The sequence below is a fragment of the Flavobacterium sp. EDS genome (genome assembly GCF_020991525.1).
Classification (GTDB): Bacteria; Bacteroidota; Bacteroidia; order Flavobacteriales; family Flavobacteriaceae; genus Flavobacterium.
The window spans coordinates 57,672-170,705 of the sequence record NZ_JAJMOZ010000011.1 but is presented as its reverse complement, the minus strand read 5'-3'; the positions used below and the strand labels follow the sequence as shown (position 1 = coordinate 170,705).

Here is a 113,034-nt window from a genome sequence, read left to right as displayed (position 1 = left end):
TACGATCAGCAGGTGCTATGAGTTCGGCAGAAGGGGATAGAGGTTGCGGTGGGGACGTTACTATGTTTCAGAGTGATTTTGCGAATCAAGTTAGGGGTGAGAGCCAAAGTGAGGGTGGTGACCCACCTAGTAAAAAGAAGACTGCTTGGCAACAATCATATAATCCAAAGACGGGTAACACTGATATAGGAAAATTTGCATTATTGAAATTTGGAGAATCTTTAGAAAAAGGTCAGCAATTAGTTAATAAAAATAAAAGTGAAATTATTGGATTTTCAAAAGAAATGCAAAAAATTGGAGAAAATACCACTACAACAGGTTTAGCGGCTACTGCTGTTGCTGCTGGCGCGCCATTTGAAGGTATTGGCGCCATACCAGGATTAAAAGTTGCGGAAATTGGTGGATTTATTACGTTGGAAGGTAAAGCAATTAAGGTTGTGACTAATGCGCTTACAGGTGATGAGAAAGCTGCAGCTCATGATACTGCTGTTGAAATCACTAGTCAAGCGGCGGGAGCACTTGTAGGTTCATTTTTTCCAATTCCTAATACTGTTTTAGCAAATTCAACAAAAGAATTTCTAAAAGCTTCTAAAGAAATTGTAAAAAATACTTCAAGCGAAACTGTTAAAAAAAATTGCGCAATAATTAGATAGAATTTTTATGAAATATAATATATTTATCAGTATAATTTTAGCCGTTATATCATTTATCGTTTATAAATTTCATGTTTTTTGGCTCAAAAATATTAAAAATGAACTACTTTCAGAAGAAGGTACGCGCCTTAATAAAGTACAACATTGGGTCATTATTTTAGGAACCGCTATTTTTTCTATAATATATTTTTTAAAATCAATTATAAATTAAGTAAAATGAATTTTCAAGAATTTAATAGCTATTTAGCACCTGTTGGGTTAATTTTAGCAGGTATAATTATAAAACTTTCTAATAATAATGAACTTTTCGGTTCTTTTAAAAAAAGATGGTATGTTTTTTTAATATATAGGTTTAGCATTACTGATATTTAAAATCATGAAGATGTAGACAACTAAATCCCCGCTCCCGCACGAATCCTTTCGTGTGGCACAACGATAATCAAAGAAAATACATTAAACCCGACCGCTCAGATATGTGCAACGATAGTGCGGAAATGTTAGGGACGTTATTTGATAGTTTTGCACAAAGAGGCAATAATAATGAAAGATTACAAGATGATGGATTAGAAGTCATTTAAGCAAGGAAATCTGCTGGAACTGCTTCTAGTTCAGATTTGCAAAAACTTAAAAAGCATAAAAAAATATGAGAGACAGAAGTCCAAGACAAAGTAAAGATAAGAAGATATGATAATAGATAAATTGCTTAATATAAATGGAATACCTTTTCATGAGGCAGTTAAATTGATTAATGAAATTTGCAATCAAAACACTAAACTTTCATTATCACAAATTAATTTTATCTTGAATATTGGTGAAAAGCAACTTGTAAATATTTTTTTTGATGAATATAAATATTTTGACCAAGAAGAATTTTCATTAATAGAAGATTTCATTAACAAGAATTTAGAAATTGAAAATAAAAATCACCTTTCAGATTTAATTTATTTTGCGACTGATTTTGGATTAAATATAAATTATGAAAAAATATTAAGTCTTTTAATAGTTGAGGAAGAAGATTTAGAATGTCTGGTATTAGGATGTTTGGAATATATTAATATGAATGTTAAATTTTTATATGTTGAGGAACTAGTGAAAAAATTAGAATATATACGAAATAATATTTTATATCACCAAAATGAGCAATTATTAGCTAGTTTAATTTTGTTTAGAATAACTCATAAAATCAAATATTTAGATTTTATAACAGAATTAATAGAATACGACAAAAGTAATTTAGAGTTTTTAAAAAATAAACTTAAAGAAAAAATGTATAATAGTGATTATTTTGATTTTTCAGAATTGAATAAAAAAATAGCTGATGTATCAGATTTGTAATTTTTCAGAGTTAGTGTTCTGTAAAACTTTTTTATGGGAGGATGAACAATCTCCCGCACGAATCTTCTCCTAATTCTCCCATAACAATTAAAGTACATTAAATTATGGCAAAAGTAATATTAGAAGGTTGGAGAGAAGGATTAAAGAAAGTCTCACTTACAAAGTTACAAATTGAAAAATTAGGCATGTCTTTAAAAGAATCTAAATCAAATGTAGATTCTCTTTTAGAGGATGAGAAAATAGTTTTAGAAATTGATGATGAAAATTTAGCAAAAGAATTTTTAGAAGAAGCGGAAAAATTAGGAGCTAATTGTAAACTCTTCACTGATGATTATGTTTGACATATTCCATTTTAATCATTTTATATTATTCTTAATTGAATTTTTAGCATCGTTCATGCTTTGTACGATTCCTTTTTTAACTTATCTTCGCTTTTTATACATTTATAAGTACATTTAACTCATTTAAAAAAATAATTTGTGAAGAAAAACCATGAAGACGTAGAAGAAAATCAGCTTAAGCGTGGGCTGAGCAACCGCCATATTCAATTAATTGCCTTAGGCGGATCAATTGGAACAGGTCTTTTCCTTGGTATTGGTCCAGCAGCTGTGTTAGCAGGTCCATCTGTTATTTTAGGATATGCTGTTGCAGGAATTATTGCTTTTTTTATAATGAGACAGCTTGGTGAAATGGTTGTTGAAGAACCTGTATCAGGAAGTTTTAGTCACTTTGCTTATAAATATTGTGGTTCTTTTGCTGGTTTTGCATCGGGTTGGAATTATTGGATTTTATATATTTTAGTGAGTATGGCTGAACTTACAGCCATTGGTGTTTATGTTCAGTTTTGGTGGCCTGAGGTTCCGCTCTGGGCATCCAGTTTGTTTTTCTTTCTGGTAATTAATGCTTTAAATTTTGCCTCTGTAAAAGTTTATGGTGAAACTGAATTTTGGTTTTCAATTATAAAAGTTGTTGCTATTATTGCCATGATTCTCTTTGGTACGTACTTGCTGATAAGTGGAACAGGAGGAGAGCAAGCAACAATTCATAACCTATATAACGATGGAGGTTTTTTCCCAAAAGGGTTCTTTGAAAAAACTACTAATGGTAGTTTTCAAGGTTTATTAGCTGCAATGGCTCTAATTATGTTTTCTTTTGGTGGTTTAGAACTAATTGGAATTACGGCTGCTGAAGCAGAAAATCCAGAAAAAAATATTCCAAAGGCTACAAATCAAGTTATCTATAGAATACTTATATTTTATGTTGGTGCATTGGTTATTTTGTTTGCTTTATCACCTTGGCAACAAATTACTACAGATAGCAGTCCATTTGTAATGGTTTTTCAAAATTTAAACGGAATGGAATTTGAGTTGTTTGGTGAGAAAATATTTTTTACACGTCTTATTGCAAATGTGCTTAATATAATTGTATTAACGGCTGCTTTATCAGTATATAATAGTAGTGTATACAGTAATTCACGTATGTTATATGGCTTAGCAGATCAAGGAAATGCTCCTAAGTTTTTAAAGAAATTAAACAGACAATCGGTTCCCATTAATGCCATTTTAATTTCTTCATGCTTTGCAGCTATTTGTATTTTAATAAATAAAGTAATTCCAGAAGAGGCTTTTAGTATTTTAATGTCTTTGGTGGTTTCTTCTTTAATTATTAACTGGGTTATGATATCTTATACCCATCTAAAATTCAGACAAGCAAAAAACAAGGAAAATTCACAAACTAAGTTTCCTTCATTGTTTTATCCCATAAGTAATTACATTTGTTTTATTTTTTTATTTGGAATTTTATCAATCATGTGGATCACTAATATGAAGTTATCCGTAGAATTAATTCCGATTTGGTTGGGTATTCTTTTCTTATGTTATAAAGTTTTTAAAACAAAAAATAAGTAGTTTTTACTGAATCATTGATTTATAGGCATTGATTGTCAACATATAGTTGATTATCAATGCCTTTTTTTAATAGTATACTTTTCAATTTTTAATTATTAATGTACAAAGGGTTTAAAATATAGAGGAATCTATATTCAGCTTTCTTTAATGTTATTAAAAGTATTATCATAAAACCAGTACAAATACCTATAATTCAAAACATTATTCGATGTAAATTGCATTTAAAATATTTTTTTATTGATGGTTAATATAAACGAACAAGATACTTTCTTCATAAATATCTTTTTAAACGAATGAGTCCTCAATACTAATTTAACTATATACTATGAAAAATTGTTCAGTTACAGTAATTGATAAAAGTTCACCATATTATCAAAAATCTAGAGAAATTTCTAATCTTTTGTTGCTAAACGATGGCAAGTTAAGTCCTGATGAAATTGCTTATTGTGAATCTGCGGAAGATGTCAAATGTGTATTAAACCATTGTCAGCAAAATAATAAATTATTTAGAATTCGTTCCGGCGGACATCATCACGAAGGAGCTTGTACAGCAGATAATGTTATAATTATTGATACTTCGAGAATGAATAAAATAGTTATTGATACAACGATAAAGACAGCAATAATATCGTCTGGAGCTAAACTAAAAGAGGTGTATAAAGAACTTACTGAACATGAATTAGTAATTCCTGGTGGTGGTTGTGATTCTGTTGCAATAGGAGGTTTAGCACAAGGGGGTGGCTGGGGACCTTACTCCAGATTATATGGTATGACCTGCGATTCACTAGTAAGTGCTCAAATCGTAATAGCAGATGGGAAAGCAGGATTTAAAATAGTCGATGCAAACACTGAAAATGAATACAAGGACTTATTTAAAGCCTTGAAAGGTTCAGGAGGAGGAAACTTCGGAGTGGTTACCAGTTTAACTTTTAAAACGCAATCGCTTGTAGGTCTGAAAAAAGTATCATTTTATATTCAAATGAATAAGAAGGGAAACCCCCAATATATATTAAATAAATGGTTTAAAAATGCTTCGCAGGCCATCAATGTGATTACTTCTTTTGCGAGAGTATATCCAAAGGAGAATAATTTACGCTTGTATATTTCTGGTATCATCATAACTGGAAAAAATGATAGTGAACAAGTAATAAAAAAACGAATAGCTACAATTATTGATGAAAATTTCCCAACTGAATATATAAAAATTGAAATAAATACTTTAAATACTCAAAATGATACATTAAACAGCGAAAATTTTACATCTATTGAAAATAGTATCAGTAGCGATGTTTTTATAAATGATATTCTTAAAACACAAGGAAAACAAGTTCCAGTTGCCCCAACATCAACATGTGATTTGCCACATCCTCACAAAATAAGTTCTTTTTTTCCAAAAAAAGGGATCGATTATGCTGCTTTTGCGAATGCAATTTTTGAATATATGAATAAAGACCATGGATTCGGAAATAAGCTGAATTGCTATTTAAGTATTCACGGAATGGGAGGTAAGATTAAAGATGGGGATAATTATTTTTATTATAAGAATCGAGATTTTATGCTTCAAATTCAGGCTTGGTGGTCAGATCCTAATGATCTTGATAATAATAAATACTTAGCTTGGGTAGAAAGTTTAAGATTGGAATTAAGTAATAAAGGTTTTACAGAAGGCTGTTTCGTTAACTTTCCTGACTACAACTGTATAAGAAAGCTTGGTCGCATGGAGAAATATGATCCCACAAACGATAATGATAGAATCAAATTATTACTTCAATTTTACGAAAAACCATATTTAATTGATTTACTTAAAATTAAACAAAAGTATGATAGTAAAAACCTCTTCTTACATGAAATGAGTTTAAAATCAGGATTTTTAAATAATTTCATGTAAAAGTGAATGAATCAAAAATAAGAATTATAAAAAAATGATTGGATTGGTGAATTTGAAGAGTCTAATCCAAAATTCAAATAGTATGGTACAATTAAATCAAGAAGTAAAAAACGCTTTATAAGCAGAAAGGGAAACTAATAGTTTCTCTTTCTTTTGCTAAATACTAAAATTAAAATAGTAGCATAAACTTGAGCTACAACTTGTAATATTGTAATAATACCATTTATAGGATGCAAAGTAAGTTCCTCTTTTATTAAAGGTGGTAATGTATTAATTCCGATAATAATTAAAACTAACAGAATATATTTAATCCAAGAGACTTCAAATCTAAGTGCTAATCCGATTATTGAAATAAAAATAATAGCTGTAACGCTAATTATTATATCTGTTTTTGATGAAAGTATTTCGGGGGAAAGAAAAAAATTAAGAATACCAAGACAAGCAGAAATAAAAAACAAATTAGATGCTTTAGTATAATTTGGGTTCAAAGAAAATTTCATCAGCAGTTATATAAATTTATGGCATAAAAGTAATAAAAAATCGAAGCGAAAAACGTTTCTAACACAATTTAGATTACTAAAAATAATTAGAAAAAGCATCTAATTATTTGCTTCAAATTACCATTGATTTTCCAAAAAAGTCTTCACTATTTTTCATCTATTTCCTTCAATAAAATATACCTTTGTAATATCTTTTACACCTACAAAAACATAATTTTATGGATTATGATAAATTTATTTTCTGCCTTGAGGCTGTTACCGATGTGGAAATAGACCTAACTACTGAAGTTATAAAAAACTTAGAACAGCTTGCTTTCGAACAAGGAATTTCGAGTATTCATAAAACTTGTGATACTATTGAGGGATTCGAAGATAGCCTTAACGCATTGCTTTATGACGACCATAACTTTAAAGATTACGAAATAATATATTTTGTGATGCCAGGGGAACCAAATAATGTATGTCTTAATGAATATTACTATAGTTTAGAAGAAATAGCCGAAATTTTTGAAGGCAAAATGAAAGGCAAAATTTTGCATTTTTCTAATGCCAAAATACTCGATTTAAGTGAAGAAGAAGCACAATATTTTCTTGATATAACAGGTGCACGCGCTATTTCGGGTTACGGAACTGCTCTTAAAAAAATTACAAGTACTAGCACGCTAGATAAAGCATTCTTTAGTTTATGTCAAGAAGAAGATGATATAATTGAAATTGTTGAAGAGCTACATCAAAAGTATTATGATCTTTGTAAACACCTTGATTTTAGATTGTACTATTAAATCCTAATACATAAAAAGAAACATAGATTATATACTCATAATAGAAATACTTTTTTGAGAGTAAATAAGCTATGTTTCTGTGTTTTAAAATGAATCACATAAACTAATTATTTAAGCTTTTGTATTTGTTCGAATATTTCGTTTAAGGTTTCTTTCATATCTTTTGGTGTGTTTTCGCCACTCTGATTAGTAATGATAAATACACCTAGATTATATTCTGGAATGATATAAATAAAACATTGTGAGCGAGTAACGCCGCCATGATGCATATATAATGTTCCTTGTTTTTCATCTTTGTTTACTCGCCAGCAATATCCTGAACTAAAACGATCGTTAACTTTAACCAATGGTCTGTGAGATTCCGCTACAACAGCATCATTTTTTAATTGGTATTTAATGTATTTTACCATATCGGGAACGGTAGATTTTACGTTTCCGCCAGCACCCCAAGGCAATGTTGCCATTTTGGTACTGATTTCGTTATAAGCACAATGATAACCAATTGCAAGATTTTTTTCTTCTTCTGGAGATAAATTGATCATTGTATGGCTCATTTGAGCATGTTTGGCAAAATATTCTTTTAAAATAACTTCAAATTTTTTGTTGTAAACTTTCTCCAAAACAGCCGCTAAAAGCTCTATTCCTGCACTTGAATAAGAAAAGTTATATCCAGGAATAGTATCAATTTTTATTTGGTGTAAATCTTTGAAAAAATCCTTTTGTGTGTAATTTTTTAATGTATTATTAAGATCTGTTGGAGTCTCTTTTTTGGTGAAATTTTTCAGCATTTCATTTATGCTTAAAGGAATCATATTAGGCAAACCACTTGTATGGGTAACCAAATCTTTTATTCGAATTGGATGGTTATCGAATGTTAGATTTGGATAATCTTCGCTTAAATATTTTTGAACAGGATCATCAAGGTTTATTTTTTTATCCAAAACTGCTTTGGCAATTAATGTACCTGTATGGGTTTTTCCTAATGAACCGATTTCATAAATTGTTTTATTTGTTGGTGGGTTTGATTTTCCTTTTTCTAATTCACCATAATGACCGATGAATTCTTGTCCTTGATAAACTATACCAATTGACGTAGAATTTATTAAAGGCTTTTCTATCATTTTGATTGCAGCACTATCAACTATTGCTTTTAGATTAGTTTTTTGTGCAATACTTATTAGAGGTAATACTAATAAAACGATAAAGAGTAATTTTTTCATGATTTCTATTTTTTTGAGGTTATTGTTATTTGATACAAATGTGCGTTGGATAATCATGAAATACGTACGACAAAAAAAAGTCGAACGTATTTTTTTATTAAAATGAGTTCGACTTATTATAAGATAGCGTACGAGTAATTACAAATTATTGTTAATTAGCGATTTACAAACTGTATTAAAGTTTATTTTGTATACTATTTTAAGGATGTATTAAAATTTTATTCTTTGCAATGGTCTTTAAAAATTGATTTTTCTTCGATTAAAAAAGTACTTTGGAACTTATTGGATGTATTTATTTTTTTATAGATATATAGTAAGTTAGTATTATTGTAATCATAATCTTTGGTGTTTTCCTCACCTGCTACATAGTTTAGTTGGCTTATGTAGGCATTTCTTTTTTCATCCAATGTATAGTTTAGTTTAAAGAGCTCGTTTTCGATATCGTTATCATACCTTTTGTATTTTGGTGTATACAATATAAGATTTGGTTCAAAATCGATACCTGATATTTGTGCAAATTCAGATTCAGTTAAGGCATCATTTAAGTCTTGTTTTTCTCCAAAATGTTTAGAATAATATAAACCTCCATCTTTATAGAGATAAGAAAACGGATGGTAGTTTTCTTTATCTTCAAAGTGATTCACTATAAAATCATTGAATTTTTCGGTATTATTGAAGGTGTAAATTGTAGGTTTATAACCTTTGTTTTCTGAATATGAATAAGGTAAGGAAGTAAATGATATGGTATCGGCTTTTTTAGTTGTTGTATATACTTCTGGAAACTGAATGCATCGATGGCCTTTTACATAAACTCGTTGTAGTTTTGGGTTTACTGCACTAAGTTTCCCAATATGCATAAATGTTTCTTCCTCATGTAATCCGTTTGAGAGCATAAACTTTGTACTGTCTTTTAGCTCTGGGGTATGTCTTCCATAAACCTGAAATGATTCTTTAGGAGCATCGGGGACAAAGTTTACTTCTCCGTGTTCTTTTAAAGACCATTTTCCTGTTATTAATGTTGCATATCCTATTATTATAAATGTGCCATCGGGTTTTAGGTAATGGCTTCCGCCTCTTAATTTATAATAACCCACTACATCATTTTGGGTTTGTGCTTGTGTATTATAATTTGAGAGCATAATAGCGAATAGGATAAATATTTTTTTCATAAATAATCTAAAAAACTTATTAGTGTTAACAAAAAAACGAAAAAGCCTGTTTGGCATTCATTTTGTGCAAAAAACTTTTTTTAAGCAAATATAACACACTATTTATTACAAATAATAAAAAGACTAGAACAGAAGTGGAATCTATTATCCAAAAGATTTAGAAAAACGTATGCAATACCGAACGCACTGACAAATAATAAAAAGGAGCATGAAGAAAATAAAAGCAGAAAATACTTTAAGGAATAGAAAGAAAGGAAGTAGAAATAAGAATCTATATTTAAAATGCAACTTAATTGTATTTAAATTAAGTTGCATTTTTTTAACTACAAGTTTCATTAATGCGAAACCGATTTTAATCCGATGATTGAACCAACTAATGTTGCAATAAAGAACAATCTCCAGAAGTTAGTTGGATCTTTAAACACAAAAATACCGACTAAAACTGTTCCAACGGCACCAATTCCTGTCCATACAGCATAAGCAGTTCCAATAGGTAGTGTTTGTGTACTCTTGATAAGAAGCAACATACTTATAACAAGTGATGCCAAGAATCCTCCGTACCATAAATAAACATCATTTCCAGTTGCTTCTTTAGCTTTTCCTAAGCACGAAGCAAACGCCACCTCAAATAATCCTGCAATAATCAAAAGAATCCAATTCATATTTTTAAATTTTAATAGGGCAAAGATCCACTAGCAGATTCAATTAAAATTTAACAAATGATAAAAAATGAATTTATTTTATTTCAGCTCGTATTCGGCTTAAACTTACTTGGGTAATCCCGAGATAAGAGGCAATATGCCCTAATTGAACTCTCTTAATTAAATCGGAGTTATTGATTATTAATTCGTTATATCTTTCAGTCGCGGTTTTAAACTGCCTGGATATTAATCGCTCTTCCGTTTTTATGAGTTCACTTTCTGCAAATTTTCTTCCCCAATTTGCAATATGTATATCTTCTTCAAATAATCGTTGCAGATTGGCAGTTTTTAATTCATAGAGATCACAGTCTTCCAACAATTCGATATCTTCATAGCCCTTTTGGTTTTCGACATAGCTTCTCATAGAAAGAATTGTTTCTCCTTCTTTGCCAAACCAAAAAGTAACATCGTTACCATTCTGATTTATGTATGCTCTAACAATTCCTTTCTTTATGAAATAAATATTTGTCTCAATTTTCCCTGATTTTAATATAACATGTCCCTTCGAAAAGCGAACCAAAGTAATATTTTCTTCCAAAGCTTTTCTAGAGTTTTCGGGTAATTCAGCTATTTTGTCAAAAATGTTGTTGCTATTCATTGTGGGAATGAGGATGATTTTTTTAATTACTAAGTACAGGAATAAGATGTTCCCAGTTTAATTGTTTTGCAATATCTAAGGCAGTTTTACCTTGATTTGTTTTTATATCTTTATTTACTCCAGACTCCAGCAAAACTGTTACAGAAGTCTTATTTCCAGCAATTGTTTCTCTATGTAATAAAGAAAATCCTTCTTCATCCTGATAGGTAATTTCATCCGGATTTTGTTCTAAGAACTCCTGAAGTTTTTCTTTCATGTTTTTACTCATAGGATGTTCTATAAGATTTTCTGGCTTATCTTTTTGTTCATTAACAAGCAGTACTTCATTGAAATCCCCAAAATCTAATCCCCAGGCTTTATCATGGTCTTTTCTTTCCTGATTTGTCATTTCTGAGCGTATCGCCTGAATTGTAAATCCTCCATAAGCTCTTGGTTGAGAGGATGAGAATAATTTTGAAAGCCCCTTTGGAGAACTGCCCTGAATAGCAAATAACCAATCACTAATCTGGCTTAAAGGAATCACAACTTCATCTCCATTCTCGATGTTTGTTAACTCGTTTGGGGCGTTTATTAAAACACCTCTTATCTGTTCTCCATCAAAAGTGATATCATTAATCCACATATGTTCTACAATAGGATGTTCACTTTCTTCAGTATCTTGAGAAAATGCCACTTTTACGCATGCTACGGTTAATGCAGGAACAATTCGGCGGTATTCCCAAGATAGTTCTCTCCAAAAATATTTAAACGTTTCTTGTGCATTTTTAAAAGCTTCTATCATTTTTGGACTATCTCCTTTGGCAAAGAATATTTCTTGATTTGACATTTCTTTATTTTTTAAGTTATTAGTAGGGTAAATAAACTCGATTTAGTTTCAGTTTATATTAAAATGTAATTTTTGTATTGCTAATATATGATTATTTTATCACTAATGGCAAGTGATTTTATGACTAATACTGCACTATACCCATAAAAAAGCTCCTTAATTTCTTAAGGAGCTTCGTTTTATAGATTGTAATTAATAAGAATTAATGTGCTGTATTTTTTACTATAAAAAAATAGGGGAGAAGCACTATTTTTGGTTTGATAGGAGGTATCTGCTATTTACTAAAAACAAATTCTTTTCCTCCTTGTTTTAAAACCATTTGTTTTTTATCAGTATTAAATTCAAGAACGATTCCTGCTTGATCGAATTTAAAAATATTTGTTTCTGTAGCATCTAATGGAAATGCAGGTTGACCAGTTGCTTGTGCAAATAATTTATTTTCGTTTCGAGTAATATCGATTTTTATCGGAATCTCTGTACTTGAATATTGTCCAGTATATAAATCTAAAACTTCTGGTTTTAGCTCTAATAAATTAAAAGTAGGCATTTCAAATGGTTTATTGAAATAACTACTCAAAGCACATTTAAGTATATTATTATTTGGGTAAATCATTCCATTTGAAGTAATAGCTACTGATAGTTTTTCGTCTGGGTAATAAGCTAAAATAGATCTAAAATCATCTATGCCACCTGTATGACCATACCCTTTATGCTCAAGATAAGGTACTTCAAACATTCCCATTCCAAAATTTTGGTTTAACGTTTTCATTAGCGATAAAGACTTTTCAGAAACTATTTTGCCATTAAAAAGCCCTTCTATAAATAGTGTCAAATCAGTTGGATTCGATACAATTGCTCCAGCACCCATTGGTATTGAAGGATCTGTATCTGTTCCTTTTTCCCATTTATCAGTAAAATGATACGAATAAGCTTCATCATTTTGATTCTTTGTTTTATTTCCAAAGTAGGTGTTTTTTAAACCTAATGGAGTTATAATTTTAGAATCTAAAACTGCTGAATACGATTTTTTATAGATTTTTTCAAGAATATAACTTAAAATAACATAATTAGAGTTGCTATATTCTGCTTTACTATTAGGTTCAAAATCACTTTTAAATTTAGAAATAATGGCAATCATTTCCTCGTCAGATTTTGGTTTTGCAATAAAAACATCAGATCTTAAATTTTCTTCATTAGTAAAATTATGAATACCACTTCTATGATTTAATAAATTCTCAATAGTTATTTTTTTAGAATTTTCAATTTGTGGATAATAAGCATCTAGTGTTTGACCCAATGTTAGTTTATTCTCTTCAATTGCTTTAAAAATCAATGAAGCAGTAAACATTTTGGATATAGAACCAATTTTGTATTTAGTTTTAACTGTTGCTTTTTTTAAATTTTCTACATCCGAATAACCTATAGCTTTAGTGTATAACAATTTTCCATTTTCAGAAACAGCTATGCTGCCCATGAATTTATCTTTTTTTTCTAAAATCTGAAACAGACTATCTATTCTTTGATTATTGAATGTTTGCGAGAAACAACTTGTAACGCTTACGATAAGCAGACTGGTAATTAGGATTTTTTTCATAGTGATTTATTTAGTATTGATTGATTTCTTGAATTTTAATAATAATGTAATTAAGAAGTAAAAGAGTAGTATAGAAGCTATCATAACTGGTATAAACGCATTACCTAATGTTTCAGGAATCCCGTTTTGGTTTGCTTTATTGCTGAGCCCTAAGACGAAAGAAGAACCATTTTTATACCAGAATCCTACTTCAGTAGGATTGTTTATTTTAGCAAATATTAAAAACACAAATACAAATAATAAGAGATATAAAACGAAAAAAATTATATACGAAAAACCGTTAGTTATATTCAATAACAAAGCCCTGAAAACATGAATCGGATTAAATGTTTTAGTAGCTTGTTCCAGTTTTTTATCAGCAATAAGTGGTTTCAAAACTTCCTCTGGAATACCAAGTTTTTCTATAACATCTAGTAATACATCAATTTCGTTAAGCCCATTTTTATGCTGAAGTGCTTCAAATATATGACTATTAAATTCCATGTAAATATCTTGTTTGTCATCTTTAGACAAGACATCTGTAACCTTTAAAATACGCTTCATATAATCGTTATAAACTCTTTTTGAAGCCTCTTGACTGAATTTTATTTCTCCTGTTTTCATTTGATTATTTTTTGAATGGCATTTTCTAGATTTTTCCAATACTCATTCATATGAACAAGTGTTTTTATTCCAGTAGGGGTCAGAGCGTAATACTTTCTAGGAATTCCAGTTTCTTGTTCTACCCATTTAGAGTCAACTAAATTTTCCGTTTTAAGTCTATTCATTAACGGATATAAAGTACCCTCAGCAATTTCTATCTCGGTATGTTTTTTTATTTGTTCAATAAGCTCATAACCGTAATACTCGTTTTCTTTAAGAACATTAAGAATGATAAAAGTAAGTGTCCCTTTTTTTACCTGTGATTTCCAGTTTGTAACAAAAGTTTCATTCATGAAAAAAATTTATTAGTTAAGACAAATATATAGCAAAATACATAGTTATACAATGTATATAAATAAAAAAATGAACACATTACACCAATGTGTTCATTTTTAATTAATTGAAACAAATTTAATGCATTAAAAAGAGCTTTTTAATAAAATTGTTCGCTCTATATTTATTTTTTCCAAAAAATATTCGTCATGTGATATAACGATTAGCGTTCCTTTAAATTCATTTATTGCCGCAGTTAATATTTCAATATTTTGGATATCAAGATTATTAGTAGGCTCGTCAAGGATTATAGTATCTGGAGACTGATTGCCTATTGTTATGCAACAAAGCATCAAACGCATTTTTTCTCCACCACTTAACACAGTACAAGGTTTATCCCAATCTTCTCTACTAAATAAGAAACGATTGAGCCTCATCTTGATGTCATGTTCTTGTAATGAAGAGCTATTAAATTCTTGTGCTTGGTCATACACTTTTAGCTCATTGTTTATAAGGGAATAATCCTGATCGATATAAACTGATTTATTCTCTGCTCGATATAGTGTACCTCTTTTTGGATCAAATTTTCCTAGTATTAATTTTATTAAAGTAGTTTTTCCTGAACCGTTTGCACCTTTTAATGCAATGCGCTCACCGCTTCTAATTTGAATATTTAAGCTTTCTTTCCAAAGAAATTCATTATTATAACTGTAATTGATTGCTTTGGCATCAAACAGTATTTTGCCTTTGTGCAATTGCGAAGTATCAAAACCAAATTTCATTTTGTCAATATCTGGCAAAGCCGAGCGTAATTCTTGTAGTTCTTTCGAAATACCATCAATCTTTTCGGTGTGAATGCCTTTTATTTTCGATGTGCTATTCTCGGCATTATTCCTTAAGGTATTTATCATTATTCGGGCAACACCAGCTTTTTCTTGTTTCTTTTTACCACGTGTATCTAGTTTTTGTTGACGTTCCAGAGTTTCACGTTCTTTTTCTTTGGCCTTTCGTAATGCTTTTTCTTTACTGTGCAGATCCTGATTTAATGCGTTTTGTTCTATTTGCTTTTGCTCAGCATAAAAATCATAATTACCACCATAAACACTAATCCCTCGTTTACTTAGTTCTAAAACAGTGCTTAAAATATTTAGAAGTTTTCTATCGTGACTTACTATAATTAAAGCGCATGATGTAGATTGGATAAAATTATATAATAATTGCCTGGCAACTCTATCAAGATGGTTACTGGGTTCATCTAAGAGAACTAATTCTGGCTGATGGATAGAAATACCAGCAAGAAAAACCTTTGTCTTTTGTCCACCACTTAAAGTTTCCATTTTTTGTGATAAATCCAAGTCCGTTAATTGCCAATATTTCAGGGCAGTATCGCAACGTTCCTCGATAGACCAATCGTCATTTAATAGGTTCAGATTAGTTTCGGATACATTTCCCACTAGTATTTCTTTAAGTGCATTGAGCTTATCTTCAATTTGTAATGCCTGGGCAATCGTAAAATGATTGTATTGACCAAATACTTGTGGTATATAATAAGGTTTAGAATTGTATTTAACTTGCCCTTTAGAAGGCTGTAATTCACCCGCAATAATTTTGAGTAAAGTCGATTTTCCTATACCATTGTTGCCTATTAAGGCTATTTTTTCGTTATCATTGACAGTAAAACTAATGTTGTCAAATAACAATTCCTTGTTCGGATGTGTATATGAGATGTTTTGTAGAATAAGCATAATTTCTTTCTTGTGAGATGAATAAATTAAGCAGACCACATTTGTAGTCTACCTTCTTGATTGTTCAAAAGAAATTATTTTTCACATAAAATAGTACGCTTATTTAGAGTTAGCAAAGATACATTTTTTTCTTAATTAGCTTTTCGGCTCTGCTTAAACGAAAAAAGGCTCCTTAATTTCTTAAAGAGCCTGATTGTATATTTTTTAATTATAAAGAATCAATAACCTAAAATAAAAGGGTAGAAGAGAGACTATTTTGGATAAATAAAATCTTTAAAACAAACTATTTTCTATTAGAAATTACTGTTTTAAGAGATTCACCTAAATTTTTAAATTTATTAAAGGTTCCATTAGAAATCAGATCCTTTTCTATGCTTATTTTTAATTGGTTATCAGTAACTACAAAAGAGAATACGACTTCACCATTTTCTTCTTTAATCCATTTAAAAGTTTTACCAGAAACACTCTTATATTCTTCGTCGACATTATCCGATAATAACTTTATAATTTCCTCTTTTTTATCTAAAGTAAATTTAGCTCTCAAACTATAAAAAGTATCTGAATCATTAACAGATACTGAACTGTGCTGCCTTTCAACTCCATCAATTTTAGTTTTCGAAGAAGACGAACTACTACTTGTTGTTTTAGATTGTGCATTTATCAGAAAGGAACAAAGCATAAACACTAATAAAGAAATTATTTTTATCATTTTACTAATTATTTGATTTAACATTAAATTCAAGACCAATTCCGCGAATACTCAAAATAGAAATAGAGGTATCTTCTTTAAAATACTTTCTCAAACGGCTAATAAATACATCCATACTTCTGCCCAAAAAGAAATCATCATTACCCCATATTTCTTTTAGTATATCTTCTCTCTTTAAAAGCTTGTTTCTGTTGTTGTATAAATATTGAATTAAATGCGCCTCACGTTCAGTAATACGGTGAGTTACTTTTTTATGTGTTAGCATAAAATTATCAATATCAAACATATAGTCTCCGATGACCATTTGTTTAACTGATGCTTTTAATACAGGAACTTTATTAATACGTTTCAGTATATTAGTAATTCGTAAAATAAGCTCATCTACTTCAAATGGTTTCACTACATAATCATCTGCACCAAGCTTGAGTCCCCTTATTTTATCTTCTTTTAACCCTTTTGCTGTAAGAAAAACAATGGGTACCTCAGGATGAAATTCAATTATCTTTTCGGCTAAGGTAAATCCATCCATATTGGGCATCATAACATCAAGCACACATATGTCTGGTTTTATTGTAGAAAATAAGGCATAGGCTTCAATTCCATCTTTAGCCCAACTAACCTTAAAACCAGATATTTCTAAAAATTGTTTTAAGATAAAAGCATAATCTAAATCATCTTCGGCTAATAAAATATGTATCATTGTAATGGGATTGAAATTAATAATGATGTCCCTTTATTTTCTACACTTTTTACAGTTATAGTCCCTTTATAGCTTTCTACAATTTGTTTTACATAAAATAACCCTAGACCAAGTCCTTTTGCATTATGAAGATTGTTTTTTTCTATTCGATAGAATTTTTCAAAAATATTTTTTTGTTCATTTTCAGGAATTCCTCTACCATTATCTTCTATCAAAAGCGTTGCAAAAGTTTCAGTTTGATTACAAGTCACCTTAATTTCGCTTGCTCCATACTTGATTGCATTATCCAATAAATTTATCAATATCGTATTCAGATGAAATTGATTCATAGGTATTTGTACTGCTGTTTGAATAGAGTGACTTATTGTAATATTAGGGTACGATAGTCTAAAATCGGTTATTATTTCTTCTATTTCCTTGCTGCTTATTATATTATTATCAATGACTATTTCTTGTGAACTAAGTGAAGCACCTGCAACCTGGCTGAATATAGACTGTAAACGCTGATTTTGCCTTTTTATAATAGCAATAGTGTTTTTATGCTGCTCTTCAGTAATAGATTCTAATTCAAACGTCTTTACTGCTATATCCATTGCAGCAAGTGGTGTATTGAATTCATGAGTAATATTGTTTATAAAATCCGTTTTAATATCGGCTATCTTTTTCTGAGTAATTAAATTTCTAATCGATAAATAAAACAAAATTATGACAAATGTTATTAGTAGAACTGAAAACACCAACAACCCTATCATTTCTTGCAAAATTACTTTCTGCAGACTCTCAAAACTATAATTACGTCCTGACTGTATTTCGATATCATAGGTATCCCGATCTTCCTTACTGCTAGGACTGATTTTTGTTTTCCATATTCCCGTGGCAAGAGAAAACTCATCTCGACTTTTTATATTATTACTTAATACTAATTGTTTCCCTAAATAAACAGTGTCTTTTTTTGTTCCTTCATTGTCAAATATTGCAGTTATATATATAGAATATCCTATTTTATGTTTAAAATTTACTTTTTTATCCATAATAGATGAAAGCGCAACCGAAAGAGAATCTCTATTTTTCTTGATATAATCAAAATAATCCTGCTTAGAATTTTTATTGCCTTTATGTGCTTTTACAAAATCTCTCGATTTCTCCATGCAGGCATCTTCAATTGCTATAAATTCGGGATCATCTTCAAACGCTAACAATTGCTTTCTTATCACATCCTTAACCTCTTTTTTCTTCAGCTCGTAGGTATTACAAATGAAATAACCTTGAATGCAAGTCAATGCAACAACAGTAAGAATACATCCTGTGATTAGTAGTATTATTTTTCTTTTCATAGAAACAAAGCTAAAATATTATACCGTTTAAAAATAAATAAGTATGCCTATTAACCCTTCATTAACCAAACTTTATAAATATACTGTACTAGTTGTTGATTGGATATCACTTTTTAAACAGGAACATCATTAATCCAAAAATAACATTAACCCATCGTTAACCAAGCGTTAACCCGAGCGACAAGGTACTTTGCTGAAATTTGTCCAAAACAAAAAATGTTATGAAAAAAGTTATTTTCTTATTGTGTCTTATTCCCTTCATGAGTTTTGCTCAAAATATAAAAGTTTCAGGAATCATAAAGGACTCTGATAAGCTACCAATTGCATTTGCAGATGTAAAATTATTAAATTCATTAGATTCTTTAGTCAATCGAAATACGACTGCAGATAACATGGGGTTATTTAAGTTCGAAAATGTTGCAAAAGGCGAATACATTTTAAAGATAAGTGCCTCTGGTTATACTGCTTATTATACCGATTTTACGCTTAATAAAGATAAAGAATTTGCAGGAATTGCAATGATAAAAAAAGCTGAAGCACTGGATGATGTCGTAATTACTAATAAAAAGCCTGTTATAAAACGAAAGATAGATCGCATAGAATTCAATGTAGAAAATTCTGTACTATCGAATACAAATGCATGGGAAATATTAAAAAGTACACCTGGAGTTACAGCTTCAAATAATGGAGCAATTGCAGTAAGAGGCAGTAGCGGAATTTTGGTTACTATCAATGATAAAAAAGTATATTTAAGCGGAGAAGAATTAAAACAATTGCTTGAAAATACAAATGGAGATACTGTAAAATCTGTAGAAGTTATAACAAACCCTCCTGCTAAATATGATGCACAGGGAAGTACTGTTTTAAATATAAAAATCAAACAAAATAATCAAAATGGATATAAAGGAACTCTTAGTACAGCTTATGTGCAAACGGCGTATCCAAAAGGCGTCATGTCCACAAGTCAATATTACAAAACTAAAAAACTGGCACTATCAGGAAACTATAGCTTTGGAACAGGAATTTATTACAGAGAAGGAGCAGATATAGTTTATTATAAAGACAATCAGGATCAGGTAACCTCAATTTGGGAAAGCATATTAAATCGTAAGAACAAATCATTATCGCAAAACACGTATCGTTTAACTGCCGAGTATGAAATAGATAGTCTTAATACGTTAACTCTTGGTACCAATGGTTTTATTAGTCTTAACAACCACGGAGAATACAATGTTCCAACTTATATTTATGATGCTAACAGGCAAATTGATTCACTTTATACAACGCAAAACAAAAGAAAAAACCCAACAAGGACAAATGCGTACAATGCCTCTTTTGAGCATAAGTTTTCGGAAAAACAGTCAATAGTTATATCTTCTGATTATACGAAGTATTTCAAGAATGAAAATCAAGATATATATTCTGTATTTTCATTACCTCAAAGCGGACCCTATCGTGATACTCGCTTTGTAAGTGATAATACACAAAAAATTGGATTGTTTTCTATACAAGCAGATTATAACAATGAAATAGGAGAGGCTAAAATCGAAGCAGGAATTAAATTCGGAAACGTAAATGCCAATAGTAATTTGGATTATCGAGACGATATAGCTGGAGAATTACAACTGAACCCAAACAGAAGCAGTCAATTTTTATATGATGAAAATATTTATGCTGGCTACTTAAGTTTTAGTAAAGAAATTGGCAAATGGAGTTTAAAAGCTGGATTACGATCAGAATATACAGAACTGGAAGGAAACTTATTAACTAGTAATGAAGTTAATACACAGCATTATTTTAAACTATTTCCAACACTATACGCTTTATATAAACTTACAGAAGCTCATGAAATTGGAATATCTTACGGTAAACGGATCAACAGACCTCAATATAGCGCTTTAAATCCATTTCGTTCCTATTATAATTCTTACTCTTATTATACAGGTGATCCAAAATTACAACCCGAAATTGTTCATAATATTAGTTTGCAATACACACTAAAAAGCAAATATAATTTTGATTTATATTATCGCAATTCGATAGATCCATCAATGGAAATTTCCTATCAGGATTACGAAACAAACACTGTAATATATCGTCATACTAATATTGAGAGAAAAATAGGTTACGGATTGGATTTCAGTGCAAATCAGGAGATATTTCCTTGGTGGCAATTTATATTTTCAAATGGAATAAGTTATTCAAAAGATACTTTTCAGGGAGGTGACGGTAATTTGTACCACAACAATATCTGGTCTTATAACAATAACATCAACAACCGATTTACCTTAAATAAAAAGAAAGAGTTAAGTATGGAATTAAATTGGTCGTATGATTCCCCTTCAGTGCAAGGAACTTTTACAGTAACTGGGTCATCTAGTCTTTCAATGGGAATTTATAAGAAAGTTTTCAATAATAACGGGCAAGTAGCAATCCTTTTTTCAGATATATATAAAGGGCAGAAAGTACGCGTTACTACAAATTATGCGAATCAATACAATTATTTTGATGATTACGGTGATACTCAAAGCGTACGTATATCTTTTAAATACAATCTGGGAAATCAAAAATTAAAGAACAAGAATAACAAAGAAAAAACAGAAGAACAACAAAGGCTTTAATTTATAAATCATAAATGTATCTAAGGTAAATTCTAACAGATTATAGATGCTAATAAAAAAACAAAGTTGCCCTAGAAAGGACAACTTTGTTTAACCGTTTTAGTTTTTATCCAGAGTGAGTATCATGTGCTCACCATCTAATACTAATTGTTCTTTATCAATAGTACTTGAAAATGGGTAAGGAGTACCTGTTTCGTCTTTTATAGTTAAACTTTTTCCACCTTCATTTAGTGCATAAGTTCCATTTAATTCAGCATCAAGAAATCCTGTTACTTTCCCATCTTTTGCAAATGTCAAATTTCCTTTAGATAGAATTACGTTTTTCATAGAATCAGAAAGTGTTTTCTTAGATTCTACATTGGTAACTTTCCAAGAGCTGATAAGTTTGTTTCTATCTTTCTGACAAGAAATAAATAATAATAAAGCAAATCCAAAGACAAATAGTTTAATTTTTTTCATGGTTTTTTGATTTAAGGTTAAGGATGAAAGTTACAAAAAAAATATATCCAAACAAATAGTAAAACTTAAGATTACAAGATTAAAACTTCTAGTTATTAAATGGTTATGTTTACTGGAGCTTTGATAAATTTAGTTTGTGTTTTTTTTTTAAACTTTATAAAATCACACAAATAAGAATGAATAAAAAAGCCCAATCTGATGTAGGATTGAGCTTTTTAATAGTCAAAATTTGTTGTCTTTCTTTATAAAATTGCTTCTTCTTTTACTGAGCTAGTACTTTCTACAGCAATGAATTTTTTAAGCATGATATCAGCAGTCTGTAAAGCGCCTTCAACCCATCCTTGAGCATCTGAATAAGCTTCTCCACAAATATATAATGCACAGTTGTCTATTGGGTGAACAATTTTTTCTTTTACCTCCCAGCTTTTTACTCCAATATTCCAACTATTCCATCCTCCACCAAAAGGATCTTCTCCCCAGTCACGGAAAGAGGCACTTGTAACAGCTGGTGTATAATCGACATCATGAATTTGTTTTAATTGACGGCTTAATTCTTCTACCATTTTACGAGGAGCTTTGTAATCATGCCAACTTTGATTTAAAGCTTTACTCAAAAGTGGCTCTGTTTCGGCATATTCACCAATAAAAGGATCAGCTATTTCAGCATGCGAAAGCCCTTTTTTCCAAGCTTTTTTACGCTGTGGTCTAAGTCCATCCCAAAAACCAATATTAGAACCATCATCGTAACTCGCTAATAACATAGATTCTCCATTTACTGATGGATCTCCATTATTCTTTGGCCAGTAGTAGGTTTGTCTAATTGGCAAATCGGTGACAGTTCTTCCTGACTGTAAAGGAATGTATCCTGTTTTAGAATCAGTATAACCTGCATTTCTCCACCATGGACTTGAATAGGTTGTAAACACCTTAAATAATGGTCTTGGTGTTACACTGGCAATAAGCGATTGAATTTCTTGCAATTTTGGAGAAGTATTTGTCAATAAATCTAATGAGCGACGTGGCATTGCCAATATCAACTGTTTTGCCTCGATAATTGAACCATCTATACTAAGCTCAAATGCATTATTTTTGAATTCAAATCCTTCTAGTTTAGCATTTAATCTTACTTCGCCACCATCTTTCTCGAAGAAGTTTGCTAACGAAATTGGAACTTGTTGAAATCCATTTTTAAATCCTTTATAAACAGGTTTAATACCAAAATCAGACAGATACCATGGAATTGCATCTGCAGCATTCCAATTGACCAATGTTGAGTTGTATCCACCAGAATCAATACTAAATTGATATGCTTCTCCACTAATTACGCGGTAAAGCAGGTTCCAAAATCCTAAAGTATAAAGAGGAGCTCCTTCAAAAGTAGCTTCATGGCACATTTTCAAACGTTGTTCCTCTGTTAAATCAGTATTTGTAATACCCGGAACTATTTGTTCAATCGCATTTACAATGATTGTTCCTGATGTATTTCCTTTTTCTAAAAAAGATAATTTATACGGTACTTTATCAGGATCATTTGTAAAGTCAAATAAGCGCAGATGTTCCCCACGTAAATAAGCTATATTTTGTGGCTGATCTACTGGAAAATCATATAATTCTATTTGATCTTCACCTGATAATATTTCGTTTATATCTTGTATCAATTGTACAATTAATTTCTGAGTATTTTCGAGAATTCGCATTCCGCCTAATTCTGCCACCATATCTGGAATTCCAGGAGGAATTACTGATAACAAACGGCCTCCGATATGATCTCCTCCTTCAAAAAGAACAATGTTTTTGTTCGGATATTTTGTTTTAAGTTTCCATGCGCTATATACGCCAGAAACACCTCCACCAACTATGGCGATGTCAATTTTTTCGTTTTCCATTTTTTTTATATTTATGCTGCCTTTGCAACGATTATTTCTTTAAAAAAGAGAGGGTAGATTAAAACTTACATTTTCATTTACTGAGAATTCACCTGTTTTAAGTGATCCATTTTTTACAGATGATTTTTTCATCAATGTATCTTGATAAAAAATATTTAGTGGTGGTTGTAATGCATATCGCTTATCAACGGTAAAAGTGTCACCGTTTGATTTTATTACTAATGGTGGCGTATTCGAAGCAATACGCATATCTAAGATATAAGAAGTCTCTGTATTTAGAACATGGTTTATCCCTCTTTCAACAGCTTCTTTTACCTTATCTGCTGTAAGCACAATTTCTCCGTGTTCACCACCAAATGCTTTTGCTAAACTTACAAAGTCTAATTTAGGTCTTTCCAATTTTAAATAATCAGGATCCATTGTTTTTGGTTTCCAGCCATAACCTGGAGCATTTCCATAAGCAGCTACAACTTGTTGCAAGCCTAATTGTAAGGTATGATATTCCTGATTATTAGTAATGATATATAAAATTGGTAATTTTTCGTGGGCTGCTGTCCACCAAGTTTGTGGATAAAATAAAGAAGATCCATCTCCTACAGCATTGATAACTAATTTGGTCCCTATACCTTGTGAAGTTTTATTTTCCAATTTAATTCCTAGTGAAGCTGGCATTGACCATCCTAAAGAGCCACCTGCTACACAATAATAGCTAATAGGTTTTGCTCCATTAGTTCCTAAAGGAAGATAATATTGAAATGGAGCTCCATCCGATACAGCCTCATGCACATATACATAATTATTGACTAACTTACGGGATTCTATAGCTTCTTTTAATGCTTTTGCTATTACAACTGCCCAAATATCAGGCTCTTTCATAGCGTTTTTATAATAAACATCCCATTGCTTAGCACGAGAAACATCCAGTGCCTTCAACTTTTTGTTTCTTATATCAGCACCTTTAGGCTTTTGTTGCTTTATATAGTTATTCAACAAAGGCAATGTTGATTTTATATCTCCTAAAATAGCCGTTTCTCCATAAAAATTCTTGGCTATATCCCAAGTATTGTTAGTAAGATAAGCCAATTTTACATCTTCAGGAATGAGTGCTCCATCTGAATATTTAAATACAGCAACTTGTGCCTGAGCTCCAAAACCTATTAAAAAGGCAACATCATGGTCTTTAAAAACTCCTTGAACTCCCGCTTGGCTTCCAGGCAGTTCTCCTTGCCAATGACAATCGTTGTTAGGAAAATTAGCAACACTACTAAACGATTGTAAAACGACAGGAGCACCGATTAATTCCGCTAATTGCTGAATTTCTGTCCATGCATCTGCATAACCTACAGCATCACCAGCCACAATAAGTGGGTTTTTAGCATTAGCCAATAAACTAGCAGTTTCTTTGATAGATCCTTCATCACCTGTAAAATGGGGAGAAATGCGAGTAACCCCCTTTATTTTTTGGTTTTCCTCAATAGCTACCATTGTAAATTCCCATGGTATAGAAACAAATACAGGCCCATTTGGTGGCGCCATAGCTTCCTTAAAAGCTCTCTGCAATACTAGCGGCATTTCCTCAGCTGTACGAACTTCATGTGCCCATTTAGTATATTGTTTAGCCAAATCTACTAAGTTTGATGCTAATAATGGTTCCTGAGTAACTAATTCATTTTGTTGCTGACAACAAAGAACGACCAACGGCATTTGCGAACGATGTGCGTTAAAAAGATTACCAATACTATGTGCAATCCCAGGTGTTACGTGCACAATAAGCACTCCCGGTTTACCTGTCATACGGGCAGAACCCATAGCTGCACCAATAGCAATATTTTCATGTAAGCATTCAATATACTTAACTCCATTATCAGGATAAGATGTTCCGTCTATTAGTGGGATTTCGTTGGTTCCGGGGACACCAAATATATATTGGATTCCTAAATCTTTTAAAATATCAAATAGGTAATCTCTTGTCCAACGAGTAGGTGGGGCAATAACTTCTTTTTTCATGTCTTTAGATTTTGAGGGGGCAATTATTACGCTAAATGTGTAATAACTCTATCAAAGGTAAAAACAAGCTATTATAAAAAAATAAGTATAAATACGTGTTTTATAAAACATTACAAAATAAAAGCATTATCCAGATAGAAATAATTTCTTCTATTTTGATCATTTAACAAATATAAAAGATAGAGTAGAAAACAGGAAATAACTCCTTATTCTTCGACTCCACCAGACAAAACGAAGGTAGAAAGGATTAAGTTTTTTAACCATTAAGACATTAAGACAAATTAAGTTTAATGCTACATATTAAAAGAATTAGAAGGATTTTTATGAAATAGAGTATTTACTCTATTAGTTTTGTCACAATCTTGTTTCTCTGAAAAGAGTCGAAGAGTTGTAGAACTTCGACTCCGAAGAATGACAGATTGTATGATTTTATCTTAGGGTAAGTGCACCCAGAATTTCTTCAGACATAAATGGGCCTCCAGGATATTTTGCTGTATAGTCAAGATTTAACCATACTTGTCCACGCTCATCAATATGATAATGTAAGGTTTTATTATAGCTCTCTTTTACAAATAGAATATTTTTAACTAGATAGTTAACTTTTTCTAAATCAAGAAGAGATCCTATTAATATTTCTGGATAAATGTGTCCTTTGGTATGAATAAGTCTTGGCGTACCACCAATAGAGCGTATTGCTGCGGCCATTAAAATAGAATGATCATCGCAATCACCTGAGAAATACATTAACGATTCACTTGCCGTAGCTATATAATCGCCTTCTTTAGGATCATTAACATAATTCCATCGACTATTAATTTCTTTAAAAACGGCGAAACATTGTATTATGGTTCTGTAGTCTGAATATCCTTTTACATTTTTAAAATGCTTGGTTGTTGCCATAATAGCAAAATTCCTCACCTTAGGATTTTGATATTCAATTGCGTTAATAATTTTTGATTTATTGGGAAATGGAAGCAATTTAGCTACAATAATATCTTGTGGATATGGATTATCAGACATCGTGTAGATAATAGCATTATAGTCTTCAGCAACTTCGCTAAAGCCATAATTCCCCAAAGCGGTTCCGTAAAATAAAACTAAGAGATATAAAACGATACAAATAATGATAATCGTTTTTAATTTCATTAAAAGAAAATAGAGTCCAACAAGGACAAAAATAAAAAGTAAAACCCGATCAAAATTAAAAGGCCAATTAAGATCTATCAAATTTTGGTGCATTATGATAAAAGTAGGAAGAGTGATTAAAAAACTCAATAGCATAATGATAACCTCATTCCATGGTGATTTTACCTGAAGGCTGCTTTTAAGTTTATTAAAGTCAATTTTTTTATTTTTTATCATAATGCCCAAAAAGCAAATTTTAAAGAAATTTTACTGTTTCTACAAAAGTACTTTTTTTATCAATAATACCCAGTTCAAATAACTGATTTTGGATTTTATTAAATGTTTTCTCATTCAATGGTTTTTGCGACCATTGCGTCAATTTTAACCATTCCTGAATATCTTCAACCTTTTGTTTAAATGACTCCGATAAAGTTCTGTCAATGCTCGGAATAGATTTAAAATCTTCGGTTGTAGCATTAATGATTTCAAGAATTGAAGTAATTATATTTGGGTCATTTTTTAATACTTCATCTCGAACAGCAATTACAAATGATGGCCATGGAGTAGGGCAGTCTGTGATACGTCTGAAAATTCCTTTGTCAACCAGTGGTTTTGTCATAAAACGTTCCCACATAAAATAATCCGCAGTTTTGTTAGTCAAAGCTTCGACAGCACCATCAATAGTATTTACGATTTCAAATTCTAGATTATCTGTTTTCCAGCCCTGATTGTTTGCATTTACATAAGCCATTAATTGGGAACCTGAACCTAAACGTGAAATAGCTACTTTTTTGTTTTCTAAATCTTCTATGATTTTGTACTCAGATTCTGCGGCAACATGAATTCCCCAAATTAAAGGTGATTGCACATACACCTGTACAATTTTACTTGGATTACCAGCCACAATATCTTTTACAATTCCTTCTGTCAATATTACAGCGATATCAGTTTCACCATTTCGAAGCATTTGGCACATTTTTCCAGTTCCTTCAGGAACATCGGTCCATTGTAAATCGATTCCTTCAGCTTCAAATTCTCCATTTTCAATGCATAAATGCCATGGTAAATTAAAATGTTCCGGAACACCAGCTATTTTTATAGTTTTCATTATTAGATTTCTTTGGTAATTAGATTTTAGACTTATTAGAAAATATAATTTTTAGACTTCTTAGACTACTTGGTTTGAATTTTACACATGAAGTCTAAGAAATCTAAAACCTAAGATGTCTAAATTATCCAACAATTTTATTCAATGTATATTTAATCAATTCATCAACAGCTTTATATGGGTCTTCGCTGAAAGTTCCCGAAGCGCGATTAGCAATAATAGCATTTAGTGATAAAGCATTATGACCTAATAATGCCGAAAGCCCATAAATAGCAGCTGTTTCCATTTCTAGATTTGTAATTCGATTATCATTAAACGTAAAATTATCCATTTTAGCATTTAATTCTTCATCCTGAATGTTTAAACGTAAAACACGCCCTTGTGGACCATAAAAACCTCCTGCAGTTGCAGTGATTCCTTTGTGTATTTTGTCGCTCTCGATAAGTTTTTCTAGTTTCTCAGAACATGCAATCACATACGGTTTTCCTTTACGAATGTCCCAATTGGTATGGTTTATAAAAGCTTCTTCCATAGCAGCATTTGAAACTTCGTCAATTAAATAAGAGCGAAGCATATTATCAAGTCCTAGACCAAATGTTGACATTACAAAGCTGTCTACAGGAATATCAGCTTGTAACGAACCTGAAGTTCCAATTCTAATAATATTTAATGAAGTTAGGTTTTCTTTTGGTTTACGAGTTTCTAAATCAATGTTCACCAAAGCATCTAGCTCATTAACAACAATATCTATATTGTCTGGACCAATACCTGTTGACATTACAGTAATTCTTTTCCCTTTATAGATTCCGGTTTGTGTTTTAAATTCTCTTTTTTGAGTAGAAAACTCGATGCTGTCAAAAAACTGAGTGATTTTTTCAACACGATTTTGATCACCTACAAAAATAATGTCATGAGCAATATTTTCTGGAAGAAGATTCAAATGATAGACGCTTCCGTCTGGATTTAGTATTAATTCTGATGATTGTATCATTGTTTATTTTTTTAAGGTTCTGTAGAGGCGCACCGCATTTCCTCTTTTTATTTGTATTGTAGGTTCAAGGGATAGCGTGATTCGTCTTTGTTGTGATTTAACCGCAAAGGGTGCAAAGGTTTCATAGCAAATCTTCATAAACGCAAGGTTCGAAAAGAAAAAATCAAGACTTAAATTTTCAACCTGAAAACTGTTTCATCAAGACTGATCACTGAAACTAAAAACTAGCCTCCCACACGTTTTACTTTAAAACCTTTTGCTTTTAGTATTTCCATTATTTTATCGCGGTAATCACCTTGTATAATAATAGAATCGTCTTTAAAAGTTCCGCCAACACTTAATTTGGTTTTAATTTCTTTCGCTAGGATTTTAAAATCTTCATCGGTTCCTTCATAACCTTCGATAATTGTAGTGGCTTTCCCTTTTCGTTTTTCGTATTTACAAATCATTGGTTCTTTTTGGATAAAAAGCGTATGATCTTCTGGAATCACAATTTCGTCAGGAGATACTTCGTGATCTGGGAAAAGATTTTTTAGTTGGTCTTGTAAGTCCATTTGTATTGTATTTTTATTTTGACTGCAAATAGTAATATTTTAAATACTACTCTATATTTTTGTACGCGGATGACGCATTCTTTTGTTTACTCGTTTACGTATTTTATATTTTTTGAACGCGGATAACGCGGATTTTATTTTTTGGGTCTCTAGTTTTACGTGTTTTGTGTTTTAGACGCTGATGAGACAGATTCTTTATTTTCGATTGTTTTGATATACTTTTCTAATGAATTCGGGTTTTTTTCCAAAATTTAAAAGAAGCCCAACTTCACAGTGCGTTGCTTTTAAATAATTTATTAATTGAAATTCATTTGCTTCTACTAAATATTCTTGTGCTTTTAATTCTAATATCACTAAATCATTTACAACTATGTCAGCTATATATTCTCCAACCACAATTTCTTTATAATAAACTTTTATTTTCTTTTGTGTTTCTACTTTAAAACCATTTAATTTAAGTTCATAGAATAAAGAATTCTGATATACTCTTTCAAGGAACCCATAGCCCAGTTCATTATAAACATCAAAAAAAACTTTTAAAATTGATTTTGTTAATTCTCTATGTAAAATGCTACTCATAATATATTTTTAAATACTGATATTACGAAATTTTTCTCTATTCTGAAAACTTTAAAAAATCCGCGTCATCCGCGTTCAATATTTTACATCGCGCAACTAATATAAGAGTAAAATTATAAAAGCTATATAAATGATATTCTAGTTTCATAAAGCAAAAAGACATTAAGTATAAACTCAATGTCTTTTTATAATTAGGTAAATTTAAAGATTATTTTTTGATTAAACCCAAATCTACCAAACGTTCGTATAAATATTCTCCAGCAGTAATATCCTCGAATTTCTTAGGATTCTCGGCATCAATGCAGTTTTCTAAACAATCCAAACGCATATCGCTTACTGGGTGCATAAAAAACGGAACTGAGTAACGAGATGTTCCCCATAATTCTCTTGGTGGATTAACTACTTGGTGAATAGTCGATTTTAGTCTGTTGTTGGTATGACGTGAAAGCATGTCTCCAACATTAATTACCAATTGATCATCTTCGGCAATGGCATCAATCCATTCTCCATCATGATTTTGAACTTGTAATCCTTTTCCTTGTGCTCCCATTAATAAGGTAATAAGGTTGATATCACCGTGAGCAGCAGCACGAATTGCATCTTTAGGTTCCGATGTAATTGGTGGGTAGTGAATAGGACGTAAGATTGAATTTCCGTCTTTGGCATATTTGTCAAAGTAAAATTCATCTAATCCAAGGTGTAATGCTAAAGCTCTTAAAACATAAACTCCAGTTTTTTCAAGCATTTGGTACGCTTCTTTACCAACAGCATTAAATTTAGGCAATTCTGTAACTTCAACATTTTCTGGATATTCTGAAGCATACTTAGAGTTTTCACTCACATACTGACCAAAATGCCAGAATTCTTTTAAGTCACCTTCTTTTCTTCCTTTGGCGTGTTCTGTACCAAAAGAAACATAACCTCTCTGACCTCCAATACCTGGGATTTCATAATTATGTTTAGATTCTATTGGCAATGCGAAAAATTTTCTAATTTCGCCATAAAGTTCGTCAACTAACTGATCATCTAAAAAGTGACCTTTTAGGGCAACGAAGCCAATGTTTTCAAATGCATTTCCGATTTCATTTACAAATTTTTGTTTACGTTCCGGGTTGTCCGAAAGGAAATCACGTAAGTCTACACTAGGAATGTTTTGCATACTTTACATATTTATTGATAACTTGATAAGGTTAGAAACCATATCTTAGAGCAAATGTAAAACTAATTTGTTATTTTTATTTCAACAAATGCGAATAATTAATAATTATATAACAAAATATAACCAAGTTGTTATATTTTTACAACATTCATTGACTAAATAATAAACCAAAAAATGATTTTTGACAGAAAAGAACTTACCAACGAACAGCTTTTAGATTTATACAAGAGATTATTAAAACCAAGATTAATAGAAGAGAAAATGCTCATCCTAATCCGCCAGGGAAAAGTATCTAAATGGTTTTCTGGAATAGGACAAGAAGCTATATCTGTAGGAGTTACAGCCGTTTTGGACTCTGACGAATACATCTTACCAATGCACCGTAATCTGGGTGTTTTTACAGGAAGGGATATCCCACTATACCGTCTTTTTTCACAATGGCAAGGAAAAGCCAATGGCTTTACTAAAGGACGTGACAGAAGTTTTCACTTTGGAACTCAAGAATATAAAATTATTGGTATGATTTCTCACTTAGGACCTCAATTAGGTGTTGCTGACGGGATTGCTTTAGCCAATAAATTAAAAAAGAATAATAAAATAACTGCTGTTTTTACAGGAGAAGGTGCAACAAGCGAAGGAGACTTTCATGAAGCATTAAATATTGCTGCTGTTTGGGAATTACCTGTAATGTTTGTCATTGAGAACAACGGTTATGGACTTTCGACTCCTACAAACGAGCAATATCGTTGTGAAAACTTAGCCGACAAAGGAGTAGGTTATGGTATAGAAAGTCATATTATTGATGGAAATAACATATTAGAAGTTTATAATCTTTTATCTGAATTAAAACTGTCAATGATAGAGAAACCACGACCTGTTTTATTAGAGTTTAAAACATTTAGAATGCGTGGACATGAAGAGGCGAGTGGTACAAAATATGTTCCGCAAGACTTAATGGATATGTGGGCAGTAAAAGATCCTGTAAATAATTATAAGGACTTTTTAACTGAGATAGGAGTATTAACCACAGCATATGATGAAGAATTGCATGCTGAAATTAAGAAAGATATCGATGAAAGTCTAGTTCTTGCAAATGAAGAACCAGAAATTGAAGCTTCTTATGAAGAAGAACTAAATGATGTTTACAAACCGTACAACTATAAAGAGATTGCACCAGACTTAGAAACCAAAAATATTCGATTTATAGATGCCATTTCGTCAAGTTTAAACTTATCAATGCAGCTTCATAGCAATTTGGTTATTATGGGGCAAGATATTGCTGAATATGGCGGTGCCTTCAAAATAACTGATGGTTTTGTAGAAATATATGGTAAAGATCGTGTGCGGAATACACCTATTTGTGAAAGTGCTGTAGTTTCAACCGGAATGGGACTTTCAATAAATGGATACAAAGCGATTGTTGAGATGCAATTTGCCGATTTTGTTTCTACAGGATTCAATCCAATCGTGAATTTATTAGCAAAATCACATTACCGATGGTTAGAAAAAGCCGATGTTGTAGTTCGAATGCCTTGTGGAGGCGGTACTCAGGCAGGGCCATTTCATTCGCAAACCAATGAAGCTTGGTTTACAAAAACTCCAGGTCTAAAAGTCGTTTATCCTGCTTTCCCATATGATGCTAAAGGCTTATTAAACGAATCTATTAATGACCCAAATCCGGTTTTATTCTTTGAACATAAGCAATTATACCGAAGCGTTTATCAAGACGTACCTACAGATTATTATACAATTTCGCTAGGAAAAGCAGCTTTGTTAAAAAAAGGAAATGATGTTACAATTATTGCATTTGGAGCTGCTGTACATTGGGCTTTAGAAACACTTACTAAAAATCCAGATATTTCAGCAGATTTATTAGATTTAAGAACGTTACAGCCTTTGGATACAGAAGCAATTTATGAATCGGTTAAGAAAACTGGACGTGTAATAATTTATCAGGAAGATTCACTTTTTGGTGGTATTGCCAGTGATATATCATCATTAATAATGGAAAATTGCTTCCGTTATCTAGACGCACCTGTTAAGCGTGTTGCAAGTTTAGACACTCCAATTCCTTTTACAAAAGCACTAGAAGATCAATATTTACCAAAAGGCAGATTTGAGAAAGAACTTTTAGATTTATTAGCTTATTAAATTACTTAAAGCTTCGGAGGTGCTTAGCAACAAAGGTTCAAACGTTCCTGCTTAGGATCATTAAATTTAAAAAACATCTCTCCCGTAGAGACACAAAGAAAAGTAGCCTATGAGCTACTTTTCTTTGTGTCTTCACATCTTTACGAGAATATAATTTTCAATTCCATTTAATAAAATAAAATTAGCATACCATAAAGATCATTTTTTATCTTTAGCAGTTAAATACATTATATATATGAAAAAACTTTTTATTCCTATTGTTGTTGTTGCTTTACTTGTTTCCTGCAATAAAAATGCTAAATCAGGTGACAATAAGGCGACAAATGAAAAATTTGAAAAATATAAGGAAGGTTTTATTACTGACTTATGGAAACTAAATCCTGATTGGGCAGCCAGCCAAGGATATCATAAATTTGATAGTGTTTTGGTTATTCCAAATGCTGAAAATCAAAAGAAACAAATAGCTTTTGCTAATTCTCAATTAGATTCATTAAAACAATATCCATTAGAAGGGCTTTCTGATAATAACAAGACTGATTTATACATGATTAAAAATCAGCTAGAAAGCACTCTTTTTAGTATAAATGAGCTTAAATCATCTGAGTGGAATCCTTCATCATATAATGTTTGTGGCTCTTTTGCTGAAATATTAAATGGAAAATATGATTCTCTAGATGTGAGATTGCGTAATTTTAATTTAAAAATGAATGGAATTCCTGCTTATTACGAAGCAGCCAAATCAAATATTAAAAACCCTACCAAAGAACATACTGCACTTGCAATAGATCAAAATTTAGGGGGTGTTTCAGTTTTTAAAGAAGATTTAGTAGCTGCTTTAAGCAAAAGTAAATTATCAGCCGAAGAAAAAAAGAATATTATTGACAAAGCAAATGTTTCTGTAAAAGCAATTACTGATTATGCAAACTGGCTAAAACAACTAGACAATAAAACGCCTCGTTCTTTTAGATTAGGTTCCGAATTATATGCTAAAAAATTCAACTTTGATATTGAGTCAGGATATACTGCTGATGAAATTTATAAAATTGCTGTAAACCATAAAAATGATTTGCATGGTAAGATGTTTGTTCTTGCCGATAAACTTTGGACAAAATACAAAGGTACAGATGCAAAACCAAAAGATAAGCTAGAGTTAATTAGACAAGTAATTGATAAAATCTCATTGCAACATACAACCCCTGAGAAATTTCAATCGGAAATTGAAAAACAAATCCCAGAGCTTGTGGCTTACGTAAAGGCTAAAGATTTACTTTATATAGATCCATCTAAACCACTTGTAGTTAGAAAAGAACCAGCTTATATGGCAGGTGTTGCAGGAGCATCAATATCTGCTCCAGGCCCTTACGATAAAAATGCAAATACCTATTATAATGTTGGAAGCATGAATGGTTGGACAGCCGAAAATGCTGAAAGCTATTTAAGAGAGTACAACGATTACATTTTGCAAATTCTTAATATTCACGAAGCAATTCCTGGACATTACACACAATTAGTTTACAGCAATCAATCGCCAAGTATCATCAAATCTATTTTAGGAAACGGTGCAATGATCGAAGGTTGGGCTGTATATACTGAAAGAATGATGCTTGAAAGTGGATACAAAAACTCAGACGAAATGTGGTTGATGTATTACAAATGGAATCTTAGAACAACTTGTAATACTATATTAGATTATAGTGTGCACACAAAAAACATGTCTAAAGATGCTGCATTAGCTCTATTAACTAAAGAAGCTTTTCAACAGCAAGCTGAAGCTGATGGAAAATGGAAACGTGCTACATTGTCACAAGTACAATTATGCTCTTATTTTACAGGATATACAGAGATATATGATTTTAGAGAATCATTAAAAAAAGAACAAGGAACGAAATTCAATCTAAAAGAATTTCATGAAAAATTCTTAAGCTATGGTAGTGCTCCAGTAAAATACATAAAAGAACTAATGACTAGTAAAGAATCAAAGTAAACAGTCCTTAGACTATACTAAATTGCCCCCAAAGAGTTAAACACTATTTGGGGGCTTTTTGTGAAAATAAAATCCAAACTTTAGAATATATTTGTTTTGTTTAAAATTAAATTGAAATGAAAAAAAATCGCCTATCCTTATTATTTATACTAGCTAATCTTTCAATTGTATTAGTTCAAACAACTCAACAAGAAATGTTTGAAACACCAGAGAAAACAGCTGGTGTTTATTATGCTTATCCTTCCAAAGATATTGTAGCATATACGCCAGCACCAAAAGGATATGAAGCTTTTTATATAAGTCATTTTGGGCGTCATGGTTCTCGCTATTTAATAAGTGATAATGATTACAAAGAAGTATTGGATCTGTTTGAGAATGCAAACAAAAATGCTGCACTTACTGATCTAGGGAAAGACGTTTTAAAACGTTTACAACAACTTTGGAGTGAGGTAGAATTTAGAGGTGGAGATCTTTCAGTTATAGGAGTACAAGAACAAAGGGGTATTGCAGAACGCATGTATAATCTTTATCCAAAGGTATTCACAAAAGAAGCGCAAGTAGACGCCAGCGCTACGACGGTAGTACGTGTTGCCCTAAGTATGGATGCTTTTTGTGAACGTATTAAAGAGTTTAATCCAAGCCTGCAAATTTCTAGAAATTCAGGTATAAAATGGCAACGCTATCTAAACTACCATACACCAGAAGCAATAGCATTTAGATCTGCAAAAGACACATGGAAAGAAGAGTATCAAAAATTTGAAGTAAAACATATCAAACCAGACCGTTTAGTCAATTCTTTATTTTCTGACAATGATTATATTATCAAGAAAGTGAATCCTGAAACTGTTATGAAAAAATTATTTGCTATAGCAGGAGGGATGCAAAATGTAGAAACAAAACTAAACTTTTATGATTTGTTCGAAAAACAAGAACTTTTTGATTTATGGCAATGTACAAACTATCGCTTGTATGTAAATGATGCCAATGCAGCCATCAACAACGGACTCATGTTTGAAAATCAAAAACCAACTTTAAAAAATATTTTAGAAAATGCTAATAAAATAATAACATCAAAAGGAAAAGGAGCAACGTTACGTTTTGCACATGATGGTAATATAATTCCGCTGGCAATGCTGCTACATTTAGAAGGTACCTATAACAGTATTTCTGATACAGATAAATTTTATGAAGCATGGAGCGATTTTAAGGTAGCCCCAATGGCAGGTAACATCCAAATCGTATTTTTTAGAAAACCAAAATCAGATGATATACTTGTAAAATTTCTTCTTCATGAAAAGGAAATTCTTGTTCCAACTGTAAAAACAGATATAGCGCCTTATTATAACTGGAGAGATGTAGAAAGCTATTATAAAAGCTTACTCGCTAGTTAAAACAAAATTTAAAACTGTTCAAACAAAAAAATCCGCTAAGAATATTTAAATTCTTTAGCGGATTTTTAATACTCTTTATAAGTAAATTGAATCAGACTTCATTTTGATTTCTTAAAAAGGGGAGAGACCCCTTAGTTTTCAAAATACTAAAAGTCTCAGTTAAAAATTACGCAAATGAAAATAACTCATTTATCCATTTTTTTATTAAAGTTTTGACTTCCTCAGTATATTTGAAATCTTTTCCAAACATATTCAATCCATTAAGTCCCCAACCATGATCTCCTTGCGGAAATACATATAAAGCGGCATTAATATCCTGCTTTTTTAGAGATTCGTAATAAATAATGCTATTTATTGGCGGAACAACCATATCATCATCACTAACTAAAATCAATGCTGGTGGAGTATTAATAGATACTTGTTTGTCACAAGAATACCTTTCTATTTCAGATTCTGAAGGATGACTTCCTAAAAGATTCTCAATTGAATCTTTATGAGAGTTTTCCCCCATAGTAATTAACGGATAAAACAAGATAGAAAAATCTGGACGATTCGTTTCTTTTTCTTCTGAAAATAAAGTTGAAGCCAGTCCTGCTAGATGACCTCCTGCAGAAAATCCAGTTACTCCAATTTTATTTTTATCTATACCTAATTCTAAAGCATTTTTGCGCACGTAAGATATCGCTTGCTGCACATCATCAAGAGGAACTTCTTTATTTCCATTTGGTAATCTATATTTTAATACAATACCAGTTATACCAATAGAGGCTAACCAAGCTGCAAAATCATTACCTGTATTTATTGCCAATCCTGCATAGCCTCCTCCAGGGCAAATAATTGTAGCAATTCCAGTATTTATTTTGTTTTCAGCATGATATATTGTTAACTCCGCTTCCGTAATATTAGAGATTTCTATAATCTCATTTGGAGTAAAAATCTCTTGACCTGACAATCCATTAGTCGTGGGCATATCACCATTCCAAAGGCTTATTTTTTTTATCTTTTTCATTGTTTTTGTTTATTATTTTTTATGCAATACTTCTCTAATCTTTGGCGCAATTTTAGTCCCTAAAATTTCAATTGATTTCATTAAATGCAAGTGAGAAGGGGCACCAACATCCATATGCGTAAAAAAGCGGGTGATTCCGTATAACTCATGTGCATATAAAATTTTATCAATTGTTTCTTCAGCATCGCCTACAAACATGGCTCCTTCTTTAGATCGTCCAAAATCATACTGATTGCGATGAAAAGAAGACCATCCTCTCGTTCTACCAATTCTATCCATTTGTGCAGCATATAATGGATAATAATAGTCACTAACTGTTTTTGAATCTTCCCCAAATAAACCATGAGAAAACATTCCTACCTGAAATTGATCCATATCATGTCCAGATTTTTCATATACTTCTCTATACAATTCATAAAGAGGCTGAAAATGCAACAAAGGTGTCCCTGCAATAACAGCAAAAACGATTGGTATTCCCAAACGTCCGGCCCTAATAGCAGATTCACGTGTACCGCCAGCTGCAATCCATACGGGTATTTTATTGTTTACAGCTCTTGGGAAAATTTTTTGATTTTGTAAAGGCGCACGAAATTGACCATTCCAATTAATTCTTTCTTTGCTATTAATTTGAAGAAATAAATCTAATTTTTCTTCAAACAAAGCATTATAATCGCTTAAATCATACCCGAATAAAGGAAATGATTCTGTAAAGCTGCCTCTTCCTGCCATTAATTCAGATCTGCCATTAGAGATCAAATCCACTAATGCAAAATTTTGATAAAGTTTAACTGGATCTGATGATCCTAATACTGTAACTGAACTACTTAATTTTATTTGCTTTGTTACTGTTGCTACCGCTGCTAAAACAATCTCAGGACTTGATATTGCATATTCCTCTCTATGATGTTCTCCTATACCTAACACATCTAGTTTTATTTCATCAGCAAGCTTGATTTCTTCTATCAATTCTGCTAAACGTTGTTCGCCAGATTGTCTTATTCCTGTTATCGGATCAATGTGCAGATCGCCAAACATACTTAAACCTAATTCCATAATCAATTATTTAAATTGTATTTTTTAATCTTAAAACTATGTGTTATTAAAATGATTGTATTTTGCTTTTTTTCTCTTCTAAAGCATCTGTATAATCATAGGTAGTATATGCTTCTGTATTAAAAGCTCCCCAAGCTCCTTTTTCTAGTGAAAGATTCACTTCACGCAACCTAGATACTGGAAACCTCAAAACCACTACGTGACCTAAACCTATTAAAACATTCCAACTTAAGATTTCGACTCCTTTAGGAGGGAAAATTTCCCAGAATAGATTTTTGTTTAGAACATCAATTATAGAATTTAGGTTTTTGTCTTGCTGATGCTTTAAAATATAGGTAAGTAAAATTTTCTCCTTTTCACTATGTTTCGTTTTTTCCATTATTTCTAATTTTAATTGATTGTACCTATTTTAATTATTGCTCATTATCATTTCTTTTATTTTTTATTTTATTTTAATAAATATTTAGAATGATCGTTCTATAATTAAGACTTATGTTTCTAATAATGACATAAGAAATAAAATAATTATAGAATGATCGTTCTATAATTGTTTAAAAAAATTATTCTAAGCTTTCAATAAGGCGTTTTGCCATTTTTTGAACCATTTCCAAGTCATTATATAAAATCTGCATTTGCCATAATCCTGCTAATGAACCAACAATAAATTGCGCAGATTCTTTTGCATTTTTATTTTTTCCAACTTCATTCTGTTCTTGTGCTAAAACAATTAAATCTTCAAAAATTAGAATCAACTTTTGGTTTAATTGTTTCAATAATTCCAAAATATCAGAATCTAGAGCACCAACCTCAAAAGAAGTCTTAACAATCATGCAAACTTTATTTTCTTCAAATGAACGTTTTATAGCCTTATTTAGAATTAGTTTTATAGCTTTTAATGGAGAGTTTTCGCCATGGGCAGCTAATTTGTATTCTTCAAAAGTCTCTAAAGCATAATTGCACAAACTTTCAATAAATAGTTTGTGTTTGTCTCCATAGGTATCATACATACTTCTGCGATTTACCTGCATATGAGTAACCAAATCTTCCATAGAAGTTATATGATATCCCTTTTCCCAAAAGACATCTCTTGCTATTTCTAACTTTTCAACGGGATCAAATTCTTTTTTACGTGCCATAATAGTGCAAATGTACATAATTAGAATGATTGTTCTAATAAGGAGCTATTATATTTTCTAAATAAAATTATTTTAAAAAATAATAGTAAGGAATAAACTTAAAATGATCTATAAATCAAATCATTGTAGAAATATTTTTCTCAAAAAAGCCAACTAGAGAATAAGTAGAATATAACAAAGCGGTCAAAACTATATTTATAAAATTAAAAACAAACTCTTTCGTTAAGATAAAAGCAAAAAAAATCCGCTAAAGAACTTTAAAATTCTTCAGCGGATCTTTAATATAATCCTATATTTTACTAACGCAAGCTTGCGCCAAGTTCAGTTTCAAAACTTTGTTTTAATTTGCTCATGATTTTGTCAATTTGAGCATCAGTAAGTGTTTTAGTATTATCTTGAATAGTAAAACTTAATGCATACGATTTTTTACCCTCAGGAAGTTTTTCACCTTCGTAAACATCAAATAAATTCACATCTTTTAATAATGATTTCTCTGTTTGTTTTGCTAGAGTATAAATACTATCATAACTTATATTTTTATCAATCAATAAAGCTAAATCTCTACGTACTTCGGGATATTTAGGAATCTCAGTATATTTTATTTTTCCTGTGATTATTTTCAAAATTAAGTCCCAGTTAAAATCTGCATAAAAAACCTCTTGCTTAATTCCGAAGTGTTTTAAAATTGATTTTTTTACAACACCCATTTCAACTAAAGTGTCATGTCCATATCCAATAGCAGCACCTTCAGAAAAAACATCTGATTGTGATGGGATATTATTGATTTTATCAATTCCCAATCTAGAAAGAACACCGTTTACATATCCTTTTAACAAAAAGAAATCAGTAGATTGCTGTCCATTAGTCCAGGTTTCTTTATTTCTGTTTCCGGTAATAAACAAAGTAAGATGCTTGTGTTCTTCATATCCATTAAGAAATTTATGGTATGATTTACCAAATTCAAATAATTTTAAATCCGAATTTTTTCTATTGATATTATATGAAATTGCTTCTAATCCAGAAAACAATAACGATTGACGCATTACTGATAAATCACCACTTAGAGGATTTAAAATTGTAACATTATGCTCCTCTTTCAACAAAGCAGAAAGGTTAGCATATGAAGGAGTCGTCAATGAATTAGCCATCATTTCATGATATCCTTGCGAATTCAATTGTGCGGCAATACTATTTTGTACCTTATAATCTTCCGTTCTTGGTGAATTAGAAACTGTTGCATTGAATTTTTTAGAGAAATTAATATTATTATATCCGTAAACTCTAAGAATTTCTTCAATAACATCAATTTCACGTTGCACATCAACACGGTAAGCAGGAATCGTCAACCCTAAGCCAGCCTCAGACACACTGTTAACTTTAATATCAAGAGACACTAATATTTTTTTGATAGTATCTTTTGGAATTTCTTGTCCAATAATTTTTGATACGTGACTAAAGTTTAGGAAAACTGAAAAGTCTTCTATTTTCTTTTGATAGATTTCAACAATATCAGAAGTGATCTCACCACCAGCAATTTCTTTTATCAATAAAGCAGCACGCTTTAACGCATATGCAGTAATTGAAGGATCAATTCCTCTTTCAAATCTAAAAGAAGCATCTGTATTTAATTGATGTCTTTTAGCTGATTTACGAACACTAACAGGATTAAAATAAGCACTCTCTAAAAATATAGAAGTGGTAGTTTCTGTTACACCCGATTTTTTACCTCCAAAAACACCAGCAATACATAACGGACCTTTCTCATCGCATATCATTAAATCCTCTTGGTGTAATGTTCTTTCAACGTCATCAAGAGTAACAAATTTAGTACCAGCAGGAACCGTTTTTACGATGATTTTTCCATTTATTTTACTAGCATCAAAGGCATGTAAAGGCTGTCCTAATTCATGAAGAACATAGTTAGTAACATCTACAATGTTATTCTTAGGAGTAATTCCAATAGCTTTTAATCTATTTTGCAACCAACTTGGAGATTCACTTATTGTAATTCCAGAAATGGTAACTCCGCAGTATCTTGGAGCCAAAGAAGGTTCTTCGACATTTACATCAATTTTTAAAGTTCGCATGTCAACTCTAAAATTACTTACAGACGGTGTAATTAACTCTACGTTTTGACCTCTTTGTAATAATCCTGCTCGCAAATCACGCGCTGTACCAAGATGACTCATTGCATCGGCACGGTTTGGAGTTAATCCTATTTCAAAAACTTCATCGTTTTCAATATTAAAAACTTCAGAAGCAGGAGTACCAGGAACCAAAGTTACATCTAGAACCATAATACCATCATGACCAGTTCCTAGACCCAATTCGTCTTCAGCACAAATCATTCCATGGCTTTCTTGCCCGCGTATTTTCCCTTTTTTAATAACAAAAGATTCTCCACTTTTATCATACAAAACAGTTCCAATTGTAGCAACAGGAACTTTTTGTCCTGCAGCAACGTTGGCCGCTCCACATACTACTTGTATTGGTTGTTCTAATCCTATATCAACAGTTGTAATTTTTAAACGATCTGCGTCTGGGTGCTGTACACAGGTTAATACATGCCCTACAACAATACCTTCTAATCCTCCTTTTATTGATTGGTATTTTTCAACCACTTCCACTTCAAGACCTAAGTCAGTAAGCAAAGCAGATGTTTCGTCAGATTTCCAGTCTATTTTAATGAATTGTTTTAACCAGTTGTAAGATATTTTCATTTGAGTAATATTATTCTTGAATAAGTTTACAAATATAAGCATTGCACATTGTAGTAGAAAACAATTTATTTGGTTTTTTACAGCTCTTTTTAATTAAGCCTAAATTATACTATTTTAAATATTATCTATTTTTTATCATAATATTTTACTAATAGAGTATTAAAGTTTGACTATAAAAACGAATCTGCATTTTTTGTGCTATTAGATGAATGAATTGTGCTATTCTTTATAAAAGTTTGAAAGTAAATTTGAAATGAATCCAAAAAAAAGATATTTTATGAGTACTCTAGTAAAAAGACCTGAATTTAAGGCAAAATACGATAATTACATTGGTGGAAAATTTGTAGCACCAATAAAAGGAGAATATTTTGATGTAATTTCTCCTATAGACGGTAAAGTTTTTACAAAAGCAGCACATTCTGGGAAAGAAGATATTGATTTAGCTGTAGATACTGCCTATGAAGCATTTAAAACATGGGGAAAAACCTCAGTAACTGAACGTAGCATTTTACTAAATAAGATAGCGCAAAAAATAGAAGATAATTTAGAATATATCGCCGCTGTAGAAACTGTTGATAACGGAAAACCAGTACGAGAAACACTAGCTGCTGATATCCCATTAGCTATAGATCATTTTAGATATTTTGCAGGAGTAATTCGTGCTGAAGAAAGCTCAATTGCAGAATTAGATTCACAAACAGTTTCAATTGCTTTAAGTGAACCATTAGGAGTAGTAGCACAAATTATTCCTTGGAATTTTCCAATTTTAATGGCAGTCTGGAAAATTGCTCCAGCATTAGCCGCTGGAAATACAATTGTCTTAAAACCTGCTGAAAGTACACCAATTTCTATATTAGTATTAATGGAACTTATAGGCGATATTCTTCCACCAGGAGTATTAAATATCGTGAACGGATTTGGTGCAGAGCTTGGAAGACCATTGGTTACAAATAAAAAAGTATCAAAAGCTGCATTTACAGGTTCTACAACCACAGGTCGATTAGTAATGCAATATGCTACCGAAAATATAATTCCAGTTACACTAGAACTAGGAGGAAAATCACCTAATATCTTCTTCCCATCTATAGCCGATCATGACGATGATTTCTTCGATAAAGCCATAGAAGGAGCTGTTTTGTTTGCATTGAATCAAGGAGAAATCTGTACTTGCCCATCTAGGTTATTAGTTCATGAAGATATCTATGACAAGTTTATTAAGAGAGTAGTAGAAAGAACTGAAGCTATTATCGCAGGAAATCCATTAGACAAAACAACAATGATAGGAGCACAGACATCTATCGTACAAAAAGAAAAAATTCTTTCTTATATAAAATTAGGAAAAGAAGAAGGAGCAGAATTACTTACCGGTGGTGCAGAGAATAATTTAGGAGGAGACCTGGAAGGCGGCTATTACATCAAACCTACTTTATTTAAAGGAAATAATAAAATGAGAATCTTTCAGGAAGAAATTTTCGGACCAGTTCTAGCTGTAACTACATTTAAAACTACCGAAGAAGCTATTGCTATTGCAAATGATACAATGTACGGTTTAGGAGCTGGAGTTTGGACACGTGATGCACATGAAATTTATCAAGTACCAAGAGCGATTCAATCCGGAAGAGTTTGGATAAATCAGTACCATTCATACCCAGCAGGCGCACCGTTTGGAGGATACAAACAATCTGGAATAGGTCGTGAAAACCACAAAATGATGCTAGGACAATACCGTCAAACTAAAAACATGCTAATTTCTTATGACAAAAAGAAATTAGGTTTCTTTTAATATTATATAAACCAAAGACTGGTATATAAACGTACTGGTCTTATAAATCAATACTATTATGTTGCCAAAAACAATGAAAGCCGCAGTTGTAAGAGAATTTGGTTCTCTTTTAAAAATTGAAGAAGTTGAAGTAAAACGCCCAGGAAAAAACGAAATTCTTGTAAAAGTTATTGCAAGTGGAGTTTGTCATACTGATTTACACGCCGTAGAAGGAGATTGGCCTGTAAAACCTAAAATGCCTTTAATCCCAGGACACGAAGCCGTAGGTTATGTTGTAGCTGTAGGCCAGGATGTGAAAAATGTAAAAGAAGGTGATGCTGTAGGTGTACCATGGCTTTATAGCGCTTGTGGAGGCTGTGATCAGTGTATTACAGGCTGGGAAACCTTATGCGATACCCAACAAAATGGAGGTTATAGCGTAGATGGAGGTTTTGCCGAATATGTAATTGCCGATGCAAGATACGTTGGTATCTTACCATCAAATGTAAATTTCATGGAAATGGCACCAATACTATGTGCTGGAGTAACAGTGTACAAAGGGCTAAAAGAAACTGAGGTAAAACCAGGAGAATGGGTTGCTATATCAGGAATTGGAGGCTTAGGTCACGTTGCTGTACAATACGCAAAAGCAATGGGAATGCATGTTGCTGCAATTGATGTTGCCGATGACAAACTTGATTTAGCCAAAAAACTTGGAGCAGACTTAGTAGTAAATGCAAAAAATCAAAATCCTGGAGAATTTTTAAAAAAGGAAGTGGGTGGAATGCATGGGGCATTAATTACGGCTGTTTCGCCTATAGCTTTCAAGCAAGGTCTTGAAACTTTAAGACGAAAAGGTACGATGGCACTTAACGGACTCCCTCCAGGAAATTTTGATTTATCAATTTTTGATACTGTTTTAAACAGAATTACAATTCGTGGTTCAATTGTAGGTACACGTAAGGACATGAAAGAAGCAATAGAATTTGCTACAGAAGGAAAAGTAAAAGCTACAATCACTCCTGCAAAATTAGAAGATGTAAATGATGTATTTGATAAAATGAAAAAGGGACAAATTGAAGGAAGGGTTGTGCTTGAAATCGCTAAACCTTAATTAAATCATGAAAGCAACAAACTCTCTATAATCAAAAGAGTTTGTTGCTTTTTTTAAAACCTAAAATCATGATAAAAAGAATTGATGCTTCAGAAAAGGCTATTGAATTGATAAAAATACTAAAAGAAAAACATGGTGAATTAATGTTTTATCAAGCTGGCGGATGTTGTGAAGGAACACAACCGCAATGTTTTGAGAAAGGTGGCTTTTATCAACGGACAGGAGACGTATGCATTGGAACAATTGAAGACACTGAATTTTGGGTTGATAAAGATTTATTCGAATATTGGAAACATGCGCATTTTACACTCAATGTAATTGATGCATTTGGAGTAGGTGGATTCTCATTGGAAACACCATTAAAAAAAACATTTCAAATAGAATATCGAATTTTCACCGATGAAGAGGAGGGAGATTTGGAACCAGTCAAAAGCTTTCTTTAGGTTTATAGGGACTAAGGTTCAGAGGTACAAAGAGACAAAGGTTTCTTGTAGAGGCGCACAACAGTGCGTCTTTTTTTTGTGCAATAATTGTCGAGTCACTTGTGGAGATCCTTCCTGCGTCAGGGTGACAAGATTGTGGTTGTCTCGCTAAGCTTCTAAACAAGAAGAGACAGATATTTTCAAGTTTCTGGTAGAGACACCACCACATTGCTTCTTTTTTTTTATGCAATAAATGTCGAGTTGCTTACGTAGACCCTTCCTGCGTCAGGGTGACAAGATTATGATTGTGTTTTGCTAAAATTTCTTTATAACAAGTTAGATTGGTTCACGTTTCGATAAAAACCTTAGAGCCTCAGAACCTTTCTAGCTTTGAACCTTTGTCACTTTGTACCTTTTTCAAAACCTTTAAACCTTAAAAAAAAAGCCTCTAATTAATAAACAACAACTGATATTGCTTAGGTGTAATTCCTTCGTGTTTTTTAAATAGCCTGATAAAATAATTAGCATCTTCAAATCCCGATAAATAACAGACTTCGTTAATTTGTATTGAAGGGTTTTTTAATAACTTTTTGGCACATTTTATTTTTTCATTCAATATAAATTCTATCGGACTCATTCCTAATTCTCTCTTAAAAAAACGATAGAAAGAGGCTGTACTCATACAAGCTTTCTCACTCAGGCTCTTTAGATTCATATTTTCTTTCAAGTTCTGCTTGATAAATTCTGTAACTTCTTTTATTGGATTATTAGCTTGAATAGTTATTCCTTCATCAATAGATTTTACCGTTTGCGTTTGTATAATACGAATCAATAATTCTTTGAGTGTTAAATCTGCTAAAATATCTTTAGTAATAGATGTACTCATGCATTCTTTAATGAGCTTATTGATAGCAGCGGCCATGTCAACATTATTATAAAAAAAATAATTTTGATAATTTAATTGCCAAAGCAGATCATTTTCTTTGGGATATCTCTCGTTTAAGAAATTTAATGTCTCTGTAATCTTAGATTGTTCAATGGCTAAAGCTAGACATTGCGTAGGATTATTTCTTGTTGCTTCCGGAAAATCAATTTTCATTTCTACGTTTGCAGGAACAACAACAGTTTGCCCAGGTAAATATTCAAATTCAGGATCTTCAAAAAGATGCATTATCTTTTTTCCTCTCAGCATACTAGTTACAACCAAATCATCAAACTTTAAAGGAACTAAAGTAGAAGATTGATATGTTTCGAAGATATTTAACTCACAATGATTCAAGTTATAAATCGTCCTGTTTTCAACCAGAGTTTTTAAGGATTTCTCTTTTGATAATTGGAGCGGATTTATTAGGAAAGGCTGATTATTCATTGCTTTAAATTTTAAGACGAAAGCTTAAATTTAAACAAAATAATCATATGAAAAGAAGATTTAACGTTAAATTAAATCAACTCTTCAACATGTTTTTTAATATTTTCAGCAATTTTTTTAGTAGGTAAATCATTTTCATCTTCACCAAATGGATCTTCTATTTCTTCGGCAATAAGCTCTAAACTCGCTAGCACATAAAAAACAAAAACAACCACAGGAGCAACATAATAACCCAGACTAATAGAGTAACCAAAAGGCAAAGTCATTATATAAAAGAATATGAATTTTTTGATAAATGCACTGTAAGAGTAGGGAATAGGAGTGTTTTTTATTCTCTCGCAAGCACCACAAACATCAGTAAAAGCTTTGAACTCATCATTTATGATAATGAGTTGTTCACCAGATATTTTCTTAGCATCATACAAATCATTTATTTTATGATACATGATTCTCTTTACCTGGTTTGGTTTGTGTTTATGATGATCTATTTCTAAATCTACATCTTCAAAAAGCTGTTTTCCAGTTTCTGAATCATGCAAATGCTTGTGTAAAACATCAGCATATACAGGAATAAATTTTCTAAAAAACTTCCTGTCATTTTCATCTTTTAAAATTGCCGAAAGTTTAATTGCCAGATTACGGCTATTATTTACAAGACTTCCCCATTGTTTTCGACCTTCCCACCAGCGATCATAAGCAGTATTTGTTCGAAATACTAATAACAACGAAATTACAAAACCAAGCATTCCATGCATAATCGGAATATTCTGAATATAGTCGTTTTTACCTATCTTAAAATAATAAATTTCAAGATAACCAACTGCACTAGAATAAATTGCGATAGCAATCATGATAGGAAATAATTTCCTAACAGTATCTGATTTATGGAAATGAAAAATAAAAGTAAACCAGTCTTTCGTATTATATGATATCATTTAATAATATTTTAAAGCAAATTTAGACTAAAAACTAATATTTCCTGCTAATTCTTTTAAAGCGATTTCAGATAATTTTGCTTCAAATTGAGCATTACTATAACGCACTTTTGCATTCACATAATTAAGCTGTGCCGTTCTAAATTCAAGAGTGGTAATGGTTCCAATACGAAATTTATCCAGAGTAATATCTAAGTTTTGTTTAGCGATAGCTTCATTATTTTCTTCTAAATTAATCAACTCTAAGTTCGTTAGATAAGTTTGATAAGAAGTAGCTAATTGTGTACTTAAAATTTGATTTTGTTGCTCTAAAGCAAATTTAGTATTATCGATTTGTAGCTTAGAAATTTTTTCGTTTCTATGTTGAGCAAAACCATCGAATAAATTCAGAGAAGCACTAAAACCATAATTTAGTCCCCTAGCAGTAGATTCACTTGTAAAACCTAAACTAGAATGACTCTCTGCAAAATTATAACCTGTATTTAATTTAACAGTAGGGTAGCGGTTTGCTTTTACTTGTTTTAACTGTAATTCGGCAATCCTAATATTGATAATTTGAGATTGCAATTGCGGATTTTGTTGTTTAGCTAATTCTTGTAAATTATTTAAAATTAAAGTGTTATCTACAGTAACTTGATCCATAACTTTAAAGTCAATTTTAGAATCTCTAGCTAAAATCTGATTCAATAAAATCTTTGTGTTTGCATATAATTCCTTTTGTCTCAATAAAGAAACTTGATCCGTATTTAAATCAACTTGAGCATTTAACACCTCTAATTTTGAAGCCTTTCCAATAGAAAATCTATTTTGAGCCAAAGTCAGTCTTTGCTTAGAAATTACAATAGTAGTATCCAAAGCCGCCAATTGTTGTTGCTGTTGAACCAAATCATAGTATGTTGAATTTACTTGTCCAACTTTTACTAAAATAGTGCGTCTTAATTCAGCGTCACCTAATTTTTGAAGCTCTTTAAGCTGATCCAATTGAGCAAACATTCGCATACCATCAAATATGGTCCAATCTAATCCGACACCATAGTTTAAGCTGTTATTTTTTGCATTACTCAATGAAGTCGAAGTTCCGTCCTGACGAATTTGAGATGTGTTTTGAATGCTATTATTATCTACAACGCTAGCTGTTACTTTTGGGAGCATCCCAGCATTTCCTATTGCCGCATTAGTTTCATTAATTTTTAAATTATTTGAAGCTATCTTTATTTCAAAATTATTATCTAATGCTATTTTAACTGCATTTTCTATAGTAAGAACTTCTTGTGCATTGCTTTTTACAACACAAAAAAGTAACAAAACCAAGCATTTAAATAGAGTTTTAGTGTACATCATTTTTATATTTATTACCACGAATCTGCAAATCAAAATTTATTTAAAAGCGATTCGTGGTTACTATTTTTATTTAAAATAAGTTCGAGATTATTTACTACTTTCTTTTTCGTATTCTTCTATATGGTCAAACTCAGGATAATGTTTACGGGCTTTAGACCACATTAGATACATTGCTGGAATTACAAACAAAGTAAGAACTAAAGAAAAAATAGTACCTCCAACAATAACAACTCCCATTCCTATACGGCTTGTAGAAGCTGCCCCAAGTGACATTGCAATCGGCAAAGCACCTAATGCAATTGCCAAACTCGTCATTAAAATTGGTCTTAATCGAGCTTCTGATGCTTCTAAAATAGCCTCTAATTTAGGTTTGCCCTGTTCTCTCAATTGATTCGCAAATTCAACAATTAAAATACCATTCTTGGTAACCAAACCAATCAGCATTACGGTTCCAATTTGGCTAAAGATATTCCATGTTTGATTAAATAACCATAATGAAAATAACGCTCCTGCAACAGCCATCGGTACAGTCAAAATAATAATAAGTGGATCGATAAAACTCTCAAACTGAGCTGATAATATCAAGAATATTAATAATAAAGCCAATCCAAATGCAAATGAAGTATTAGAGCTACTTTCAACAAAATCTCGTGATTCTCCTCCTAAATCAGTAGTAAAAGTATCATCTAAAACTTTAGCTTTTATCTCATTCATAGCGTCAATTCCGTCACTGATACTTTTTCCTGGAGCTAAACCAGCCGAAATGGTAGCCGACATATATCTATTGTTATGATACAATTGTGGAGGATTACTTTGCTCCTCAATTGTAACTACATTATCCATTTGTATTAATTGTCCTTTTTTGTTTTTCACAAACATCGAAGTCAAATCCAATGGTTTAGATCTATCTTTTTGATCAAACTGCCCAATTACCTGATATTGTTTTCCGTTTTTAATAAAATAACCAAAACGTTGACCACTTAAAGAAAGCTGTAATGTTTGTGCAATATCAATAATAGAAATACCTAAACTTTCAGCTTTTTCACGATCGATACTTACATTAATTTCAGGCTTATTAAATTTTAAGTTTACATCTGTTACCGAAAAAGTATCATTTTTATTAGCTTCCTCCATGAACAAAGGAATCTTCTCTTGTAATTTCTGAAAATTAGGTGCCTGGATAATATATTGAATAGGCAATCCTCCACGACGATTTACAGCAATAGTAGGCTGCTCAGTTACTGAAGTCTTTGCCTCAGAATATCTTTTGGTCCATTTGGTCAATTTTTCAGCAATTTCTCTTTGAGAACGAGTTCTTTCATTAGGCTCTTTAAGCGCAATTCTAACTCTTCCGCTATTTACAGATGAAGATCCAAATCCTGGAGAAGTAATTACTAAACTTACTTTTTTCTCTGGAATCGAGTCATCAATTAGCTGTCCTAGTTCTTGCATAAATCGATCTGTATATTCATATGAAGATCCCTCAGGTGTAGTAACACTTAAAACAAGTGCACTTCGATCATCATACGGAGCAGTTTCTTTTGGTAAAATGCTAAAAAACAAATAAATCAAACCAAAACAGATAGCAATAATAGGAAAGCTCAACCATTTTTTCTTCATAAAACGACCTAATGCTTCAGCATAGCCACTATTTAATTTTTCAAAATAAGGTTCAGTTTTAAGATAGAAATTTGACTTTTTTTGCTCGCCACCTTTCATCAAATAAGCGTTTAACATTGGAGTCAACGTTAAAGAAACGAATGCCGAAATTAATACTGCTGCACCAATTACAACACCAAACTCTCGGAATAGCCTCCCTACAAATCCTTCCAGAAATATTACTGGTAAAAATACCGCTGCCAATGTTACTGAAATAGATATTACAGCAAAGAAAATTTCATTTGATCCTTTGATAGCAGCTTCAATTGGTGACATTCCCTCTTCAACTTTCTTAAAGATATTCTCTGTTACCACAATTCCATCATCAACTACAAGTCCTGTTGCTAGAACAATTGCCAATAATGTCAATACGTTAATCGAAAATCCAAAGAGCCACATTATAAAAAATGTTGCTATTAATGAAACAGGGATATCAATTAAAGGTCTGAATGCAATTGCCCAATCTCTAAAAAACAAAAAGATAATTAAGATAACCAGGACAATAGATATCATTAAGGTTTCGGCAACTTCTAAAACCGATTTCTTAACAAAAAGAGTACTATCAATTGCTATATCAAGTTTAATATCTTTAGGAAGATCTTTTTTTAGCGCATCGTATCTTTTGTAAAACTCTTTAGAAATATCAAGGTAATTAGCTCCTGGCATAGGCACAATTGCAAGACCTATCATAGGAAGCCCAGATTGGCTCAGTTTTGTTTCTGTATTTTCAGGTCCCAATTCAGCACGTCCAATATCGCTTAAACGAACTATTTTTTCGCCTTCAGAACGAATAATTATATTGTTGAATTCTTCAGCTTTAGATAAATTACCAACTGTTTTTACCGTTAACTCTGTATTATTCCCTGTAAGTTTCCCAGAAGGCAACTCAACATTCTGAGCATTTAAGGCATTACGAACTTCTGAAACTGTACATCCATATGCAGCTAGCTTTATAGGATCAATCCATAAACGCATTGCATAACGCTTTTGCCCCCAAATTTGAACACCACTTACCCCTGGAATTGTTTCTAATCGCTGCGAAATAACGTTCTCAGCATAATCACTTAATTCTAGAGCGCTACGCGTATCACTCTGAACTGTCATAGAGATGATCGATTCACCATTAGCATCGGCCTTAGAAACAACTGGTGGAGCATCTATGTCCTGAGGTAAGCTTCTAACTGCTTGTGATACCTTATCACGAACATCATTTGCTGCTTCTTCAAGGTTTTTATCAAGATTAAACTCGATAGTAATATTACTGCTTCCTTGTACACTTGATGAAGTAATATTTCTAATTCCATCAATGGCATTAATTGCTTTTTCAAGCGGTTCAGTAATTTGCGATTCTATAATATCCGAATTTGCTCCCGTATAATTAGTACGAACAGAAACTTGTGCTGGATCAATAGACGGAAACTCTCTTACACCTAAAAAGCTATATCCTATAAGACCAAATAATACAATTGCAAGATTTAAAACAATTGTTAATACGGGCCTCCTTATACTTGTAGTTGATAAACTCATTTTTTTGAATTATAAATGGGGGAATGAATTATGTTTTTTTATTATTTAAGATTTAGTAAAAGCACCAAATCTTATAATTTCAAATTCATAACTTATAATTTAACTTTTACTTTAATTGGATTATCATTTTTTAATGACATAACACCACTTGTTATAACGGTATCTCCCTTTTTTAAACCCGAAAGAATCAAAATAGATGCATCAGTTCTTGTAGCTGTTTCTACCATTACTTCTTTGGCTTTACCAAAATTTGAGATAAAAACTTTTTTACCATTTTGCACTGGTATAATTGCTTCAGTAGGAACTACGATTGCGTCTTTTATAATATCTAATGGTAATTTCACATCAGCAAATGTTCCTGGAAATAATTTACCGTCTTTATTTTCTGCAATAGCTCTAATCTGAAGCGTTCTTGTTTCTACAGCAACTTCTGGCTCTATTGCATAAATTTTTGCTGTATATAATGTATTAGATCCCGAAACAGTGAAGGTAATAATTGAATTTTCTCTTACTTGACTTGCGTATTTCTCTGGAATCGAGAATGTAATTTTTAATTTACTTGTGTTAACCAATTTAGCAACCAAGACTGTTGGTGTAATATAAGTGCCTGGAGAAATAGAACGCAATCCTATCTTTCCAGAAAACGGAGCTTTTACAGCTGTTTTTGCAATTTGCGCGCGAATTAATTGACTTTGTGCTTGTGCAGAAGCATAATCAGCTTTAGCAACATCATATTCTTCCTGACTGATTGCTTCTTTTTGCAAAAGCAATTTAGCTCTTCTAGCATTTTCTGCAGCTAAACTCTCTTTGGTAGTCGCTTGTTTTGATTGTGCTTTCAATTCTAAATCATTCACTTTAAAAAGAACCTGACCTTTAGTCACATTGCTTCCCTCATTAAAATAAATACCTTCAACAATTCCAGAAACTTCACTTCTAATTTCTACTTGTTCATTAGCTTCAATAGATCCTGATAAAGATAAATTATTATCAAAAGTTTGAGTATCTACTACAACTCCAGAAACAGTAATTGGATTGTTTTTATTATTCTGACCTTTAGATTCGTCATTCTTATTTTTATTGGATACAATTCGATAGGCAATAAATCCTCCAATTCCGATTATTAGCAAGGCATAAACAAGGTTCTTTATTTTCATAAGATTTTGGTAAAACTATAATTAATAGATTTTGGTTTTTAAGTGAACTCACAAATTTAGTTTTTTGTATTCAAAACTAAATGTCTTATTTTTATATTTAACAGTTGTATGTACAAATATTAATGATTTGATTAAAAGGAAAACACAAAGTGGGCAGAACTACAAAAGGACTAAGACTTCGTTCCCGAAGAAAGGTTTAAGAAGGATTGTAAAAAAAATGTTTATTTGTTGATTCAAAATTGTAAAGATCCTGAGATACTATGTTTTAAAGATAAAAAATAGTTTTTTTGATTGTAAATTTCATATATAACTATAGAGTATACTCATATATTTGTCTCAATCTAAATAACTAAAAAAAGTACAATCCCAATAGCCATAGGAACTAAGCCCTTAAAACCTTTGCAACTTTGAACCTTTGAGCCTTTGAATCTTTGTAACTTAAAAAAAACTAACTAATATAATTCCAGATGTTCTTTTTCTTCGTTAACTCAATAAAAACAGCTTTCAATATTGCATTTTCAGGCTTTTGCAATGGTGCATCTTCTTTAAGAATCATTAAAGCATAATTTCTAGCGAGAGATAAAATATCACGATCACGAACAATATCAGCTATTTGAAGATTTAAAACACCACTTTGTTGCGTCCCCATTAAATCACCGGGCCCGCGAAGTTTTAAGTCAACCTCGGCAATTTGAAAACCATCATTCGTTTGTACCATAGTTTCCATTCGCGTTTTACTATCCGAACTTAATTTATGAGAAGTCATCAAAATACAATAACTCTGCTCAGCACCACGACCAACACGACCACGCAATTGATGGAGTTGCGAAAGTCCAAAACGTTCGGCACTTTCTATAATCATTACACTCGCATTCGGTACATTAACACCAACTTCAATAACAGTCGTAGCAACCATTATATTAGTTTTACCTTCAGAAAAGCGTTTCATTTCTGAATCTTTATCTGCAGGTTTCATTTTTCCATGAAGAATAGAAATCGAATAATCGGGTAGGGGAAAATCACGAGAAATACTCTCATAACCATCCATTAAATCCTTGAAATCCATTTTTTCTGATTCTTGAATCAACGGATACACTATATAAATTTGTCTGCCTAAAGCAATTTCATCGCGAAGGAATTTCCAAACTTTCAATCGGTTACTATCATAACGATGAACCGTTTGTATTGGTTTTCGCCCTGGAGGCAATTCATCGATCACCGAAATATCTAAATCGCCATACAAACTCATTGCTAAAGTCCTAGGAATAGGAGTAGCCGTCATTACCAATACATGTGGTGGAATCTCATTCTTCTTCCATAATTTAGAACGTTGCTCCACACCAAAACGATGTTGCTCGTCGATTACAGCCAATCCTAAGTTTTTAAACTTCACTTTATCTTCTAATAAAGCGTGCGTTCCTATTATAATATGCAAACTACCATTTTCTAATTCTTCATGAATCACTCGTCTGGCAGCAATTTTAGTAGAACCTGTTAGTATTTTTATATTGATATTTAATGTTGCGGCTAGTTCTGATAATCCTACAAAATGCTGATTAGCTAAGATTTCTGTTGGCGCCATCAGGCAGGCCTGAAAACCGTTATCTAGTGCCAATAACATACTCATAAAAGCAACGATTGTTTTACCAGAACCTACATCTCCTTGCAATAATCGGTTCATTTGAGCATTACTACCCATATCAACACGAATTTCTTTAATTACCCTTTTTTGAGCATTTGTGAGCTCAAAAGGCAAGTGATTTTGATAAAAAACATTAAAATATTCGCCCACTTTTGTAAACGGATGCCCTTTGATTTTATGCTTCCTAATCAGATTCTTAGTTATCAACTGTAACTGAATAAAAAACAATTCCTCAAATTTTAATCGGTATTGGGCTTTCGCCAAAGCATCAGTGCTTTTAGGAAAATGGATATTAAACAAAGCGGCTCTTTTAGGAATCAGCTTTAATTCGCTTGTTAAATAATCAGGAAGTGTTTCTGTAAACAACGTTTGTGTTTCCAGAAATAGTTGTTGCATGAGTTTATTAATCACCCGATTAGAAATACCTCGATTTGTCAAGGTTTCCGTTGAAGGATAAACAGGTTGCATAGCCGAACGTAGACTTTGTTGGTGCTCATCCATTAATTCAATTTCGGGATGTGACATACTAAACTGACTGCCGTACAAACTACATTTCCCAAAAATAACACAAACTTCATTGAGCTTTAAACTTTCACGAATCCATTTATGTCCCTGAAACCAGTTTAAGTCTATTTGCCCCGTATCATCTACAAAAGTTGCTACTAAACGTTTTTTATTCTTAGCAAATTCAACTGTTTTTATATTGATAATTTTACCAATAATCTGAACTTCAGAGCCTGTATTCTGCAATTCATTAATCTTATAATATCGAGTTCTGTCTATATAACGATTGGGAAAAAAGTTAACTAAATCCATGTATTTATGAATCCCCAATTCCTTACGAAGCAATTCGCCCCGATTAGGACCAACACCTTTTAAATATTCGATAGGAGTTTGAAGAAGATTATTAGACATTTTTTTGTTTACTCGATTATTGGATATCTTAGAAGATAGAATAAAGAGAATAGATGTTAGTCTATATTCTTTTTTCTATACTCTTTTTTCATAAGGCGAAGATAGATTTTAATTAGGAAATTTAAAAATTGACTTATTAGACTTTGAATATTTATATCTTTGAAAAATAAATTAAAACAAATGACAACTCATCTCGCATTACTTCGTGGTATCAATGTTTCTGGACACAACATGATCAAAATGGAAGCTTTAAAAACTACTTTAGAAAATATAGGCTTTAAAAATGTTCAGACTTATATCCAGTCAGGTAATGTTTTTGTAGACACAGAGGAAGACAATGCTTCAAAAGTTGGCTTTTTAATTAAACAAGAAATCTTCAAAGTATTTGGTCATGAAGTGCCAATTGTAGTGATTAGCAAAGAAGATTTAGAAGCTTGTTTTAAGAACAATCCTTTTTTAAAAGAAAAAGATGCCGACATCAAGAAATTATATGTTGCGTTTGTTTCAATAGCATTGCGAAGCGAAAGCATCAATGATTTAAAAATTAGTCAATTTAAGCCAGACGAAGCTAGTATTGATGGCAATAGAATATTCATCAAATATGCGGTTGGAGCTGGAAAAACTAGATTTGATCAAAAATATATCGAGAAAAAACTTAATGTAACAGCAACCATCAGAAACTGGAATACTGTAACGCAATTATTAAAAATATACGAAGAAAGACAAGGGGCATGAAAACAATTCTAAAACCATCTTTTATAATTTTACTATTGCTTATTGTAAGCTGTAAAAAACAAATAGCGCCTCAAAATACCACTATTTTAAAAGACGAAGAAGAGAATGTTGTCGCAAACGAAGAAAAAACACCTGTAGGTGCAAGTGATAAAAATGATATCGAAGACTTCAATCATTTCTTTAGGTTATTCAATCATGACACTGTATTTCAAATAAGTAGAGTTATTTTTCCACTTAAAGTAAAAATCAATAACGATGATTTAGAACTCGTTGATTACGTAATTCCTAAAGAGAAATACACAACTATTGACCTAGATAAAAAACCAGAAGAAAGAGACTATAATCAACAATTAATCCTAAAAAAAGACAAAGCCGTTATTCAACAACGTGGAATCAATAATGGCATTTTTATAGATTATTTTTTTGAAAAAAAAGATGGAAAATGGCAACTTGTAACCTGGGTTGATGTTTCAACCTAAAAATTAATTAAGAACCGTAACTACATTCTTTTTCAAGTAAATAGTATCAACCTTATGAACTGCACCTTTTCTCATTCCACCACCAAAAGGATTATGTAAATCAATAGATTTCTTTTCATAACCTTCTTTATAAATAGTTTCATTAACATGTAGTGGAGGCGCTTCATATCCCACAAAAGTAAATTGAGAATATCTCATTTCTTTTAGATTAAAATACCCCATTGCATTGGTTAAACTTTCGCCTACCTTACAATTTTCAATAGGAGTCTTGGTACCTTCATCATAAATATACCCCATAATTTGAGGCCTTTGACATCTGCTTACTAAACAGCTTTGAAATAAAAAAGCAACAATAATCAAAGTAATTATTGTTCCATATTTTCTTAAATTTAATTTATTCACTTATGTTTACTCTTTAACAGCACAACGGCTGTAATTAATTCCAACACCCAGTAGCATCGTTTTTGTACTTTCAAAATAAGATGTTTCACTTAATTTAAACGCACAGAACCTACTATATGAAAGAAATGTTTTCATTTTGGATTCTATTTTACACATAAAATCAATATTCCTAATGTGTTAAATCATATTTTACATTTTACACCCAGCTATTTTAAATAATTAAATCAAAATTTATTGCTCTAGATTTTTAATCATTTCATCTGCCATTGGCGTATTCATTAAGCGTAATTCATTAATAATAAGCTGTTTTTGTTCATTACTCATCACCGGAACAGGTTTTACAAATTGGTCTTGAGGAGCTTCCTTGTAAAACATAGCATCAGTCCATTCATTTCTAACACCATCAATAACAAGATGAATACGGTCTTGCGTACCTCTATTTGCAACCGAATGAATAAAATTAGCATCGATATACCAACATTCACCTTCATTCATAATCAAACGAGTACCATCTAAAATAAATTCAACATCACTATTGGTAATTATTGGAATATGCAGTCTAAAGGAGTCATCTTCGTATCCCAAACAATTATCACTATGTGGTTTAACTTCTGCACCTACAGCCAACTGTAATAATCGGACAGCTGTTTTTTCGAATAAAAAGCCATCTAAAATTTCTTTAAAGTAAGTACAGGAGTTTAAGATCTCAGTCTCAACTAGTTTTTCATTATTAGTTGGTGAAGCATAAATAACATCTGATTTTCCGTTTGGAGACATTAGAGCAATCGAATTCCATTTTCCTGAGTAACAATCAGTATTGTAATGATCAATCCAATTTTCGTTAATAATCTTTTTTAGATCATTTTGTAGTTTTTCAGAATCAAAAACAATCGGAAACTTTATAGAGCGTACTAGTTTATCCATAATTTATTCTCTTATCCATTTTATCATTTTAGGAAATGCTTCTTTTCCTTCTTCTGATGCTCGTTCTTTTCCTAAAGCCAGTCCTGCCCATTCAAGAAAAGGCAAACCTATATAAACTTCATCATTAAAATTTGATATTAACCACTCTGAATCATTCTTATAGCCATTAGGATGAAATACTAACTCTAAAGGCAAATCTAAATGTTTTGCTGCCGCAAAAGACCAAAGGATTGCCGCAATTTCTTCGCCTTCTGTTGGCCAATCACTAGCTATTTCATCAGTTCCTATTAATTCTCGATTGGCAGTAGGAGTAACAGCCAGATGTCCTGCTTCATGTAATATATCTCCCGGATATAACATTTTTTTATAATCAATGTAAACACAACTTGAACCTAATGACAGTCCCGGCAAAAAAGTATCATCTAATTCTTTTTCAACAACTTTAATCCCAATTTCATCCAAGAAAAATATAATCTTTTCTATTTCAGAGCTCTTTTCTTTTATATGCATAGGAGTGAGTTTTTAAATTTATTTTATAAATCTGTATATTAGTTTATATCAAATCGCAATACCAAAATCCATAATCAAAAGCATCATCTCCATTTGAATCACAGGCTGTATTACTGGATTCTGTCTTTGGTTTTTCATATTTTCGATGTACAATTTCTCCTATTTCAAATTTAATTGGCTTAGAAAAAATAGGCCCATCGAAGGTAAAGGTATGAAATTCACCGTTTTCACCACACACATCTACATTATCTGGCAAATCATTTATAAAATCCTGATCAATTACACGGCCTACAAAACTTTTATCAAGAAAACGTTCATTTACACAAACCACAATCGTTTTAAACCCCAAAGAAATAAATTCATGAATTATATCTTTAGTTGGAATTTTCCATAACGGAAACACTGCTTCAAAACCGATATCAACTAATTTATCTTCACGATATTTACGCAAATCTTCAAGAAAAATATCTCCAAAAATAGAATATTTAACTCCTTGATTTTTAAGCTTAACTAAGGTCTTACTCATCACTTCTTCATACACTTCCATAGTTGGCATTTCTGGAATTTGCATGATTTCTAGAGGCAATCCAATACTTTCTGCTTGTTGCTGCAACAACTCTACACGAACGCCATGCATAGAAATACGCTGAAACTGTTCGTTTACACTAGTAAGTAAACAACTGATTTCGAATTCATTTGCTTGTTGTATTTTATATAATGCTAGAGCAGAGTCTTTGCCGCTGCTCCAATTAAATAAGGCGATCTTTTTCAATAGAATTGTTTAAAATTTTCAAAAAGTAAACTTACAAATTTACTTCGATTAGTTCATTAAACCTTTGTAACTTTGAAAACCTTAGTACCAAATTAAATAAATAATGAAATACCTTCTTTTTTTCTTTTCTCTATTCAGCTTTGCACAACAAACTCAATATGTTGATTTTAAAACCGTTTTAGGAGAAATTAATATCAATACAACAAATAAGATCGTATCAGGAAATGTAAAATATGATTTTGATGTTTTAAAACCCATAGATACCATTAAAATTGACGCGCAAAACATGACTTTTACAGATATAAAGGTAAATGGCGATGCAATAATTTTCATAAACACAAATAAGCAATTACAATTAGTTTCCCCATTTCAAAAAGGAAAAAACACACTTACTTTTAGCTATGCTGTCCAGCCTAAACAAGCTTTATATTTTATAAACGCAGAAAATAAGGAGGATACTGAAATCTGGACACAAGGACAAGGAAGATATACCAGTAACTGGTTTCCAAGCTTTGATGATGTCAATGAAAAAGTAATCTTTAATATGGATATTACCTTCGATAAAAACTATACAGTAATTTCAAATGGTATCCTGAAAGACAAATTAGAAAATGGAAGTTCGTTTATTTGGCAATACCGCATGCAAAACCCTATGAGTTCATATTTATTAGTACTTGCTATAGGAAAATACCAAGAAAACGCATTAAAATCTAAATCACGAATCCCTTTAGAATATTATATCGAAAACAACGACCTTTCTCGCTTCGAACCAACCTATCGTCACTCTAAAGAAATTTTTGATTTTCTAGAAAAAGAAATAGGAGTAAAGTATCCTTGGGAAATATACAGACAAGCCCCAGTGCGTGACTTTTTATATGCTGGAATGGAAAATACAACCGCTACGTTATTTTCTACCAGATACGTTGTTGATTCTACAGGATTTGAAGATAGAAAATATACTAATGTTAATGCGCATGAGCTCGCACACCACTGGTTTGGAAACTTGATTACAGCCGAAAGCAGCACACATCATTGGCTACAAGAAGGTTTTGCAACCTATTACGCATTGCTTGCTGAAAAAGAAATTTATGGTGACGATTATTTTTATTCCAAATTGTACGAAACGTCACAACAACTAAAATTTGCCTCAAGAACTGATACAATACCAGTTTTAAACCCTAAAGCAAGTTCGCTTACTTTTTATGAAAAAGGAGCATGGGCATTATTTGTTTTACACGATGCCTTAGGTGATAAAACTTTTAAAAAAGTAATTAAAAATTACTTGAAGAAATATGCTTATAAAACAGTAAATACAGATGATTTTTTTGAAGAAATAAAAAAACTATCTAATTATAATTTAAAAGAATTCTCTAAAGTATGGCTTGAGACAATAGCTTTTAATACACAACAAGCAAATGATTTACTGAATAAAAATAAAGCAATACAAATACGCTTAGAAGTTGATAAACTGAATAAAAAAACAATAACAGAAAAAGAAGAGTTTCTATCGGAAGTTTTACAATCAGATGTATATTTTACAGTTAAAAAAGCAATTGTAAACCAGCTAAAAAATGAGAAATATGAAGTAAAAAAGCAATTACTTACACTTGCTTTAAACACTAACAACATACAAGTTAGACAAGAAGTAGCAGCAACTCTATATAAAATTCCTGAAGATTTCAGAATACAATATGAAACGTTACTTGATGATAAATCGTATCAAACACAAGAGATAGCCTTGTTTTATTTATGGAACAATTTCCCCTCACATCGCAATAAATATCTAGATAAATCAAAAAATTGGATTGGCTTCAACGATTATAATCTAAGGACATTATGGCTTTCATTGGCATTATCAACAGCAAATTATACTTCAGAACCACAACTATTAGTAAACGAATTAATAGAATATTCCTCGCCTAAATATGAAGCTACCACGCGTCAAAATGCGTTAGAAAAATTAATTAATTTTCGATTAACAAACGATATGGTCCTAACAAATCTGGTTAATGCAACGACGCATCATATGTGGCAATTTTCTAAATTTGGAAGAGACAATATTCGAATACTATTAAAAAATACTGAAATGCGTAGTTCATTTGAAAGAATTTTGCCTAATTTGTCATCGAATGAACAGTTTCAGCTAAATCGTTTATTGAAAGAGTAAAAAGAGTATAGATTAAAGAGTATAGATTAAAGAGTATAGATTAAAGAGTATAGATTAAAGAGTATAGATTAAAGAGTATAGATTAAAGAATATAGAAGATAAATAGGGTAGACGATAGATAATAGATTACAAAGTTGAGTCTATTTTCTTTGTTCTTTAATCTCTTCTCTTAAAAAAAAACTACAATACATATATGAGAGCATTGGTTATTTCAGGCGGAGGAAGCAAAGGAGCTTTTGCTGGAGGAGTTGCACAATATTTATTAGAGATAAAAAAATGTCAATATGATTTATTTCTAGGCACTTCAACTGGAAGTTTACTTATTCCACATTTGGCCCTTGGAAACATTCATAAAATTCATGGTATTTATACAAATGTAAACATGGGCAAAATATTTAATATTAGTCCATTTGTAGTAAAAGAGAAAGACGGAATTGATATTGTGACCATAAACCACTTTAATGTAATCCGTCAGTTTTTTAAAGGGAAAAGAACATTTGGAGAAAGTAAAGGATTGCAAAAATACATCAAGGATCATTTTTCTATTTCTGAATTTAATCAGTTAAAAAAACTTAAAACTGATGTTGTTGTAACAGTTACAAATTTATCAAGGAATGAAGCAGAGTACAAATCAATTAAAGATTGTAGCTATGACGAATTTTGCGATTGGATTTGGATATCTAGTAACTATATTCCTTTTATGAGTTTGGTTTCTAAAAACAACTCAGAATATGGTGATGGAGGATTCTCGAGCTTGGTTCCAATTCGTGAGGCTATACACAGAGGAGCTACAGAAATAGATGTTGTTATCCTTGAAACAGAAGTCAATATTACCAAAAATGCAATTGGTAAAAACCCATTTTCATTAATGATCGATTTATTTCGAATAGCATTAGATCAAGTAGAAAAACATGATATTGCGATAGGAAAGCTAATTGCAAAGAATAAAAATGTAAAACTAAACTTGTTTTATACACCTACAAAACTAACTAACAACGCATTAATCTTCAATAAAGAAGAAATGAAAAAATGGTGGGAAGAAGGATATGAATATGCACAAAACAAGTCTGAAATCATGAGCGATAATAGGTAATTACCACATTTCGCTCACTTCATCTTTAATATAAGATAAAGCAGCACTACTAGGTGATTGCTTATCGAATAAATCATTTAAAATAACCTCACGTAACTTATCTGCACTATCAACACGATCGCTCATACTTGCTTTACGAATCATTTGAATTGTAGCATTCTTAGCAGTAGTTACAATAGTCCAACATTGATCAGACATATATATTTGTTGTGTCAAATTATGTTCAAATTCTTGTTCGATTTGAGCAATAACTAGATTTTCATATTCATTTTTATCATTAGATGTTGGCGCAATACGTATTAACAACTTAGTTAAACTAATACGTTCTAAATACAATGTAATACGCTCATATGCTTGTAAACGCAATGGTAAAGCCTGTTTTTGAGCCTCTTTTTGCAATAACCATCTTCTAGTGTCTTTTTTATCTGTAAGATACGATTTAAAAAAATAATAAGCCACACTACCAGTTACAACAGAAGGTAATGTATAAGCAATAATTTCTATGATTTTATTTGAATCCATTTTTAAAATTTGAGAAAACAAAAATATACTTTTTGAACGTAATTCAGTACCATTTTAATTGTAATATTTACTTAAGAAGGTTAATTTTACCAACTTTCAACTTTGAATCAAATACTACACAATAATTGGAAGACTATATCATAATTTTACTTTGTTTAGCTGCCTTTGCAGCAGGATTTATTGATGCCATTGTAGGCGGTGGCGGATTAATTCAGACACCAATGGGATTAATTTTATTACCTAACTTACCAGTATCAACAGTTATTGGAACATTAAAATTACCCGCCTTCAGCGGAACCGCTTTTGCAGCTTTTCAATACATGAAAAAAGTAGTCATTCAATGGAAATTATTACTCATTATGATGGTTTTAGCGGTGCCATCTGCATTTTTAGGATCTACTTTATTGACATATGTGAGTAATGATTTTATGAAACCACTGTTACTGGTCGTTTTATCGTTATTATTAGTTTATACTTATGCAAAAAAGAACTTTGGTCAGCAAGTAGTCAAAGATCATTCAGCAAAAACACAAATAATATACGCCGTTTTAATTAGTATAATCGTTGGTTTTTACGATGGGTTTATTGGCCCAGGAACAGGAAGCTTTTTTGTAGTAGCATTTATTGCTTTAATGGGGTTTGATTTTTTACATGCTTCTGCAAATGCAAAAATGGTCAACTTAGCTACAAATTTTGGTTCGATCTGCCTATTTATAATTAAAGGAAAAATCATCTGGACAATTGCAATTCCTATGGCAATAAGCAACGGACTTGGCGGATGGCTTGGCGCAAAACTCGCCATTAACAAAGGAAATGGCTTTATTCGAATATTCTTCTTGGTAGTAGTAATCGGAACGCTTATTCGATTTGCTTATGATGTTTTTTACAAATAGAACCTCTGAGAGGCAGAGCAGCAATGGTTCTAAGTTTTTTTAATATTTTAATCTTTGACGCTTAGAACTTCATAATCTTTTAAAAACCAATTATTTCTAATCTAGTCCTGATAGAGGCGGTATCCTCGTAATGTAACGAAGAGATAAAGCCGAAAGCGGAAACAATCTTATTTTAAGCCTTTTGTTGCGCATCAAAAAAACTTAGCAACACAGTACCTAAGCATCTTAGGAACTTACTTTTTAAATTCTTATTTTTGCATTAATTATGGAGAAAAATTTCATGCAAAAATACATTGACCAGCTCAATGAAGCACAAAGACAGCCTGTTTTAAAGAAAGACGGGCCAATGATTATTATTGCTGGGGCGGGTTCAGGAAAAACTCGTGTTTTAACAATTAGAATAGCATATTTGATGGCTCAGGGTATTGATGCGTTCAATATTTTGTCACTTACTTTTACCAATAAAGCGGCCCGTGAGATGAAACACAGGATATCTGATATTGTGGGATCGTCGGAGGCAAAAAACCTTTGGATGGGTACATTCCACTCTGTTTTTGCTCGAATATTACGTTCAGAAGCAGATCATTTAGGATATCCTTCTAATTTCACAATATATGATTCACAGGATTCAGCTAGATTAATTTCTTCAATTATTAAAGAAATGCAATTAGACAGAGACGTTTATAAACCAAAACAGGTTTTAGGCAGAATCTCCAATTATAAAAATAGTCTAATTACTGTAAAAGCATATTTCAATAATCCTGAATTGCAAGAAGCAGACGCAATGGCAAAAAGACCTAGAATGGGAGAAATCTACCAACAATATGTAGATCGCTGTTTTAAGGCTGGAGCAATGGATTTTGACGATTTACTACTTAAAACCAATGAATTACTAACTCGTTTTCCTGAGGTTTTAGCAAAATATCAAGATCGTTTTAGGTATATTCTTGTTGATGAGTACCAAGATACCAACCATTCCCAATATTTGATCGTCCAAGCTTTAGCAGACAGATTTCAAAATATTTGTGTTGTAGGAGACGATGCGCAAAGTATCTATGCATTCCGTGGAGCAAATATTAATAATATTTTGAATTTCCAGAAGGATTACGAAGGGGTAATAATGTATCGTTTAGAGCAAAATTACCGTTCAACTCGTAACATAGTTGAAGCAGCGAATACCATAATGGAGCATAATAAGACCAAACTTGATAAAATAGTTTGGACAGCCAATGATTTTGGAGCAAAAATTAAAGTTCATAGAAGTTTAACAGATGCTGAAGAAGGCCGTTTTGTTGCCAGTACTATTTTTGAACAAAAAATGCAAAACCAACTTAATAATGGTGCTTTTGCAATTTTATACCGTACCAATGCGCAATCACGTGCAATGGAAGACGCATTGAGAAAACGTGATATTCCGTATCGTATTTATGGTGGATTGTCATTCTACCAACGTAAGGAAATCAAAGATGTTCTGTGTTATTTACGTTTAGTAATAAATCCTAAGGATGAGGAAGCATTAGTTCGCGTAATTAATTATCCAGCACGTGGAATTGGTGATACTACAGTAGAAAAATTGACAATTGCAGCTAATCATTATAAGCGTTCAATTTGGGAAGTGATGGTCAATATTGATAAAATTGACTTGAAACTCAATGCCGGAACAAAGAATAAAATCAGGGATTTTGTAACGATGATTCAAAGTTTTCAAGTCATTGATAAAAACCAAGATGCTTTTTATATTACTGATCATGTTGCCAAAAAAACAGGATTAGTACAAGAACTTAAAAAAGACGCTACTCCTGAAGGAATGGCTAAAATTCAGAATATAGAAGAGTTACTTAACGGTATAAAAGATTTTACTGAAGGGCAACGAGAAATTGATGGAGCAAGAGGTGCATTAGCAGAATTTATGGAAGACGTAGCTCTAGCTACTGATCTAGATAAAGACACAAGTGATGAAGACAGGGTTGCATTGATGACCATTCACTTAGCTAAGGGGTTAGAATTTCCGCATGTTTTTGTTGTTGGAATGGAAGAAGACTTATTTCCTAGCGCAATGAGTATGAGTACCAGAAGCGAACTTGAAGAGGAACGTCGTTTATTTTACGTAGCTTTAACTCGTGCTGAGCATCAGGCTTATCTAACATATGCTCAATCACGTTACCGTTGGGGGAAATTAACAGATAGTGAACCCTCACGTTTTATTGAAGAAATCGATGCTCAATATTTAGAATACCTAACACCTGCGGAAAGCAATTACCGCTACAAACCAATGATTGATAGTGATATTTTTGGTGATGTCGACAAATCTAAATTAAGATTAGCAAAACCAATTGGAACAACACCACCTAAAACGACTAATAATAACGAGCCAAAACCGGATTTAAATGTCCGTAGATTGAAACCTGTTTCAAGCAATCCAAACAATGCAAGTGCCCCAAACTTATTTGATAACAAATTAACCATTGGAAACACTGTAATGCACGAACGATTTGGTAAAGGTGAAGTTGTTAACCTAGAAGGAGTAGGAGCTGACAAAAAAGCAGAAATAAAGTTTGAAGTTGGTGGAATTAAAAAATTATTATTGCGATTTGCTAAACTAGATGTAATAGGATAAAAATGTTTCAAGTTTCAGGATTCAAGCTATTATTCGGTAACTTGAATCCTGAAACAATTTAAACTTTAAACAAAACAAAAAATGGCAGAATTTATAAAAATATATCCAGACAAACCAAGTGAAGCAGCAATTGCAAAAGTGGTTAAAGTTTTAAAAAATGGAGGACTAGTTATCTATCCAACAGACACTGTTTACGGTTTAGGTTGTGATATTACAAATTCGCGCGCATTAGAACGTATTGCAAAAATTAAAGGTGTTAAACTTGAAAAAGCAAATTTCTCATTTATATGCCATGATTTAAGTAATATTTCTGATTATGTACGCCAAATCGATACATCCACTTTTAAATTACTAAAAAGAGCATTACCTGGACCGTACACTTTTATCTTACCTGGTAACAATAGTTTGCCAAAAGAATTTAAAAAGAAAACAACAGTCGGAATCCGTGTACCTGACAACTCAATAGCATTAGAAATTGTACGTCAGTTAGGAAATCCTATTGTTTCAACATCTATTCGCGATGAAGATGATGTAATCGAATATACTACTGATCCTGAACTAATTTTTGAAAAATGGCAAAATTTAGTAGATATGGTAATTGATGGAGGTTATGGTGATAACGTAGCATCGACCATAATCGATTTATCCGAAAATGAGCCAATTGTAGTAAGAGAAGGAAAAGGAAGCTTAGATATTCTATAAAAAGACATCATTTCGGCAAGGCATTTGGAGTTAATTCCTTAAATTAGAGCCATGTAACAAAATTGTCATATAAAAGTCATTACAATAATGTATTCTTAATTATATTTAATTGGTTATTAAAAAAGATTAGGGATACACAAAAGCAGGTCATTCGACCTGCTTTTTCTGTTTTTATAAATAGGTATCTCTTAGTCATATCTGTAATTTTCTTCACATACAATTATCGTAAATTTCTTAGAAGCAACCCTTCGTCTCAACTCACAAAACAAGTGACATCTTCCGTCTGGCAGAGTGGAGTCGAAGCCTAATCGAGTCGAAAATATTACACATAAAAAAAACCAGTGAAATTATTTCACTGGCTTTGATTTATTTGAAATCATAATTTTATTACGATTCTATAATATGAAAGATCAGATTATTTACCTGATTGTTTTTTCATTTCTTTTTCAACCATATCATAAAACTGGTCAATTTTAGGCATAACAACAATACGAGTTCTTCTGTTACGTGCTTTGTTTTCAGCTGTATCATTATCAACCAATGGTACATAAGAACTTCTACCAGCTGCAATTAATTTTGCAGGGTTAACTCCTAAATCATTTGTCAATACACGAACAATAGCAGTAGAACGTTTAACACTTAAGTCCCAGTTGTCTAATATTATACCATTACTTTTGTAAGGAACATTATCAGTATGTCCTTCAACCATGCACTCAAAGTCTGGTTTATCATTAACTACTTTAGCAACTTTAGCTAAAACTGTTTTAGCTTTATCAGTTACATCGTAGCTACCACTTTTAAATAATAATTTATCAGCAATAGAAATAAATACAACTCCTTTTTCTACATTAATTTCAATGTCTGGATCGTTGATTCCAACAGCTCCTTTTAAGCTAGTAACCAAAGCAAGAGTAACACTATCTTTTTTAGTTAAGGCATCTTGAAGTCTAGATATTTTTAAATCCTTTTCTTTTAAACTCTCTAAAGATTTCTCTAAGTTTTCAGCTCCTTTAGAAGTAAGCATTGTTAAATCTTTAGAACTACTAATTAAAGTCTGGTTATGTTCTTTCAAAGTAGCAACTGTCGCTGCTAAACCAGCTTTTTCTTCTAAACAAGAATTTAATTTTACAGTACAAGAATTTAATAGATCTTGAGTTTCTTTGTTTTTAGCTTCTAAATCAGCGTATTTCTTTTTAGAAACACACGAAGACAATACCATTAGTGCAGTTAAAGCGATGAATATTTTTCTCATAAAAAATAAAATTTTAGTTAGACGTATGTCTACAAAGTTAAGGGTTATTAATTTGATTATTGTTAAAGATATCTTTAAATACGCGGATTTTCTTCACATAGTACAAGAAAACGATACTTTTAACTTTATAGTATTCTTGCGTTTGAAAATTGTTTCTTTTTTTATAATACTTTGAAAAAAGACTATAAAAAGAAAAATGAGCTTTTATTATTGCCCAAGTATGATTAAACTTCCCCTGTGTTAAAAATTGTATCCCTGCGATACCATCAAGTACTAATCTAGCAAAAAGAATGCCATAAAACCCCTCTTTGGGCAAATTCTTGGTAAGCATCAACATAGAGTTTCTAAAATTCAAAAAGGTCTTTCTAGGGTTACCTTGCTGCAATGTTGCACCACCTATATGATACACAACTGATTGTGAATTGTATTTAATATCATGACCTAAATTAATTGCTCGCCAACATAAATCAATTTCTTCCTGATGTGCAAAAAAACCTTCATCAAAACCTTTTAATTCTTTATAAACAGAACTCCTTATAAAGAAACAGGCTCCTGAAGCCCAAAACAATTCAGAGCTGTCATTATATTGTCCATTATCCTTTTCGATAGTATCAAAAATACGTCCTCTACAAAACGGATATCCGTATTTATCAATAAAACCACCTGCAGCACCAGCATATTCAAAGTGAGTCTTACTTTTGAAATCTAAAATTTTTGGCTGAATAATGGCCGTCTTTGGCTCTTTTACGAAAGTGTCTAAAATCGGCTGTAACCAATTTTCAGTAACCTCTATATCTGAGTTTACTAATGCATATATTTCGGCATCAATATGTTTTAATGCTTCATTATATCCTTGAGCATATCCGTAATTACCCGTATTTACGACAATTTTCACAGTAGGAAAATGCTTTTTTACATAAGCAACAGAACTATCAGTTGAGGCATTGTCGGCTACATATATAGTTGCTTCGGGCGAAAACTGCACTACCGAAGGCAAAAATTGCTCTAATAATTTTACTCCATTCCAATTTAAAATGACAACTGCTATTTTATCCAAGTGTATTGCGTTTTATTTATTTACTGAATTATAATTGGGTAATTCTCTTAAGAATTCATATTTTTCATTTTCAAAATCCATTTGACAGAAATAGTGACTCAATCCGTTAGTAACTGTCAAATATTGTGCCTTCATAGTCATATTATATCGGGCAATCTGATCAAAAGTAGCTTGCGAAATTTTAACTTCAGGCGCTTTACATTCTACTAATATATATATAGTACCGTCTGGATTATACACTACAATATCATATCGCTTGCGTAATCCATTGACTTTTAAAACCTTCTCTACATTAATCAATGATTTAGGGTATTTCTTCTCCATTATTAAAAACTGGACCACATGTTGGCGAACCCATTCTTCAGGTGTGAGAATGATAAATTTTTTCCTGATTTCATCAAAAATAGACACTTTATTTTCGCTATTTTTGAATCGAAATATATAAGAGGGAAAATTTAATTTTTGCATAAGGCAAAAATATAAAATAGTTTCAGGTTTCGGCTTTAAAGTTTCATGTTATTGAAGCGATAATCGAAAACCTTAAACTTGAATTAAAAATTATGGATGAAGTTATAAAAATTGTTAATGATATTAAAGCTGGAAACATCAAGCCTATCTACTTCCTTATGGGAGAAGAGCCTTATTACATCGACAAATTAGCCGAATATATAGAAAAAAATATCCTCTCAGAAGAAGAAAAAGGATTTAATCAAACAGTTCTGTATGGTCGTGATGTGTCTGTAGATGATGTAGTTTCGGCTGCAAAGCGTTACCCTATGATGGCTGATCGTCAGGTTATTATTGTAAAAGAAGCTCAAGATTTATCAAGAACAATTGATAAGCTTGAAGCTTATGCTACAAACCCAATGGAAACAACAGTTTTAGTCTTTTGTTACAAATATAAGACACTCGATAAACGCAAAAAAGTAACTAAATTACTAGGTCAAAAAGGACTTGTTTACGAAAGTAAAAAACTATACGAAAATCAAGTTGGTGACTGGATTAAAAGAGTTTTATCTGGTAAAGGATATTCTATAGAACCCAAAGCAAATGCCATGCTCGTAGAATTTTTAGGAACAGATTTAAGTAAAATTAATAATGAACTTGAAAAACTACAGATAATTTTGCCAAAAGGTACTGCAATCACACCTACTCACATTGAAGAAAACATTGGCTTTAGTAAAGATTACAATGTATTTGAACTCCGCAAAGCTATTGGAGAGCGCAATCAGATAAAAGCATACAAAATTGCCGAAAACTTTGCTCACAATCCTAAAGATTACCCAATAGTTATGACAACAGGTTTAATCTTCGGTTTCTTCATACAGCTATTAAAATATCACGGATTGAAGGATAAAAACCCGAAAAATGTTGCAACAGCGATAGGCGTAAATCCTTATTTCTTAAAAGAATATGATTTGGCAATAAAAAATTACCCTATGAGAAAAGTAAGTCAGGTAGTTTCAGCATTACGCGATATTGACGTTAAAAGTAAAGGAGTGGGAGCCAATGCATTACCACAATCTGATTTATTAAAAGAAATGCTCTACAAAATATTTAATTAAGCCACTAAAATTACCGATATTTGTAAGCTTATATAATGTAAAAATAATACCGCGATTATGGGGATGAATAAAAACACAATCTTAGGATGGGCAACCTTTATAATGTTTATAATGGGTTTTCTCCTAATTGGACTTGGAATTTTTAGATATAGAGATGTTTCTGGTTGGGGATTTGCCGCAACAGGAGTAGGCTTTTTGGCCAATGCATGGGTTTTCAATGCATTAAAAGGAAGAGTTTAAATAAAAAAGTAATAAAATTTTAAAATAAATTTATAATGTCAGACGATAAGAAAGTAATTTTCTCCATGTCGAAACTGAGTAAAACATACTCAAGTAGCGACAAGCAAGTGCTAAAAAATATCTATCTAAGCTTTTTTTATGGAGCTAAAATTGGTATTTTAGGTTTAAATGGTTCAGGAAAATCTTCACTTTTGAAGATTATTGCTGGTGTTGATAAAAATTACCAAGGTGATGTAGTTTTTGCTCCAGGTTACACAGTAGGATACCTAGAACAAGAACCACAATTAGACGATGAAAAAACAGTAATTGAAATTGTTCGTGAAGGAGTTGCCGAAACAATGGCAGTTCTAGAAGAATATAATAAAATCAACGATTTATTTGGTCTTCCTGAAAACTATGAAGATGCTGATAAAATGGATAAGTTGATGGATCGTCAAGCTGCTTTGCAAGATAAAATTGATGCATTGGGAGCTTGGGAAATCGATACTAAATTAGAAATCGCAATGGATGCGCTACGTACTCCAGACGGAGATACTCCTATCAAAAACCTTTCAGGAGGAGAGCGTCGTCGTGTAGCATTATGTCGTTTATTATTACAACAACCTGATGTATTGTTACTTGATGAGCCTACCAACCACTTAGATGCTGAGTCGGTACTTTGGTTAGAGCAACATTTAGCACAATATGCAGGAACTGTAATTGCTGTAACGCACGATAGATATTTCCTTGATAATGTTGCAGGTTGGATTTTAGAATTAGATAGAGGTGAAGGTATTCCTTGGAAAGGGAATTATTCTTCTTGGCTAGATCAAAAATCAAGCAGAATGGCACTTGAAGAAAAAGTGGCTTCAAAACGTCGTAAAAACTTAGAGCGTGAACTTGACTGGGTTCGTCAGGGAGCAAAAGGGCGTCAGACAAAACAAAAAGCGCGTTTACAGAATTACGATAAATTATTAAACGAAGATCAAAAACAACTAGATGAAAATCTAGAAATCTATATCCCGAACGGTCCACGTTTAGGAACAAATGTTATCGAGGCTAAAAATGTAGCTAAAGCATTTGGAGACAAATTGTTGTATGATAATTTGAATTTCACTTTACCACAAGCTGGAATTGTTGGAGTTATCGGACCAAACGGTGCTGGTAAATCGACTATTTTCAGAATGATTATGGGAGAAGAACAACCAGATAGCGGTGAATTTGCAATAGGTGAAACTGTAAAAATTGCTTATGTAGATCAAGCGCACTCTAATATTGATCCTAACAAATCGATCTGGGAAAATTTCTGTGATGGTCAGGAATTAATCATGATGGGTGGCCGCCAGGTAAACTCTCGTGCTTACCTAAGTCGTTTTAACTTTGGCGGAAGCGATCAAAACAAAAAAGTTTCAACATTATCAGGTGGTGAACGTAACCGTTTGCACTTAGCAATGACACTAAAAGAAGAAGGAAACGTACTTTTACTAGATGAGCCTACGAATGACTTAGATGTAAATACACTTCGTGCATTAGAGGAAGGTTTAGAGAATTTTGCTGGTTGTGCTGTAGTTATTTCTCACGACAGATGGTTCCTTGATAGAATTTGTACGCATATTTTAGCTTTCGAAGGAAATTCAGAAGTTTACTATTTTGAAGGAGGATTCTCAGAATACGAAGAAAACAAGAAAAAACGTTTAGGGGGAGATTTAACTCCAAAACGTTTGAAATACAGAAAATTAATAAGAAACTAGTATTCTTATGATTTCTAAAAAAGCCTCAAATTTAATTATTTGAGGCTTTTTTTATATAATAAACTTAGTGTGTGTTTTTTTTAGAAGCTAATTCCTGCTGTCTGCTATATCTTTTTATTTTTAAAGAAAAAACAAAAAGGATGCCGCGACCATCAGGGCTAGAATAGTAATTTACAAAAAAACTCATTTTTATCATCCCAAGAAACAAGGGATCTCCGCAAGAAACTCTGTAAATTAAATTGCCAATCTTTGTCGAGCTACTAATAGAGATCCCTCGTTCCTCGGGATGACAATATTATGTAAAACTTAGAATTTACAAAAACTTTGCCTTTAATTCAAGAGTAGGTATCATACATCTTTCTTTTTTGCCATACCATTTGTATCTATTCTTGGCAATATAATTATATAACGGATCCCTTAAAAAAACAGGAATTATTTTAAAAACAGAAAACCAACTCCAAAAAATTCCAAGATTTTCAGCTATTGCAATTGCTGCTCCAGACTTGTAATAATAAGCTATTCCTGGTTCATAAAATATAATGCTATCAACTTTAGCAATATCAACTCCTATATGATTACAAATTTCTTTACCTATTTCAGATTGCAAAGCTGCAAAACGAAAAATATCTTTTTTATCATGTTTGATAATAAACTGCACAGCCGAATCACATAAATTACAAACTCCATCAAAGAGAATTATTTTTTTGTTCTCAGCATTCTTTGCAAGAAACGAAGCAATGCCATCTTGTGTATTCATTTTTTTTAAGTTTACAATTTCAAAAAACTTTGTCAGGTTTAAAGCTTTAACAAAACCACTTTATACAGTTTATCTAGTTAAAAATATCAACCCATATACTATTAATTAATTCTATCAATATTGATAATTCTATAAATTTATTAAATAAAAAACAAGCTTCACAAATAACTTTTAAGGCGTTTTAAAAAAATCACCATCTATTTAATCGTATTTTTAAAAACAATTTCTTAAATCGCTTTATTTGATTTTTAACTCAAAAATCATGTTTTTAAAGACGGAAAATTGCATCCAAAAATTAAAACTTATTTTTTTCCAGCTTCTACAAATTCTAATTCGTCTAAATTTACTTTCGAAGTAAAAATGCCATAATTTACAGTTGCTTTATTTTTTTCAATAGAATCAATACTTCCTACAGATCTTCCATCAATCATTCGAACTCGATCACCAATTTTTAAAGTAACTTTAGGTTTTTCGACAACAGCTTTTAATTTTTTCTCTTTTTTCTCTTTTCGAATTTCTTCTACCTGAACAGTAACTTCGGCAATAACTTCTTTTTTCTTTTCGACTATTGCTTTTGCTTCTTTTGGAGTTGCTTTTTTACGTTTGGAATTTTCAATTTCAACAATCTTCAAAAATTCTCCTATCAATTCTTTTTTATTTTTATTATTGAAATACTTCTCAGAGATATCTTCAATTTTTTGTCCAATATAAATTGTCTTCTGATTACTATCATATAATTCCTGATAGCTTTCTAGTTTTTGTTTTATCTTGACATTTATATTTTCCATTTTATTACTTTCGGCACGCGCTCTAGTTTCTTCCTCTTTTAAGTTCAAAGAAGTTTTTTCTAATTTAGAACGCTCTTTTTGTAAAGTAGCAATAGTTTTATCAAAACGAACTTTTCCAATTTCAATTTTCTTTTTTGCACGATTAATTAAACCATATGGAATTCCATTTTTTAATGCAACTTCAAACGTGAATGAACTTCCAGCCTGACCAAGAACTAATTTATACATTGGTTCCAAAGATTTTTCATCGAAAAGCATATTTGCATTTGTAGCATAAGGCAGTTCATTTGCTAAAATCTTAAGATTAGAATAGTGTGTCGTTATAATTCCGAAAGCTTCTCGATGATAAAATTCTTCCAAGAAAATTTCAGCCAAAGCTCCACCTAATTCAGGATCTGAGCCCGTTCCAAATTCATCAATCAAAAACATTGTTTTGCGATTGCACTTCTTAAGGAAATAATTCATGTTTTTCAACCTATAACTATAGGTACTCAAATGATTCTCAATAGATTGATTATCACCAATATCTGTCAAAATTCTATCAAACAAAAAAGTTTCACTACGTTCATGTACAGGAATCAACATTCCTGATTGCAACATTAATTGTAATAATCCCACCGTTTTAAGAGAAATAGTTTTACCTCCTGCGTTTGGTCCAGATATAACAATAATTCTATTATCTTGCTTTAATTCAATAGTTTGCGGATGCGTAATCTCGTTCTTTTGCTTATTATTTAAGTATAAAATTGGATGAAAAGCATCTCTAAAATACAAGCGACGTTCTTCAGTAATTGTTGGCAAAATACCATTTATCTTATTAGCATATTTTGCTTTGGCGGCAATAACATCTATATCACTTAAAAAAGCTTGATATTCAATCAGCAAAGATAAATAAGGGCGAATAGCATTTGACAATTGTTTTAAAATACGCGTGACTTCTTCTTTTTCCTCATATTCTAAATTACTTAGTTCTCTAGAATATTGTAGAGTTGTCTCAGGTTCAATATAAGCAATACTACCCGTTTTAGAACTTCCTAAAATAGAGCCCTTTACCTTACGGCGATACATTGCAAGAACTGCTAAAACTCGACGGTTTTGTACAAAGCTTTCTTTAATATCATCCAAATAACCTAAACTATTATATTGTGTCAAAGCTACACCAAAACTTTGATTTACTTTTCCTCGAACCAAATTCATATCACGACGTATATTGGCAAGTTCAGGAGAAGCATTATCTTTTATCTCTCCATATTTATCTACAACAACATCTATTTGCGAAATGATATCTTTAGTAAATTCAACTTGCGAAGCTCTAATATTTAGATTAGGATAATAATCATCGAATTTTTTTAAAAAATTCAATAAAAAATTAACTGTAGATGATAAGGTTGCAATTTTTCTAAAACTTCCAACTTCAAGAAAACTATCTTCAATTGCTAAAAATTTTATCTCATAACTAATTGCATCGAAGCCATGATTTGGAATTGCATTATTATTTTGGAAAGACGAAACATACTCAGATGTTTGCATTAATGCTTGCATCAAAGTTTCTTTATCTCTAAATGGTGTTATTTCTAAAGCTTTTTGTTTGCCTATATCAGTATTACAAATATCCGAAATAGTCTCGAGTACTGTAGGAAATTGTAAATCTTGTAATGTTTTATCAGTAATAGATATCATATTATAACGTAAGTTGTAAAGTTTCAAAGTTACAAAGTTTTAAAACTAAATAGTAGTATTAATTGGTACTTTGCAAAAAACTTTGCGTAATTTGTAGTAAAATTTATTGAAATGAAAATTAACCTCAATCCAGATTGGCAAACCATATTATCAAAAGAAATAGCAAAGCTTTACTTTAATGATTTAATGACAAATGTAGAAGAAGAATATAAAAATAATGTTTGCTTCCCACCAATTGATTTAATTTTCTCTGCACTTAACCATTGTACATTTCAAGATATAAAAGTGGTCATCATCGGACAAGATCCATATCATGGAGTAGGTGAGGCAAATGGTTTAAGTTTTTCTGTGAATGACAATATAAAAATACCTCCTTCGCTACGAAATATTTACAGAGAATTAAATACTGATTTTGATTCGGTATTTATGCCCACTTCTGGCAATTTAGAATCTTGGGCAAAACAAGGCGTCTTACTTTTAAATGCTTCATTAACTGTTCGAAAAGATACACCAAATAGTCATAAACATCTAAAATGGAATTTATTTACAGATGCAGTAATTCAAGCCATATCAGATAAAAAAGAAAATGTAGTTTTCTTATTATGGGGAGCATTTGCACAAAAAAAAGGACGAAAAATAGATACTACAAAACATTTAGTTCTTGAGTCTGGACATCCATCGCCTATGAGTGCCAATCAAGGGAAGTGGTTTGGAAACAAACATTTTAGTAAAACAAATGTTTTTCTGAAATCAAAAGAAATTCCCGAAATCAAATGGCTCTAATCAGCTTGTTTTTTTTCTATAGATTCTAGAACAGCTTTTCCAGGATAATTAATTACTTTAAGTATTACTTTTTGGTTCTTTAAAGTCTTACCTTCAATAACATATAATTTTCCTTTTTTATATTCTGTATTGCTTTTATCAAAATCAACATCACCAAATTGCAATGTATTTTTAATATCTGAAGTATCTATCCATTTTTCTGCTAAAACTTTAGAAGCTTCGTCTGAATAATGGAATGGTTTATTTCTTAAATCATTTAAAACTCTTGCATTTGGAAAATAATTACAACGTGTATCTTTTCCACTAAATACAAGACCTACAAAGAAACATCCAATAACCAAACCAACTAAATAATAAGCAAAACGATGTGTAAATTTCATGAATTCTATTTTTGGCAAAGGTACGCTAAAGATGCTTTAGAAAACAAGTAAATTAATATCATTATCAGGTAAATCAAACCATTCGCCAATGGCTTTATTAGTTAAAATTCCATGATAAACATAAACTCCGTTTTTCAACCCTTTATTACATCTTATAGCGCTTTCAATTCCACCATCTTCCGCAATTTGCAATAAATAAGGTGTAATAATGTTACTTATTGAAAGTGAAGCAGTTTTAGAATATCGTGATGGAATATTAGGAACACAATAATGTAAAACATTACTTTTTATAAAGGTAGGTTTTTCATGTGTGGTTACTTCTGAAGTTTCAAAACAACCACCAGTATCAATACTTACATCTACAATTACAGCACCTTTTTTCATATGCTCAACCATCGTTTCAGTAACAACAATCGGACAACGTTCTTTTCCACGCATAGCTCCAATTGCAACATCGCAACGTCTTAATGCTTTTAACAACGCTTTTGGTTGTATGGTTGATGTAAAAACACGTTGATTTAGATTATTTTGCAAACGGCGCAATTTAGTAATCGAATTGTCAAAAACCTTAACTGTAGCTCCAAGACCAATTGCCGTTTTTGCAGCAAATTCACCAACCGTTCCTGCTCCTAAAATTACAACATCAGTAGGAGGAACACCTGTAATATTACCAAATAGCAACCCTTTTCCAATTTCATCGGTAATCATCAATTCGGCTGCAATTAATATAGATGCCGTTCCTGCAATTTCACTTAATGATTTCACAGCAGGATAAGATCCGTCTTCGTCTTTTATATATTCAAATGCTAATGCAGTAATTTTTTTATGTGCTAAAGCTTCAAAATAAGTTTTTTTCTTTGTTTTTAATTGAATCGCAGAAATCAAAATTGTTTCCGGATTCATCATTTTAATCTCATTAATCGTCGGAGGCTCAACCTTTAATAACATTGGACAGCCAAAAACTCGTTTAGTATCTTTTGTCACTTCTGCTCCAGCATCACTGTATTCTTTGTCTGTATAACTTGAACTTTCGCCAGCACCAGATTCTATCATAACTCTATGTCCCTGATAAGTAAGTGAATTTACTGCATCTGGTGTTAAACAAATACGACGTTCCTGATAACTTGTTTCCTTAGGAATCCCAATAAAAAGTTCTCTTTTATATCTGCCAATTTCAAGTTTTTCTTCTTGAGGCAACAATTCTTGTTTCGTAAATGGAGTTATCGTTATTGACATTGTCTATGCAAAATTAAGAGTACAAATTACGTAAAAAGTTTTTAATAAAACAGTATTCCCAAGGCTAATACGCTTTACTTCAAGAAGTATAAATTCAGTTTAGAATAAAATTAAACTAATTTTAATAAACGCTTCCCGTCAGGTAATAATTCAATTGTAATAACAGAATGTTCATTTGGAATTAAACTTGGAATTTTCTCGGACCATTCTATAAAACACCAATTTCCTGAATATAAATAATCATCAACTCCCATATCCAAAGCCTCTGTTTCATGATTTAATCTATAAAAATCAAAATGATAAACCGTCTGATTGTCATTTGTATGATATTCATTAACTAAAGAAAAAGTAGGACTGCTTGTAGCATCCTCAATCCCTAGACTTTTACATAACTGCTTAATTAGCGTAGTTTTACCAGCACCCATTTCTCCATTAAAAAGGAGAATTTTATTAGGGTTTTGAGCTAAAATTTGTTTTGCAACTTCCTGAATTTGATCCAACGAAAAAGTAACTTCCATTTTGATTTTTATAATATTTTTAAACTTAATTGATTCTACCACTATAGCAAGGAGCAATCAAATACTCCTTATCTTATTTAGGATTAAATATCAAGAATGGAATAATCATTTCTTCTAATGAAATTCCACCATGTTGATAGGTGTTTTTATAATAACTCACATAATGATTGTAATTATTTACGTAGGCCAAAAACAAATCATTTTTTGCAAAAATAAACGAACTGCTCATATTTATGGCAGGTAATCCTATTTTTTTTGGTTCTTTTACAACATACACATCTTTATGCTCATAGGTCAAACTACGTCCTGTTTTGTATCGAAGATTTAAACTTGTATTTTTATCTCCCACCACTTTTGATGGATTTTTCACATTGATTGTACCATGATCTGTAGTAAGAATTAACTTAAATCCTAAGTGCTGAGCCTGTTGTATAATTTCTAACAGTGGAGAATTTTTGAACCAACTTAATGTTAGTGATCGGTACGCTTTATCATCAGAAGCTAATTCTTTAACAACATCCAATTCTGTTTTAGCATGCGACAACATATCAACAAAATTATAAACTACCGTAACAAGGTCATTATTTTTTAGCGCCTTGAAATTTTCAGCCAGTTTTTTTCCACTTGCCAAATTGGTAATTTTAAAATAATCTTCTTTAATATTTAATCCCAAGCGTTTTAATTGTGCACTTAAAAACTCCGCTTCATATAAATTTTTCCCACCATCTTCAACATCATTTTTCCAATACTCAGGAAATTGTTTTTCCATTTCTATAGGTAACAAGCCAGAAAATATTGCATTCCTCGCATATTGTGTTGCTGTTGGAAGTATAGAGAAATAAGGAACTTCTTTTTCTAGCTTATAATAATTTCCTACTACTTTCTCAAATGATTTCCATTGATCATATCGCAAATTATCTATTACTACAAACAAAATTGGCTTGTCTTTCTTCTTAATTTCCGGAACCACTAATTCTTTAAATAAAGTATGTGATTGAATTGGTTTATCTGCCTTTGGTGCAAACCAATCTTCGTAATTACGCTCTATGTATTTACCAAATTGTGAGTTAGCTTCAACTTTTTGAGACTCCAAAATTTGAATCATTCCTTGATCATTAATATTCTCAAGTTCTAATTCCCAAAACACAAGTTTTTTATACAATTCAATCCAATCTTCATAAGAATTTACCATTGCCATTTCCATAGCTATTTTTCGGAATTCCTTTTGATAATCTAATGTCGTTTTTTCAGAAATTAATCTTGAGTGATCCAGATTTTTCTTTAAACTTAATAAAATCTGATTCGGATTTACTGGTTTTATTAGGTAATCTGCTATTTTAGAACCGATAGCCTCCTCCATGATATACTCTTCTTCACTTTTGGTAATCATAATCATCGGAATGGTTGATTTTTTTTCTTTCATTTCTGAAAGTGTTTCTAATCCGCTCATTCCTGGCATATTTTCATCAAGAAAAACGATATCAAAATTGTCTTCTTCAAAAATTGCAATTGCATCTAGACCATTATTACAAGTCGTTACTGCATAATTTTTTTTCTCCAGAAATAGTATGTGTGGCTTTAATAAGTCGATTTCATCATCAACCCAAAGTATTTTTATCTTATCCATAATTATATAGCTTGTCAAAAGTGTTAAATCTAAGTGGCAATTTACTTCTTTTTAAAACGGCTATTTATTAATATTATGATAATTTTTAGTATAAAAAACAAAACCACTGAATATAAAAATACTCAGTGGTTTAAATATAAAAATTAATAAGTAACCTAACTAACTATGAAATCTTACTGCCATCCACCACCAAGGGCTCTGTATAGTTGGATAATAGCGTTGTATTGTGAAAATTTATTATCTATTAAAGTTAATTCTACATTTAACGCATTGTCTTTTGCAGTAAGAACTTCTAAATAATTCACTAAACCGTATTTTAATAATTCATCTGAATAATCTGTAGCCACTTTTAATGCATCTACTTGCTTCTGACGAATTACAATTTTTTTGGTTTCGTTGTTATACTGTGCTAATGCATCTGAAACTTCTTTTCCCGCATTTAACAATGATTGCTCAAATTGTATGTATGCTTTTTCTTGATTTGCTTTAGCTATTTCTAAATTTGTTTTATTCAAACGTTGATTAAAAATTGGCTGTGTTAATCCTGTTACAATATTAGCAAAAAATGAATTTGAACTAAACCACTCTTTAAGATCTATACTTTGTAATCCACCTGTAGCAGTAATTTTAAATGTTGGATAGAAATTACTTCTTGCCACATTAGTTCTTTCAAAATTTGAAATCAAATTATACTCAGCCGCAATTACATCAGGTCTGTTTCTTAATAAAGTAGCAGGTACTCCAAGTGTAATTTCTGGTTGCATTTTTTGAACCTCAAAACTACTTCTCTCTACTTTAGTAGGTGCTACTCCTAAAAGAATACTCATTTTGTTTTCAAAAAGTATCGTACTTACTTTTAAGTCAGCGATGATAATTTCTGTAGCATATTTTTGAGCTTCTGTTTGTTTAACTCCAACTTCAGTTACATTTCCTGCATCTTTTAAAGCAATAATCGTTTCAACACTTTCAATTCTGTTGATCAAAGTCTCTTCTGATAATTTAATTTGCTCATCTATTGCAATCAACTGATAATACGTTGCGGCAATATCTGCAATTAACTGTGTTTTTACAGCTTGATTTGCAGCAGTAGTTTGTAAATAAGCAGCATTTGTTGCACGTTTATTACTTCTTATTTTTCCCCAAATATCAGCTTCCCAACCTAATGTTCCAGCAACTTGATATTGATCAGTACTGCGATTTTGAAGTAAAGCTCCAAACTGACTGTTTTTTGATAACTGCTGATGTGTCCAATCTGTACCAACAGAAAGAGTAGGGAAGTACCCTGCTTTTCCTTGTTTCATTGATGCTTCAGCAGCAGCAATATTTTGCATTGCAATTCGAATATCTAAGTTATTTTCCAATCCTTTTCTGATATAACCTTGCAAAATAGGATCAGTGAAAACTTTATCCCAAGACAGATTTGCCATAGAAGTACTGTCTTTAGAAACCACTTCGGTTCTATATAAGTTCTCCGTTTTAATATCCTTAGGTCTTTCGTAATCTTTTGCAACGAAGCAGGATTGCATAACTGTTGCCGTGAAGGCAACAGTTACTATTTTATATACATTATTTTTCATTTTCTTCGTCTAAAAGTGTAACATCTGATTGTTGCTCTGTAAATGGTTTCCCAGAGATTCTTTCTTGTAAGCTTTGGAAAATAATAAACAAAATCGGAATAACAAATACTCCAAAGATTGTTCCTATTAACATTCCACCAACAGCTCCCATACCAATTGAACGGTTACCTACAGCTCCAACTCCAGAAGAAAAAGCCAAAGGCATTAAACCAAAGATAAAAGCAAGGGAGGTCATTAAAATAGGACGTAAACGTGCTTTTGCACCTTCTATCGCAGCCTCTGTCAAGTCCATTCCGTGTCGTCGCCTTTGTATAGCAAACTCAACTATCAGAATGGCATTTTTGGCCAGTAGTCCTATAAGCATTATCAGGGCTACCTGGAAATAAATGTTGTTTTCTAATCCAGCTAGTTTCACAAAACCAATAGCTCCAGCAATACCTACAGGTAATGAAAGCAATACTGACAATGGTACTAAATAACTTTCGTATTGTGCACTTAATAAGAAATATACAAATATCAAACTCAACAAGAATACACCTGCGGCCTGACTACCTGCAAGAATCTCTTCACGTGTCATTCCAGAGAATTCGTAAGTATAGGTTTTAGGTAAATGCTGTGCTGCTACTTCCTGAACTGCTTTAATTGCATCTCCAGAACTATACCCAGGTTTTGCTTTACCATTTACGTTTACAGCTTTTAACAAGTTGAAACGGGCAACAGCTTCTGGTCCATAAATTCTTTTAAAATCAACAAACTGATTTATAGCTACTTGTTTTCCTGCAGCATTCTTAACATAAATAGTATTAATTGATTCAAGAGTTGCTCTTTCAGAAGGTTTTGCTTGAATCATTACACGATATTGTTTACCAAATTTATTAAAATCTGTAGTATACAATCCTCCATAATACCCTTGCATGGTATTAAAAATTTCTGAAACAGAAACTCCTGCATTTTTAGCTCTTTCTACATTAATATCCATTTGATATTGTGGAAAGTTAGGGTTAAAGTTTGTAATAGCATATTGAATTTCAGGTCTTTTCATTAATTCACCTAAGAACTCATTACTTACTTTACTTACTGTTGCCCAATCATCATCACCTTTATCTTGAATTTTTAACTCAAAACCGTCTGCAGATCCAAAACCTTGTACACTCGGAGGTGTAAAAAATAATGCTTTGGCATCTTTAAAATGTGCCGTTCTTCCAAATAGCTCACCAACTACAGCATCTACAGATTGATTGGCTTCCTTACGGTGTTCCCAGTCTTTTAATTTAATTACAGAAAAGGCATAAGACCCACCATTCACACTATTTAACAAACTAAAACCAACAACACTCATTCGTGATTCAACAATGTCCATTGAAGCCAAAATAGAATCCAATTCATTAACTGCCTTTTGAGTTTTCTCGATTGTTGTTCCTGGAGGAAGTGTTAAATCAGCAAAAATAATTCCTCTATCCTCATTAGGAATAAATCCTGAAGGTGTAGTTTGGAACAAAATGATAGTAATAGCACAGAATGCTATCAATCCTGATATTGCAACCCATTTCCTTCTTGCTAAGAACCCTAAAGACTTAACATATTTATTATTCATTCTATCAAAACTAGTATTGAAAGCAATGAAGAATCTATCTTTGAAATTTTTATCATGATGCTCTGATGCTTCGTGAGGCTTTAAGAATAGCGCACATAAGGCTGGACTTAAAGTCAATGCATTAATAGCCGAAATCAAAATCGCAATTGCCAATGTAATAGCAAACTGTTGATAAAAAACACCTGACGGTCCACTTAAGAACGATACTGGTATAAACACCGCAGACATTACTAATGTGATAGATATAATAGCTCCTGTAATTTCGCTCATTGCAGAAATAGTAGCTTCTTTTGCAGATTTCACTCCTTCATCTAACTTAGCATGCACAGCCTCGACGACGACAATTGCATCATCGACCACAATACCAATAGCTAGAATCATTGCAAACAATGTTAACATATTGATAGAGAATCCAAATACCTGCAGGAAGAAAAATGTTCCAACAATTGCTACAGGAACTGCTATTGCAGGAATTAACGTAGAACGGAAATCCTGTAGGAATAAAAACACTACTATAAATACCAATATAAAAGCTTCAATCAATGTTGAGATTACTTTTTCTATCGATGCATCAAGGAACGTTTTTGTATTATAAGGAATTACGTAATCTACACCTTTTGGAAAATCTGGTTTAGAAACCTCCAAAATATTCATAACTTCGGTAATAATATCTTGCGCATTAGATCCTGAAGTTTGGAATATACCAACAGCAACACCTTGTTTACCCATTGCTATATTCTTGTTCCCATAATTAAAAGCACCCAACTCAACAGTTGCAACATCTTTTAAATGAACGAAATTTCCATTACCTGTAGCTTTAATTACAATATCTTCGTAGTCTTTAATTTCTGAAAGACGTCCTTTATATTTAATTACATATTCGTAAATTCCGTCAGCATTTTCTCCAAATTTACCTGGAGCAGCTTCTACGTTTTGCTCTTGCAATGCTGCCTGAATATCTTTTGGTGATATTTCGTAAGCAGCCATTTTTTCTGGATTAATCCAGATTCTCATAGAGTAATCTTTCGCTCCAAAAACATTTACTTGTCCTACACCTTTAACACGCTGTAATTTTGGTACAAGGTTAATTTTGGCATAATTCTGAATATAAGTTTCATCAAAATCTTTGTTGTTCGAATACAACGCAAAGAACATCAAAGCACTCGTCTGACTTTTTAGTGTCGTAACCCCAGTCTGTACAACTGCTTGTGGCAATTTACTGGTAGCACGAGAAACTCTATTTTGAACGTTTACCGCAGCAATATCTGGGTCAACTCCAAGTTCGAAATAAACAGATATTTTCGCAGAACCATCATTCGCTGCAGAAGAGGTCATGTATGTCATTCCTTCCACACCATTTATTTCTTCTTCTAGAGGAATAACAACACTATTTAATACTGTTTCAGCATTTGCACCTGTATATGTTGCAGTTACCTGAACAGTTGGAGGGGCTATTTCGGGGTATTGCTCTACTGGTAATGACATCAGTCCTAAAACACCTAGTATGGTGATTAAGATAGATATTACCGTCGAGAGAACTGGTCTTTCTATAAACGTCTTTAACATCTTGTATATTATTTTTTAGCTGTAGTATTTTTTGTTTCTGCTGTTTCAACAGCTGGATCTTTAACAGGCTGTGGTGTAATTTCCATATCATCTTTTAATTTAGATGCTCCTTCTACAACTACAACGTCACCATCTTTTAACCCGCTTGTAACAATAAAGTCTAAACCTGAAGTTCCGTTTGTTTCAACAATTGTAGATTTTACTTTGTTTCCTTTTTCAACAACATAAAGTGTTTGTTTTCCTTGCACTTCGAAAATTGCATTTTGAGGAACCAACATTACATTTTTTTGTTCGATAGGCAAACGAATAATTCCAGTACTACCACTTCTTAGGATACCTTGAGGATTATTAAAGTCTGCTCTAAATTGTGTATTTCCTGTTGCTGGATCTACTAAACCATTCATTGTAGCGATTTTTCCTTTTTGGTCGTATTCTGTGTTATCTACTAAAATCAATGAAACTGGTGGTGCAGCTTTCAATTTTTCTGCTGTAGTTGCTCCTTTAAATGTTTTATTAAAGAATAACAATTGTTTTTCATTCATTGAGAAATAAGCACGTACGATTTTTGTATCAGATACAGTTGTCAAAGGCACTTCACTAGTAGCGCTAACTAAGCTTCCTTCTCTAAAAGGTAAACCTCCAATTACTCCACTTACAGGAGAAACGATTGTTCCGTACCCAATATTTGCAGCAATACTACCGTAAGTACTTTTTGCTTGTGCTAGTTTGGCTTTAGCAGTTTCTAATTGAACAACACTAATAATTTTTCTGTCAACTAGTGGTTTTAATCTGTCAACTTCAACTTGTGCAGCCTGAACTGAAGCTTTAGCGGCAGATGCATCTTGATTTAAAGTTTGTGTTTCAAGTTTAAAAAGTAATTGTCCTTTTTTAACAACCTGACCTTCATCAACATAAATTTTTTGAATATACCCATTCACTTTTGGGCGGATTTCAACATTATGCTGTCCTTCGAGATTTGCACTATACTCTTGATATACTACAGCATCTTGTACTGAAATTGTTCTAACTGGGAACGGAGCTGGACCTTGTGGCGGAGCTTGTTCTTCCTTTTTTTTACATGACGCAAAAACCAGCATTATAGCTATTAGGGAGAATGTGATATTCTTCATTTGAATTTAAATTTGATTTATGATTTATTATTAACTTTTTCTATTTCTACGAATTCTGAGATTGTTTCCTGCAACAATTCTTCAACTTTTTTAACGTGACTTTTATATGCTTTCGCATGCTCTAGATTAATTCTTTCTTCTGGACTATCCATTGTTTTTTCTCTATAAGTAATCATTTTATCAATTATTCTTTTTTCGATTTCTATTATTTTTAAATAATTTGCAAATCGTTCACTGAAAGGGGATGGTCTGAAATATTTTTTTCGATCACCATGCAAAGTGTAATAATCAATCTTTCCCATTTTTAATAGAAAATTTAAGTTTGTTGATACTGTACTTTTACTGGCGCCGACTTTTTCGACTATTTGTTCGAAAGTCAAACCTGCTTTACAGGCTTCAACTATTAATAGTCCTAAAATTCTTGAGCAAAGTGGTGGCAAATGATACACTGATTCGAAATGATTACCGAATAACTCTATAAGCTCTTCTTTTTCCTTGTGTATACTAGTTTCCATAATTTTTTTGACAAAGATAAAATTGGTTCGCAATTTACCGAACTAAACGAACTTAAATTTGTGTTAATTATTTGTTACCTAAAAAAAGCGTAATATTGCCTTTTCGTTGTACTAATTTAAAGAATTATGATAACATTTCATCATAAAAGTTTATTTGTTTGCTTTTTTGCTCACAATGTAAAACAGAATAAGTCTATAATTAGTTATATTTGTTGACCTAAAAAAGAACCAAATAGTGAATATTATCAATAAGCTGAAAATTTTCAATGATCCCATTTACGGCTTCATTTCCATTCCAAATGCTTTAATATATGATTTAATTGAGCATTCCTATTTTCAGCGTTTACGCCGAATTTCACAAATGGGACTGTCTTATTTGGTATATCCTGGAGCAAATCATACTCGTTTTCATCATGCCTTAGGCTGTATGCATTTAATGCAAAAAGCAATTGAAACATTGCGCTTCAAGGAAGTAATAATTTCTACAGAAGAAGAAAACGCACTATACGTAGCTATTTTATTACATGACATTGGACATGGGCCATTTTCTCATGCTATGGAGAGAAGTATTGTTGAGGATGTAAATCACGAAGCTATTTCGTTACTATTTATGAATCAATTAAATATTGAATTTAACGGTAAGTTAAGTCTTGCCATTCAGATATTTAAGGGAGATTACCACCGAAAATTTATGTTACAATTAATATCTAGTCAATTAGATATGGACCGTATGGATTATCTTAAACGTGATAGTTTTTATAGTGGTGTAGCGGAAGGAAATGTCAATTCTGAACGCTTAATTCAGATGATGAACGTTGTAAATGATGTTTTGGTTATTGAAGAAAAAGGAATTTACTCTGTTGAAAAGTTTTTACTTTCTCGAAGATTAATGTATTGGCAAGCCTATTTACATAAAACGAGTTTGGTTGCAGAGCTTATTTTGACGAAAGTATTAAAAAGAGCAAAAGAATTAACAATAAAAGGAATTCACCTTCCTTGTAGCGAACCTTTGTTATTTTTTATGCAAAACAAGATTACTTTAGAAAATTTCACTCCTGAAACATTGGATTTATTTTCTCAATTGGATGATTTCGATATAATAGGAGCTTTAAAATCTTGGCAAAAACATGATGATTTTATACTTTCTACCTTAAGTAAAATGATAGTAAACAGAGATTTATTAAAAATAAAGCTAACAAGCGAAAAAGTTTCACTAGAGGAATTACAAAGTCTAAAAGAACGATTTGCTGCTCAAAACAACATCTCAGCAATTGACGCTAGTTATTTTATATATAGAGGAAAAATAAAAAATCAAGCTTACAGTAAAGAAGCCGAACCTATACGAATATTAAAAAAAGATAAGACAATTGAGGACGTTGTAGAAGCCTCAGACCAGCTGAATTTGAAATCGTTATCTAAATTGGTAACAAAGTATTACATCTGCTTTCCAAAACAACTGATCTAAAATTAACATTTAAAACCTATTTTTTTATATTTTTGTCGCAATGAAATTTACAGCAGAACAAATAGCAGAAATTTTAGGAGGAGAGGTTGTTGGGAATCCCAATGCAGAAGTTTCTCGCTTATCTAAAATCGAAGAAGGTACAGAAGGCTCTCTTACTTTCTTGGCTAACCCTAAATATATCAATTATATATATTCGACAAAAGCCTCAGTAACAATCGTTAATGACACTTTTGTGCCCGAAACAGAAATTAGCACAACATTAATTAAAGTTGACGATGCTTATGCTTCGTTTTCAAAATTATTAGAGTTTTATAATCAAGTAAAATTGAATAAAAACGGAATTGAGCCACAATCTTTCTTATCTGAAAGTGTTAAATATGGAGAAAATCTATATTTAGGAAGCTTTAGTTATGTGGGGCAAAACGTAGTTTTAGGTAACGATGTCAAAATTTATCCTAACTCTTTTATCGGTGACAATGTTGTTATTGGCAATAATGTCCATATTTTTGCAGGCGCCAAAATTTATTCTGAAACAATAATTGGAAACAATTGCACAATTCATTCGGGAACAATTATTGGTGCTGACGGATTTGGTTTTGTACCAAACGAAGAAGGAATTTATAGTAAAGTTCCACAAATTGGAAATGTAATTATAGAAGATAACGTCGATATTGGAGCAAATACAACTATAGATAGAGCTACTTTAGGATCAACAATTATCCGAAAAGGAGTAAAGTTAGACAATCAAATACAAATTGCTCATAATGTAGAAATTGGTGAAAACACCGTAATTGCTGCTCAATCTGGAGTTGCTGGCTCTACAAAAATTGGTAAAAATGCTATGATTGGTGGACAAGTGGGAATAGCAGGACATTTAACTATTGGAAACAATGTTAGATTGCAAGCCCAATCTGGAGTTGCCAGAAACATTAAAGACGACGAAATATTACAAGGAACACCTTCACTTGGATATACAGATTTCAATAAATCGTATGTACATTTTAAGAATTTGCCTAAAATCGTTGCTGAACTAGAAGAATTAAAAAAACAAATATTAAACCAAAAAAATGGAAATAATGGTTAAACAGAAGACCATCAAGGAGGAAATTTCACTAACAGGAGTTGGACTACACACTGGTAAAGAAGTAACAATGACTTTTAAGCCTGCTCCAATAAATAATGGATTTACTTTTGTGAGAGTTGATTTGCAAGGTCACCCAATTATTGAGGCTGATGCTAATTATGTAGTAAATACACAAAGAGGTACAAATTTAGAAAAACTAGGTGTTAAAATTCAAACACCAGAGCACGTTCTAGCGGCATTGGTAGGTTGTGATTTAGACAACGTTATAATCGAATTAAACGCATCAGAACTTCCAATAATGGACGGTTCATCAAAATATTTTGTTGAAGCAATTGAAAAAGCTAAAATAGAAGAGCAAGATGCACAACGCAATGTATATGTTGTAAAAGAAGTTATTTCTTTTACAGATGAAGCAACAGGAAGTGAAATTCTTGTAATGCCAAGTGATGATTACCAAGTTACAACTATGGTTGATTTTGGTACTAAAGTTTTAGGTACTCAAAACGCAACATTAAAAAGTATTGCTGATTTTAAATCAGAAATTTCAAATTCAAGAACATTTAGTTTCTTACATGAATTAGAATCTCTTTTAGAGCATGGATTAATCAAAGGTGGAGATTTAAACAATGCAATTGTATATGTGGATAAAGAAATATCTGAATCTACAATGGAGAATTTAAAGAAAGCTTTTGGAAAAGATAAGATCACTGTTAAACCAAACGGTATTTTAGATAACCTTACATTACATTATCCAAATGAAGCTGCAAGACATAAATTGCTTGACGTTATTGGAGATTTAGCTTTAATTGGAGTAAGAATCCAAGGTAAAATTATCGCTAACAAACCTGGTCACTTTGTAAATACTCAGTTTGCTAAAAAATTAGCTAAAATTATAAAAATAGAACAGAGAAACCATGTACCTGTTTATGATTTAAATCAAGAACCCTTGATGGACATTCATAAAATCATGTCAGTTTTACCTCATAGACCTCCATTTTTATTGATTGATAGAATTATTGAGATGTCTTCTAGTCATGTTGTAGGATTGAAAAATGTTACCATGAACGAAAACTTCTTTGTTGGTCACTTCCCTGAAGCACCGGTTATGCCAGGTGTTTTAATTGTAGAAGCAATGGCACAAACAGGAGGAATCTTAGTATTAAGTACAGTTCCAGATCCAGAAAATTACTTGACTTATTTTATGAAAATAGACAATGTTAAGTTCAAACATAAAGTATTACCTGGAGATACATTAATATTTAAATGTGAATTAATTTCTCCTATAAGAAGAGGAATTTGTCACATGCAGGCAAATGCTTATGCGAATGGTAAATTAGTTACCGAAGCAGAATTAATGGCACAAATTGCAAGAAAACAATAAAAATAGTTAATTCTTAAGATTTATTGTTTCCAAAAAAGACAATTTTAATTTAAAATACAAAAAATACAGATGAATCAACCTTTAGCTTATGTTCATCCTGGCGCTAAAATCGCTAAAAACGTTGTAATTGAGCCCTTTACAACAATTCACAATAATGTAGTTATTGGTGATGGCACTTGGATTGGTTCAAATGTAACCATAATGGAAGGCGCACGAATAGGTAAAAATTGTAATATTTTTCCAGGCGCAGTTATTTCTGCAGTACCTCAAGATTTAAAATTTGGAGGAGAAGACTCTCTAGCAATAATAGGAGACAATTGTACTATTAGAGAATGTGTTACAATTAATCGTGGTACTGTTGCTTCAGGGCAAACAATCCTTGGTAACAATTGCTTAATTATGGCCTATGCTCATATTGCTCACGATTGTGAGATTGGTAATAATGCCATTATTGTAAACGGTGTTGCATTGGCAGGACACGTTGTAGTAGGAAACCATGCTGTAATTGGTGGTTTGGCTGCAATACATCAATTTATCCATATCGGTGATCATGCAATGATATCTGGAGGTTCTTTGGTGAGAAAAGATGTTCCTCCATATACTAAAGCTGCAAAAGAGCCATTATCATACGTAGGAATTAATTCAGTAGGTTTAAGAAGAAGAGGTTTTAGCACAGATAAAATCAGAGAAATTCAAGAAATCTATAGAATTTTATACCAAAAAAATTATAATACAACTCAAGCACTTAGCATAATCGAAGGTGAAATGGAAGCAACTCCAGAAAGAGATGAAATCTTAGATTTTATCAGAAACTCATCACGTGGAATTATGAAAGGATATTCAGGAAATTACTAGAAAAAGTTCTATCGTGAATTTGTTTTATCGTTTAATAGAAAGCAAATAAACGGTTAAACGATTAAACAAAATATTAAATAAAACAAAATATAATGGCATCAACATCAGACATAAGAAACGGACTTTGTATCAAATACAATCACGACATTTATAAAATCATTGAATTTCTTCACGTAAAACCAGGTAAAGGTCCTGCTTTTGTTAGAACGAAATTAAGAAGCTTAACAACTGGAAAAGTATTAGATAATACATTTTCTGCTGGACATAAAATCGAAGATGTTCGTGTTGAAACACAAACATACCAATTTTTATATGCTGAAGGTGATGAGTTTCACTTCATGAACAATGAAACATTTGAGCAAATCTCTTTGAATAAATCAATTTTGGATGCTCCTGGATTATTAAAAGAAGGAACTAACGTAATGGTCCAAATTAATACTGAAACAGATTTACCTCTATCGGTAGATATGCCTGCTTCTGTAATCTTAGAGGTTACTTATGCTGAGCCAGGAATTAAAGGAAACACAGCAACAAATGCAACAAAATCTGCAACTGTTGAAACTGGAGCTACAGTAAACGTTCCTTTGTTTATTAATGAAGGGGATAAAATTAAAATTGATACTGCTTCTGGTTCTTACATGGAGCGTGTGAAAGAGTAGTTTTTCAATAAGATAATTTGTCAATGAGTCAATTAGAAAATTAATGCTTTAGCAGAAATTAACTAAACGCTTTTCTTTTTTCTAATTGACACATTTTCTAATTGACACATTCTCTAATTGACAAATTTTCTAATTATAAAATATGAAATTTCAAAAAGTTTACTCTTTAGAAGAAATTGCAAATTTGCTTAACTGCGAATTTGTTGGTGATAAAAACTTCCAAGTTTTAGGTATGAATGAAATTCATGTTGTCGAGCCTGGAGATATTGTTTTTGTAGATCATCCAAAATATTATGACAAGGCTTTAAATTCAGCAGCAACTATTGTTTTAATCAATAAAGTTGTAGATTGCCCTGAAGGTAAAGCACTATTAATCTCTGATGATCCTTTTAGAGATTTTAATAAACTTACAAAACATTTCAAACCTTTTCGATTTGCTAATGTTGCTATATCAGATTCAGCAATAATAGGAGAAGGATCATTAATACAGCCCAATTGTTTTATTGGAAATCATGTAACAATTGGTAAAAACTGTTTGATACATTCTAATGTATCAATATATGACCATACTGTAATTGGTGATAATGTTATCATTCATGCTGGAACAATATTAGGAGCAGATGCCTTTTATTACAAAAAACGCCCTGATGGTTTCGATCAATTAATTTCCGGAGGAAGAGTTGTAATAAAAGACAATGTTGGAATTGGAGCGCTTTGTACTATCGACAAAGGTGTTACAGGCGATACAACCATTGGCGAAGGAACCAAACTTGATAATCAGGTTCACGTAGGACACGATACTGTTATTGGAAAAAAATGCTTAATTGCATCACAAACTGGTATTGCTGGCTGTGTAATTATAGAAGATGAAGTGACAATTTGGGGACAAGTTGGCACAACAAGCGGTATTACGATAGGAGAGAAGGCTGTAATAATGGGACAAACAGGAGTTACTAAATCTGTAGAAGGAGGGAAATCTTATTTTGGTACGCCAATTGAAGAATCAAGAGAAAAGCTAAAACAATTGGCTAATATCAAGAAAATTCCTGAAATTCTAAATAAATTAAAATAACTATGACTGCTAAAGAATTTATTCAAAAATTTTATAAGTCGGATGCTTTAATTGATAGCGAAACCTTCAAATTATATTTGCATCCAGAAGTAATTGTTGATTGGCATAGTACAAAAGGACCTATCCAGTTAGATTACAATGGAGTAATAGACTTATCCAACGAATTAAGCAGAGCCTATGTGCGTTCTAAAGTTAGAATAAGTCATATAATCGAAGAGGATGATTTAGTTTCGGTACGTTATTCACATTATGTAAAGACTATCGAAAATCCAAGAGAAGAAATGTTATTAGCCCATTTTATGGCTATTTGGCAAATAAAAGACAATAAATTATACCGAGGTTATCAAATGAGTCAATTATTATAAGATATTTTGATAATAAAAAGGTTCAAAATAATTTACAAAACCTTACTTTTGCATCACAATTTTAAAAACTACATAAAATATATATCATGAGTGTTTTAGTTAATAAAGATTCCAAAATAATTGTTCAAGGATTTACAGGAAGCGAAGGAACTTTCCATGCTTCTCAAATGATTGAGTACGGTACTAATGTTGTAGGTGGTGTTACTCCAGGAAAAGGAGGAACTACACATTTGGATCGTCCAGTTTTTAACACAGTAAAAGATGCTGTAGAACAAGCTGGAGCGGATACAACAATTATTTTTGTACCACCTGCATTTGCTGCTGATGCAATTATGGAAGCAGCTGACGCTGGAATTAAAGTTATCATTGCTATTACTGAAGGAATTCCTGTAGCAGATATGATTAAAGCCAACAGTTATGTAAAAGAAAGAAATGCTAGATTAATTGGTCCAAACTGTCCAGGTATCATTACTCCAGGTGAAGCAAAAGTTGGAATTATGCCAGGTTTCGTTTTCAAAAAAGGAACTGTAGGAATCGTTTCTAAATCAGGAACTTTAACTTACGAAGCGGCTGACCAAGTTGTAAAACAAGGATTAGGAATAACTACAGCAATTGGTATTGGTGGAGATCCAATTATTGGAACTACTACTAAAGAAGCTGTTGAGTTATTAATGAATGACCCAGAAACAGAATGTATCGTAATGATTGGTGAAATTGGTGGACAATTAGAAGCTGATGCTGCTAAATGGATTAAAGCTGATGGTAACCGTAAGCCAGTTGTAGGTTTCATCGCAGGAGTAACTGCTCCAGCAGGACGTACAATGGGTCACGCAGGTGCAATCGTTGGTGGTACTGATGATACAGCTGAAGCTAAAAAGCAAATTATGAGAGACAACGGAATTCACGTAGTTGATTCTCCAGCTGAAATTGGTAAAAAAGTAAAAGAAGTATTAGGATAATCTCTAATATTTTAAAATAATAAATTCCAAAAAAAAGTCTCAATATCTGTTGAGACTTTTTTTACATTAATAGAATGTATGGAATATAACAAACACTTAGCAACTGAGTTTCTTAGGATCTTAGAGCCTTCGTGAAAAATCTGAAGAAATATGTACAAAGAATTAGAAAATTTTACAGTAAAAGGAAATTTTACTTACACACAAGACGATAGTCTAGAAGAAGTATGCAATGCATCTGAATCTGGAAGTGGAGTTTTTGTTGTTTACGCTGTTGATGGTGAGAACAAAGAATTAATCATGGTAGGTTCTACTGGAACGGTACAAAATGATGGAACTCTAAAAAGTAAAAATGGTGGATTACACGATAAAATCGTTAATGGTCACCAATTTGCAAAAACAGGAAGAAAATATTCTTGGCCAGCACAAATGAAAATTGAAGGAATCGAAAGATTAGAAGTTTCTTGGTATGAGACTTTTAATGCAGATGTAAAAATAATCCCAACATACATTGAAGGGAAAATTCTACAAGATTTCTTGGATGAAAATGGTAGATTACCAAGATGGAATGTAGCTTTCTAGTTAAACTCCTGACAACGATATAAAAAAGCTTCACCTTGGTGAGGCTTTTTTTGTATTACAAATTTTATAAAACGCCCAAATAATCTATATTTGTATTTAGAAAATAAAAAACGAATACCATAATATGAAATTACTAGAAGGAAAAGTTGCCATCATAACTGGCGCAAGCCGCGGAATAGGAAAAGGAATTGCTGAAGTTTTTGCCAAACATGGTGCAAATGTGGCTTTTACATACAGTTCATCTGTAGAATCAGCTTTGGCTTTAGAAAAAGAATTAAACGCTCTAGGTATAAAAGCAAAAGGATATCAATCGAATGCAGCTGACTTTACAGAAGCTCAAAATTTCGTTGAAGCTGTTTTAGCTGATTTTGGAACTGTAGATATTTTAATAAATAATGCTGGTATTACAAAAGACAACCTTTTAATGCGTATGTCTGAAGCTGATTTTGATCAGGTTATTGATGTTAACTTGAAATCAGTTTTTAATATGACAAAAGCAATTCAAAAAACATTCTTAAAACAACGTTCTGGATCAATCATTAACATGAGTAGTGTTGTTGGTGTAAAAGGAAATGCTGGTCAAACTAATTATGCTGCTTCAAAAGCTGGTGTTAACGGATTTACAAAATCAGTAGCATTAGAATTAGGTTCTCGTAATATTCGTTGTAATGCAATTGCACCTGGGTTTATTGAAACTGAAATGACTGCAAAATTAAGCGAAGATGTAGTTAAAGGATGGAGAGAAGGAATTCCGTTGAAACGTGGAGGAACTACTGAAGATGTGGCAAATGCTTGTCTTTTCTTAGCTTCAGATATGAGTGCTTACGTTACAGGACAAGTTCTTAATGTTTGTGGAGGAATGCTTACATAGAAAGGTACTGAGGTTCTGAGTAACAAAGGTTCAAAGGTTTTAGTTGTAAAGATTTAGGTTACTATCGCTCAATAATTTAAATATTTGAGTAATAACAGCTGATTTTGTTTTTCAATCATTAAATCTTTCAAGGATTAAATCTTTTAATAAAAAAACATGACTACAAACACGATTCTATTATTGGTACTTTCATTAGTAGTTGCAGGAGGTTTGTCATTTTTTCAATATTATTATAAGGCCAAAAGCAAATCAAAACTGAATTTGTTTTTGGCTTTTTTACGTTTTCTATCCATTTTTGGGATATTAGTTTTATTGATAAATCCGATAATTACCAAAAAATCATTAGAAATCATTAAAACTCCATTACCAATTGTAGTGGATAATTCTAGTTCGATAACCGCTTTAAATTCTAAAGAAAAAGTTATTGAACTGTATAAAAAATTAACGTCGAATAAAGAGTTACAAGATAAGTACGAAATTCAATCGTATCAATTTGATGCCGATTTTAAACAATCGGAAGAATTTGATTTTAAAGGAACTCAGACTAATCTAGACGAAATTGCAAAAAATTTAAAAAGCATCAATAAGAATGTAGTTTTTCCAACTGTAATTATTACTGACGGAAACCAAACTACAGGAAATGATTATGTTTATCGTTTTGATCCAAACAACAAAGTTTATCCAATAATAGTAGGAGATACTACAACTTTCTTGGATTTAAAAATAAATCAGCTCAATGTAAACAAATATGCTTTTTATAAAAATAAATTCCCAGTTGAAGTATTTCTTCAATATTCAGGAACAAAAAATATAAATTCCGATTTATCGATTTCTCAGGGCACTACTGTTTTGGTAAAAGAAAAGGTTTCATTTTCACCTTCTAAAAAAACGGCTACTTTAAATATACTATTACCTGCAGATAAAGTAGGAGTACAAGTTTTCAAAGCCACTATTTCGTCAAGTGAAAAAGAAAAAAACATTTATAATAATACTAAGAATTTTGCTGTAGAAGTTATAGACCAGAAAACAACCGTAGCTATTGTTTCTGCAATAAACCATCCTGATATTGCAGCTTTAAAACGTTCGATAGAATCTAATGCACAACGCAAAGTTGTTTTAGTTAAACCGAATGAAATTAAATCATTACAAGATTACAATATTTTAATTTTATACCAGCCTACTGGAGCTTTCAAAACCGTTTTCGATTCAAACAAAGCGGCTGGAATTAATACTTTTATTATAACTGGAAATAATACTGACTTCAATTTTCTAAATCAACAACAAACTTCTTTCTCATTTAGAATGAGCAATCAGAAAGAAGATTACTTAGCCGAATTCAATTCGCAATTCAATCTTTTTGCAGCTGAAGAAATTGGATTTGGAAATTTCCCGCCTTTGCAAAATTCATTCGGAACAATTACTTCCAATGAAAATATTTCGACTTTACTTTCGTCAAAAATTAGAAATGTAACTACCAATGCTCCGTTATTAGCTTTTACAGAAAGCCAAGGAAAAAGAGGTGCCTATCTTTTTGGAGAAAACACATGGAAATGGCGCATGCAAAGTCATATTGATAATCAGTCGTTTGCAAAATATGATGTTTTTATTGATAAAATCATTCAATATCTAGCATCAAATAATACTAAAAAATCATTGGTCGTAAACCACGAGAGCTTTTATAATTCAGGAGATGCACTAGAAATTAATGCTCAATATTTTAATAAAAACTATGAGTTTGACGAGAAAGCTAATCTCACTATTTCAGTAACTAATACCGAAACGAAGCAAACTAAAAATTATGATTTATTAAAAGGTAACAATTCTTACTCTGTAAATCTAGATGGACTTCCGGCTGGGAAATATTCTTTCTCTGTTAAAGAATTAAATTCAAAAACCACATACTCAAGTCATTTTGAGGTATTAGATTTTGATATCGAAAAGCAGTTTATAAATCCGGATGTTCAAAAATTACAGCAATTAGCACTACAGACTAATGGAAAAGCATTTTTTCAAGACCAATCGGATGTATTAATAAAAACACTTTTAGAAAATCAAGAATACAAAGCAATACAAAAAAATGTAAGTACCAAAACTCCTTTAATTGATTGGATTTGGCTTTTAATTTTAATTGCTATTGCATTGGCAACTGAATGGTTTGTTAGAAAATATAATGGATTGTTGTGATAAAATATAATCCAATTCTTTCTAGCTTTTATAATCTTGAAATTATAAATTAAAAGTCTAAATTATGAAAGTTAAATTCTTGTTTATTGTAACAATTTTGATGGCACTTTTTTGTTTTTTTTCATTTTCAAAGACAGATAATACTACCAAAAGTAATCTTTTAGAAAATACGATTCAGGAACGTTTTCAACCACCTCAGGGATTTGTACGAGAAGACGAATCTAAAACTTCGTTTGGATCTTTTTTACGAAATCTTCCATTAAAACAATCTGGTTCAAACGTTATGTATTTTAATGGAACTGTAAAATCAAATCGAAACGTTTATGAAGCAGTTGTAAATTTACCCATTGGAAAACAGGATTTGCATCAATGTGCTGATGCTGTGATGCGTTTGCGAGCAGATTATTTTTATAGCCAAAAACAGTACGATAAAATACATTTTAATTTCACAAATGGTTTTCGAGTTGATTTTAGTAAATGGGCCGCAGGTTACAGAATTGCAATTAAAGGTAACAAAACCAGTTGGGTTAAAACTGCAAAACCATCTAACAGTTATGAAACCTATTGGAAATACTTAGAGACGGTTTTTATGTATGCAGGAACTGCTTCGTTAGAAAAAGAGCTGAAATCAATTAATGTTTCAGACATAAAAATTGGAGATGTTTTTATAAAAGGAGGCTTTCCAGGTCACGCTGTTATTGTGGTTGATATAGCTGTAAATCCCAAAAACAAACAAAAAATTATGCTTTTAGCACAAAGCTATATGCCAGCACAGGAAATTCAAATATTGAAAAATCCAAATAATAGTTCGTTGAGTCCCTGGTATACCGTCGATTTTGGAACCACTCTGAAAACACCCGAATGGACTTTTAGTTCTTCACAATTAAAACGTTTTTAAATGAAACGATTCCTTTTTTTAGTTCTAATTTTCCAAAATGTTTTTTCTCAAGAAATCCCATTGAATGTTCAAAAATTAATTAGAGCATACCCAAGTCAAATTATTGGTTATAAAGACAATAAAATTATCTTTAGCGATAAATCAAGTTTGATTTATGATGATTTTAAAAATAAAATGAATCAAGAATTGTTGGAAAATCCAGATATTGAGGATCAATTTAAGTTTGTTTATAATAAAGCAAATAAGAATTTAATTCCAAAGGAAGACCCAGGGAGAATTCGAAATGAAGCTTTTTTTAAGAAAATTTACGGAAATTCAAAATCAGAAGTTGAATCAAAATTGATTGAAATTATTTGGTGCCCAAAATTAGTCAATCAAAAAATAAAAGTAACAACCGTAAATGGAATTGATAAAATAGTTAAAAAACTCTCGGCAGAATTAGATAATAATCCAGAATTTAAAAAATATATTAATGTTATTGGAGGTACATTTAATTGGAGAAAAATTTCAGGAACAAACCGATTGAGTATGCATAGTTATGGAATGACTATAGATATTAATGTCAAGAATTCCAATTATTGGCAATGGGATTGTAAATGTAAAAATGAAGAAGCTACTCTTTCGTATAGAAATCAAATTCCCTTGAAACTAGTTTCAATTTTTGAAAAATATGGTTTTATTTGGGGAGGAAATTGGAAACATTATGACACAATGCATTTTGAGTATCGACCTGAACTTTTTTTATAGATTTTAAATTATTTTATAATAAAAAAATATTGTGAAGGGAAGTGGATTACGAATTAAAATTTTACGATTATGGATTTTAGGCTAAAAGTATTTTCTGCGGTTGCAAATAGACTGAGTTTCACTAAAGCTGCAGCCGAATTGTATATTACACAACCCGCTGTTTCTAAACATATTCAGGAACTAGAAGAAACCTATAAAACCAAGCTTTTTGAGCGAAATGGTTCTAAAATCACTTTGACCAAAGCCGGAGAAATTCTTTTAAAACACACCAAAGACATATTCGAAATTTATCGGGAAATCGATTTTGATATGAGTACGTTTATTAATCAGCGTCAGGGATTATTGCGATTGGGTGCAAGTACTACTATTTCGCAGTATATAATTCCGCCATTATTAGCACGTTTTCATCAAAAATTACAAGATATAAAAGTCAATTTATTAAACGGAAATACGGAACAAATTGAGAGTGCATTAATCAATAAAGAGATAGAAATTGGTATTGTTGAAGGGCAATCCAGAAACCAATCGATCAAATATACTGAGTTTTTAAAAGATGAATTAGTCTTAGTTTGTAGCAGTAAAAATCCATTAGTCAATAAAAATGAAATTTTATTAGAGGATCTGCAGCACTTACGCTTTATAACTCGTGAAAGAGGCTCTGGAACACTTGAAGTTATTGAATATGCATTAAAACAATTCAATATCAAGTTATTAGAATTACAAATTGAAATGCAATTAGGAAGTACTGAAAGTATAAAATCATACCTATTAAATTCTGATTGTGTTGCCTTCATGTCAATACACGCGGTAGATAAAGAGCTTAAAAACAACGAATTAATTGTTTTAGATGTAGAAAAACTCACAATTGAGAGGTACTTTTATATCATAACACTACATGGAAAATCAGATGCTCTAACTGAGTTGTTTATAAAAAATATGGCAAACTATTATAACTTGAAGTTATAGGCTATTGCAATTTACAATTGGCAATTGTTGCAATAACTACAGATCTTTGTACTGTAATTATTAAACACTATTACCTTGAAAACAAATCAAAATACAACAAGTCATTTATTTGAGATTAATACAATCTCAAAACAAATTATTTTTGCCCTTTTATTACTACTTTGCTTAACTTCAATTATATCACCTCCAATAGCTTTATTATTAGGCTTATTAGTAGCCAATTTATCTGGAAATCCATTTTTACATTTTAATCATAAAGCAATTACTATTTTATTGCAATTTTCTGTTGTTGGATTAGGATTCGGGATGAATGCTACAAGCGCTTTAGCTGCTGGAAAAGAAGGACTGGTACTTACTATTGCCTCAATATTTAGCACTATTATACTAGGCTATTTTTTAGGAAAATGGTTTAAAATCGATAAGAAAACATCTCACTTAATCTCTTGTGGAACTGCTATTTGCGGTGGAAGTGCAATTGCTGCAATTGCGCCTGTTATAAAATCAGACGAAAAACAAACATCGGTAGCATTGGGAGTAATTTTTATACTAAACTCAATTGCATTGTTTTTATTTCCTTATATAGGACATGAATTAAACTTATCACAAAGAGAATTTGGGTTATGGTGCGCTGTAGCAATCCACGATACAAGTTCGGTAGTGGGAGCTGCTAATAAATTTGGAGCCGAAGCTTTACAAATCGCTACTACAGTAAAACTAGCACGTGCCTTATGGATTATTCCTATTGCTCTTCTTACAACTGTGCTTTTTAAAAACAAACAAACCAAAATTAAAATCCCTTATTTCATCGGATTATTCATTTTGGCAATGTTACTAAATACTTATGTGCCGCAAACTGCAATTATTGCACCTACATTGGTCCTACTTGCAAAAATAGGCTTGACAGTAACTTTATTCTTAATTGGAGCAGGATTAAACCTGAGTGTTTTAAAAACAGTAGGAGTGAAGCCTTTAATTCAAGGAATTTTACTTTGGATTGTTATTGCAACTTTTAGCTTAATTTCAATTTTATACTTTAATTAAACCGTTACAAAAAATTATTTTCACGTATAGAAACATGATTTATCAAAGTCAAAAATAAAATAAATAACATAATCTATGCTAAAATTACCTTTGATTATCAAGTCAAAATCTATGTCCACATGTACTAAATACCATTTTTATGAATTACTACCAACGGATTATAATTATTTAGTAAAAATGATTTTAAATTATTTCATGTTAGAGAATTTGATAATAGGCTTACCTACAATAATATACCATTTTCCATTAAATGAAAGACGTTTTTCAATCGTAAAATTAAATTGCTTTTTAGACTTTGCCAATTCTCTTATTTCTAAAGGAAGATCTACGTCATATTCGTCATCATTTCCTTTAGTTTTTTGATAAAACCCTTTTGTAGTAATCACAAAATCCTGGAAAAATTTTTTCTTACCATCATTAATTACAGCATAAGTACTCGACCATTCCGTATTTACTTCTCCATTTTTAATGAGACTATAATAACCAAGCTCCATTATGGGTTGATATTTTCCTCCAAAACCTGCAATAAGATAAAGATAACCTGAATAAGGGGCACCAGCACCACCATTTGCTTGAACTAATGTAAATGCATATTGATCTTCTCCTATTTGCACCAATTTAGGGGAAGGAGCTCGTGAGAATGCACCAAAAGCTGCGATTGCAGGTTGAAATGATCTCATTTGCCAAAGGTTACCATTTTTTGCAAACTTAGTAATTCCTACTAAGCCTCCAGAAAACCTTCCGGTTTGAGCACCATCTGTATCATAATTAGAATGATTGAATAATAGTAGCTTAAACTGATTTCCTTTTGAATCTACATAATCAATATCCTCAAGAACTCTTGTAGCAACTCCATCTTCGTATGGAAATAATTGATCTCCTTCAATTTCATTAGCATCCTTATAAGGAGCAGGTTTGCAATTATTACATTTCCAACTTATAAAGGTGTTATCATCAGAGAGTTTATACAACTTACCCGGGAATAATTTCTGCATTGTTTTTACAGGATTAAACGGATCAGATACTTGTAATGTTCTTTTTGGATTTAAAATTGTATCACTAACATTTTTTAATTGTACAATATCGTCTTCTTGTGCTGAACAGACTGAAGAAAATAAGAATATAAAAACATATAAATAGATAAGGCGCATATATTAAAATTTAGAGTAAAAATAGTACATATTTTTAAATGCTTATTCAAGACTTAAAATTAAACGAACAAAAATTAACATAATCTTATTCATATTCTTTCAAATCATATTTAATAAATTACATTTGTAGCCCTAATAAATATACAAAAATGAAAAATTACAAAATGAAACCTAAGTTTATTGCACTAATTGCGATTGGAATTGGTTTTTTATCATTATCGTGGGGAATTGTTGGTCATGAACGCATCAATAAAGCGGCAGTTATGGCACTTCCACGACCATTACTAGTGTTTTTTTATAATCATATCGATTTTATTACGCAAGAAGCATCAGTTCCGGATATTCGTAAATATGCATTAAAATACAAAGAAGAAAATCCAAGACATTATTTTGATATGGAAAACTTCGGACCTATCGATAGTTTACCAAAAACATTAGAAGAAGCAACTAAAAAATATGATCCTAAATTTTTATCTGATAATGGAATCTTACCTTGGTACATCGAAGAAATGATGATAAAACTTACTAAAGCTTTTAAAGATAAAAACCGTGCAGAAATATTATTTCTTGCAGCAGATTTAGGTCATTATATTGGTGATGCCCACATGCCTTTGCACACATCTATAAATCATGATGGACAACTTACAAACCAAAAAGGAATTCACTCTCTTTGGGAAAGTAGATTACCTGAAATATTTGCTAAAAACTATAAATTTAATGCTCCATCAGCACAATATATTGAGAACGTAAATAAAGCGACTTGGGCTATTATCACCGATACACACAGTTTAATCGAACCATTATTGGCCGCTGATAAAAAAGTTAGAGCTGCAACTAACGAAAAAGATATGTTTATTACTGACAAAGACGGGAATTTCATCAAAAGTAAATACAACTCTTTGCAATACACAGATGAATATGCTAAAAAATTCAACGCAACTTTAGATGGTATGGTCGAAAAACAGATGAGAAAAGCAATCACTGCTACAGCAAGTTTTTGGTACACTGCTTGGGTAAATGCTGGAAAGCCTGATTTAAGCGATTTGGACTCACCATCAGTTACGCAAAGAAACAACCAAGCTTTAAAAGATGATTTAAAATTATTTGAAAGCGGAAACCTTTTCGGAATGAAAAATCAAAATGACTAAAAAGAAAGGTTCTGAGCTACAAAGGTTCAAAGATTTTTTTAAGGGACTGAGACTCTAAGTCGCTAAGGTTCTGAAGACAAAAAGGCTCAAATTCAATAGAATTTGAGCCTTTTTTATTGTTTTTCACTTGCGAACTTAGCGTAAAACTTTGCAATTAAATTTTTAGAGCCTTTTAGCTTTCATATAGACTCAAATCCTTTGGGGCTTTGTTCCTTTGAGCCTAAGAACCTTTAAAAACTTTAATTCTTCTCATATTTCTTATGTTTCAGCATATCTGAAGCCGTTTGATAATAGGAGATTGTTTCATTTTCTAAATCTGTTCTTTCTTTACTTAATGGAGTTTGATCATAATAAATTTGATATTCAGGTGCGACACCTTCTTTTGGAGCTAGCTTTAATTGAAACTGTTTAACCACCTGTTTAGGCGAAAGTATTGTTAATACATTATCTTTTATCAATCCCATGTCCTGATATGTTGCGATAAAAGCTCTTGGTTTGTAATCCGATTTTAAAACATCTTCACCATAAAACTTACTTTCATAGCTAAAGTTCAATAAACCAAATAGAGTAGGCATAATATCAATTTGTGACATTAGTTTGTTGTATTTCTGCGCCGGAACAAATCCTGGGCTATAAATAAATGCTGGAATTCTATATTTATCAAGAGGAAGTTCTGTTTTTCCTGCACTCGATGCGCAATGATCGGCTACAATTACAAAAACAGTATTCTTAAACCAAGGTTGTTTGCTTGCCATAGCAAAGAATCTTTTTAACGCATAATCTGTATATTTTACACCTCCATCACGAGATTTCGCATCTCCTGGAATATCAATTTTACCATTTGGATAGGTAAATGGTCGGTGATTACTAACTGTCATAATATGATTAAAGAAAGGTTTATTCAGCTTAGCTTCAGCATTCATAACCTTTATTGCCTTATTAGACATGTCTTCATCACAAACACCCCAAACATTTGAGAACGTAATTTCATCACGAGTAAAACTAGATTTATCTACAATATCATAGCCATTACCAGAAAAGAAATCTCGCATATTGTCAAAATAAGCGTCACCACCGTAAAGATATTTAGTTGTATATCCCTTTTTCATAAAAATAGAACCTGTGGAGAACTTATTCTTATTGTCCTTTCTTTTAACAACACTTTCTCCCGCAGTAGGAGGAATAGATAAAGTTACAGCTTCTAGACCACGAACTGTTCTATTTCCAACAGCATATAAATTGGTAAATTCTAAACTTTTATCTGCTAAACTATCTAAAAATGGCGTGATATTCTCCTTATTACCATATCTTTTCATAAACTCAGCACTATAACTTTCAATCGTTATTAAAACAACATTTTTACGACTTTCGGGTGCGTCACATTGTATTTTTCTTAAAGTAGTTTCGCCAGAAATAGTTACTAATTGCTCTTTCAATATCCCATATGCCTGAGCGCTAGGGATTGTTTTATAAAATTTAAAATAATCTAAACTACTGTTTATGTAAGCTAAATAAAATTTATATAATCCGTTTGATTGTAATTCATCCGAAAATGTATTCTCTGAATTTTCAGTAAGCGCCAAGCGTGGAATCACAAATAGCGAAAAAGCAAAAAGTACAATGTACAATACTGAAATTTTTATCTTTTCAATAAATGAAGGAATATTATAAATGTAAGCACTTGTTCTTTTTACAATTAAATAAGTTACAGTTCCAGCAATTACAAATAAAGCAGAAAACAATGGAATAACAGGATACGACTGCATTATATTCCCAATGACTTCATTAGTATAAACTAGATAATTCACCGCAATAAAATTATATTTTACTCCAAATTCATTCCAGAAAAAATATTCACTAATTGCATTTTGTAAAATTAACAGCACATATAAAAAGATTACAAAGGAAAACAACCAAAATCTAATCTTGTCACGGTAATTGGGAAGAAAAAGTAATAAACCAAATAAAAATATTTTAATACCTAGAAATATTAGTACAATTTGTGGTAATGCTCCACCATATTCGTTTAGAATGCTTTTACCACTAGCAATATAAACAAATAGAGCCAAAAATATACCCAAAATAATATGACCTGTAGGTTTTAAATATTTAGAATTAGATATAAAAATAAGATACAACCACAAAAAAACACTAGCGATTACAAATACAAATACATCTGAAACTAATCCAAGTCCAAATATTTTTATTGTATCTAAAAAACTAAATGAAGTTTCGGTTATGGGATGAAAATATAAAACTAGTCTCAATACAAAGCTTACTAGCAAATAAAATAAAGTGAGATAATAAAACGGGGCGAGTTTTTTATATAATGTCATATTAAAAAGTTTGTTGCAAATTTAATTGTTTCTCTTTCTTCACTATCAACTTAACCTTCTGCATTCCTTAGTGTTACCTTAAGATTGTCTTAAGATAATGCATTTTATGTATATTAACAAAATGTTAATATCTTTTTTTTAAGAGTATTATTCTTGTCAAATATTTTTTTTTCAAATCAGAAATATGGAGTCATAACCAACACATACCAAAAACATTTATCTTTGAAATTAATAAAGTGGCTCATTACGTTTTTTCTAAAAGGCCATCAAATAAATTAAAAATACAAATAAATTAAAAAATGCATATTTTAATTGTCGAAGATGAAGCTGGTATTGTGCAATTTCTAAAGCAAGGTTTAGAAGAGGAAGGGTACAAAATATCGACTGTTTCTGATGGATTAGCTGGGTTTGAACTAACCCAGAAAGAAAAATTTGATCTAATTTTACTTGATTGGATGCTTCCAAAAATCAATGGATTAGATTTATGTAAAGCCATTAGAATTAAAGATACGGTAACCCCAATACTCTTTTTGACGGCAAAGGACACAGTTCTCGAAACTATTGAAGGATTAAAAGCTGGTGCAAATGATTATATCAAAAAACCTTTTAGTTTTGAAGAGCTCATTGAGCGAATTAAAATTCATTTTAGGAACCAAAATACTCCCGAAATACTAACCCTTGGAACTATCAAAATTAATTTAGCACAACATACCGTTTGTACCAATGACGTTAAAGTTTCACTTACACAAAGAGAATTTGATTTATTAACTTATCTGGTTAAGAATAAAGGAACTGTGTGTACTCGAAATCAAATATTACAGGCTGTTTGGCAAATCAACTTTGAGTACGACACGAGTGTTATCGACGTTTTTATGAATGCAATTCGAAAGAAATTGAATTTAAAAATCGAAGAAGATTACATCAAAACAATTCGCGGTATTGGCTACATTGCAAACGACTAATTAGATGCTACAATTATCATTCAAGGACCGAATCGCTTTCAACTATATTGCGATTACTGCATTATTAATTTTTGTGGTATTTTTTACTATCTATACAATTGTAAAACAAAATGTTTACAGCCATATTGATAATGATATCATAGTAGAAATTAAAAATCATTTAAATGAGATAAATTTTAAAAATGGTACTTTAACTTTGATTGATGTAAAGGAGTGGAACGAACGGGAACATAATACTGTTGACGTGAATCCAGTCTTTGTTCAATTTCTGGATTTAAACGGAACAATTATAGAAAAATCTCCCAATTTAAAATCCGAAAGCTTAGTTTTTCATAGTCAAAAAGAGAATTTTGAATTCTTTAATGCTAAGTTATTAGACAATATTATCAGACAAATACAGGTGCCTATTTATGTAGAAAATAAAAAAATAGGATCCTTAATAATTGCCATGTCCTTAACAGATTCTACAATGGTACTTGACAACTTATTCTATATATTAGTTGTTGCTTTTCCACTTATTTTGATATTATTATTTTTTATCGCAAGATTTTTTGCAGGCAGAAGTATTAAGCCTATTAATACTATTATCGAAACATCAAATAGTATCACCAAAGACAATCTAAGAACTAGAATTCCACTACCTGGAAATCGAGACGAATTGTATGTACTATCAAAAACAATAAACAGCTTATTAGACCGAATTGAGAACACGCTTGAAAGAGAAAAACAATTTACCTCTGATGCTTCACATGAACTGAGAACACCTTTAACAATAATAAAAGGAACACTTGAAGTATTAATACGTAAACCACGTGATAATAAAGAATATGAGGAAAAAATAAATTTTTGTATTTCTGAAGTTGACCGACTAAATACACTGGTAGATCAATTGCTGTTATTAGCCCGATTTGATAATACAGATCAAGGTCTAAAAACAGAGAAAGTATATTTAAATGCTTTAATTTTAGACACACTCTCAAGGCATTCAAATGCAATTCAGTCCAAAAAAATTCATTTCTCTACAAATTTTCAGAAGGATTATTGTTTAGAAACCGATCCCTATTTACTAACTATAATCTTAAATAACCTGATTTCAAATGCTCTAAAATATTCTAAGCAAGAAGGCACATTAGACATTGTAGTAACTGATATTTTAAATGGATTTGAATGCGAAATTATCGACTCTGGTATAGGAATTCCGTCTAAAGACATGCAAAAAGTATTCAATCAATTCTTCCGTTCACATGCTGAGTTGCATCCAGAAATAAAAGGAATGGGCTTAGGTTTATCTATTGTAAAAAAAATAAGCCTATTACTAGATATTCCAATTTCTGTTTCAAGCAAGTTAAATGAGGGAACGGTAGTAAAACTTACTTTTCTTAAAAATAGCCTAATTAAAACTTAATAAAGCATAACACTTTTCTTTAGACAAATGCTAATGTTTACAGGCTTTAACCTTCTAGAATTATTAAATTTAACAATAAAATCATTTTAAGTTAAATTAAAAATTGCTTTTTCATTAAATTATCTAGTATATTTGCAAACGAATCAAAGAAAAAAATAATTCAAGTTATGCCATTAATTCAATTACATCATCATCATTTTCATTATTGCTCTCAAGCGATGTGTTAATGGTATGCGTGTAAATCATCATATTTTAAAAACCCGTTTGAGTACATCAAACGGGTTTTTTTATACCTAATTCTTTGTACTCAGATTATTAATTTAAACCAAAAAACTAAAATGAGTACTTTAAAAATTGCAATTCAAAAATCAGGTCGTTTAAACGAAGAAAGCATTCAAATCTTAAAGGATTGCGGAATTTCGATAGACAACGGTAACGACCAATTAAAAGCCGAAGCCACTAATTTCCCATTAGAGGTTTTATTCCTAAGAAATTCAGATATTCCACAATATTTAATAGATGGCGTAGTAGATGCAGCCATCGTTGGAGATAATTTATTAGTCGAAAAAGGAAAAGGAATTCAAATTGCACAAAAATTAGGTTTTTCTAAATGCAAAGTTTCAGTTGCAGTACCTAAAGCATTCGAATACAACTCAATAAAAGACCTTAACGGATTACGCATTGCAACTTCTTATCCTAATACTGTTACAGATTACTTTAATTCATTTGGATTATCAGTAGACATTCACCAAATATCAGGATCAGTAGAAATTGCTCCAAACATAGGCCTTGCAGATGCAATTGTAGATATTGTATCAAGCGGAAGCACATTATTTAAAAACAACCTGAAAGAAGTAGAAATAATCTTAAAAAGTGAAGCTGTTCTTGCAGTTTCTCCAAAGATAAATCCAGAAAACCAAAAGCTAATTGATACGCTTAAATTTAGGATAGAATCAGTTCTTAGAGCTCGAAAATCAAGATATATCTTAATGAATATTCCAAATGATAAAATTGAAGAAGTGGGTAAAATACTACCCGTTTTAAGAAGCCTTACTGTATTGCCTCTAGCACAAGAAGGATGGAGTAGTGTTCACTCAGTAATTGATAAAGATACTTTTTGGGATGTAATTGACAAACTAAAAGATGTAGGAGCCGAAGGAATTTTGGTATGTCCAATAGAGAAAATGGTACTTTAATAAAAGCACTGCTTTTTAGCTTTAAGCTCAAAAAACGACATCACAAAGTAAACAAAGCTTAAAGCATAATTCAAAAATAACAATGAAAAAGATATACAATCCAGCTGCAGAAACTTGGTTAGAAATATTAAAAAGACCAACCAAAACAATCGATGATATAGAGACTACGGTTAAAGAAATATTTAAAGAAGTACAAAAAAAGGGAGACGAAACTGTTTCAAAATACACTTCTATCTTTGATGGTATTGCTTTAGATACTAATGTAGTATCGCAAAATGAAATAAACGAAGCAATTGCTTTGATACCCAATGAACTCAAAGAGGCTATTCAATTAGCAAAAAACAATATTTACAAATTCCACACGGCACAAAAAACCGAAAGAATAACTATTGAAACCACTGAAGGAGTTACTTGCTGGCAAGAAAAAAGGCCTATCCAAAAAATTGGTTTGTATATTCCAGGAGGAACAGCCCCTTTATTTTCGACAGTTTTAATGCTTGCCGTTCCTGCTGCAATAGCAGGTTGTAATGAAATCGTTTTGTGTTCACCACCAGATAAAAATGGAAAAATAAATCCTGCAATTTTATATGCTGCAAATTTATGCGGAGTAACCAAAATCATAAAAGTAGGAGGCATTCAGGCAATTGCAGGAATGACTTTTGGCACAGAAACAATCCCTAAAGTATATAAAATATTTGGTCCAGGAAATCAGTTTGTAACTGTAGCAAAACAACTAGCAACACAGTTTGGTGTAGCGATAGACATGCCAGCTGGTCCTTCAGAATTACTGGTTGTGGCTGATGATAGCGCCGTTCCAGCTTTTGTAGCTTCCGATTTATTGTCGCAGGCAGAACACGGAACAGATAGTCAGGTAATCTTAGTTTCTACATCTAAAGCACTGATTGATGCTGTAGAAAATGAAATTCAGTCTCAAATAACTCTTTTACCAAGAAAAGAAATCGCCGAAAAAGCAATTGCAAATTCAAAGCTGATTTATGTTGAAAATAATACAGTTGCTTTAGAACTAATTAATGAATACGGACCAGAACACTTTATTATTTGTACTGAAGATGATGATTTTTACTCAGATGGAATCTATAATGCGGGATCCGTTTTTATTGGCAATTATACTCCCGAAAGTGCAGGCGATTACGCATCAGGGACCAATCATACTTTGCCAACAAACGGTTACGCTAAGAATTACAGCGGAGTAAATCTTGATAGCTTTATGAAGTCAATGACTTTTCAGAAAATAACCAAAAAAGGAATCCTGAATATCGGTAACGCCATTGAAGTTATGGCAGAAGCCGAAGGATTACAAGCTCATAAAAATGCAGTTACCTTACGATTGAAGCAGATAGAAAAAAGAGAATAGAGAATTAAGTAAGAGGATAGAGAATAGAAGCAAGAGAATAGAGTAAAGAAAATAGATAATAGAGAGTAAATGAAAGGTTAAAAAGAACATAGACTAAAGAAAATCAATACTATGTTTTTAAAGCCAATGTCTATTATCTATTCTCTTTCTTCTATAAATTAAAAAACAATAACAT

Annotated in this window: 100 protein-coding genes (1 of these 100 cut by a window edge); 47 read left to right on the top strand and 53 right to left on the bottom strand. The window is 31.6% G+C overall.

Annotation, left to right across the window (positions count from 1 at the left end; all coding sequences use genetic code 11):
* From LPB87_RS15915 to LPB87_RS15885, 7 genes are all read left to right on the top strand, one after another.
* On the top strand, nt 1-653 hold a 653-nt coding region (locus tag LPB87_RS15915; RefSeq protein ID WP_230728531.1), incomplete at its 5' end, for a hypothetical protein.
* A 216-nt stretch (nt 654-869) separates the two neighbouring features.
* On the top strand, nt 870-1,025 hold the full coding sequence (locus LPB87_RS15910) for a hypothetical protein (RefSeq protein WP_230728530.1): 156 nt from the start codon (nt 870-872) through the stop codon (nt 1,023-1,025).
* 50 nt (nt 1,026-1,075) lie between these two features.
* Nucleotides 1,076-1,231, top strand: coding sequence for a hypothetical protein (locus LPB87_RS15905; RefSeq protein ID WP_230728529.1), 156 nt, complete (start codon nt 1,076-1,078; stop codon nt 1,229-1,231).
* A 106-nt stretch (nt 1,232-1,337) separates the two neighbouring features.
* Nucleotides 1,338-1,988: a hypothetical protein gene (locus tag LPB87_RS15900; protein WP_230728528.1), complete on the top strand. Its 651-nt coding sequence runs from the start codon at nt 1,338-1,340 to the stop codon at nt 1,986-1,988.
* A 104-nt stretch (nt 1,989-2,092) separates the two neighbouring features.
* Nucleotides 2,093-2,329 (top strand): hypothetical protein, encoded by a 237-nt coding sequence (locus LPB87_RS15895; RefSeq protein WP_230728527.1) that lies wholly within the window; start codon nt 2,093-2,095, stop codon nt 2,327-2,329.
* A 138-nt stretch (nt 2,330-2,467) separates the two neighbouring features.
* Nucleotides 2,468-3,895, top strand: a complete 1,428-nt coding sequence (locus tag LPB87_RS15890; protein WP_230728526.1) for an amino acid permease — start codon at nt 2,468-2,470, stop codon at nt 3,893-3,895.
* A 325-nt stretch (nt 3,896-4,220) separates the two neighbouring features.
* Nucleotides 4,221-5,783, top strand: coding sequence for an FAD-binding oxidoreductase (locus LPB87_RS15885; RefSeq protein ID WP_230728525.1), 1,563 nt, complete (start codon nt 4,221-4,223; stop codon nt 5,781-5,783).
* Between the two features lie 134 nt (nt 5,784-5,917).
* Here LPB87_RS15885 and LPB87_RS15880 read toward each other — a convergent pair whose 3' ends face one another.
* A complete protein-coding gene (locus tag LPB87_RS15880; RefSeq protein ID WP_230728524.1) occupies nt 5,918-6,283 on the bottom strand; it encodes a hypothetical protein in 366 nt (121 codons plus the stop codon).
* A gap of 218 nt (nt 6,284-6,501) precedes the next feature.
* Here LPB87_RS15880 and LPB87_RS15875 point away from each other — a divergent pair, with 218 nt between their 5' ends.
* Entirely contained in the window at nt 6,502-7,065 is a 564-nt protein-coding gene (locus LPB87_RS15875) for a DUF6642 family protein (protein ID WP_230728523.1), read from the top strand.
* A gap of 107 nt (nt 7,066-7,172) precedes the next feature.
* Here the strand turns inward: LPB87_RS15875 and LPB87_RS15870 are convergent, their stop codons facing one another.
* The 12 genes from LPB87_RS15870 to LPB87_RS15815 form a co-directional block, all read right to left on the bottom strand.
* Nucleotides 7,173-8,285 carry a serine hydrolase domain-containing protein gene (locus LPB87_RS15870; RefSeq protein ID WP_230728522.1) on the bottom strand — a complete coding sequence of 371 codons (1,113 nt, stop codon included), beginning with the start codon at nt 8,283-8,285 and terminating at the stop codon, nt 7,173-7,175.
* Between the two features lie 218 nt (nt 8,286-8,503).
* Entirely contained in the window at nt 8,504-9,454 is a 951-nt protein-coding gene (locus LPB87_RS15865) for a hypothetical protein (RefSeq protein WP_230728521.1), read from the bottom strand.
* Nucleotides 9,455-9,789: 335 nt separating this feature from the next.
* Nucleotides 9,790-10,116, bottom strand: a complete 327-nt coding sequence (locus tag LPB87_RS15860) for a multidrug efflux SMR transporter (RefSeq protein ID WP_086893829.1) — start codon at nt 10,114-10,116, stop codon at nt 9,790-9,792.
* Between the two features lie 73 nt (nt 10,117-10,189).
* Nucleotides 10,190-10,753 carry a Crp/Fnr family transcriptional regulator gene (locus LPB87_RS15855; protein ID WP_230728520.1) on the bottom strand — a complete coding sequence of 188 codons (564 nt, stop codon included), beginning with the start codon at nt 10,751-10,753 and terminating at the stop codon, nt 10,190-10,192.
* A gap of 22 nt (nt 10,754-10,775) precedes the next feature.
* On the bottom strand, nt 10,776-11,579 hold the full coding sequence (locus tag LPB87_RS15850; protein WP_230728519.1) for a DUF2314 domain-containing protein: 804 nt from the start codon (nt 11,577-11,579) through the stop codon (nt 10,776-10,778).
* 274 nt (nt 11,580-11,853) lie between these two features.
* On the bottom strand, nt 11,854-13,173 hold the full coding sequence (locus tag LPB87_RS15845; RefSeq protein WP_230728518.1) for a serine hydrolase domain-containing protein: 1,320 nt from the start codon (nt 13,171-13,173) through the stop codon (nt 11,854-11,856).
* Between the two features lie 6 nt (nt 13,174-13,179).
* Nucleotides 13,180-13,776 (bottom strand): DUF1700 domain-containing protein, encoded by a 597-nt coding sequence (locus LPB87_RS15840; RefSeq protein WP_230728517.1) that lies wholly within the window; start codon nt 13,774-13,776, stop codon nt 13,180-13,182.
* Complete coding sequence (locus LPB87_RS15835; RefSeq protein ID WP_230728516.1) at nt 13,773-14,108, bottom strand: PadR family transcriptional regulator; 336 nt, start codon at nt 14,106-14,108, stop codon at nt 13,773-13,775. Before LPB87_RS15835 ends, LPB87_RS15840 begins: the two co-directional genes overlap by 4 nt.
* A gap of 126 nt (nt 14,109-14,234) precedes the next feature.
* On the bottom strand, nt 14,235-15,833 hold the full coding sequence (gene abc-f / locus LPB87_RS15830; protein ID WP_230728515.1) for a ribosomal protection-like ABC-F family protein: 1,599 nt from the start codon (nt 15,831-15,833) through the stop codon (nt 14,235-14,237).
* Nucleotides 15,834-16,116: 283 nt separating this feature from the next.
* Nucleotides 16,117-16,542, bottom strand: coding sequence for a hypothetical protein (locus LPB87_RS15825; protein ID WP_230728514.1), 426 nt, complete (start codon nt 16,540-16,542; stop codon nt 16,117-16,119).
* 4 nt (nt 16,543-16,546) lie between these two features.
* The gene (locus LPB87_RS15820) at nt 16,547-17,242 is read right to left on the bottom strand and encodes a response regulator transcription factor (protein WP_230728513.1); all 696 of its coding nucleotides are present in this window, start codon (nt 17,240-17,242) and stop codon (nt 16,547-16,549) included.
* Entirely contained in the window at nt 17,239-18,576 is a 1,338-nt protein-coding gene (locus tag LPB87_RS15815) for a HAMP domain-containing sensor histidine kinase (RefSeq protein ID WP_230728512.1), read from the bottom strand. The genes LPB87_RS15820 and LPB87_RS15815 overlap by 4 nt, the downstream gene beginning before the upstream one ends.
* Nucleotides 18,577-18,797: 221 nt before the next feature.
* On the opposite strand from LPB87_RS15815, the gene LPB87_RS15810 reads away from it, so the two are divergent.
* Entirely contained in the window at nt 18,798-21,197 is a 2,400-nt protein-coding gene (locus tag LPB87_RS15810) for a TonB-dependent receptor (RefSeq protein WP_230728511.1), read from the top strand.
* 99 nt (nt 21,198-21,296) lie between these two features.
* Here LPB87_RS15810 and LPB87_RS15805 read toward each other — a convergent pair whose 3' ends face one another.
* The 9 genes from LPB87_RS15805 to LPB87_RS15765 all read right to left on the bottom strand — a co-directional run bounded on the left by LPB87_RS15805 (nt 21,297) and on the right by LPB87_RS15765 (nt 31,065).
* A complete protein-coding gene (locus LPB87_RS15805; protein ID WP_129538519.1) occupies nt 21,297-21,656 on the bottom strand; it encodes a hypothetical protein in 360 nt (119 codons plus the stop codon).
* 242 nt (nt 21,657-21,898) lie between these two features.
* Nucleotides 21,899-23,542 carry an FAD-dependent oxidoreductase gene (locus LPB87_RS15800; protein WP_129538518.1) on the bottom strand — a complete coding sequence of 548 codons (1,644 nt, stop codon included), beginning with the start codon at nt 23,540-23,542 and terminating at the stop codon, nt 21,899-21,901.
* A gap of 39 nt (nt 23,543-23,581) precedes the next feature.
* Entirely contained in the window at nt 23,582-25,549 is a 1,968-nt protein-coding gene (locus tag LPB87_RS15795; RefSeq protein ID WP_230728510.1) for a thiamine pyrophosphate-binding protein, read from the bottom strand.
* A gap of 429 nt (nt 25,550-25,978) precedes the next feature.
* Nucleotides 25,979-26,911, bottom strand: a complete 933-nt coding sequence (locus tag LPB87_RS15790) for a transglutaminase (RefSeq protein WP_230728509.1) — start codon at nt 26,909-26,911, stop codon at nt 25,979-25,981.
* Between the two features lie 19 nt (nt 26,912-26,930).
* Nucleotides 26,931-27,782 (bottom strand): substrate-binding domain-containing protein, encoded by an 852-nt coding sequence (locus LPB87_RS15785; protein ID WP_230728508.1) that lies wholly within the window; start codon nt 27,780-27,782, stop codon nt 26,931-26,933.
* A 124-nt stretch (nt 27,783-27,906) separates the two neighbouring features.
* Nucleotides 27,907-28,773, bottom strand: coding sequence for a nucleoside phosphorylase (locus LPB87_RS15780; protein WP_129538515.1), 867 nt, complete (start codon nt 28,771-28,773; stop codon nt 27,907-27,909).
* A 224-nt stretch (nt 28,774-28,997) separates the two neighbouring features.
* Complete coding sequence (locus LPB87_RS15775; protein WP_129538514.1) at nt 28,998-29,327, bottom strand: translation initiation factor; 330 nt, start codon at nt 29,325-29,327, stop codon at nt 28,998-29,000.
* Nucleotides 29,328-29,522: 195 nt separating this feature from the next.
* Nucleotides 29,523-29,906 (bottom strand): GxxExxY protein, encoded by a 384-nt coding sequence (locus LPB87_RS15770; protein WP_195736495.1) that lies wholly within the window; start codon nt 29,904-29,906, stop codon nt 29,523-29,525.
* A 208-nt stretch (nt 29,907-30,114) separates the two neighbouring features.
* Nucleotides 30,115-31,065, bottom strand: coding sequence for a 2-oxoglutarate and iron-dependent oxygenase domain-containing protein (locus LPB87_RS15765; RefSeq protein WP_129538512.1), 951 nt, complete (start codon nt 31,063-31,065; stop codon nt 30,115-30,117).
* Nucleotides 31,066-31,239: 174 nt separating this feature from the next.
* On the opposite strand from LPB87_RS15765, the gene LPB87_RS15760 reads away from it, so the two are divergent.
* The 3 genes from LPB87_RS15760 (at nt 31,240) to LPB87_RS15750 (ending at nt 36,591) form a co-directional block, all read left to right on the top strand.
* On the top strand, nt 31,240-33,216 hold the full coding sequence (locus LPB87_RS15760) for an alpha-ketoacid dehydrogenase subunit alpha/beta (RefSeq protein WP_230728507.1): 1,977 nt from the start codon (nt 31,240-31,242) through the stop codon (nt 33,214-33,216).
* 235 nt (nt 33,217-33,451) lie between these two features.
* The gene (locus LPB87_RS15755; protein WP_230728506.1) at nt 33,452-35,200 is read left to right on the top strand and encodes a DUF885 domain-containing protein; all 1,749 of its coding nucleotides are present in this window, start codon (nt 33,452-33,454) and stop codon (nt 35,198-35,200) included.
* A 116-nt stretch (nt 35,201-35,316) separates the two neighbouring features.
* A complete protein-coding gene (locus LPB87_RS15750; protein WP_230728505.1) occupies nt 35,317-36,591 on the top strand; it encodes a hypothetical protein in 1,275 nt (424 codons plus the stop codon).
* Nucleotides 36,592-36,757: 166 nt separating this feature from the next.
* Here the strand turns inward: LPB87_RS15750 and LPB87_RS15745 are convergent, their stop codons facing one another.
* From LPB87_RS15745 to pheT, 5 genes are all read right to left on the bottom strand, one after another.
* Nucleotides 36,758-37,600, bottom strand: coding sequence for an alpha/beta hydrolase (locus tag LPB87_RS15745; RefSeq protein ID WP_230728504.1), 843 nt, complete (start codon nt 37,598-37,600; stop codon nt 36,758-36,760).
* Nucleotides 37,601-37,612: 12 nt separating this feature from the next.
* The gene (locus LPB87_RS15740) at nt 37,613-38,653 is read right to left on the bottom strand and encodes an LLM class flavin-dependent oxidoreductase (protein ID WP_230728503.1); all 1,041 of its coding nucleotides are present in this window, start codon (nt 38,651-38,653) and stop codon (nt 37,613-37,615) included.
* 46 nt (nt 38,654-38,699) lie between these two features.
* Complete coding sequence (locus LPB87_RS15735) at nt 38,700-39,032, bottom strand: hypothetical protein (protein WP_230728502.1); 333 nt, start codon at nt 39,030-39,032, stop codon at nt 38,700-38,702.
* A gap of 181 nt (nt 39,033-39,213) precedes the next feature.
* A complete protein-coding gene (locus LPB87_RS15730; RefSeq protein WP_129538505.1) occupies nt 39,214-39,789 on the bottom strand; it encodes a TetR/AcrR family transcriptional regulator in 576 nt (191 codons plus the stop codon).
* A gap of 299 nt (nt 39,790-40,088) precedes the next feature.
* A complete protein-coding gene (gene pheT, locus LPB87_RS15725) occupies nt 40,089-42,509 on the bottom strand; it encodes a phenylalanine--tRNA ligase subunit beta (protein ID WP_230728501.1) in 2,421 nt (806 codons plus the stop codon).
* A gap of 277 nt (nt 42,510-42,786) precedes the next feature.
* Here pheT and LPB87_RS15720 point away from each other — a divergent pair, with 277 nt between their 5' ends.
* The 3 genes from LPB87_RS15720 (at nt 42,787) to LPB87_RS15710 (ending at nt 45,828) form a co-directional block, all read left to right on the top strand.
* Entirely contained in the window at nt 42,787-44,292 is a 1,506-nt protein-coding gene (locus LPB87_RS15720) for an aldehyde dehydrogenase family protein (protein ID WP_230728500.1), read from the top strand.
* A gap of 58 nt (nt 44,293-44,350) precedes the next feature.
* The gene (gene adhP / locus LPB87_RS15715) at nt 44,351-45,385 is read left to right on the top strand and encodes an alcohol dehydrogenase AdhP (RefSeq protein WP_230728499.1); all 1,035 of its coding nucleotides are present in this window, start codon (nt 44,351-44,353) and stop codon (nt 45,383-45,385) included.
* 68 nt (nt 45,386-45,453) lie between these two features.
* Complete coding sequence (locus LPB87_RS15710; RefSeq protein WP_230728498.1) at nt 45,454-45,828, top strand: DUF779 domain-containing protein; 375 nt, start codon at nt 45,454-45,456, stop codon at nt 45,826-45,828.
* Nucleotides 45,829-46,255: 427 nt separating this feature from the next.
* On the opposite strand, the gene LPB87_RS15705 is transcribed toward LPB87_RS15710, so the two are convergent.
* The 6 genes from LPB87_RS15705 to recG form a co-directional block, all read right to left on the bottom strand.
* Nucleotides 46,256-47,176, bottom strand: coding sequence for an AraC family transcriptional regulator N-terminal domain-containing protein (locus tag LPB87_RS15705; protein ID WP_230728497.1), 921 nt, complete (start codon nt 47,174-47,176; stop codon nt 46,256-46,258).
* A gap of 71 nt (nt 47,177-47,247) precedes the next feature.
* Nucleotides 47,248-48,111, bottom strand: coding sequence for a bestrophin family ion channel (locus LPB87_RS15700; RefSeq protein ID WP_129538500.1), 864 nt, complete (start codon nt 48,109-48,111; stop codon nt 47,248-47,250).
* A gap of 27 nt (nt 48,112-48,138) precedes the next feature.
* Nucleotides 48,139-49,449, bottom strand: a complete 1,311-nt coding sequence (locus tag LPB87_RS15695; protein WP_230728534.1) for a TolC family protein — start codon at nt 49,447-49,449, stop codon at nt 48,139-48,141.
* Nucleotides 49,450-49,539: 90 nt separating this feature from the next.
* Complete coding sequence (locus LPB87_RS15690; protein ID WP_129538499.1) at nt 49,540-52,638, bottom strand: efflux RND transporter permease subunit; 3,099 nt, start codon at nt 52,636-52,638, stop codon at nt 49,540-49,542.
* A gap of 92 nt (nt 52,639-52,730) precedes the next feature.
* On the bottom strand, nt 52,731-53,792 hold the full coding sequence (locus tag LPB87_RS15685; RefSeq protein WP_230728496.1) for an efflux RND transporter periplasmic adaptor subunit: 1,062 nt from the start codon (nt 53,790-53,792) through the stop codon (nt 52,731-52,733).
* A 448-nt stretch (nt 53,793-54,240) separates the two neighbouring features.
* Entirely contained in the window at nt 54,241-56,349 is a 2,109-nt protein-coding gene (gene recG, locus LPB87_RS15680) for an ATP-dependent DNA helicase RecG (protein WP_230728495.1), read from the bottom strand.
* Between the two features lie 180 nt (nt 56,350-56,529).
* Between recG and LPB87_RS15675 the strand changes: the two genes are divergently transcribed.
* The gene (locus tag LPB87_RS15675) at nt 56,530-57,084 is read left to right on the top strand and encodes a DUF1697 domain-containing protein (protein ID WP_230728494.1); all 555 of its coding nucleotides are present in this window, start codon (nt 56,530-56,532) and stop codon (nt 57,082-57,084) included.
* The gene (locus tag LPB87_RS15670; RefSeq protein ID WP_230728493.1) at nt 57,081-57,563 is read left to right on the top strand and encodes a DUF4348 domain-containing protein; all 483 of its coding nucleotides are present in this window, start codon (nt 57,081-57,083) and stop codon (nt 57,561-57,563) included. Before LPB87_RS15675 ends, LPB87_RS15670 begins: the two co-directional genes overlap by 4 nt.
* Nucleotides 57,564-57,566: 3 nt before the next feature.
* On the opposite strand, the gene LPB87_RS15665 is transcribed toward LPB87_RS15670, so the two are convergent.
* From LPB87_RS15665 to LPB87_RS15650, 4 genes are all read right to left on the bottom strand, one after another.
* On the bottom strand, nt 57,567-57,965 hold the full coding sequence (locus LPB87_RS15665) for a hypothetical protein (RefSeq protein ID WP_230728492.1): 399 nt from the start codon (nt 57,963-57,965) through the stop codon (nt 57,567-57,569).
* Nucleotides 57,966-58,196: 231 nt separating this feature from the next.
* A complete protein-coding gene (locus tag LPB87_RS15660) occupies nt 58,197-58,889 on the bottom strand; it encodes an aspartyl/asparaginyl beta-hydroxylase domain-containing protein (RefSeq protein ID WP_230728491.1) in 693 nt (230 codons plus the stop codon).
* Between the two features lie 3 nt (nt 58,890-58,892).
* Nucleotides 58,893-59,399 carry a hypothetical protein gene (locus LPB87_RS15655; protein ID WP_230728490.1) on the bottom strand — a complete coding sequence of 169 codons (507 nt, stop codon included), beginning with the start codon at nt 59,397-59,399 and terminating at the stop codon, nt 58,893-58,895.
* A 43-nt stretch (nt 59,400-59,442) separates the two neighbouring features.
* Complete coding sequence (locus LPB87_RS15650) at nt 59,443-60,171, bottom strand: diphthine--ammonia ligase (RefSeq protein ID WP_230728489.1); 729 nt, start codon at nt 60,169-60,171, stop codon at nt 59,443-59,445.
* Nucleotides 60,172-60,274: 103 nt separating this feature from the next.
* Here LPB87_RS15650 and LPB87_RS15645 point away from each other — a divergent pair, with 103 nt between their 5' ends.
* Both LPB87_RS15645 and LPB87_RS15640 read left to right on the top strand, forming a co-directional pair.
* A complete protein-coding gene (locus LPB87_RS15645) occupies nt 60,275-62,338 on the top strand; it encodes a M1 family metallopeptidase (RefSeq protein ID WP_230728488.1) in 2,064 nt (687 codons plus the stop codon).
* A gap of 193 nt (nt 62,339-62,531) precedes the next feature.
* Nucleotides 62,532-63,431, top strand: a complete 900-nt coding sequence (locus LPB87_RS15640) for a patatin-like phospholipase family protein (RefSeq protein WP_129538490.1) — start codon at nt 62,532-62,534, stop codon at nt 63,429-63,431.
* Here LPB87_RS15640 and LPB87_RS15635 read toward each other — a convergent pair whose 3' ends face one another.
* Nucleotides 63,432-63,953 carry a hypothetical protein gene (locus LPB87_RS15635; protein ID WP_129538489.1) on the bottom strand — a complete coding sequence of 174 codons (522 nt, stop codon included), beginning with the start codon at nt 63,951-63,953 and terminating at the stop codon, nt 63,432-63,434.
* Between the two features lie 125 nt (nt 63,954-64,078).
* Here LPB87_RS15635 and LPB87_RS15630 point away from each other — a divergent pair, with 125 nt between their 5' ends.
* The 3 genes from LPB87_RS15630 to LPB87_RS15620 all read left to right on the top strand — a co-directional run bounded on the left by LPB87_RS15630 (nt 64,079) and on the right by LPB87_RS15620 (nt 68,165).
* Complete coding sequence (locus LPB87_RS15630) at nt 64,079-64,846, top strand: TSUP family transporter (protein ID WP_129538488.1); 768 nt, start codon at nt 64,079-64,081, stop codon at nt 64,844-64,846.
* A 280-nt stretch (nt 64,847-65,126) separates the two neighbouring features.
* The gene (locus LPB87_RS15625) at nt 65,127-67,463 is read left to right on the top strand and encodes a UvrD-helicase domain-containing protein (protein WP_230728533.1); all 2,337 of its coding nucleotides are present in this window, start codon (nt 65,127-65,129) and stop codon (nt 67,461-67,463) included.
* A gap of 81 nt (nt 67,464-67,544) precedes the next feature.
* Nucleotides 67,545-68,165: an L-threonylcarbamoyladenylate synthase gene (locus LPB87_RS15620; protein WP_129538487.1), complete on the top strand. Its 621-nt coding sequence runs from the start codon at nt 67,545-67,547 to the stop codon at nt 68,163-68,165.
* Between the two features lie 415 nt (nt 68,166-68,580).
* Here the strand turns inward: LPB87_RS15620 and LPB87_RS15615 are convergent, their stop codons facing one another.
* Genes LPB87_RS15615 through LPB87_RS15605 form a run of 3 tightly spaced genes read right to left on the bottom strand, consistent with a single transcriptional unit; the run spans nt 68,581 to nt 70,942 of the window.
* On the bottom strand, nt 68,581-69,417 hold the full coding sequence (locus LPB87_RS15615) for a flagellar motor protein MotB (protein WP_129538486.1): 837 nt from the start codon (nt 69,415-69,417) through the stop codon (nt 68,581-68,583).
* A gap of 37 nt (nt 69,418-69,454) precedes the next feature.
* On the bottom strand, nt 69,455-70,474 hold the full coding sequence (locus LPB87_RS15610) for a glycosyltransferase family 2 protein (RefSeq protein ID WP_230728487.1): 1,020 nt from the start codon (nt 70,472-70,474) through the stop codon (nt 69,455-69,457).
* A gap of 12 nt (nt 70,475-70,486) precedes the next feature.
* Entirely contained in the window at nt 70,487-70,942 is a 456-nt protein-coding gene (locus LPB87_RS15605) for a type I restriction enzyme HsdR N-terminal domain-containing protein (RefSeq protein WP_230728486.1), read from the bottom strand.
* 92 nt (nt 70,943-71,034) lie between these two features.
* On the opposite strand from LPB87_RS15605, the gene holA reads away from it, so the two are divergent.
* Genes holA through ettA form a run of 3 tightly spaced genes read left to right on the top strand, consistent with a single transcriptional unit; the run spans nt 71,035 to nt 74,009 of the window.
* Nucleotides 71,035-72,039 (top strand): DNA polymerase III subunit delta, encoded by a 1,005-nt coding sequence (holA, locus tag LPB87_RS15600; protein ID WP_129538483.1) that lies wholly within the window; start codon nt 71,035-71,037, stop codon nt 72,037-72,039.
* Nucleotides 72,040-72,096: 57 nt separating this feature from the next.
* The gene (locus LPB87_RS15595) at nt 72,097-72,279 is read left to right on the top strand and encodes a CAL67264 family membrane protein (protein ID WP_129538482.1); all 183 of its coding nucleotides are present in this window, start codon (nt 72,097-72,099) and stop codon (nt 72,277-72,279) included.
* A gap of 35 nt (nt 72,280-72,314) precedes the next feature.
* Nucleotides 72,315-74,009, top strand: a complete 1,695-nt coding sequence (ettA, locus tag LPB87_RS15590) for an energy-dependent translational throttle protein EttA (RefSeq protein WP_129538481.1) — start codon at nt 72,315-72,317, stop codon at nt 74,007-74,009.
* Between the two features lie 313 nt (nt 74,010-74,322).
* Here the strand turns inward: ettA and LPB87_RS15585 are convergent, their stop codons facing one another.
* Together LPB87_RS15585 and LPB87_RS15580 are read right to left on the bottom strand one after the other, a co-directional pair.
* Complete coding sequence (locus LPB87_RS15585; protein WP_230728485.1) at nt 74,323-74,766, bottom strand: thiol-disulfide oxidoreductase DCC family protein; 444 nt, start codon at nt 74,764-74,766, stop codon at nt 74,323-74,325.
* Nucleotides 74,767-75,068: 302 nt separating this feature from the next.
* Nucleotides 75,069-77,234: a DNA mismatch repair protein MutS gene (locus LPB87_RS15580; protein WP_230728532.1), complete on the bottom strand. Its 2,166-nt coding sequence runs from the start codon at nt 77,232-77,234 to the stop codon at nt 75,069-75,071.
* A gap of 111 nt (nt 77,235-77,345) precedes the next feature.
* Here LPB87_RS15580 and ung point away from each other — a divergent pair, with 111 nt between their 5' ends.
* Complete coding sequence (gene ung / locus LPB87_RS15575; protein WP_230728484.1) at nt 77,346-78,017, top strand: uracil-DNA glycosylase; 672 nt, start codon at nt 77,346-77,348, stop codon at nt 78,015-78,017.
* Here ung and LPB87_RS15570 read toward each other — a convergent pair.
* From LPB87_RS15570 to LPB87_RS15535, 8 genes are all read right to left on the bottom strand, one after another.
* A complete protein-coding gene (locus LPB87_RS15570; protein WP_129538478.1) occupies nt 78,014-78,397 on the bottom strand; it encodes a DUF4258 domain-containing protein in 384 nt (127 codons plus the stop codon). The two genes, ung and LPB87_RS15570, sit on opposite strands and share 4 nt — an antisense overlap.
* A gap of 36 nt (nt 78,398-78,433) precedes the next feature.
* Complete coding sequence (locus LPB87_RS15565) at nt 78,434-79,633, bottom strand: alanine dehydrogenase (protein WP_164998665.1); 1,200 nt, start codon at nt 79,631-79,633, stop codon at nt 78,434-78,436.
* A gap of 110 nt (nt 79,634-79,743) precedes the next feature.
* On the bottom strand, nt 79,744-80,151 hold the full coding sequence (tsaE, locus tag LPB87_RS15560; protein ID WP_129538477.1) for a tRNA (adenosine(37)-N6)-threonylcarbamoyltransferase complex ATPase subunit type 1 TsaE: 408 nt from the start codon (nt 80,149-80,151) through the stop codon (nt 79,744-79,746).
* Nucleotides 80,152-80,224: 73 nt separating this feature from the next.
* Nucleotides 80,225-81,778: a bifunctional response regulator/alkaline phosphatase family protein gene (locus tag LPB87_RS15555; RefSeq protein ID WP_129538476.1), complete on the bottom strand. Its 1,554-nt coding sequence runs from the start codon at nt 81,776-81,778 to the stop codon at nt 80,225-80,227.
* Between the two features lie 173 nt (nt 81,779-81,951).
* Nucleotides 81,952-83,355 (bottom strand): TolC family protein, encoded by a 1,404-nt coding sequence (locus LPB87_RS15550; RefSeq protein ID WP_129538475.1) that lies wholly within the window; start codon nt 83,353-83,355, stop codon nt 81,952-81,954.
* The gene (locus LPB87_RS15545) at nt 83,345-86,515 is read right to left on the bottom strand and encodes an efflux RND transporter permease subunit (protein ID WP_129538474.1); all 3,171 of its coding nucleotides are present in this window, start codon (nt 86,513-86,515) and stop codon (nt 83,345-83,347) included. Before LPB87_RS15545 ends, LPB87_RS15550 begins: the two co-directional genes overlap by 11 nt.
* An 8-nt stretch (nt 86,516-86,523) precedes the next feature.
* Complete coding sequence (locus tag LPB87_RS15540) at nt 86,524-87,645, bottom strand: efflux RND transporter periplasmic adaptor subunit (RefSeq protein WP_129538473.1); 1,122 nt, start codon at nt 87,643-87,645, stop codon at nt 86,524-86,526.
* A gap of 17 nt (nt 87,646-87,662) precedes the next feature.
* Nucleotides 87,663-88,160, bottom strand: a complete 498-nt coding sequence (locus LPB87_RS15535) for a winged helix-turn-helix transcriptional regulator (protein WP_129538472.1) — start codon at nt 88,158-88,160, stop codon at nt 87,663-87,665.
* A gap of 235 nt (nt 88,161-88,395) precedes the next feature.
* Between LPB87_RS15535 and LPB87_RS15530 the strand changes: the two genes are divergently transcribed.
* From LPB87_RS15530 to LPB87_RS15460, 15 genes are all read left to right on the top strand, one after another.
* A complete protein-coding gene (locus LPB87_RS15530; RefSeq protein ID WP_230728483.1) occupies nt 88,396-89,625 on the top strand; it encodes an HD domain-containing protein in 1,230 nt (409 codons plus the stop codon).
* 40 nt (nt 89,626-89,665) lie between these two features.
* A complete protein-coding gene (gene lpxD, locus LPB87_RS15525; RefSeq protein WP_129538470.1) occupies nt 89,666-90,709 on the top strand; it encodes a UDP-3-O-(3-hydroxymyristoyl)glucosamine N-acyltransferase in 1,044 nt (347 codons plus the stop codon).
* Nucleotides 90,702-92,090 (top strand): bifunctional UDP-3-O-[3-hydroxymyristoyl] N-acetylglucosamine deacetylase/3-hydroxyacyl-ACP dehydratase, encoded by a 1,389-nt coding sequence (locus LPB87_RS15520; RefSeq protein ID WP_129538469.1) that lies wholly within the window; start codon nt 90,702-90,704, stop codon nt 92,088-92,090. Before lpxD ends, LPB87_RS15520 begins: the two co-directional genes overlap by 8 nt.
* A 69-nt stretch (nt 92,091-92,159) precedes the next feature.
* Nucleotides 92,160-92,945 (top strand): acyl-ACP--UDP-N-acetylglucosamine O-acyltransferase, encoded by a 786-nt coding sequence (lpxA, locus tag LPB87_RS15515; RefSeq protein WP_035624097.1) that lies wholly within the window; start codon nt 92,160-92,162, stop codon nt 92,943-92,945.
* A 92-nt stretch (nt 92,946-93,037) separates the two neighbouring features.
* Nucleotides 93,038-93,604, top strand: a complete 567-nt coding sequence (gene efp, locus LPB87_RS15510; protein ID WP_129538468.1) for an elongation factor P — start codon at nt 93,038-93,040, stop codon at nt 93,602-93,604.
* A gap of 142 nt (nt 93,605-93,746) precedes the next feature.
* Entirely contained in the window at nt 93,747-94,676 is a 930-nt protein-coding gene (locus tag LPB87_RS15505) for a UDP-3-O-(3-hydroxymyristoyl)glucosamine N-acyltransferase (RefSeq protein ID WP_230728482.1), read from the top strand.
* 2 nt (nt 94,677-94,678) lie between these two features.
* Nucleotides 94,679-95,041 (top strand): nuclear transport factor 2 family protein, encoded by a 363-nt coding sequence (locus tag LPB87_RS15500; RefSeq protein WP_129538466.1) that lies wholly within the window; start codon nt 94,679-94,681, stop codon nt 95,039-95,041.
* 86 nt (nt 95,042-95,127) lie between these two features.
* On the top strand, nt 95,128-96,000 hold the full coding sequence (gene sucD, locus LPB87_RS15495; protein ID WP_129538465.1) for a succinate--CoA ligase subunit alpha: 873 nt from the start codon (nt 95,128-95,130) through the stop codon (nt 95,998-96,000).
* A gap of 150 nt (nt 96,001-96,150) precedes the next feature.
* Nucleotides 96,151-96,579, top strand: coding sequence for a hypothetical protein (locus tag LPB87_RS15490; protein WP_230728481.1), 429 nt, complete (start codon nt 96,151-96,153; stop codon nt 96,577-96,579).
* Nucleotides 96,580-96,703: 124 nt separating this feature from the next.
* Nucleotides 96,704-97,450: a 3-oxoacyl-[acyl-carrier-protein] reductase gene (gene fabG, locus LPB87_RS15485; RefSeq protein WP_129538463.1), complete on the top strand. Its 747-nt coding sequence runs from the start codon at nt 96,704-96,706 to the stop codon at nt 97,448-97,450.
* 156 nt (nt 97,451-97,606) lie between these two features.
* Nucleotides 97,607-99,634: a hypothetical protein gene (locus LPB87_RS15480; RefSeq protein WP_230728480.1), complete on the top strand. Its 2,028-nt coding sequence runs from the start codon at nt 97,607-97,609 to the stop codon at nt 99,632-99,634.
* Between the two features lie 64 nt (nt 99,635-99,698).
* Entirely contained in the window at nt 99,699-100,532 is an 834-nt protein-coding gene (locus LPB87_RS15475) for a DUF4846 domain-containing protein (RefSeq protein ID WP_129538461.1), read from the top strand.
* Nucleotides 100,533-101,279, top strand: a complete 747-nt coding sequence (locus LPB87_RS15470; protein WP_129538460.1) for a M15 family metallopeptidase — start codon at nt 100,533-100,535, stop codon at nt 101,277-101,279. It begins immediately after the preceding gene.
* A 69-nt stretch (nt 101,280-101,348) separates the two neighbouring features.
* Nucleotides 101,349-102,245, top strand: coding sequence for a LysR family transcriptional regulator (locus tag LPB87_RS15465; RefSeq protein WP_230728479.1), 897 nt, complete (start codon nt 101,349-101,351; stop codon nt 102,243-102,245).
* A 75-nt stretch (nt 102,246-102,320) separates the two neighbouring features.
* Nucleotides 102,321-103,286 (top strand): putative sulfate exporter family transporter, encoded by a 966-nt coding sequence (locus LPB87_RS15460; protein ID WP_230728478.1) that lies wholly within the window; start codon nt 102,321-102,323, stop codon nt 103,284-103,286.
* Between the two features lie 188 nt (nt 103,287-103,474).
* On the opposite strand, the gene LPB87_RS15455 is transcribed toward LPB87_RS15460, so the two are convergent.
* Nucleotides 103,475-104,437 (bottom strand): hypothetical protein, encoded by a 963-nt coding sequence (locus LPB87_RS15455; protein WP_230728477.1) that lies wholly within the window; start codon nt 104,435-104,437, stop codon nt 103,475-103,477.
* Nucleotides 104,438-104,586: 149 nt separating this feature from the next.
* Between LPB87_RS15455 and LPB87_RS15450 the strand changes: the two genes are divergently transcribed.
* Nucleotides 104,587-105,585, top strand: a complete 999-nt coding sequence (locus tag LPB87_RS15450; protein WP_230728476.1) for a zinc dependent phospholipase C family protein — start codon at nt 104,587-104,589, stop codon at nt 105,583-105,585.
* Between the two features lie 239 nt (nt 105,586-105,824).
* On the opposite strand, the gene LPB87_RS15445 is transcribed toward LPB87_RS15450, so the two are convergent.
* Nucleotides 105,825-107,921, bottom strand: a complete 2,097-nt coding sequence (locus LPB87_RS15445) for an alkaline phosphatase family protein (RefSeq protein ID WP_230728475.1) — start codon at nt 107,919-107,921, stop codon at nt 105,825-105,827.
* A 299-nt stretch (nt 107,922-108,220) separates the two neighbouring features.
* Here LPB87_RS15445 and LPB87_RS15440 point away from each other — a divergent pair, with 299 nt between their 5' ends.
* From LPB87_RS15440 to hisC, 5 genes are all read left to right on the top strand, one after another.
* Complete coding sequence (locus LPB87_RS15440; RefSeq protein WP_129538454.1) at nt 108,221-108,883, top strand: response regulator transcription factor; 663 nt, start codon at nt 108,221-108,223, stop codon at nt 108,881-108,883.
* 4 nt (nt 108,884-108,887) lie between these two features.
* Nucleotides 108,888-110,288, top strand: coding sequence for a HAMP domain-containing sensor histidine kinase (locus tag LPB87_RS15435; protein WP_230728474.1), 1,401 nt, complete (start codon nt 108,888-108,890; stop codon nt 110,286-110,288).
* Nucleotides 110,289-110,626: 338 nt separating this feature from the next.
* A complete protein-coding gene (gene hisG, locus LPB87_RS15430; RefSeq protein WP_230728473.1) occupies nt 110,627-111,484 on the top strand; it encodes an ATP phosphoribosyltransferase in 858 nt (285 codons plus the stop codon).
* A gap of 82 nt (nt 111,485-111,566) precedes the next feature.
* Complete coding sequence (gene hisD, locus LPB87_RS15425; protein WP_230728472.1) at nt 111,567-112,859, top strand: histidinol dehydrogenase; 1,293 nt, start codon at nt 111,567-111,569, stop codon at nt 112,857-112,859.
* 173 nt (nt 112,860-113,032) lie between these two features.
* Nucleotides 113,033-113,034, top strand: partial view of a histidinol-phosphate transaminase gene (hisC, locus tag LPB87_RS15420; RefSeq protein ID WP_129538450.1) — a 2-nt sliver only. Its footprint extends 1,048 nt past the window's final position; just 2 of its 1,050 coding nucleotides fall inside the window; the start codon is cut by the window's right edge — 2 of its three bases fall inside, at nt 113,033-113,034; its stop codon lies off the right edge, out of view.

What these genes read in the sequence shown, in the direction of transcription:
- LPB87_RS15790 (WP_230728509.1), bottom strand. Translation starts at nt 26,911, where the DNA reads ATGATAAAAAATAAAAAAATTGACTTTAATAAACTTAAAAGCAGCCTT.
- LPB87_RS15480 (WP_230728480.1), top strand. Translation starts at nt 97,607, where the DNA reads ATGACTACAAACACGATTCTATTATTGGTACTTTCATTAGTAGTTGCA.
- sucD (WP_129538465.1), top strand. Translation starts at nt 95,128, where the DNA reads ATGAGTGTTTTAGTTAATAAAGATTCCAAAATAATTGTTCAAGGATTT.
- hisG (WP_230728473.1), top strand. Translation starts at nt 110,627, where the DNA reads ATGAGTACTTTAAAAATTGCAATTCAAAAATCAGGTCGTTTAAACGAA.
- LPB87_RS15555 (WP_129538476.1), bottom strand. Translation starts at nt 81,778, where the DNA reads ATGGATAAGATAAAAATACTTTGGGTTGATGATGAAATCGACTTATTA.
- LPB87_RS15645 (WP_230728488.1), top strand. Translation starts at nt 60,275, where the DNA reads ATGAAATACCTTCTTTTTTTCTTTTCTCTATTCAGCTTTGCACAACAA.
- LPB87_RS15500 (WP_129538466.1), top strand. Translation starts at nt 94,679, where the DNA reads ATGACTGCTAAAGAATTTATTCAAAAATTTTATAAGTCGGATGCTTTA.
- LPB87_RS15455 (WP_230728477.1), bottom strand. Translation starts at nt 104,437, where the DNA reads ATGCGCCTTATCTATTTATATGTTTTTATATTCTTATTTTCTTCAGTC.
- LPB87_RS15785 (WP_230728508.1), bottom strand. Translation starts at nt 27,782, where the DNA reads ATGAAAACTATAAAAATAGCTGGTGTTCCGGAACATTTTAATTTACCA.
- LPB87_RS15895 (WP_230728527.1), top strand. Translation starts at nt 2,093, where the DNA reads ATGGCAAAAGTAATATTAGAAGGTTGGAGAGAAGGATTAAAGAAAGTC.
- LPB87_RS15585 (WP_230728485.1), bottom strand. Translation starts at nt 74,766, where the DNA reads ATGAATACACAAGATGGCATTGCTTCGTTTCTTGCAAAGAATGCTGAG.
- LPB87_RS15655 (WP_230728490.1), bottom strand. Translation starts at nt 59,399, where the DNA reads ATGCATATAAAAGAAAAGAGCTCTGAAATAGAAAAGATTATATTTTTC.
- LPB87_RS15490 (WP_230728481.1), top strand. Translation starts at nt 96,151, where the DNA reads ATGTACAAAGAATTAGAAAATTTTACAGTAAAAGGAAATTTTACTTAC.
- LPB87_RS15465 (WP_230728479.1), top strand. Translation starts at nt 101,349, where the DNA reads ATGGATTTTAGGCTAAAAGTATTTTCTGCGGTTGCAAATAGACTGAGT.
- LPB87_RS15505 (WP_230728482.1), top strand. Translation starts at nt 93,747, where the DNA reads ATGAAATTTCAAAAAGTTTACTCTTTAGAAGAAATTGCAAATTTGCTT.
- LPB87_RS15910 (WP_230728530.1), top strand. Translation starts at nt 870, where the DNA reads ATGAATTTTCAAGAATTTAATAGCTATTTAGCACCTGTTGGGTTAATT.
- LPB87_RS15730 (WP_129538505.1), bottom strand. Translation starts at nt 39,789, where the DNA reads ATGGCACGTAAAAAAGAATTTGATCCCGTTGAAAAGTTAGAAATAGCA.
- LPB87_RS15570 (WP_129538478.1), bottom strand. Translation starts at nt 78,397, where the DNA reads ATGAAATTTACACATCGTTTTGCTTATTATTTAGTTGGTTTGGTTATT.
- LPB87_RS15835 (WP_230728516.1), bottom strand. Translation starts at nt 14,108, where the DNA reads ATGAATGAAACTTTTGTTACAAACTGGAAATCACAGGTAAAAAAAGGG.
- LPB87_RS15635 (WP_129538489.1), bottom strand. Translation starts at nt 63,953, where the DNA reads ATGGATTCAAATAAAATCATAGAAATTATTGCTTATACATTACCTTCT.
- holA (WP_129538483.1), top strand. Translation starts at nt 71,035, where the DNA reads ATGGATGAAGTTATAAAAATTGTTAATGATATTAAAGCTGGAAACATC.
- LPB87_RS15580 (WP_230728532.1), bottom strand. Translation starts at nt 77,234, where the DNA reads ATGATATCTATTACTGATAAAACATTACAAGATTTACAATTTCCTACA.
- ettA (WP_129538481.1), top strand. Translation starts at nt 72,315, where the DNA reads ATGTCAGACGATAAGAAAGTAATTTTCTCCATGTCGAAACTGAGTAAA.
- LPB87_RS15870 (WP_230728522.1), bottom strand. Translation starts at nt 8,285, where the DNA reads ATGAAAAAATTACTCTTTATCGTTTTATTAGTATTACCTCTAATAAGT.
- LPB87_RS15675 (WP_230728494.1), top strand. Translation starts at nt 56,530, where the DNA reads ATGACAACTCATCTCGCATTACTTCGTGGTATCAATGTTTCTGGACAC.
- LPB87_RS15620 (WP_129538487.1), top strand. Translation starts at nt 67,545, where the DNA reads ATGGCAGAATTTATAAAAATATATCCAGACAAACCAAGTGAAGCAGCA.
- LPB87_RS15670 (WP_230728493.1), top strand. Translation starts at nt 57,081, where the DNA reads ATGAAAACAATTCTAAAACCATCTTTTATAATTTTACTATTGCTTATT.
- LPB87_RS15795 (WP_230728510.1), bottom strand. Translation starts at nt 25,549, where the DNA reads ATGAAAAAAGAAGTTATTGCCCCACCTACTCGTTGGACAAGAGATTAC.
- LPB87_RS15755 (WP_230728506.1), top strand. Translation starts at nt 33,452, where the DNA reads ATGAAAAAACTTTTTATTCCTATTGTTGTTGTTGCTTTACTTGTTTCC.
- LPB87_RS15885 (WP_230728525.1), top strand. Translation starts at nt 4,221, where the DNA reads ATGAAAAATTGTTCAGTTACAGTAATTGATAAAAGTTCACCATATTAT.
- LPB87_RS15640 (WP_129538490.1), top strand. Translation starts at nt 62,532, where the DNA reads ATGAGAGCATTGGTTATTTCAGGCGGAGGAAGCAAAGGAGCTTTTGCT.
- LPB87_RS15475 (WP_129538461.1), top strand. Translation starts at nt 99,699, where the DNA reads ATGAAAGTTAAATTCTTGTTTATTGTAACAATTTTGATGGCACTTTTT.
- LPB87_RS15450 (WP_230728476.1), top strand. Translation starts at nt 104,587, where the DNA reads ATGAAAAATTACAAAATGAAACCTAAGTTTATTGCACTAATTGCGATT.
- LPB87_RS15880 (WP_230728524.1), bottom strand. Translation starts at nt 6,283, where the DNA reads ATGAAATTTTCTTTGAACCCAAATTATACTAAAGCATCTAATTTGTTT.
- LPB87_RS15445 (WP_230728475.1), bottom strand. Translation starts at nt 107,921, where the DNA reads ATGACATTATATAAAAAACTCGCCCCGTTTTATTATCTCACTTTATTT.
- LPB87_RS15805 (WP_129538519.1), bottom strand. Translation starts at nt 21,656, where the DNA reads ATGAAAAAAATTAAACTATTTGTCTTTGGATTTGCTTTATTATTATTT.
- LPB87_RS15860 (WP_086893829.1), bottom strand. Translation starts at nt 10,116, where the DNA reads ATGAATTGGATTCTTTTGATTATTGCAGGATTATTTGAGGTGGCGTTT.
- LPB87_RS15735 (WP_230728502.1), bottom strand. Translation starts at nt 39,032, where the DNA reads ATGGAAAAAACGAAACATAGTGAAAAGGAGAAAATTTTACTTACCTAT.
- LPB87_RS15825 (WP_230728514.1), bottom strand. Translation starts at nt 16,542, where the DNA reads ATGATAAAAATAATTTCTTTATTAGTGTTTATGCTTTGTTCCTTTCTG.
- LPB87_RS15660 (WP_230728491.1), bottom strand. Translation starts at nt 58,889, where the DNA reads ATGGATAAACTAGTACGCTCTATAAAGTTTCCGATTGTTTTTGATTCT.
- LPB87_RS15615 (WP_129538486.1), bottom strand. Translation starts at nt 69,417, where the DNA reads ATGAGAAAAATATTCATCGCTTTAACTGCACTAATGGTATTGTCTTCG.
- LPB87_RS15800 (WP_129538518.1), bottom strand. Translation starts at nt 23,542, where the DNA reads ATGGAAAACGAAAAAATTGACATCGCCATAGTTGGTGGAGGTGTTTCT.
- LPB87_RS15740 (WP_230728503.1), bottom strand. Translation starts at nt 38,653, where the DNA reads ATGGAATTAGGTTTAAGTATGTTTGGCGATCTGCACATTGATCCGATA.
- LPB87_RS15625 (WP_230728533.1), top strand. Translation starts at nt 65,127, where the DNA reads ATGCAAAAATACATTGACCAGCTCAATGAAGCACAAAGACAGCCTGTT.
- LPB87_RS15695 (WP_230728534.1), bottom strand. Translation starts at nt 49,449, where the DNA reads ATGTACACTAAAACTCTATTTAAATGCTTGGTTTTGTTACTTTTTTGT.
- LPB87_RS15720 (WP_230728500.1), top strand. Translation starts at nt 42,787, where the DNA reads ATGAGTACTCTAGTAAAAAGACCTGAATTTAAGGCAAAATACGATAAT.
- LPB87_RS15705 (WP_230728497.1), bottom strand. Translation starts at nt 47,176, where the DNA reads ATGAATAATCAGCCTTTCCTAATAAATCCGCTCCAATTATCAAAAGAG.
- adhP (WP_230728499.1), top strand. Translation starts at nt 44,351, where the DNA reads ATGTTGCCAAAAACAATGAAAGCCGCAGTTGTAAGAGAATTTGGTTCT.
- LPB87_RS15435 (WP_230728474.1), top strand. Translation starts at nt 108,888, where the DNA reads ATGCTACAATTATCATTCAAGGACCGAATCGCTTTCAACTATATTGCG.
- LPB87_RS15775 (WP_129538514.1), bottom strand. Translation starts at nt 29,327, where the DNA reads ATGGACTTACAAGACCAACTAAAAAATCTTTTCCCAGATCACGAAGTA.
- LPB87_RS15540 (WP_129538473.1), bottom strand. Translation starts at nt 87,645, where the DNA reads ATGAAGAATATCACATTCTCCCTAATAGCTATAATGCTGGTTTTTGCG.
- LPB87_RS15470 (WP_129538460.1), top strand. Translation starts at nt 100,533, where the DNA reads ATGAAACGATTCCTTTTTTTAGTTCTAATTTTCCAAAATGTTTTTTCT.
- LPB87_RS15840 (WP_230728517.1), bottom strand. Translation starts at nt 13,776, where the DNA reads ATGAAAACAGGAGAAATAAAATTCAGTCAAGAGGCTTCAAAAAGAGTT.
- LPB87_RS15700 (WP_129538500.1), bottom strand. Translation starts at nt 48,111, where the DNA reads ATGATATCATATAATACGAAAGACTGGTTTACTTTTATTTTTCATTTC.
- abc-f (WP_230728515.1), bottom strand. Translation starts at nt 15,833, where the DNA reads ATGCTTATTCTACAAAACATCTCATATACACATCCGAACAAGGAATTG.
- LPB87_RS15865 (WP_230728521.1), bottom strand. Translation starts at nt 9,454, where the DNA reads ATGAAAAAAATATTTATCCTATTCGCTATTATGCTCTCAAATTATAAT.
- efp (WP_129538468.1), top strand. Translation starts at nt 93,038, where the DNA reads ATGGCATCAACATCAGACATAAGAAACGGACTTTGTATCAAATACAAT.
- LPB87_RS15855 (WP_230728520.1), bottom strand. Translation starts at nt 10,753, where the DNA reads ATGAATAGCAACAACATTTTTGACAAAATAGCTGAATTACCCGAAAAC.
- tsaE (WP_129538477.1), bottom strand. Translation starts at nt 80,151, where the DNA reads ATGGAAGTTACTTTTTCGTTGGATCAAATTCAGGAAGTTGCAAAACAA.
- pheT (WP_230728501.1), bottom strand. Translation starts at nt 42,509, where the DNA reads ATGAAAATATCTTACAACTGGTTAAAACAATTCATTAAAATAGACTGG.
- LPB87_RS15750 (WP_230728505.1), top strand. Translation starts at nt 35,317, where the DNA reads ATGAAAAAAAATCGCCTATCCTTATTATTTATACTAGCTAATCTTTCA.
- LPB87_RS15810 (WP_230728511.1), top strand. Translation starts at nt 18,798, where the DNA reads ATGAAAAAAGTTATTTTCTTATTGTGTCTTATTCCCTTCATGAGTTTT.
- LPB87_RS15760 (WP_230728507.1), top strand. Translation starts at nt 31,240, where the DNA reads ATGATTTTTGACAGAAAAGAACTTACCAACGAACAGCTTTTAGATTTA.
- LPB87_RS15765 (WP_129538512.1), bottom strand. Translation starts at nt 31,065, where the DNA reads ATGCAAAACATTCCTAGTGTAGACTTACGTGATTTCCTTTCGGACAAC.
- fabG (WP_129538463.1), top strand. Translation starts at nt 96,704, where the DNA reads ATGAAATTACTAGAAGGAAAAGTTGCCATCATAACTGGCGCAAGCCGC.
- hisD (WP_230728472.1), top strand. Translation starts at nt 111,567, where the DNA reads ATGAAAAAGATATACAATCCAGCTGCAGAAACTTGGTTAGAAATATTA.
- LPB87_RS15770 (WP_195736495.1), bottom strand. Translation starts at nt 29,906, where the DNA reads ATGAGTAGCATTTTACATAGAGAATTAACAAAATCAATTTTAAAAGTT.
- LPB87_RS15440 (WP_129538454.1), top strand. Translation starts at nt 108,221, where the DNA reads ATGCATATTTTAATTGTCGAAGATGAAGCTGGTATTGTGCAATTTCTA.
- LPB87_RS15900 (WP_230728528.1), top strand. Translation starts at nt 1,338, where the DNA reads ATGATAATAGATAAATTGCTTAATATAAATGGAATACCTTTTCATGAG.
- LPB87_RS15535 (WP_129538472.1), bottom strand. Translation starts at nt 88,160, where the DNA reads ATGGAAACTAGTATACACAAGGAAAAAGAAGAGCTTATAGAGTTATTC.
- lpxD (WP_129538470.1), top strand. Translation starts at nt 89,666, where the DNA reads ATGAAATTTACAGCAGAACAAATAGCAGAAATTTTAGGAGGAGAGGTT.
- LPB87_RS15780 (WP_129538515.1), bottom strand. Translation starts at nt 28,773, where the DNA reads ATGATACAATCATCAGAATTAATACTAAATCCAGACGGAAGCGTCTAT.
- LPB87_RS15565 (WP_164998665.1), bottom strand. Translation starts at nt 79,633, where the DNA reads ATGTCAATAACGATAACTCCATTTACGAAACAAGAATTGTTGCCTCAA.
- ung (WP_230728484.1), top strand. Translation starts at nt 77,346, where the DNA reads ATGAAAATTAACCTCAATCCAGATTGGCAAACCATATTATCAAAAGAA.
- LPB87_RS15520 (WP_129538469.1), top strand. Translation starts at nt 90,702, where the DNA reads ATGGTTAAACAGAAGACCATCAAGGAGGAAATTTCACTAACAGGAGTT.
- LPB87_RS15815 (WP_230728512.1), bottom strand. Translation starts at nt 18,576, where the DNA reads ATGAAAAGAAAAATAATACTACTAATCACAGGATGTATTCTTACTGTT.
- LPB87_RS15685 (WP_230728496.1), bottom strand. Translation starts at nt 53,792, where the DNA reads ATGAAAATAAAGAACCTTGTTTATGCCTTGCTAATAATCGGAATTGGA.
- lpxA (WP_035624097.1), top strand. Translation starts at nt 92,160, where the DNA reads ATGAATCAACCTTTAGCTTATGTTCATCCTGGCGCTAAAATCGCTAAA.
- LPB87_RS15850 (WP_230728519.1), bottom strand. Translation starts at nt 11,579, where the DNA reads ATGTCAAATCAAGAAATATTCTTTGCCAAAGGAGATAGTCCAAAAATG.
- LPB87_RS15745 (WP_230728504.1), bottom strand. Translation starts at nt 37,600, where the DNA reads ATGAAAAAGATAAAAAAAATAAGCCTTTGGAATGGTGATATGCCCACG.
- LPB87_RS15875 (WP_230728523.1), top strand. Translation starts at nt 6,502, where the DNA reads ATGGATTATGATAAATTTATTTTCTGCCTTGAGGCTGTTACCGATGTG.
- LPB87_RS15690 (WP_129538499.1), bottom strand. Translation starts at nt 52,638, where the DNA reads ATGAGTTTATCAACTACAAGTATAAGGAGGCCCGTATTAACAATTGTT.
- LPB87_RS15545 (WP_129538474.1), bottom strand. Translation starts at nt 86,515, where the DNA reads ATGTTAAAGACGTTTATAGAAAGACCAGTTCTCTCGACGGTAATATCT.
- LPB87_RS15845 (WP_230728518.1), bottom strand. Translation starts at nt 13,173, where the DNA reads ATGAAAAAAATCCTAATTACCAGTCTGCTTATCGTAAGCGTTACAAGT.
- LPB87_RS15595 (WP_129538482.1), top strand. Translation starts at nt 72,097, where the DNA reads ATGGGGATGAATAAAAACACAATCTTAGGATGGGCAACCTTTATAATG.
- LPB87_RS15820 (WP_230728513.1), bottom strand. Translation starts at nt 17,242, where the DNA reads ATGATACATATTTTATTAGCCGAAGATGATTTAGATTATGCTTTTATC.
- LPB87_RS15710 (WP_230728498.1), top strand. Translation starts at nt 45,454, where the DNA reads ATGATAAAAAGAATTGATGCTTCAGAAAAGGCTATTGAATTGATAAAA.
- LPB87_RS15550 (WP_129538475.1), bottom strand. Translation starts at nt 83,355, where the DNA reads ATGAAAAATAATGTATATAAAATAGTAACTGTTGCCTTCACGGCAACA.
- LPB87_RS15605 (WP_230728486.1), bottom strand. Translation starts at nt 70,942, where the DNA reads ATGCAAAAATTAAATTTTCCCTCTTATATATTTCGATTCAAAAATAGC.
- recG (WP_230728495.1), bottom strand. Translation starts at nt 56,349, where the DNA reads ATGTCTAATAATCTTCTTCAAACTCCTATCGAATATTTAAAAGGTGTT.